The organism is Brevibacillus sp. FIR094 (genome assembly GCF_050477165.1).
In the GTDB taxonomy this organism is placed as follows: domain Bacteria; phylum Bacillota; class Bacilli; order Brevibacillales; family Brevibacillaceae; genus Brevibacillus.
Genome location: NZ_JBEAES010000009.1, coordinates 56,452 through 171,794, shown reverse-complemented (window position 1 = coordinate 171,794; position 115,343 = coordinate 56,452). Strand labels below are relative to the sequence as shown.

General features: G+C 48.3%; 109 protein-coding genes and 4 pseudogenes (2 of these 113 only partly in view). 87 read left to right on the top strand and 26 right to left on the bottom strand.

The genetic code is table 11. The annotated features are described in order from the left end of the window. Both ACQ5DJ_RS10215 and ACQ5DJ_RS10210 read right to left on the bottom strand, forming a co-directional pair. On the bottom strand, positions 1-1,216 hold the 5' portion of the coding sequence (locus tag ACQ5DJ_RS10215; protein WP_429842369.1) for an APC family permease. Its footprint begins 602 nt before the window's first position; only the first 1,216 of its 1,818 coding nucleotides appear in the window; the start codon lies at positions 1,214-1,216; its stop codon lies off the left edge, out of view. Positions 1,217-1,365: 149 nt separating this feature from the next. Next, positions 1,366-2,256: a hypothetical protein gene (locus tag ACQ5DJ_RS10210; protein ID WP_429842368.1), complete on the bottom strand. Its 891-nt coding sequence runs from the start codon at positions 2,254-2,256 to the stop codon at positions 1,366-1,368. Positions 2,257-2,383: 127 nt separating this feature from the next. Here ACQ5DJ_RS10210 and ACQ5DJ_RS10205 point away from each other — a divergent pair, with 127 nt between their 5' ends. Next, positions 2,384-2,977: a YdeI/OmpD-associated family protein gene (locus ACQ5DJ_RS10205; RefSeq protein WP_429842367.1), complete on the top strand. Its 594-nt coding sequence runs from the start codon at positions 2,384-2,386 to the stop codon at positions 2,975-2,977. A 78-nt stretch (positions 2,978-3,055) separates the two neighbouring features. Here ACQ5DJ_RS10205 and ACQ5DJ_RS10200 read toward each other — a convergent pair whose 3' ends face one another. Beyond that, on the bottom strand, positions 3,056-3,877 hold the full coding sequence (locus ACQ5DJ_RS10200) for a DUF2785 domain-containing protein (protein ID WP_429842366.1): 822 nt from the start codon (positions 3,875-3,877) through the stop codon (positions 3,056-3,058). A 212-nt stretch (positions 3,878-4,089) separates the two neighbouring features. Here ACQ5DJ_RS10200 and ACQ5DJ_RS10195 point away from each other — a divergent pair, with 212 nt between their 5' ends. The 4 genes from ACQ5DJ_RS10195 to ACQ5DJ_RS10180 all read left to right on the top strand — a co-directional run bounded on the left by ACQ5DJ_RS10195 (position 4,090) and on the right by ACQ5DJ_RS10180 (position 6,854). Then, positions 4,090-4,665, top strand: a complete 576-nt coding sequence (locus ACQ5DJ_RS10195) for a sigma-70 family RNA polymerase sigma factor (RefSeq protein WP_429842365.1) — start codon at positions 4,090-4,092, stop codon at positions 4,663-4,665. After that, entirely contained in the window at positions 4,655-5,710 is a 1,056-nt protein-coding gene (locus ACQ5DJ_RS10190) for a hypothetical protein (RefSeq protein WP_429842364.1), read from the top strand. Before ACQ5DJ_RS10195 ends, ACQ5DJ_RS10190 begins: the two co-directional genes overlap by 11 nt. A gap of 188 nt (positions 5,711-5,898) precedes the next feature. After that, the gene (locus ACQ5DJ_RS10185; RefSeq protein WP_429842363.1) at positions 5,899-6,267 is read left to right on the top strand and encodes a hypothetical protein; all 369 of its coding nucleotides are present in this window, start codon (positions 5,899-5,901) and stop codon (positions 6,265-6,267) included. A 131-nt stretch (positions 6,268-6,398) separates the two neighbouring features. After that, positions 6,399-6,854 (top strand): trypsin-like peptidase domain-containing protein, encoded by a 456-nt coding sequence (locus tag ACQ5DJ_RS10180; RefSeq protein WP_429842362.1) that lies wholly within the window; start codon positions 6,399-6,401, stop codon positions 6,852-6,854. Between the two features lie 98 nt (positions 6,855-6,952). On the opposite strand, the gene hcp is transcribed toward ACQ5DJ_RS10180, so the two are convergent. Further along, entirely contained in the window at positions 6,953-8,248 is a 1,296-nt protein-coding gene (hcp, locus tag ACQ5DJ_RS10175; RefSeq protein WP_429842361.1) for a hydroxylamine reductase, read from the bottom strand. A 145-nt stretch (positions 8,249-8,393) separates the two neighbouring features. On the opposite strand from hcp, the gene ACQ5DJ_RS10170 reads away from it, so the two are divergent. Then, complete coding sequence (locus ACQ5DJ_RS10170; protein ID WP_429842360.1) at positions 8,394-9,893, top strand: nitrate/nitrite transporter; 1,500 nt, start codon at positions 8,394-8,396, stop codon at positions 9,891-9,893. 83 nt (positions 9,894-9,976) lie between these two features. On the opposite strand, the gene ACQ5DJ_RS10165 is transcribed toward ACQ5DJ_RS10170, so the two are convergent. Next, the gene (locus tag ACQ5DJ_RS10165) at positions 9,977-10,684 is read right to left on the bottom strand and encodes a Crp/Fnr family transcriptional regulator (protein WP_429842359.1); all 708 of its coding nucleotides are present in this window, start codon (positions 10,682-10,684) and stop codon (positions 9,977-9,979) included. A 186-nt stretch (positions 10,685-10,870) separates the two neighbouring features. Between ACQ5DJ_RS10165 and ACQ5DJ_RS10160 the strand changes: the two genes are divergently transcribed. The 10 genes and pseudogenes from ACQ5DJ_RS10160 to ACQ5DJ_RS10115 form a co-directional block, all read left to right on the top strand. Then, positions 10,871-11,911, top strand: a complete 1,041-nt coding sequence (locus ACQ5DJ_RS10160) for a hypothetical protein (protein ID WP_429842358.1) — start codon at positions 10,871-10,873, stop codon at positions 11,909-11,911. Then, positions 11,898-14,072: a molybdopterin oxidoreductase family protein gene (locus ACQ5DJ_RS10155; protein ID WP_429842357.1), complete on the top strand. Its 2,175-nt coding sequence runs from the start codon at positions 11,898-11,900 to the stop codon at positions 14,070-14,072. The genes ACQ5DJ_RS10160 and ACQ5DJ_RS10155 overlap by 14 nt, the downstream gene beginning before the upstream one ends. After that, on the top strand, positions 14,065-14,634 hold the full coding sequence (locus ACQ5DJ_RS10150; RefSeq protein WP_144612522.1) for a 4Fe-4S dicluster domain-containing protein: 570 nt from the start codon (positions 14,065-14,067) through the stop codon (positions 14,632-14,634). Before ACQ5DJ_RS10155 ends, ACQ5DJ_RS10150 begins: the two co-directional genes overlap by 8 nt. A gap of 16 nt (positions 14,635-14,650) precedes the next feature. Continuing rightward, complete coding sequence (locus ACQ5DJ_RS10145; protein ID WP_429842356.1) at positions 14,651-15,184, top strand: Rieske (2Fe-2S) protein; 534 nt, start codon at positions 14,651-14,653, stop codon at positions 15,182-15,184. After that, complete coding sequence (locus ACQ5DJ_RS10140; protein WP_429842355.1) at positions 15,168-15,371, top strand: hypothetical protein; 204 nt, start codon at positions 15,168-15,170, stop codon at positions 15,369-15,371. Before ACQ5DJ_RS10145 ends, ACQ5DJ_RS10140 begins: the two co-directional genes overlap by 17 nt. Positions 15,372-15,399: 28 nt before the next feature. After that, complete coding sequence (locus ACQ5DJ_RS10135; protein ID WP_429842354.1) at positions 15,400-15,717, top strand: hypothetical protein; 318 nt, start codon at positions 15,400-15,402, stop codon at positions 15,715-15,717. A 60-nt stretch (positions 15,718-15,777) separates the two neighbouring features. Further along, entirely contained in the window at positions 15,778-16,287 is a 510-nt protein-coding gene (locus ACQ5DJ_RS10130; RefSeq protein WP_429842353.1) for a hemerythrin domain-containing protein, read from the top strand. A gap of 164 nt (positions 16,288-16,451) precedes the next feature. After that, positions 16,452-16,736, top strand: a complete 285-nt coding sequence (locus tag ACQ5DJ_RS10125; RefSeq protein WP_429842352.1) for a DUF4183 domain-containing protein — start codon at positions 16,452-16,454, stop codon at positions 16,734-16,736. 107 nt (positions 16,737-16,843) lie between these two features. Continuing rightward, complete coding sequence (locus ACQ5DJ_RS10120; RefSeq protein ID WP_429842351.1) at positions 16,844-17,245, top strand: DUF4183 domain-containing protein; 402 nt, start codon at positions 16,844-16,846, stop codon at positions 17,243-17,245. Between the two features lie 54 nt (positions 17,246-17,299). Continuing rightward, positions 17,300-17,551 (top strand): annotated as a pseudogene (locus ACQ5DJ_RS10115) (SDR family oxidoreductase); the annotation flags it as partial. Between the two features lie 7 nt (positions 17,552-17,558). On the opposite strand, the gene ACQ5DJ_RS10110 reads toward ACQ5DJ_RS10115, so the two are convergent. Further along, entirely contained in the window at positions 17,559-18,158 is a 600-nt protein-coding gene (locus ACQ5DJ_RS10110; protein ID WP_429842350.1) for an undecaprenyl-diphosphatase, read from the bottom strand. Between the two features lie 163 nt (positions 18,159-18,321). Beyond that, positions 18,322-18,972, bottom strand: a complete 651-nt coding sequence (locus ACQ5DJ_RS10105) for a hypothetical protein (protein ID WP_429842349.1) — start codon at positions 18,970-18,972, stop codon at positions 18,322-18,324. 274 nt (positions 18,973-19,246) lie between these two features. Here ACQ5DJ_RS10105 and ACQ5DJ_RS10100 point away from each other — a divergent pair, with 274 nt between their 5' ends. From ACQ5DJ_RS10100 to murQ, 7 genes are all read left to right on the top strand, one after another. Then, the gene (locus tag ACQ5DJ_RS10100) at positions 19,247-20,092 is read left to right on the top strand and encodes a MurR/RpiR family transcriptional regulator (protein ID WP_429842424.1); all 846 of its coding nucleotides are present in this window, start codon (positions 19,247-19,249) and stop codon (positions 20,090-20,092) included. Positions 20,093-20,221: 129 nt separating this feature from the next. Continuing rightward, entirely contained in the window at positions 20,222-21,553 is a 1,332-nt protein-coding gene (locus tag ACQ5DJ_RS10095; RefSeq protein WP_429842348.1) for an ABC transporter substrate-binding protein, read from the top strand. Between the two features lie 29 nt (positions 21,554-21,582). Then, positions 21,583-22,530, top strand: coding sequence for a carbohydrate ABC transporter permease (locus tag ACQ5DJ_RS10090; protein WP_429842347.1), 948 nt, complete (start codon positions 21,583-21,585; stop codon positions 22,528-22,530). A 17-nt stretch (positions 22,531-22,547) separates the two neighbouring features. Then, complete coding sequence (locus tag ACQ5DJ_RS10085) at positions 22,548-23,375, top strand: carbohydrate ABC transporter permease (protein ID WP_015892945.1); 828 nt, start codon at positions 22,548-22,550, stop codon at positions 23,373-23,375. Between the two features lie 23 nt (positions 23,376-23,398). Then, positions 23,399-24,361, top strand: a complete 963-nt coding sequence (locus ACQ5DJ_RS10080) for a GNAT family N-acetyltransferase (RefSeq protein WP_429842346.1) — start codon at positions 23,399-23,401, stop codon at positions 24,359-24,361. A gap of 30 nt (positions 24,362-24,391) precedes the next feature. Then, positions 24,392-26,005, top strand: a complete 1,614-nt coding sequence (locus ACQ5DJ_RS10075; RefSeq protein ID WP_429842345.1) for a glycoside hydrolase family 3 N-terminal domain-containing protein — start codon at positions 24,392-24,394, stop codon at positions 26,003-26,005. 38 nt (positions 26,006-26,043) lie between these two features. Next, positions 26,044-26,958 carry an N-acetylmuramic acid 6-phosphate etherase gene (gene murQ / locus ACQ5DJ_RS10070; RefSeq protein WP_429842344.1) on the top strand — a complete coding sequence of 305 codons (915 nt, stop codon included), beginning with the start codon at positions 26,044-26,046 and terminating at the stop codon, positions 26,956-26,958. A gap of 34 nt (positions 26,959-26,992) precedes the next feature. Here the strand turns inward: murQ and ACQ5DJ_RS10065 are convergent, their stop codons facing one another. Further along, entirely contained in the window at positions 26,993-27,382 is a 390-nt protein-coding gene (locus tag ACQ5DJ_RS10065) for a hypothetical protein (RefSeq protein WP_429842343.1), read from the bottom strand. A 178-nt stretch (positions 27,383-27,560) separates the two neighbouring features. On the opposite strand from ACQ5DJ_RS10065, the gene ACQ5DJ_RS10060 reads away from it, so the two are divergent. Together ACQ5DJ_RS10060 and ACQ5DJ_RS10055 are read left to right on the top strand one after the other, a co-directional pair. After that, a complete protein-coding gene (locus tag ACQ5DJ_RS10060; RefSeq protein ID WP_429842342.1) occupies positions 27,561-28,496 on the top strand; it encodes a cation diffusion facilitator family transporter in 936 nt (311 codons plus the stop codon). Positions 28,497-28,619: 123 nt separating this feature from the next. After that, positions 28,620-29,258: a DUF3267 domain-containing protein gene (locus tag ACQ5DJ_RS10055; RefSeq protein ID WP_429842341.1), complete on the top strand. Its 639-nt coding sequence runs from the start codon at positions 28,620-28,622 to the stop codon at positions 29,256-29,258. A gap of 119 nt (positions 29,259-29,377) precedes the next feature. Here ACQ5DJ_RS10055 and ACQ5DJ_RS10050 read toward each other — a convergent pair whose 3' ends face one another. After that, the gene (locus ACQ5DJ_RS10050; protein ID WP_429842340.1) at positions 29,378-29,581 is read right to left on the bottom strand and encodes a YgaP family membrane protein; all 204 of its coding nucleotides are present in this window, start codon (positions 29,579-29,581) and stop codon (positions 29,378-29,380) included. Between the two features lie 140 nt (positions 29,582-29,721). Between ACQ5DJ_RS10050 and ACQ5DJ_RS10045 the strand changes: the two genes are divergently transcribed. Beyond that, positions 29,722-30,726, top strand: a complete 1,005-nt coding sequence (locus ACQ5DJ_RS10045) for a D-cysteine desulfhydrase (protein ID WP_429842339.1) — start codon at positions 29,722-29,724, stop codon at positions 30,724-30,726. Positions 30,727-30,804: 78 nt separating this feature from the next. Here the strand turns inward: ACQ5DJ_RS10045 and ACQ5DJ_RS10040 are convergent, their stop codons facing one another. Next, positions 30,805-32,058 carry an MFS transporter gene (locus ACQ5DJ_RS10040; RefSeq protein WP_429842338.1) on the bottom strand — a complete coding sequence of 418 codons (1,254 nt, stop codon included), beginning with the start codon at positions 32,056-32,058 and terminating at the stop codon, positions 30,805-30,807. Positions 32,059-32,250: 192 nt separating this feature from the next. Beyond that, positions 32,251-32,565: pseudogene (locus ACQ5DJ_RS10035) on the bottom strand (DinB family protein); the annotation flags it as partial. Positions 32,566-32,737: 172 nt separating this feature from the next. Here ACQ5DJ_RS10035 and ACQ5DJ_RS10030 point away from each other — a divergent pair. From ACQ5DJ_RS10030 to ACQ5DJ_RS09965, 14 genes are all read left to right on the top strand, one after another. Continuing rightward, a complete protein-coding gene (locus tag ACQ5DJ_RS10030; protein WP_429842336.1) occupies positions 32,738-34,036 on the top strand; it encodes a hypothetical protein in 1,299 nt (432 codons plus the stop codon). Positions 34,037-34,271: 235 nt separating this feature from the next. After that, positions 34,272-35,504, top strand: coding sequence for an MFS transporter (locus ACQ5DJ_RS10025; protein ID WP_429842335.1), 1,233 nt, complete (start codon positions 34,272-34,274; stop codon positions 35,502-35,504). Positions 35,505-35,529: 25 nt separating this feature from the next. Further along, on the top strand, positions 35,530-36,951 hold the full coding sequence (locus ACQ5DJ_RS10020; RefSeq protein ID WP_429842334.1) for a M20 family metallopeptidase: 1,422 nt from the start codon (positions 35,530-35,532) through the stop codon (positions 36,949-36,951). A 19-nt stretch (positions 36,952-36,970) separates the two neighbouring features. After that, entirely contained in the window at positions 36,971-37,954 is a 984-nt protein-coding gene (locus tag ACQ5DJ_RS10015) for a glutaminase (RefSeq protein WP_429842333.1), read from the top strand. A 121-nt stretch (positions 37,955-38,075) separates the two neighbouring features. Next, positions 38,076-39,041 (top strand): carbohydrate kinase family protein, encoded by a 966-nt coding sequence (locus tag ACQ5DJ_RS10010; protein ID WP_429842332.1) that lies wholly within the window; start codon positions 38,076-38,078, stop codon positions 39,039-39,041. 12 nt (positions 39,042-39,053) lie between these two features. Continuing rightward, entirely contained in the window at positions 39,054-39,947 is an 894-nt protein-coding gene (locus ACQ5DJ_RS10005) for an AEC family transporter (RefSeq protein WP_429842331.1), read from the top strand. 15 nt (positions 39,948-39,962) lie between these two features. Beyond that, positions 39,963-40,736, top strand: a complete 774-nt coding sequence (locus tag ACQ5DJ_RS10000) for a GNAT family N-acetyltransferase (protein ID WP_429842330.1) — start codon at positions 39,963-39,965, stop codon at positions 40,734-40,736. Between the two features lie 134 nt (positions 40,737-40,870). Next, positions 40,871-41,854 carry a helix-turn-helix transcriptional regulator gene (locus ACQ5DJ_RS09995; protein WP_429842329.1) on the top strand — a complete coding sequence of 328 codons (984 nt, stop codon included), beginning with the start codon at positions 40,871-40,873 and terminating at the stop codon, positions 41,852-41,854. A gap of 115 nt (positions 41,855-41,969) precedes the next feature. Then, the gene (locus tag ACQ5DJ_RS09990; RefSeq protein WP_173620594.1) at positions 41,970-42,245 is read left to right on the top strand and encodes a DUF2277 domain-containing protein; all 276 of its coding nucleotides are present in this window, start codon (positions 41,970-41,972) and stop codon (positions 42,243-42,245) included. 183 nt (positions 42,246-42,428) lie between these two features. Then, positions 42,429-42,758: a cupin domain-containing protein gene (locus ACQ5DJ_RS09985; RefSeq protein ID WP_429842327.1), complete on the top strand. Its 330-nt coding sequence runs from the start codon at positions 42,429-42,431 to the stop codon at positions 42,756-42,758. Positions 42,759-42,986: 228 nt separating this feature from the next. Beyond that, positions 42,987-43,679, top strand: a complete 693-nt coding sequence (locus tag ACQ5DJ_RS09980) for an FHA domain-containing protein (RefSeq protein WP_429842326.1) — start codon at positions 42,987-42,989, stop codon at positions 43,677-43,679. 169 nt (positions 43,680-43,848) lie between these two features. Further along, positions 43,849-45,900 carry a penicillin-binding transpeptidase domain-containing protein gene (locus ACQ5DJ_RS09975; RefSeq protein ID WP_429842325.1) on the top strand — a complete coding sequence of 684 codons (2,052 nt, stop codon included), beginning with the start codon at positions 43,849-43,851 and terminating at the stop codon, positions 45,898-45,900. Positions 45,901-45,911: 11 nt separating this feature from the next. After that, complete coding sequence (locus ACQ5DJ_RS09970; RefSeq protein WP_429842323.1) at positions 45,912-47,921, top strand: peptidoglycan D,D-transpeptidase FtsI family protein; 2,010 nt, start codon at positions 45,912-45,914, stop codon at positions 47,919-47,921. Positions 47,922-48,024: 103 nt separating this feature from the next. Then, positions 48,025-48,321, top strand: a complete 297-nt coding sequence (locus tag ACQ5DJ_RS09965) for a hypothetical protein (RefSeq protein ID WP_429842322.1) — start codon at positions 48,025-48,027, stop codon at positions 48,319-48,321. Between the two features lie 103 nt (positions 48,322-48,424). Here the strand turns inward: ACQ5DJ_RS09965 and ACQ5DJ_RS09960 are convergent, their stop codons facing one another. Continuing rightward, positions 48,425-49,303, bottom strand: a complete 879-nt coding sequence (locus tag ACQ5DJ_RS09960; protein ID WP_429842321.1) for a proline iminopeptidase-family hydrolase — start codon at positions 49,301-49,303, stop codon at positions 48,425-48,427. Between the two features lie 174 nt (positions 49,304-49,477). On the opposite strand from ACQ5DJ_RS09960, the gene ACQ5DJ_RS09955 reads away from it, so the two are divergent. The 10 genes from ACQ5DJ_RS09955 (at position 49,478) to ACQ5DJ_RS09910 (ending at position 60,196) form a co-directional block, all read left to right on the top strand. After that, positions 49,478-50,383 carry a hypothetical protein gene (locus ACQ5DJ_RS09955; RefSeq protein ID WP_429842320.1) on the top strand — a complete coding sequence of 302 codons (906 nt, stop codon included), beginning with the start codon at positions 49,478-49,480 and terminating at the stop codon, positions 50,381-50,383. 27 nt (positions 50,384-50,410) lie between these two features. Continuing rightward, a complete protein-coding gene (locus ACQ5DJ_RS09950) occupies positions 50,411-51,868 on the top strand; it encodes an ATP-binding protein (RefSeq protein WP_429842319.1) in 1,458 nt (485 codons plus the stop codon). Further along, the gene (locus ACQ5DJ_RS09945) at positions 51,865-52,560 is read left to right on the top strand and encodes a response regulator transcription factor (protein ID WP_429842318.1); all 696 of its coding nucleotides are present in this window, start codon (positions 51,865-51,867) and stop codon (positions 52,558-52,560) included. Before ACQ5DJ_RS09950 ends, ACQ5DJ_RS09945 begins: the two co-directional genes overlap by 4 nt. A gap of 173 nt (positions 52,561-52,733) precedes the next feature. After that, on the top strand, positions 52,734-53,729 hold the full coding sequence (locus tag ACQ5DJ_RS09940; RefSeq protein ID WP_429842316.1) for a beta-ketoacyl-ACP synthase III: 996 nt from the start codon (positions 52,734-52,736) through the stop codon (positions 53,727-53,729). Further along, positions 53,719-54,894, top strand: a complete 1,176-nt coding sequence (locus ACQ5DJ_RS09935; RefSeq protein ID WP_429842315.1) for an ATP-grasp domain-containing protein — start codon at positions 53,719-53,721, stop codon at positions 54,892-54,894. The genes ACQ5DJ_RS09940 and ACQ5DJ_RS09935 overlap by 11 nt, the downstream gene beginning before the upstream one ends. A 15-nt stretch (positions 54,895-54,909) precedes the next feature. Next, positions 54,910-55,911: an NAD-dependent epimerase/dehydratase family protein gene (locus ACQ5DJ_RS09930; protein WP_429842314.1), complete on the top strand. Its 1,002-nt coding sequence runs from the start codon at positions 54,910-54,912 to the stop codon at positions 55,909-55,911. Further along, positions 55,898-56,752 (top strand): MBL fold metallo-hydrolase, encoded by an 855-nt coding sequence (locus tag ACQ5DJ_RS09925; RefSeq protein ID WP_429842313.1) that lies wholly within the window; start codon positions 55,898-55,900, stop codon positions 56,750-56,752. Before ACQ5DJ_RS09930 ends, ACQ5DJ_RS09925 begins: the two co-directional genes overlap by 14 nt. Continuing rightward, the gene (locus ACQ5DJ_RS09920) at positions 56,740-58,074 is read left to right on the top strand and encodes a F390 synthetase-related protein (RefSeq protein ID WP_429842312.1); all 1,335 of its coding nucleotides are present in this window, start codon (positions 56,740-56,742) and stop codon (positions 58,072-58,074) included. The genes ACQ5DJ_RS09925 and ACQ5DJ_RS09920 overlap by 13 nt, the downstream gene beginning before the upstream one ends. Beyond that, on the top strand, positions 58,067-59,212 hold the full coding sequence (locus ACQ5DJ_RS09915) for a GNAT family N-acetyltransferase (protein ID WP_429842423.1): 1,146 nt from the start codon (positions 58,067-58,069) through the stop codon (positions 59,210-59,212). The genes ACQ5DJ_RS09920 and ACQ5DJ_RS09915 overlap by 8 nt, the downstream gene beginning before the upstream one ends. Before the next feature lie 96 nt (positions 59,213-59,308). Continuing rightward, positions 59,309-60,196 (top strand): DMT family transporter, encoded by an 888-nt coding sequence (locus ACQ5DJ_RS09910; protein WP_429842311.1) that lies wholly within the window; start codon positions 59,309-59,311, stop codon positions 60,194-60,196. Here ACQ5DJ_RS09910 and ACQ5DJ_RS09905 read toward each other — a convergent pair whose 3' ends face one another. Further along, the gene (locus ACQ5DJ_RS09905; RefSeq protein WP_429842310.1) at positions 60,197-60,904 is read right to left on the bottom strand and encodes an ArsR/SmtB family transcription factor; all 708 of its coding nucleotides are present in this window, start codon (positions 60,902-60,904) and stop codon (positions 60,197-60,199) included. It lies immediately after the preceding gene. Positions 60,905-61,041: 137 nt separating this feature from the next. On the opposite strand from ACQ5DJ_RS09905, the gene ACQ5DJ_RS09900 reads away from it, so the two are divergent. Beyond that, a complete protein-coding gene (locus ACQ5DJ_RS09900) occupies positions 61,042-61,641 on the top strand; it encodes a DJ-1/PfpI family protein (RefSeq protein WP_429842308.1) in 600 nt (199 codons plus the stop codon). A 69-nt stretch (positions 61,642-61,710) separates the two neighbouring features. Here the strand turns inward: ACQ5DJ_RS09900 and ACQ5DJ_RS09895 are convergent, their stop codons facing one another. After that, positions 61,711-62,697: a peptidoglycan DD-metalloendopeptidase family protein gene (locus tag ACQ5DJ_RS09895; RefSeq protein ID WP_429842307.1), complete on the bottom strand. Its 987-nt coding sequence runs from the start codon at positions 62,695-62,697 to the stop codon at positions 61,711-61,713. Between the two features lie 199 nt (positions 62,698-62,896). Between ACQ5DJ_RS09895 and ACQ5DJ_RS09890 the strand changes: the two genes are divergently transcribed. Both ACQ5DJ_RS09890 and ACQ5DJ_RS09885 read left to right on the top strand, forming a co-directional pair. After that, positions 62,897-63,622, top strand: a complete 726-nt coding sequence (locus tag ACQ5DJ_RS09890; RefSeq protein ID WP_429842306.1) for a response regulator transcription factor — start codon at positions 62,897-62,899, stop codon at positions 63,620-63,622. Beyond that, complete coding sequence (locus tag ACQ5DJ_RS09885) at positions 63,612-65,375, top strand: sensor histidine kinase (RefSeq protein ID WP_429842305.1); 1,764 nt, start codon at positions 63,612-63,614, stop codon at positions 65,373-65,375. The genes ACQ5DJ_RS09890 and ACQ5DJ_RS09885 overlap by 11 nt, the downstream gene beginning before the upstream one ends. A gap of 88 nt (positions 65,376-65,463) precedes the next feature. Here ACQ5DJ_RS09885 and ACQ5DJ_RS09880 read toward each other — a convergent pair whose 3' ends face one another. After that, the gene (locus ACQ5DJ_RS09880) at positions 65,464-67,221 is read right to left on the bottom strand and encodes a methyl-accepting chemotaxis protein (protein WP_429842304.1); all 1,758 of its coding nucleotides are present in this window, start codon (positions 67,219-67,221) and stop codon (positions 65,464-65,466) included. Between the two features lie 239 nt (positions 67,222-67,460). Here ACQ5DJ_RS09880 and ACQ5DJ_RS09875 point away from each other — a divergent pair, with 239 nt between their 5' ends. The 3 genes from ACQ5DJ_RS09875 to ACQ5DJ_RS09865 all read left to right on the top strand — a co-directional run bounded on the left by ACQ5DJ_RS09875 (position 67,461) and on the right by ACQ5DJ_RS09865 (position 71,955). Continuing rightward, positions 67,461-68,450, top strand: coding sequence for a lipoate--protein ligase (locus ACQ5DJ_RS09875; RefSeq protein ID WP_429842303.1), 990 nt, complete (start codon positions 67,461-67,463; stop codon positions 68,448-68,450). 110 nt (positions 68,451-68,560) lie between these two features. Continuing rightward, the gene (locus ACQ5DJ_RS09870; RefSeq protein ID WP_429842302.1) at positions 68,561-71,029 is read left to right on the top strand and encodes a toxin Cry1Ac domain D-VI-related protein; all 2,469 of its coding nucleotides are present in this window, start codon (positions 68,561-68,563) and stop codon (positions 71,027-71,029) included. Positions 71,030-71,061: 32 nt separating this feature from the next. Further along, positions 71,062-71,955 (top strand): GNAT family N-acetyltransferase, encoded by an 894-nt coding sequence (locus ACQ5DJ_RS09865; protein ID WP_429842301.1) that lies wholly within the window; start codon positions 71,062-71,064, stop codon positions 71,953-71,955. Positions 71,956-72,039: 84 nt separating this feature from the next. Here the strand turns inward: ACQ5DJ_RS09865 and ACQ5DJ_RS09860 are convergent, their stop codons facing one another. Next, a complete protein-coding gene (locus ACQ5DJ_RS09860) occupies positions 72,040-73,011 on the bottom strand; it encodes a DMT family transporter (RefSeq protein ID WP_429842300.1) in 972 nt (323 codons plus the stop codon). Between the two features lie 137 nt (positions 73,012-73,148). Here ACQ5DJ_RS09860 and ACQ5DJ_RS09855 point away from each other — a divergent pair, with 137 nt between their 5' ends. The 3 genes from ACQ5DJ_RS09855 to ACQ5DJ_RS09845 all read left to right on the top strand — a co-directional run bounded on the left by ACQ5DJ_RS09855 (position 73,149) and on the right by ACQ5DJ_RS09845 (position 76,307). Then, entirely contained in the window at positions 73,149-74,015 is an 867-nt protein-coding gene (locus ACQ5DJ_RS09855; RefSeq protein WP_429842298.1) for a LysR family transcriptional regulator, read from the top strand. Between the two features lie 106 nt (positions 74,016-74,121). Beyond that, positions 74,122-74,901, top strand: a complete 780-nt coding sequence (locus ACQ5DJ_RS09850) for a helix-turn-helix domain-containing protein (RefSeq protein ID WP_429842297.1) — start codon at positions 74,122-74,124, stop codon at positions 74,899-74,901. A gap of 272 nt (positions 74,902-75,173) precedes the next feature. Further along, positions 75,174-76,307: an MFS transporter gene (locus ACQ5DJ_RS09845; RefSeq protein ID WP_429842295.1), complete on the top strand. Its 1,134-nt coding sequence runs from the start codon at positions 75,174-75,176 to the stop codon at positions 76,305-76,307. Here ACQ5DJ_RS09845 and ACQ5DJ_RS09840 read toward each other — a convergent pair. Next, a complete protein-coding gene (locus ACQ5DJ_RS09840; protein ID WP_429842294.1) occupies positions 76,276-77,232 on the bottom strand; it encodes a helix-turn-helix transcriptional regulator in 957 nt (318 codons plus the stop codon). The two genes, ACQ5DJ_RS09845 and ACQ5DJ_RS09840, sit on opposite strands and share 32 nt — an antisense overlap. Positions 77,233-77,352: 120 nt before the next feature. On the opposite strand from ACQ5DJ_RS09840, the gene ACQ5DJ_RS09835 reads away from it, so the two are divergent. Continuing rightward, on the top strand, positions 77,353-78,228 hold the full coding sequence (locus tag ACQ5DJ_RS09835; RefSeq protein WP_429842293.1) for an SDR family oxidoreductase: 876 nt from the start codon (positions 77,353-77,355) through the stop codon (positions 78,226-78,228). Positions 78,229-78,384: 156 nt separating this feature from the next. Here the strand turns inward: ACQ5DJ_RS09835 and ACQ5DJ_RS09830 are convergent, their stop codons facing one another. Genes ACQ5DJ_RS09830 through ACQ5DJ_RS09815 form a run of 4 tightly spaced genes read right to left on the bottom strand, consistent with a single transcriptional unit; the run spans position 78,385 to position 83,533 of the window. Then, a complete protein-coding gene (locus ACQ5DJ_RS09830; RefSeq protein ID WP_429842292.1) occupies positions 78,385-79,620 on the bottom strand; it encodes a benzoate/H(+) symporter BenE family transporter in 1,236 nt (411 codons plus the stop codon). 35 nt (positions 79,621-79,655) lie between these two features. Then, positions 79,656-81,092 (bottom strand): sigma-54-dependent transcriptional regulator, encoded by a 1,437-nt coding sequence (locus tag ACQ5DJ_RS09825; RefSeq protein WP_429842291.1) that lies wholly within the window; start codon positions 81,090-81,092, stop codon positions 79,656-79,658. Beyond that, positions 81,061-82,374: a sensor histidine kinase gene (locus ACQ5DJ_RS09820; protein ID WP_429842290.1), complete on the bottom strand. Its 1,314-nt coding sequence runs from the start codon at positions 82,372-82,374 to the stop codon at positions 81,061-81,063. The genes ACQ5DJ_RS09825 and ACQ5DJ_RS09820 overlap by 32 nt, the downstream gene beginning before the upstream one ends. 10 nt (positions 82,375-82,384) lie before the next feature. Next, positions 82,385-83,533: an iron-containing alcohol dehydrogenase gene (locus ACQ5DJ_RS09815; protein ID WP_429842289.1), complete on the bottom strand. Its 1,149-nt coding sequence runs from the start codon at positions 83,531-83,533 to the stop codon at positions 82,385-82,387. Between the two features lie 259 nt (positions 83,534-83,792). Between ACQ5DJ_RS09815 and adhP the strand changes: the two genes are divergently transcribed. The 7 genes and pseudogenes from adhP (at position 83,793) to ACQ5DJ_RS09780 (ending at position 90,131) form a co-directional block, all read left to right on the top strand. Further along, positions 83,793-84,806 carry an alcohol dehydrogenase AdhP gene (gene adhP, locus ACQ5DJ_RS09810; RefSeq protein WP_376898279.1) on the top strand — a complete coding sequence of 338 codons (1,014 nt, stop codon included), beginning with the start codon at positions 83,793-83,795 and terminating at the stop codon, positions 84,804-84,806. Between the two features lie 328 nt (positions 84,807-85,134). Continuing rightward, the gene (locus tag ACQ5DJ_RS09805; RefSeq protein WP_429842288.1) at positions 85,135-86,418 is read left to right on the top strand and encodes a helix-turn-helix domain-containing protein; all 1,284 of its coding nucleotides are present in this window, start codon (positions 85,135-85,137) and stop codon (positions 86,416-86,418) included. Positions 86,419-86,421: 3 nt separating this feature from the next. Continuing rightward, positions 86,422-86,544: a hypothetical protein gene (locus ACQ5DJ_RS09800; protein WP_429842287.1), complete on the top strand. Its 123-nt coding sequence runs from the start codon at positions 86,422-86,424 to the stop codon at positions 86,542-86,544. 158 nt (positions 86,545-86,702) lie between these two features. Then, positions 86,703-86,987 carry a hypothetical protein gene (locus ACQ5DJ_RS09795; RefSeq protein ID WP_429842286.1) on the top strand — a complete coding sequence of 95 codons (285 nt, stop codon included), beginning with the start codon at positions 86,703-86,705 and terminating at the stop codon, positions 86,985-86,987. Between the two features lie 115 nt (positions 86,988-87,102). Then, positions 87,103-87,576: a tripartite tricarboxylate transporter TctB family protein gene (locus tag ACQ5DJ_RS09790; protein ID WP_429842285.1), complete on the top strand. Its 474-nt coding sequence runs from the start codon at positions 87,103-87,105 to the stop codon at positions 87,574-87,576. 18 nt (positions 87,577-87,594) lie between these two features. Beyond that, positions 87,595-89,119 (top strand): annotated as a pseudogene (locus ACQ5DJ_RS09785) (tripartite tricarboxylate transporter permease). Beyond that, entirely contained in the window at positions 89,109-90,131 is a 1,023-nt protein-coding gene (locus tag ACQ5DJ_RS09780; protein ID WP_429842284.1) for a tripartite tricarboxylate transporter substrate binding protein, read from the top strand. The pseudogene ACQ5DJ_RS09785 and the gene ACQ5DJ_RS09780 overlap by 11 nt, the downstream one beginning before the upstream one ends. A gap of 57 nt (positions 90,132-90,188) precedes the next feature. Here the strand turns inward: ACQ5DJ_RS09780 and ACQ5DJ_RS09775 are convergent, their stop codons facing one another. Both ACQ5DJ_RS09775 and ACQ5DJ_RS09770 read right to left on the bottom strand, forming a co-directional pair. After that, the gene (locus ACQ5DJ_RS09775; protein WP_429842283.1) at positions 90,189-90,662 is read right to left on the bottom strand and encodes a GNAT family N-acetyltransferase; all 474 of its coding nucleotides are present in this window, start codon (positions 90,660-90,662) and stop codon (positions 90,189-90,191) included. 95 nt (positions 90,663-90,757) lie between these two features. Further along, a pseudogene (locus ACQ5DJ_RS09770) lies at positions 90,758-91,846 on the bottom strand (DUF418 domain-containing protein). A gap of 195 nt (positions 91,847-92,041) precedes the next feature. Here ACQ5DJ_RS09770 and ACQ5DJ_RS09765 point away from each other — a divergent pair. The 4 genes from ACQ5DJ_RS09765 (at position 92,042) to ACQ5DJ_RS09750 (ending at position 94,856) form a co-directional block, all read left to right on the top strand. Continuing rightward, a complete protein-coding gene (locus ACQ5DJ_RS09765; RefSeq protein ID WP_429842282.1) occupies positions 92,042-92,812 on the top strand; it encodes a 3-hydroxyacyl-CoA dehydrogenase in 771 nt (256 codons plus the stop codon). A 45-nt stretch (positions 92,813-92,857) separates the two neighbouring features. Further along, positions 92,858-93,388 (top strand): MarR family winged helix-turn-helix transcriptional regulator, encoded by a 531-nt coding sequence (locus ACQ5DJ_RS09760; RefSeq protein WP_429842281.1) that lies wholly within the window; start codon positions 92,858-92,860, stop codon positions 93,386-93,388. A gap of 94 nt (positions 93,389-93,482) precedes the next feature. Next, the gene (locus ACQ5DJ_RS09755) at positions 93,483-93,986 is read left to right on the top strand and encodes a hypothetical protein (RefSeq protein WP_429842280.1); all 504 of its coding nucleotides are present in this window, start codon (positions 93,483-93,485) and stop codon (positions 93,984-93,986) included. Positions 93,987-93,989: 3 nt separating this feature from the next. Next, the gene (locus tag ACQ5DJ_RS09750; protein WP_429842279.1) at positions 93,990-94,856 is read left to right on the top strand and encodes an SDR family oxidoreductase; all 867 of its coding nucleotides are present in this window, start codon (positions 93,990-93,992) and stop codon (positions 94,854-94,856) included. Here ACQ5DJ_RS09750 and ACQ5DJ_RS09745 read toward each other — a convergent pair. After that, a complete protein-coding gene (locus tag ACQ5DJ_RS09745; protein WP_429842278.1) occupies positions 94,853-97,447 on the bottom strand; it encodes a LuxR C-terminal-related transcriptional regulator in 2,595 nt (864 codons plus the stop codon). The genes ACQ5DJ_RS09750 and ACQ5DJ_RS09745 overlap by 4 nt on opposite strands. A gap of 236 nt (positions 97,448-97,683) precedes the next feature. Here ACQ5DJ_RS09745 and ACQ5DJ_RS09740 point away from each other — a divergent pair, with 236 nt between their 5' ends. Next, on the top strand, positions 97,684-98,748 hold the full coding sequence (locus ACQ5DJ_RS09740; RefSeq protein WP_429842277.1) for a CapA family protein: 1,065 nt from the start codon (positions 97,684-97,686) through the stop codon (positions 98,746-98,748). Here ACQ5DJ_RS09740 and ACQ5DJ_RS09735 read toward each other — a convergent pair. Next, positions 98,735-99,151, bottom strand: a complete 417-nt coding sequence (locus ACQ5DJ_RS09735; RefSeq protein WP_429842276.1) for a GNAT family N-acetyltransferase — start codon at positions 99,149-99,151, stop codon at positions 98,735-98,737. The genes ACQ5DJ_RS09740 and ACQ5DJ_RS09735 overlap by 14 nt on opposite strands. Before the next feature lie 122 nt (positions 99,152-99,273). Here ACQ5DJ_RS09735 and ACQ5DJ_RS09730 point away from each other — a divergent pair, with 122 nt between their 5' ends. Both ACQ5DJ_RS09730 and ACQ5DJ_RS09725 read left to right on the top strand, forming a co-directional pair. Beyond that, complete coding sequence (locus ACQ5DJ_RS09730; protein WP_429842275.1) at positions 99,274-100,656, top strand: PLP-dependent aminotransferase family protein; 1,383 nt, start codon at positions 99,274-99,276, stop codon at positions 100,654-100,656. A gap of 61 nt (positions 100,657-100,717) precedes the next feature. Next, a complete protein-coding gene (locus ACQ5DJ_RS09725; RefSeq protein ID WP_429842274.1) occupies positions 100,718-101,104 on the top strand; it encodes a VOC family protein in 387 nt (128 codons plus the stop codon). Positions 101,105-101,557: 453 nt separating this feature from the next. Here ACQ5DJ_RS09725 and ACQ5DJ_RS09720 read toward each other — a convergent pair whose 3' ends face one another. Continuing rightward, a complete protein-coding gene (locus tag ACQ5DJ_RS09720) occupies positions 101,558-101,929 on the bottom strand; it encodes a hypothetical protein (RefSeq protein WP_396471894.1) in 372 nt (123 codons plus the stop codon). A 117-nt stretch (positions 101,930-102,046) separates the two neighbouring features. On the opposite strand from ACQ5DJ_RS09720, the gene ACQ5DJ_RS09715 reads away from it, so the two are divergent. From ACQ5DJ_RS09715 to ACQ5DJ_RS09655, 13 genes are all read left to right on the top strand, one after another. Next, positions 102,047-102,703, top strand: a complete 657-nt coding sequence (locus tag ACQ5DJ_RS09715) for a TetR/AcrR family transcriptional regulator (RefSeq protein ID WP_429842273.1) — start codon at positions 102,047-102,049, stop codon at positions 102,701-102,703. A 16-nt stretch (positions 102,704-102,719) separates the two neighbouring features. After that, positions 102,720-103,667 (top strand): phosphotransferase family protein, encoded by a 948-nt coding sequence (locus ACQ5DJ_RS09710; protein ID WP_429842272.1) that lies wholly within the window; start codon positions 102,720-102,722, stop codon positions 103,665-103,667. A gap of 166 nt (positions 103,668-103,833) precedes the next feature. After that, positions 103,834-105,582 carry an ABC transporter substrate-binding protein gene (locus ACQ5DJ_RS09705; RefSeq protein WP_429842271.1) on the top strand — a complete coding sequence of 583 codons (1,749 nt, stop codon included), beginning with the start codon at positions 103,834-103,836 and terminating at the stop codon, positions 105,580-105,582. Between the two features lie 86 nt (positions 105,583-105,668). Next, the gene (locus tag ACQ5DJ_RS09700; protein WP_056491363.1) at positions 105,669-106,625 is read left to right on the top strand and encodes an ABC transporter permease; all 957 of its coding nucleotides are present in this window, start codon (positions 105,669-105,671) and stop codon (positions 106,623-106,625) included. An 11-nt stretch (positions 106,626-106,636) separates the two neighbouring features. Beyond that, positions 106,637-107,563: an oligopeptide ABC transporter permease gene (gene opp4C, locus ACQ5DJ_RS09695; protein ID WP_429842270.1), complete on the top strand. Its 927-nt coding sequence runs from the start codon at positions 106,637-106,639 to the stop codon at positions 107,561-107,563. Between the two features lie 186 nt (positions 107,564-107,749). Continuing rightward, positions 107,750-108,736 carry an ABC transporter ATP-binding protein gene (locus tag ACQ5DJ_RS09690; RefSeq protein WP_429842269.1) on the top strand — a complete coding sequence of 329 codons (987 nt, stop codon included), beginning with the start codon at positions 107,750-107,752 and terminating at the stop codon, positions 108,734-108,736. Further along, positions 108,726-109,691, top strand: a complete 966-nt coding sequence (locus ACQ5DJ_RS09685; RefSeq protein ID WP_429842268.1) for an ABC transporter ATP-binding protein — start codon at positions 108,726-108,728, stop codon at positions 109,689-109,691. Before ACQ5DJ_RS09690 ends, ACQ5DJ_RS09685 begins: the two co-directional genes overlap by 11 nt. Before the next feature lie 334 nt (positions 109,692-110,025). Then, complete coding sequence (locus ACQ5DJ_RS09680; RefSeq protein ID WP_429842267.1) at positions 110,026-110,220, top strand: YezD family protein; 195 nt, start codon at positions 110,026-110,028, stop codon at positions 110,218-110,220. A 37-nt stretch (positions 110,221-110,257) separates the two neighbouring features. Then, entirely contained in the window at positions 110,258-110,539 is a 282-nt protein-coding gene (locus tag ACQ5DJ_RS09675) for a DUF2325 domain-containing protein (protein WP_007729617.1), read from the top strand. 222 nt (positions 110,540-110,761) lie between these two features. After that, positions 110,762-112,405, top strand: a complete 1,644-nt coding sequence (locus ACQ5DJ_RS09670; protein ID WP_429842266.1) for a peptide ABC transporter substrate-binding protein — start codon at positions 110,762-110,764, stop codon at positions 112,403-112,405. 71 nt (positions 112,406-112,476) lie between these two features. Further along, a complete protein-coding gene (locus tag ACQ5DJ_RS09665) occupies positions 112,477-113,367 on the top strand; it encodes a serine hydrolase (RefSeq protein WP_429842265.1) in 891 nt (296 codons plus the stop codon). A gap of 5 nt (positions 113,368-113,372) precedes the next feature. Beyond that, complete coding sequence (locus ACQ5DJ_RS09660) at positions 113,373-114,794, top strand: serine hydrolase (protein WP_429842264.1); 1,422 nt, start codon at positions 113,373-113,375, stop codon at positions 114,792-114,794. Positions 114,795-114,944: 150 nt separating this feature from the next. Further along, on the top strand, positions 114,945-115,343 hold the 5' portion of the coding sequence (locus ACQ5DJ_RS09655; RefSeq protein WP_429842263.1) for an exonuclease domain-containing protein. Its footprint extends 321 nt past the window's final position; only the first 399 of its 720 coding nucleotides appear in the window; the start codon lies at positions 114,945-114,947; its stop codon lies beyond the right edge, outside the window.

Here is a 115,343-nt window from a genome sequence, read left to right as displayed (position 1 = left end):
AAGGGAGTAGCCACCCTGGGGGCTTTTTGGAAATCCAGCGTTTCATCATTCCGGCTTGAGACAAGGTAAACGGGATAAAAACCCCAAGGGCATACAAAGGGATTAAGTTTTCCGTTTCTCCTTTAAAAGCAATCACTAATAGTGCTGAAAGAATAGCCAAGAAAATAATCCCGTTTGAAAACCCAAGACGATCTCCCCGAACCATGAACATATTTGGCATAAATCTGTCCTTGGCTAACATAAAGGCGAGTAAAGGAAAGGCTGCAAAAGCAGTATTGGCGGCTAGAAATAAAATAAGTGCTGTAACTGCTTGAATCGAGTAATACATGATTCCTCGTCCAAAAACAGCAGAGGCGATTTGAGATACCACCGTTTCCTTTGGACTCGGTGAAATACCATATAAATAAGCCAACAGGCTAATGCCCATGAACATAATACCGAGGATGAGCCCCATCATGATAAGAGTCAATGCTGCATTTTTCGGTGCTGGGTCTCTAAAGTTGGGAATCGCATTGGATACGGCTTCTACCCCTGTTAATGCCGAACACCCTGAACTAAACGCTCTCAATAGCAGGAATAAAGTTATTCCCGGAACAACTGCCCCATATTCTGGGGGATGAGCTTGAACATTCCCAGCCAACCATTGAAACCCGCCGCCAAGAATCAATACGAGAATAGCGACAACAAACAAATAAACAGGGTACATTAAAATCGTTGCCGATTCTGTTATTCCACGTAAATTTAATACCGTAACGGTTGCAATCATGAACAAGGCAAGAAGAACGCGATGTTCATGCAACACTGGAAATGCCGAGGTAATAGCGTCTGTAGAAGCAGACGTACTAACAGCAACCGTTAGAATGTAGTCCACGAGTAAAGAGCCACCTGCAACCAGTCCAGTAGTGGTTCCTAAATTGTCCTTTGCGACAATGTATGCTCCACCACCTGTTGTATAAGCAAAGATGGTTTGACGGTAAGACAAAATGAGTATGGTTAAAAGACCAACAACCGCAATGGAGATGGGGATAGAGTACCACATCGCTACGGCACCCAAAGTAATTAACACGAGAAGAATCTGTTCTGTTCCGTAAGCGACAGAAGATAAAGCATCCGATGAAAGAACCGCCAAAGCTTTTACTTTATTTAACTTTTCTTCGGCAAGTTCACTTGATTTCATAGGCCTACCGAGTAAAAATCGCTTGAATTCTGAGATCATGTGTATTCCCCTATCTGATATTTCTCGTTAGTTTTCCCACTACCACAATAAAATTAGTCAAATGATGAAGGTCACTTACGAGTAAAAAAGAAAACGGGTTATTGCCCTTTAGCTTCATGCCTTTGGACAAAACCCGTTACCATCATCGTTCACAGAATACGTTGAAACAATTGAAAATCGGATGGAGTACGCCCTGCCATTCGGCAAAGTCTCAGATAACTGTACGCATATTTATAATAATGGCCATGCCTGCTTTCAACTAATGCTTGTTCCCAGTAGGAAGGTTCCAATGGATTCAACTCGGTTTCCATAATCATCGAATCGAAAGTAACTCGATTTTCCTCAAGTGTATTTGCATAAGCCAAGAGATCGATTCTTGCGTAAAAGCCCGGATCGAGATGGTCGTGTACATAATGGCGATAAGCTTGTTTCATTTCTACAATAGCGTGACCATGCGTAAGGATATGGCCTAACTGCATATCGCCTTTTTCCATTTGCAGTGGTCTTTGAAAATGATGGAGTAAGTCAAGCACAGTCTCGGGAGTCAGCTGCAATTTTACACCAGTATATGGTACGCCGTCAGGATCAATGACGATATTCTCTCCATTCACAGTAACATAACCAGGACCTGATGCTTTGAAGCTTCCAACCGTGTTCCTCATGGCATCAAACAATTCGGCAGTTGCCGGAATAGCGGAACGAGAGAGCATACTCAGCAAATAGAATGTGTAAATCACGTCATGACCAAGCGCATGGTATGTATGGTTCTTTTGGACAAGTAGTCTCATCATTTGAGCAGGAAAACCTTTGTATTCTTTGTTTGCCCGATACTGCTGTTCGTTTGCATGTTCTTCTACAATTTTAACAAGATGATTATGAATCAAATCTTCCAGCTTGGCAGGTACAAGTTTTTCTTCTAAGAGTTCAGTTAAGGCGATAACCGCACACGCCCAATGTCCTTCCCACACATTACTTTGTGACGATTCGATCATTTTTTGGCAAGCCCATTTCCTATAGGAATCGATATCCAAATCAATCACCTCTCAATCTGCTAGAGCTTATTCTTTAAAAGAAGGAACCTGAATACATGATGATAGAATAATACAAATACCATAATGTCAAAACTAAAAATTGACATGACACCATGTAGATGAGAGGTGTTCCTTGATGACAACAAGTAAAACGAATCCTAAGGTTGATGAATTTTTAGGCAAGGCGAAAACGTGGAAGGCAGAATACGAGAAGTTGAGAAGGATTGTCCTTGACTGTGAGCTGACCGAAGATTTTAAGTGGATGCATCCTTGTTACACATTCGAGAAAAAAAACATCGTTTTAATACATGGATTTAAAGAATATTGTGCGCTTCTGTTTCAAAAAGGTGCCTTGTTAAAAGATCCAAATGGGATTCTCATCCAACAAACGGAGAATGTACAGGCGGCACGCCAGATCCGGTTCACCAATGTGGATGAAATCATGGAAATGGAATCTATTTTGAAGGCCTATATTCAGGAAGCCATTGAAGTTGAAAAAGCTGGTTTGGAAGTGAACCTTAAAAAGCATGAAGAATACATCATTCCAGAAGAATTGCAAAAGAAAATGGATGAAATCCCTACCTTGAAAACTGCTTTTGAAGCATTGACTCCAGGACGGCAAAGAGCCTACATTCTTCATTTTTCAGCACCCAAACAAGCCAAAACGCGAGAGGCTAGGGTTGAAAAATGCATGCAGCAAATTCTCGATGGAAAGGGATTAAATGATTAGTATATTTGATGAGGAAATGGTGAAAAAGAGGCGGGAAAACTGCCTCTTTTTTGTTTTTGTATTCGTTTCATTACGATATTAGGAATAGTATACTTTTTCTATTTTATATAATGTCTGCTCGATGGTTGGGCACAGGTCGGCATCTACTTTGTAAAATTTCAAGCGGAAATACAAGCTCTTCAAAAAATTCTTTATATTGATTTTTTGTTTAAAGGCAGGAAGAAATTCGGAACTCTTATCCACATCTCCAAAACTTTGAATCCATTGCTCTACATAACTCAGGCTAAAGATTTTTCTATTCATAATACGAATGATGGCTGTTACCATTCTCTCATCTTCCCCATCGGAGTAAATGCGATCGGTGATGGTCATCTTTTCGTAAACCAAATCGAGGATGGTGATGAGGTCATTTTTATCCAGTTCGGGACATTGTGCTAATTCGTCTAGTACATCTGCTGCATGGGCTATGGCATGAGCCCAGCCTTTTTCTTCATCATATCCTCGGTAATCACGCTCTTCTCGTACGTTATAAAAAACTTTCTCTTTAATCGCATGGATGTTCTCGCTGGAGAGAAAGGGGGATTCTCTGTGCCTCATAAGAAGGAGTGGTATGACTAGCATGGAGAAAGAGCGGGTAAAGACAGAATCTGTATTTGTTTCACCGAGTCTAAAGAGCAAATGGTTTTGATCTAGAATGATTGGTATCAGTTGTTCCAGTTCGTTTGCAGTTAGAGAATTACCAGGAATCCAATGTGATAAGGTTGTATAAATGAGGTCATCTCGTAGTTCGGCATCCAAAGAACCAATGTGACTTATCATTTCTTGTATGAACTGGAATGTATCGGGTGGGGCTTGGTAGCCGTTTTCTTTAATAAGTATCAGCTTTTCTTTTACATTCATTTTACACGCTCCTACTCGAAGTTTTTCGAACTCCCTTTGCGGTAAGTGTCAGTTTAAGTTTCGATATAAATAGGTTATGAACCTCCTTGTGGAATTGCCAGACAAGAGACCCTAAGACACTCAACAGTTTGAAAAAAATTTAGAAGAGGACCGAACCTTTTTCCGAAAGAGAGACAATATAGTGTGTAAGCTTACTCAGGAGGGCCCTCTGAATGGAAAATGAAGAGATGTATCAATTACTTATAAAAATGAAAGAGGGTGATGAACAAGCATTTCATACGATGTATGATGCCACCTTTCAGGACGTATACCGGACCGTCTCCTTTCTGGTGGATCATAAGCAGGATCGGGAAGATGTCATGAATGAAATCTATATGCAAATGTGGACATCACTTGCTAATTACGATACGAACCGTCCTTTCCAGTTCTGGCTGCATGGCCTGGTAATCCGGCAAGTGCAGAGATTTCGGGTCAAGAGCTGGAGGAGATTCCGCATTTTTGAACGCATCCGTTCTTTCTCCCGGGAAGAGTCTTATTGGGATGAACATACTGCGTTGATGGATGGGAGGAACCAACTGATATCCCAGTCCATACGAAAACTGACCGATAAACAACGGGCAGTGATTATCTTCCGCTTTTATCACGACTATACTCTTGAGGAAATTGCGACGTTGCTCGATATTCCGTTGGGTACAGTCAAGTCCAGATATCATGCTGGCCTCCAGGCGCTTCGAAAAGACTTCAGGAATCTCCCCCTGGAAAGGATGGAAAAGATCAATGACTATTGAACGCAAAATTTATGAACATCTGCACGAAGAAGCAGAAAAGATGGAGTGCCCGCCGGCCATTTCCAAACGTATAGAACAATCCTATTCTCACTATTTGCAACGAAAAAGGAGCGCAATAACGATGAAAAAAAGATTAATTGGTGGATTAGTTGCTGCTGCGATTTTGATTCCAACCGCAGCATTTGCGGCCCCAATTGTGATTGATATGCTTACTCGAGCACCAATGCCTTCTGAACAAGTTAAGCTGGATGAGGCTGGGAAAGCAACACTTGAGAAGCTGTATAGCGCATTTCCCGAAACAAAATCGTTTGAGATTATCGATGCTAGCTACCTTGGAGACCCCAATGATTCAACCAAAAAGGTCCAACTAAGCATCGTTCTGCAGGAAAAGGGAGGAACCGGCAAAAAGCTTACCCTCCATACAAACGGTATTACGGATGTGATTCAAGACCTGACTCAAGAGAATTGGGAGCCTAAGGAGAAGCCGCTCATTACTTTACCCGAACAGGAAATCAAGGGGAAGGTAGATCAGCTCATTGATAAATTGTATGGCAACAGCAAAGATTACGAGGTTGCCATGGAGCAGATGGAGAACCCAAATGAAAAAACATTCATCCTGAATTACACCAAGAAGGGATCAGAAGGAGAGGGTTACCAAGTATTTGTTCACGGTAATACCATTAATCTTTCTCCAGCAGCTCCTGCACCGTCAAACAATGAAGTAGAAGGTTATTTCTCTAGAGATGGTAAGCCTGATTATACTGCTGATTACTTTTTAAGTGATGAAAAACTGTTTGCTTTACTGAAAATCACCCCGACAGAATTAAAACAAGAATTGGCAAAAGGTAAAACTGTTGTTGAGATTGCAGCATCTAAAAATATCTCGAAACAACAAGTGATTGATGTGATTGCAAAAACACAGGCTGAAGGACAACTTCAAGCTGATGGAGTAACGATCAGCGATGATTTACTGAAACAAATGATGAAAGCAGTTGAACCAAAAGTCATACATGTAATTGAACACAAAACAGAAACGGAATGGTAGTAATAAAGAAGAGGCGGGAGAAACCGTCTCTTTTTTATTACCCGTTTGTGGGCACCAGCGCAAGCTCGTTTATCATGAAAAATAAAGTTGTGCTTCCGCCTACGGGAAGATTCATCATGGTTACGTATACTGTAACGTACCATACCATTTGACTTCACTCTCAAGTCAATCGAAAGGAGAGGTCGACCGTGGCAATTGGACAGACGACTCGGGTCAGCTTGCCGTACCCCTCTACATGGGAAGTTCAAGCGAGCTTCGGTGGAAGACCCACCACGTTGGGCACATTGGTGATTTCCAATGTCTCGAATGGCAGGGTCAGTGGTACCGTTAATTTCCGTGGTACTCCGATTCCCATACAAGGGAGTTGGGATGAGAGGTCCAGGCAAATCACGATTGAATCACCTTATGCCAATTTTGTTGGCACCTTTGCTTACAGAGACGAGTTAACGCTAGGGTTGCGCCATTATGTATTACGAGGAAACGTTCGAATGAAACCCCCATCTATACGGGCAGGAGAAGTGGGAACATGGACGGCGGTCACTAATATGCCACTGTGAGGAAACAGGAGGGTCTTATCTACCGATGGATAGGGCCTTTTTTTATGCCAACATTAGGTGTTTTTTGGTGAAAAATTAAATATTTGGTAAAATGATAGAACGCGCACAAGACGAGAGAAGGAGAAAAAACGATGAAGAAACAGGCGGACAAGCAGACTATAGAGGCGTTAACAGGATTGCAAGAAAAATTAGTCATCCAATCAAAGCCGCCAGTACAACCGAAGCCGTGGAGTGAAATCGAAAAGCTGGCAAAGGCGGCTTCAGTTCACATCGACATTGGATTCGGCGGAACGGGTGTACTATTAAAAGGCGGCCTGTTGCTGACGGCAAAACACGTATCCAAAGGGAGAGTCTCCTTCAGAGCGAAAACGTACTCTCGGGATTGGTTAGACGCGACTCTGGTTGCGGAGCACCCGGGTATAGGAAAGGATGCTGTTGACCTGTCTCTGTATAAGATTCAGCGACCGTCTGCAAAATTGCCATTCCTGTCTTTGAGCGCCGAACCACTTGTAAGTGGTCAAAAGCTACTGACTGTCGAAGCGGAGTATACGGACTGTGCAGCACTTATCTGTTTCAGAATGGCTTAAAAAATGGGTATAAGCTTCAAGGACTAAGGGGTAAAATGAGGCACCTTCCTGTTAGAAGAAGGTGCCTCATTTTGTTATTTTCCGTCACAGGTAACGGCTTATTGCGTGATTCCCAGCATTTGCTTCATATCTTCTTGGGCATCACCAATCAATTGGATATGGAACAAGTCTTGTAGTACTTGCAAAACACCTGGCTGAATGAACTCAGGTAATTTTGGGCCAATCCGTATATCTTGTATCCCCAGGCTAAACAGGCCGAGCAGGATGGCAACCGCTTTTTGTTCAAACCAGGAAAGAACGATACTTACTGGCAGTTCGTTCACTTCACACTCGAAGGCATCGGCTAATGCAGCTGCAATCGTAATGGTAGAAACCGAGTTATTGCACTGTCCCAAATCGATATATCTTGGGATGTCGGTACCTGGTACGGTGCCGAAATCTACATCGTTAAAACGGAATTTTCCGCATGAAGTAGTAAGAATGACTGCTTCTGGCGGTAAGGACGTAGCCAATTCACGATAATACTCGCCGCCCTTGCCAGGAGCGTCACAACCAGCGATGACGAAGAAACGTTTGATCTTTCCTTCCTTGACTGCCTGAATGATTTCAGGGGCGATGCCGAGGACGGTTTTGTGATGATACCCGGTCGTCAATGTCAGTTCCGATTCGATGGAAACCTCAGGAAGAGACAATGCTTTCTCAATGAGTGGCGCAAAATCGTTATCTACAATTTTCGTCACATTTTCCAAACCGGTTATATCATACGAAAAGAACCGATCGGCGTAGCTGCCTCGAATGGGCATCACACAGTTTGTTGTAGCCAGAATGGCGCCTGGAAATTTCTCGAACAATTGACGTTGATCGTACCATGCTTTCCCGATGTTCCCTTTCAAATGAGGATATTTCTTCAGTTCGGGATAGCCATGTGCAGGCAGCATTTCGGAATGCGTGTACACATTGATACCTTTGCCTTCTGTCTGTTTTAACAGCTCTTCGAGAGCAAACAGATTGTGCCCCGTAACAACGATGCATTTTCCTTCTATTTTATTTTGCGAGACTGTGATTGGCTCTGGGACTCCGAAATGATCCGTATGAGCCCGATCCAAAAGCTCCATGACTTTTATGGCGGCTTTGCCTACTTTCATGGCCATTTGTAAATGTTCGTCCAAGTTAAAATTCACATTCGTCAATGTAAAATAGAGAGCTTCCTGTGTAATCCCGTCCACTTCAGGATCGATATAGCCTAGTTGACGAGCATGTGTTGCATAAGCGGCAATTCCTTTTAAAGCAAAAATAATTGTATCCTGAATACTCGCAAGATCTTCATTCTTTCCGCAAACGCCGATGACCTTACAACCACCTGATGGAGTCTGTTCACATTGATAACAAAACATGTATAATCCACTCCTTCGATTCAAGATTTCGCTTTGATTATAAGCGGATCGCCTGGAAGGAGGCTGTGATTAAAATCACAACGGGAAAAAACATTGCCTCTTATCATAGTGAATGAAGAAGATTCCCAAGTTGAGGGGTGTTGTTATGGTACGAAAATGGCAGTTGCCGTTACAGACGTTAAGTCTTACGGTCGGTTTCATGGTATGGGTCATTCTGTCATCGCTCATGCCTTTTATCAAAGAAACCGTACCCATGAGTGCAGGCGAAGTGGCGTGGGTGACAGCGATTCCAGTCTTGCTGGGATCGTTGCTGAGAATCCCCGTTGGATATTGGAGTAACCGATTTGGCGCGAGAATATTATTTAGTATAAGCTTTCTCTTGCTGCTGGCTCCTGTTTTTTATATTAGCCATGCGACCACTTATACAGATTTGTTACTAGGCGGGCTATTTTTGGGGATAGGCGGAGCGGTGTTTTCCGTTGGTGTCACTTCTCTCCCCAAATACTATCCGAAAGAGAAGCACGGTTCTATAAACGGAATCTACGGTATGGGGAATATTGGTACAGCGATAACCACTTTTGCAGCGCCAGTTCTGGCTAAATCGTTTGGATGGGCCACTACTGTACAGATGTTTATGCTATTGCTTGCGGGATTCGCTGTACTTACCTTCTTGATGGGGGATAAAAATGAACCGAAGGTAGTGACTCCTCTTGGTCAGCAGATCAAGAGTGTCTACAAAAATGAAAAGCTATGGTTAATCAGTTTGTTCTACTTTATTACGTTCGGTTGCTTCGTCGCTTTCACCGTGTATCTCCCGAATTTTTTAGTGAGCAATTTCCAATTGGATAAAGTAGATGCAGGTATGAGAACAGCAGGGTTCATTCTTTTGGCGACACTGGCAAGACCATTGGGAGGCTGGCTAGGAGATAAGTGGAATCCCTTCAAGGCATTGATGATTGTGTTTGTCGGGCTTGCCTTGTCTGGTATTGTCTTATCGTTTTCGCCATCGATTTTGATGTATACGGTAGGGTGCTTGTTGGTGGCGGTATGTGCCGGAATTGGTAACGGTGCCGTGTTCAAATTAGTGCCGATGTATTTCTCGCGACAAGCGGGGATTGTAAATGGGATCGTATCTGCTATGGGGGGATTAGGAGGATTTTTCCCGCCGTTGATATTAACGATGCTGTTTAATCTGACGGGGCATTACGCGATCGGTTTCATGGCGTTATCTCAGTTTGCACTGGTAAGCTTGGTCTTAGTGATGTGGATGTTTTATCAAGAGAAGCTGCAGCTCGCCGCCACCATTATGGAAAAGACGGGAGAGGCGATACTGATTACCGATACACGAGGAGTCATTAAAAGTGCGAACCATGCTTTTACGAAAGTGACCGGTTATGAGATGAAAGAGGTGATTGGCAAGTCTCCCAATATTCTAAAATCAGGCAGACAGGGTGCCGACTTCTATCAAAAGATGTGGGACTCGATCAAGAAGAATGGCTACTGGCAAGGAGAGATCTGGAATCGCCGGAAGAATGGAGATCAGTACCTCCAATGGTTAACAATCAGCGCGATTCTGGACGATGCAGGAGACGTCGAGTACTATGCGGGCATGTTCAGCGAGCTTGCGGAGCAAAGACATGGATAAAGAAGCTTGAATCACTTATGAAAAAAAGTCTTGGACGGACAAGTCCAGGACTTTTTTCGTGTAGAAAAGTATGTAGAGTTTGCTCACATTTGGCAAATATCAGGAGGGCAGTCATCACAATAAATCGCCTCTTTTAAATAGGCAAGGTCCTTAATCAAGATATGCCCCTGGGGAAGTAGATCGATGGTGTCCTGTTTTTTTAGATCGGAAAGCATCCGGTTGACACTTTCTCGTGTCAGTCCAATGAATTGTGCCAAATCGCGATTGGTAAGAGAAAGGTCGATGAGGATTCCTTCGGGGTGTGGCTTGCCGTACGTGTTACTCATGCGGATTAGCGTTGAATACAAGGCACCGATTTTGCCATTGAGTAGCAGATCACGAAATTTAGATTGCATCCGCCTGTTCATCAATCCCATCCAACGCAGGAAGTCTACGCAAAATTGACCGTTTTTGATGAGCATTTTTTCCAACTCTTGGCGCGGGATGATCCATATCTCACCCTCCATCAACATGGTGCCTGTGGAGGTGTACGTCAATTCCTGTTCGAACAGCCCGGAGACGCCGACTAACTCTCCTGCCCCAAATACTTGCAGTGTCAGTTCTTTTCCATCGTTGGTGTTTTTAGTGAGCTTAATTTGGCCCGAAGAAATTAAGAATAGCTGATCGGCTCTTTCACCATCCAAAAACAGAACGGCTCCGGGAACGAATTTTTTCCTAACAGAAAACGTTTCAAGGCTATTCACAAAATCGGAAGAAATCTGCTGTACAAACGTTGTGCCATTTCCGGTCATGTGGGTCCTCCCTACAACAAGGATACAAAGGTAACTCATTATATCATCCGAAATCGATGGTTTGGGAAGAGAAAATCGTCCTGATTATGGCAGTGGTGTGAGGTAAATCACAACCTGAGCTACGAGCCATTGCTACAATGACCTCAAGCGAAAGGAAAAAATGAGCAGCAGCAGGGAGGGTGTTGTATGAACTATCTATTTGCTTCCAAGGTGGCGAAGCGTGCTTTTATCATCATTGCTTGCTTGTTCGTCCTAAGTTACGTGGGAACACGTTTTTTCACGCATATTGATCTGGCGCTTTACGGCTATATGGTGGGGACACTTGTCTTTATTGGAGGTTTCCTATACCGATTTTCTGCGTGGGCAGATCGCCCGCCAACGAATGTCATTTTGAAAAAGGGGCTACGACTTCTCTTTCGTAAAAGCACGGCGAATACAACGGTAGATCATCTGGCTATCTATCGCTTTATTTGGAATCGGGGATGGTACCGCTGGACACAGCACATTTTGCTGGGATGGGGATGCATCTTGGCCGCGTTCGTCACCTTTCCATTAGTGTTTGGCTGGATGTATTTCACGATGACGGACAACGGCTACTATCAGGTCGTGTTCATGGGTGTGGATGTTCTGACAGTACAAGCGGATGGCTGGATTGCCTTTCTCTTTTACAACGCGTTGAATATTACTGCTTTTATGGTCATCAGCGGAGTAGTCATGGCTTTGTATCGCAGACACAAGAACATGCAGGCACGGGCTGAACAATCCTTTGTCTACGACTTTTTACCTTTATACCTGCTACTGTTTATCAGCATAACAGGCTTGATGTTAACCGTAAGCAACATGTTCTTAGGGGGCTTTGGGCACCCGGTCATATCAGTCACTCATCAATTTGCAGTGATTGTGACATTGATTTATCTGCCATTCGGAAAACTGGCTCACATACCGTTCCGTCCCATGAGTGTGTTTGCACGCAATTATCGCGAGCACTATGGCGAGCAGGAAATGAAAAAGTGCAAAGTGTGCAGCAATGAATTTGTTTCTGCGGAACAGTCAGCAGATGTAATCAATGTACTGGGTAAAAACGAAATGGCTTTTCAAATGGAAGAAGGATTCCACTTGGCTGAACTTTGCTTGCCGTGCCGCAGAAAATACCGGATGTTCCGTTTCACAGGAGTTCCTACGCACGAGATCAATGCCAGGGAGGCAAATCAACATGCCAAAGGATAAATTTTTAAAAGTTATAGAAAACAAGATACATCCGAACGAGAAATTGGTCAGCACGCACTGCTGCTACTGTGGTATGCAATGCGGGATGAACCTGCGTGTAGATACAACGACGAACAAAATTATCGGCGTGGAGCCACGGTACGATTTCCCTGTCAATCTGGGTAAGATGTGCCCAAAAGGGGTGACGGCTTATCAGCAGGTTAACCATCCGGATCGGATACAGCGGCCGTTGATTCGAACAGATGCATCATTAAAAGGCACGGCGGAAGGATTTCGGGAAGCGTCATGGGAGGAAGCACTTGACTTGATCGTTTCCAAGTTCAAGGAATTGCAACACAACTATGGCAAAGATACCTTGTCTGTTTACTCTGGCGTTTCCATGACGAACGAAAAATGCTACCTCACGGGTAAGTTTGCGCGGGTAGCCTTGCAAACCCGCTATATCGACTACAATGGTCGCTTCTGCATGTCCTCCGCTGCGGCAGGATTGAATCGAAGCTTGGGGATTGATCGCGGTTCTACCGTTCCCTGGACGGATATTCATCAAACAGACTGCTTGTTTTTGGCCGGATCAAACGCGGCCGAGTGTCACCCAACCAGCATGTTCCGTATTTGGGAAGTGCAAAATCGAGGCGGCTATCTGATCGTAGCCGATCCAAGGGAAACACCTTTGGCACGTCGAGCTGATATCCACCTGGATCTGCGGCCCGGTACAGATTTGGCACTGGCAAACGGAATCGTTCATCTCCTGATCAAGAATGGGCATATGGATGAAGACTTTATTCGAAATCATACGAATGGTATTGAAGAAACAAAAGAAGTGGTTGCTACCTTCACACCGGAGTATGTCAGCGAAATAACAGGGGTTTCGGTGGAGAAGATTGTGCGTGCTGCCGACATTTTTGGGCGGGCACCCGATGCGATTGTGATGTTTTGCCGTGGTGTGGAACAGCAGGCGAAAGGGACCGACAACGTATCGGCTTATACGAACATGTCGCTCGTCACAGGCAAGATTGGCCGTCCAAAATCAGGTGTTGCAACCCTAACTGGTCAAGGGAACGGTCAAGGGGGGCGGGAACACGGGCAAAAAGCCGATCAATTGCCTGGCTACCGCAAGCTCGACAATCCTGAACATGTGCGTGAAATAGCATGTGCCTGGGGCATTTCCGCGGAAGAGATGCCGCAGAAAGGTGTCTCTGCCTATGAGATGTTCCAGCTGATGAAGGATAAAACGATTCGCAGCTTATACTTACTCTGCTCCAATCCGGTTGTAAGTGCGCCAAATCTAAACCATGTTCGGGAGTCCCTGAAAAGTCTGGATTTTATGGTTTGCTGCGACTTTTACTTGTCCGAATCAGCTGAATACGCCGATGTCGTTCTTCCCGTTACGACTTGGGCAGAGGACGATGGAACGACTACCAATCTCGAAGGTCGCATCATTCGTCACCGTCAGGCACAGGAATGGTTTGCCGAATCCAAGCCTGACTGGTGGATTCAAATAGAAATCGCGAAAAGAATGGGGCGCGGACAATACTTTGCGCACTTGAAGTCTCCTCAGGATATATTCAATGAAATACGTCAGGTCTCCAAAGGCGGAATAGCTGACTACTACGGGGTCACCTACGAGAAAATTGATCAAAACAATGGTGTTTTCTGGCCGTGCCGCGAGGAGGGGGACGAGGGACAGCCCCATTTATTCCTGGATAAAAAATTTTATCACCCGGATGGCAAAGCCAAAATATGTGCGCTGCCTTACCGTCCGCCAGCAGAGGAGCCGGATGAAGAATATCCTTTGCGGCTAACTACGGGACGAGTTGTGTTCCACTATTTGTCCGGGAACCAGACAAGACGAATCCCGTTTTTGACAGACATGTATCCTGATCCTCTTCTAGAAGTTCATCCAAAAACAGCGACTCGTTATGGCATTGAACACGATGAGCTGGTCACTCTGAAAACGAGAAGAGGCGAGGCGCAGTACCGCGTGAAAGTAATCGAGGCAATTCGAGAGGATACGGTGTTCGTTCCGTACCACTGGGGAAAAGCGCAGTCTATTAATCTGCTGACTAACCCAGCATTGGACCCTTACAGCAAAATGCCTGAGTTTAAGGCGTGCGCCGCAAAAATCATCAAGCACAAACATGGAGGAGTTCGCCATGGGTAAACAAGTCTTATACATCGAAATGGACAATTGCATCGGGTGTCGAAGCTGCTTGGCGGCGTGTACACAGTGCGGAGGTCACGACAACCGAAACCGAAACTACGTACTGGATGTGGACCCGTTTATCAATAGACAAACGATTCCTCTCATGTGCTTCCATTGTGTCAATCCAGCTTGTGCCCGCAGCTGTCCTGCTCAGGCGATTCAAATCGCAGATAATGGGGCCGTATTGTCAGCTTTGGTAGAGAAATGCATCGGTTGTCAAAATTGTACGATTGCCTGCCCCTATGGGATTCCCAAATTTGATGAACAACAGAATCTCATGTACAAGTGCGATCTATGCTACGACCGTACGAAAGAGGGAATCCCGCCGATGTGCGCTTCGGTTTGCCCGACAAACACCTTGCAGTGGATTGAGGAAGCAGAGCTGGAAGAAAAACGGGCACAGATTCCTTTGGCCAATGGCAAATGGACTGCCAGCCACGACCCAGATGTGCTGGAAGGCGAAACCAATGTGAAAATTAGCCTGCCTGGCATTCTGCAGGGCAAACAGAAGCTATTCTAGAGGGGAGAAATACCTTATGGAGAACGAGAAAACCCGCCCAATTCCGTTGAAGGATGACAATTATACACATAACATCAATCGTTCCAATGAGCGTAATCTGGATCGACGGAGTTTTATGAAAACAATGGTAGGGGCAGCCGGTCTTTTCGCCGCATCTACTCTGCCATGGGGGGCATTAGCTGCCAAGGAGCTGATGAGTTCATCCAGCAAGTCGTATCCCACACAAAAAATCGCGAATCTCAGCGATATAAAACCCGGAGATGCGATCGAGTTTGCTTATCCAGGAGAGCATGACAGCGCATTGTTCGTATATGTGAAGGAAAAGGAATACAAGGCGTATCAAAATGCATGTACCCACCTGCGTTGTCCAGTATTTTGGGACCGAGATGAGAAAGAGCTGCTATGTCCTTGCCATCATGGGAAATTTGATATCGCCACAGGTAAGCCGCTCGCTGGTCCCCCAAGAAGACCACTTCCGGAAATTGTGCTTCAAGAGAAAGATGGAGCCGTATACGCTGTAGGGGTGAAGAGTTATGAAGAGCAGCTATAGAGGTGTCATCCTATTAGCATTGATCTTGTTCGCCAGCATTGTGTGCACGCAGTACACAGTCAACATGTATTTTGCACAGCGATATATGGAGGTACTATTGCTCAGTGGTGCAACGGTAGTGTTGTTCCCACTGGCATGGATTGTATTTAGAAAAGACCAGCGAGATCGAAGAGAAGAAGGGAAATAACCCGGGGAAGGAAGTGTGATCAGTTGCCATGAATCCTAGTAAGCGAACGATTGCCGAGCTTCACCAAGAGCTGCCTGCCTTGGTGGATAAAAAAATGGGGATACTCATTCAAGATTTGGCGGATGATGCCGAACCACACAATCCGGCTCTCTTGGAAAGGCAGCTAGCAAAATGGGAGATCACGGAGGATGAGGAGCATTTGCGGCTCTATTTTAATCCTTGCCAGTTTGTTGCGATTCCCATCCAGAATGGACCGGTTGCTTTTTCGCAAGAGGATGACTGTATTCGAATGGTTGCTAAGGACAATCGGGGACAGCTAGCTTATCGCATTTCTTTTGGTAACTAACTCCCACTAGTAGATGGAGGGATTGTAATGGGACCACCGCCTATAGGATGTATGGGGAGGATGCAGGAGTTTGAAGGGAGAAGGAAGCTGTGTCCAGCTCTGGAAAAATTGAAAGACGAGCACCTATCATTGGCTGAGCAGATGAATGAGCTCGTACATCTAGCAAATAACCTGAAATCTACTGCCGATCCTACTAAAAGAAAGAAGGGCTTAACGGAGCTTCATGAGCTGGCGTCCTTGTTTCGGGCGGAACTGGAGAAACACTCCAGACGTGAGGAGGAAGACCTGTATCCCCTAATGGCTAACTATATCGAACGGGAACTGGGACCGATTGCTGCTATGGAGGAAGAGCATGATCTTATTCATGAAAGTCTGATGTCGTTCATGCGAATCGTTGAAATGGAAAAGTCTCAACCTGTTGAAGTAGAAGCTGTCCACACTCATTTGCTGAAGTCAGTAGAAATACTCTTGGAACATTTCTTTAAAGAAGAGAGTGTGCTGTTCCCGATGGCCGAATACGTATTGAGTGACGCAGAGAAAGAGCAGTTACGAGTACTGTTTCTAGATTAGAAATCATGTAGCCCTCCTACTGGTAAAAGTAGGGGGGTGATTTCATTTTTCAATCATATTCCTTCAAGGAAAAATGTGCAGGTTTCTACTGTCATCTGACGGTTTCAATCGGATGAAACCAATCATTTACTAGTAAGGATTAAATAGAGAAGGGGGTGTTCTAAGTGCCGATTATTAAACCGTATTTAGCCTCATTGAGATTTACGTCCACCATGGGAGCTGGAACTGGTACTGGTGCTGCGTTTGCCATTGCTGCAACTTCATTTACCACTGACGCGGGCGCTGCTGCGACAGCATTTCCTGGTACGTTTGCTTTTTACAATCTCTATGTCAATGGAGTGCTTCAGGCAGGAAATACTTCCTCAATCACAACGACGGCGATTACGATTCCTAATGGAGATGCAGAAAACGCTTCTGTATCCGTACTTGTAGAGTTCGTCGTTAACTAAGGTGAATAGGATGGTGGCCCCAGGTGGATGGAATGTGCCTGGGGTTCACTCATATGTGTCATTCGGAGTGAACGGTCGATGCACTTCGAGAAAGGACGAGTGATTTTATGAGGCGCTATGTCACACAGTTATACCCAGTGAGAAGACAGAGTCTGCAAATCGTCCAACCAGTAGGCTGTCCCGGAATTTTTCCAGTAAAACCCTCCCCAACGTGTCCTCCCTGTCCCCCGTGTCCATGTACTCCTGGTTTAATACGAACAGAAACCTATCAGTATACGGCCATTTCAGATGGCATCAAAAACATGTATACCAACAGTGATGCTGTCATGCTATTCAGTACTTCCGGCATTCTGGATCCGAATGAAGTTTCTGTTGTGAATCTATTCATCAATGGAATGCTACAACCTCCTAATTTATATGTTGTCCAACCAGGAGTGTTGATTCTGAGTGACATTCCAGTACAAGGTGCTCCTCTTATTCTTCAGTTCATCAAAATGATTGTCGTATAAATGGTTGCTTCCATAATGGGAAAAGGTCATGTCATACATACATGTCAGTTTCCTTCCATGTCACTTCAATTGGTCAAGCAAGGCATCAGGGTAAAGGCAGTTGCTCCCGGTCCAATCTGGACGCCGCTGCAAGTATCCAGCTACTCCGCAGAGTACATCACGACTTTGGGTGTCGACACACCGATGCGTCGCGCAGGGCAGCCGTTTGAGCTCGCTCCGACCTGTGTTTACCTGGCCTCGGATGATTCGGGATATGTCACGGGCCAGGTATTGCATGTCAATGGTGGAACGATGACAGAGACGTAATAGTGAATCAAAAATCTCGCGTCTTCGATTTGGCAGGCAAGATCGCTTGCTCTCCTTTTTCATAGAAAGCAAGTAGCGTATGGACAAAGCTCAATCTTGGTACGATCATATAGACGGCCAAGGCAGACCCAATGCTGATCAGGGCACCCACGATGACATCTGCCGGATAATGGACGCCTACCAAAATGCGAGAAAGGCCGACACAAGCCGCAAGCAGCATCCAGAGTGGTCCCGTTGTCTTTTTAAAAAGCCAGAAGGTCATGCAAAAGGAAAAAAACAGGATCGTATGGTCGCTGGGAAACGAATTGTCTACCGCCTTTTGTACTAATTGATTGACGTCAGCAAGCTCTGCGAATGGCTGATTATTCGCATGAAAGCTTCCGGCTACTTTCCCGAATAGCTCGGCGATGACAAACGTAAAACTTGCACAAACGACCATGATGCGATTCTCATGTTTTCTCGTAAACCAATACACCAAAGCACTCAACGCTAGAATAAACACCATATATTCCGCGACGTAAAAAGCCACGGGATTGAGAGCCGGATAATCTTTCCCCAAGTCATTAATCAAGCGAAAGTAGTGAATGTTGATTTCCATGCCATTCATTATTGGTGATCCCCCTTTACATGTAACAGGAGAATCGTAATTGATAGGAGAGAAATGGGAAATTGATTTACCTTACAGAGTATTACAGGGTTGTAAGGTTGGTTTCGTAGCATCAAAAAAGAGTCGGCAGAACCGTCTCTTTTTAGTTGGACAAGGGTCCCTCTTATTTGTTTTTGCCTTCTAATTCTGTTTTGGGGTAGATATCTTTTTTGATAGCCTTTAATTTTCCGACACGATCCATGGTCACGTTGATGTAATGATCCGGGGAAGTGTAAATCACGAGAATCTGTGTCTTGTTATCCTGGACAGTAGAGGAGTGGATCTGTGAGAACTTGTATTTTTCTGCTTGTTTTCCAAGCAAAAGTTTGAGATGCTCCTTGCCTTTTTTGATCGCTTCCTCATCACCTAAAACTGCTTTCGAAGAGGGGAGTCCGTTTTGAATGTCGACGGCGATCAACTCTCCCGTACTAGCGTTTACATGGATAACTCCGAAGTCTGGGGTAGTACCATCTGGTGTGCTCGACAAGATTACTTCCAGACGTTCGATAGGACCAGAAGTGGTGACCACATTCTCTTTTACGATAGAGGTGATGTGATAGTTCTTCAGGTCAGGGATGACTTCTTTTACGTGATTCAGAGTCCCTTTTGCTTTTTGATTCAGATCATTTATGGAAAGCTCTTCTAACTTGGTCGCAGTTACAGTTGCTTTCGGTTTGTTGGAAGAGGCTGCTGCGGCTTCGTTTGACAGAATAGGTGTGTTTGGCAAAAAGAGTGCCGCTATCAGGGTGAATGCGAGTGCCTTACGCTTGGTCATTTTTGATCATCCCCATTATTTGTTAATTGGGTGTACATGGATTAATACGGAAAGAGATCTACATAAGTAACTGTAAAAATTGTGAAATATTTATTACAGGACGAACAAAGGGAGAAAGTGTCGAAAAATAGTTTTGAAATTTTATTTCAAATCTGACAATTCATATTGATATTTTATTTCAAGTGTCTATAATACAAAATATGTAACGATTTACCAAAGTCATACTTGAATGTAAGCGCTTAACAAATTCGCGGACTAAAGGGGTGGTATCGTGTTGAATGGCGGGTTGCTGCGCATCCGCGAATCATTGCACAATATCAAGCGTTCTGAACAAAACGCAGCACATTACATTTTAGCCAATCCGGATGAGGTGATTCGTCTTTCCATCAAGGAACTCGCGGAAAGAAGCGAATCCAGCACAGCTGCCATCATACGCATGTGCAAAAGTATCGGTGTAGATGGTTTTCAGGAGTTGAAAATCAGAATAGCGGGTGATCTGCAATCGTCTACCGCTCAGGATGAATACAAAGAGATTCTTCCCGATGCTGATATGTACACCTTGATTGAATCGGTTTCGCTCAACAACATCCTTTCTTTGCGGGAGACGATCAAAATTTTGGATGCAGAAGCAGTGGAGCAGGCGATTGGTGAGCTGCTCCGAGCCACTCGGATTGATTTTTACGGAGTAGGTGCTTCGCAATTAGTTGCCCAGGATGCCCAACATAAATTTTTGCGCATAAATAAAATGTGCACGGCCCATTCGGATTCCCACTTGCAGCTTACTTCGGCAGTCACCTTGACAACTGGTGATGTGGCAGTCGGTATCTCGAATTCGGGGGAGACCTCGCAGATCATAACCACGATGAAACAAGCCCGCAAATCGGGTGCTGTGACCATTGGCATTACCAAATACGGCACAAACTCCTTGGCGGAATGCGTGGATATTCACTTAACCACGTTTTCAACAGAAGCGGATGAACGCAGTGCCGCCACTTCCTCACGAATCGCACAACTCAATGTGATCGACATCTTGTTTAGAGGTGTTGCTGCCAAAAATTACGATGTCTCTGCTGCGTACTTGCGCCAGACGCGTAAAGCTGTTCGGGAGCAATACAAATAAACAAATCCTCCTTAGCATACACAAAATCCTGCCTTTATCCTTTTATCCTTATCAATCAAGTGCGTTAGGCGTTTGGAAATATCGTTAGCTATGCAAGATTTTTACTTATTGCAATTGGGGAGGTTTTCCATGAAAAAGAGAAGGTTTCTCTCAGTACTCGGTTTGATTGGCTTAGCCGCGGCATTGCTTATTTCCGGATGTAGCAGCCAGTCCTCCACGCAGCAGGGGGACAAAGTCGAATTGTATATGGGCTACAGCTCTGATCCACCCACGAAGAAAAAGATGGAAGAAATTATTGCAAAATTCGAACAATCACATCCTCACATCAAAATCAAAACGATGACGGCTCCTTATGATGACTTCTATCAAAAGCTGACGACTCAGATCGCGGCCGGGAATGCGCCTGATCTATGGCAGAGCGACGGGACAAAAGTATTTGGTTACGCCCAACGCGGCGCGATTCTCGACATCACCGACTACGTCACGAAAGAGATTAACAAAGAGGAGCTCAACGGTCTGGAGTTCAACAAAGACTCAGATGGGAAGTATTGGGGCGTGCCGCAGGGCATCCAAGTGGGAGCCCTTTTCTACAACAAGGATTTGTTCGACAAAGCGGGCGTACCATACCCTACGGCTGACTGGACCTGGGATGATTTGAAGGCGGCTTCCGTCAAGCTGACCCTCGATGCCAACGGGAAAAATGCAGACGACCCTGCTTTTGACAAAAAATCAGTGAAGCAGTACGGCTTCGCGTTTTTCGGTAGCTCACGCGGTGCATTTAACATCTTGAAAGCGTATGGTGGCGGGGTATTGGACCCGACGTTGAAAAAATCGGTGATCAACAGCCCGGAGAACAAAAAAGCGGTCGAGTGGATGGTCGACGGCATGCAGCGCAAGCTATTCCCGAATCCGGCTGATTTGAAGGCGTTCCAGAGCAACTTCAAAGCGTTTTTGAGCGGGGCTGTGGCAATGCAAATCGATATTTACGCAGCAACAACCTCGATGAATGGTGCAGGGTTGAATTACGATGTCGCTCCTATGCCAAAAGGACCGGACGGCAAACGCTTCGCGCCTGTAATCGCCAACTCATGGGTCATCAACAAAAAAGCAGAGGAGCAGAAGGTCAAGGCCGCTAAAGAATGGATCACCTACTGGACGACATCGGATGAAGCACAAAAAGAGTGGACGGAAGTAGGGGAAGCCATTCCGGTGAAAAAATCAGTGGCGAATTCCGAAATGTTCCTAAACCCAGCTACGAAGCCAGAAAACAAAAAGGTCTTCCTCGACACCTTGGAGTTCGCGGGCACGATTGATACCAACGCTGTCTTCACCGAGTGGGTGAAGGTGTTCACGGATAATCTGGCGGAGCTATTCATGGATAAATACGGAACGGATGAATTCATCACGAAAACAGATCAAGGCATTCAAAAAGTTCTGGATGACTTCTTCAAGAAGCAGTAGTCATCTATCAGTGAGGATGTGTGCCAACCATGCTAGAGCTGCAAACCAAGCAACAGGCGAAGCCTGCTGTGAAAAAGAGAAAATGGTTGGATAGCGAGGGGAGATGGGGACTGCTCCTGGTCTCCCCTTATCTCATCCACTTTCTCGTATTCGTCGTAGGAACATCGGTCGCGTCATTGTACTTCAGCTTTTCGGACTACGATATTTTAAATCCGCCAAAATGGACGGGCTTGGACAACTATGCAAAGCTGTTTGAAGATCCGCTGTTTTATCGCGCGTTATGGAATACGGTCTATTTTACGATCCTGTATGTTCCGGCCAAAACGTTTTTGGCGTTGCTGTTAGCAGTGGCCCTGAATCAAAAGCTGAAGGGCCTGAAATTTTTCAGGATGGTTCACTTTTTGCCGGTTATCTCCTCATGGACGGTGATCGCGTATGTAGCGGATGCGGTGTTCAACCAGCGGATCGGTTTTGCCAATGCTTTTCTGTCTAAACTTGGGCTAGCCCCGCAAAACTGGCTGATTGATGAATTCTGGGTCATCCCGATTTTGGTTCTCATCGCCATCTGGAAGTCAGTCGGCTACATGATGATTATTTTTCTAGCTGGGCTGCAAGGAATTTCTTCTGACATGTACGAGGCAGCCTCGATTGATGGAGCAAACGCCTGGCAAAAGTTTTGGCGGGTGACAGTCCCGATGATTTCTGGCACGACGTTTCTGGTCGTCATCTTGAATACGATTTACTCCTTCCAAAACTTCGAGCAGATTTTTGTCATGACCGGAGGCTCTACGGAGGCAGGCTCGACAGGTGGTGCGAACAACGCCAGCCTCGTCCTGATGCTGTTCATGTTCCGCCAAGCATTCAGCTTTTTTAAAATGGGCTACGCCTCTGCCATCGCGTGGGTGTTGTTCCTCATCTTGCTTGCCATTACGCTCATCCAATTCAAGCTGCAAAAGAAATGGGTTCATTATGATTAAGAGGCAAGGAGGTAGCCATGCAAAAGCGTTTTCCTCTCAATAAAATCGTTGGATACCTGTTTGTCATAGCGAGTGCGTTGATTATGCTGGTTCCGTTTTTAACGACCGTGTTTAACTCGCTGAAAACTTACAAGCAGTACATGCAATTTCCGCCAGAATGGCTGCCCAATCCAACACAGTGGAGCAACTATACAACCGTGTGGGAACAGGCGAATTTTAGCAGCTATACGATTAACAGTCTGATTGTCGCGATTCTTTCGGTTATCGGGGCCTTATTGTCCAGCTCGATGATTGCCTTTGCCTTTGCCAGGCTGCGCTTTCCTTTCCGCGACACGCTGTTCATGATCGTGTTGGGAACGATGATGATCCCGGGGATCGTCACGATCGTCCCGCAGTTTATTATCTTTAAAAATTTGGGACTGCTCGACACGTTGGCTCCGCTTTGGATATTGGAGTGGCTCGGACAGCCGTTTGCCATTTTTTTAATGAGGCAAGCGTTTTTGAATATCCCGAAGGATTACGAGGAAGCGGCAAAGCTGGATGGCTGCAATCCGTTCCAGATTTATTGGCGGGTGTTTTTGCCGATGTGCAAGCCTTCCTTGGCAACACTGGCGGTCTTTACGTTTATGGGGAAGTGGAATGAGATTTTGGCGCCAGTCATTTATCTCATTTCGGACGAGAACTTTACGCTGCCGATCGGAATTTTGTCTTTGAGCGGTCAATACAAGACAGAGGATCAACTGCTGGTTGCAGGGGCCTTGATCAGCTTGATCCCGATTTTGATCGTGTTTTTGTTTGCGGAGAAATATTTTGTGGAAGGCTCCAAAACTTCTGGATTGAAATAGGGCGTAAAGGAGGCAAGCATCCTATGCAATACGTACCTTGGGACGATCTATATGCAGACGCTCTGTGCGAGCTATGGAATCAGGAGTTGGGTGATCGCTTTCCCATGCGGCCTGGGCTCATGAGACAAAACAGCTTCGAGGATCAGAATGTAGTCAAAGCCGGGTCGTGGATTGCGATAGATGCTATGACGCAGCGTCCCGTCGGTTTTGTCGTGGCCAAATGCTGGCAGGAAAAGCTCGACATTCAGTTGGGGAAAGGCATTGGTTGGATACAAGTCTTACTCGTGTCTACAGCACATCGCGGGCAAGGAGTCGGGCGCCAATTGCTGGCAAGGGCAGAAAATGCGTTGCGAGAGCAAGGAGTGGAAAAAGTCTTGCTGGGACGCGATCCGTATCATTATTTCCCGGGCATACCCGATGAATCTGCGGACGTAAAAGCGTGGTTTGAGAGACAAGGGTATCACTCGGAGGGTCGATTGGAGAACGATCTATTATGCCAGTATCTCGAACCAGCGGAGCTGGAATTACCAGAGGTACCAGATGGCGACTTTCGACTGTTGACGAGGGCGGACCAAGAAGCCTTTTTGGCCTTCTTGCATCGATGCTTTCCCGGACGCTGGGAGTATGAAGCCATTCACTATTTCCAGCGGGGAGGAACCGGACGCGAATTCGTCGTGGTGGAGCTGTACGGCGAGATCGTCGGTTTTTGCCGGATCAATGATGCCAATTCTCCGTTTATTGCCCAAAACGTATACTGGGCACCTTTGTTTGCGGATGGGCTGGGCGGTATCGGTCCGTTGGGCGTGGATGCGGAGTATAGAGGACGGGGCTTGGGACTGGCGATTGTGGAGGCAGGCATTGTAGCTTTGCAGAACCGGGGTATCCCAAACATTGTCATTGATTGGACGACGCTGGTCGACTTCTATGCGAGGCTCGGGTATCACAGCTGGAAGCAGTATGCGAAGTACGGCAAAGCATTCTCTTAACAAGAGCAAATCGGTAGAGAGGAGGATTCCATGCAAGCCGAACATATGACAGTGGAACAGAAGGTCGGGCAACTGCTGATGATTGGTTACCCTACACTGGATATTCCCGAAGAAATGGAAGCGTGGATCAAACAAAAACAGATTGGCAATGTGATTCTTTTTAGCCGCAATATCGGGACACCGGAGGAGACCTATCAGCGCGTGCAGAAACTCCAGAGCTGGGCGTATGAGTCTGGGCAGCCCTATCCGCTATTGATCGGGACCGATCAGGAAAATGGCGTGGTTTCCCGTCTGCAAAAAGGGGCGACGCGCTTTCCCGGAGCGATGGCTTTGGGTGCCACAGGCAATCTCGACCAAGCCAAGCGTATCTACCAGGCAACAGGTGAGGAACTGCGTGCAGCAGGGATTTCAGTCAATTTCGCCCCGACGGTCGATGTGAACAACAATGCGGACAATCCGGTCATTGGGGTGCGGTCTTTTGGTGAAGCGCCAGAGCAGGTGGCGCGGTTTGGTGAGGCCGCCATTCAAGGCTTACTTACAAGTGGTGTCATTCCCGCTATCAAGCACTTCCCGGGTCATGGTGATACGAGCATCGATTCTCATGAAGCCGTTCCTGTGCTCGAACATGATCGGATGCGACTGGATCAGGTTGAGTTAGTCCCATTCCAGCGCAGTATCGCGGCAGGAGTCCCCATGGTGATGGTTGGACATATCAGTTTGCCGAGTATGGATGCGTCGGGGTCTCCTGCTACGTATTCCAAGGAGATCGTGACGGGAATATTGCGTGAGTCGCTCGGCTTTGATGGGGTCGCAATAACGGATTGTATGGAAATGGCCGCCATTGCGGGTACCATCGGGGTTCCAGAAGCGGCGGTGCGTTGTGTGCAGGCTGGGATCGATCTGGTTCTGGTTTCCCACACGCATGAAGTTCAGCAAAAAACGTATGAACGACTCGTTGCAGCCATTCATTCGGGGGAGCTATCAGATAAGCGGGTCAACGAAGCTGTAAATCGCGTGCTTCAATTAAAGAAACGATTTCTTTCCTGGGAGCATTGTTTGCGAAAAACAGGCCCTTCCTTTGACCGTGTCCAACATGCAGACATGGCGAGAAGTACGCTCGCCCAAGCCATAACCTTGGTGAAAAATGAACATCAACTGCTTCCTTTACAGAGAAGCACGCAACCGCTCGGTGTGATTTTTCCAGGGATTGCTAATCTTACGTTGGCAGAGGATGGGCAAGCAGCTTCTGGCGATTTGGTCGCACCATTGAGAAAATATCGTGAAGTTGAATACCATATGATGTCGACGCTCAACCCGACAGAGGATGAAGGGGAGAGGGTGGCGAATGTGATGTCGTCTTTGGAGCACATCGTCGTATTTACGTACAATGCCCATATCTTTAAAGGCCAATCGCTGCTGGTGAATCGGCTCGTTCAACAGGGAAAAAAGGTCGTAGCTGTCGCCCTGCGAAACCCGTATGATCTCTTGGTAATGACCGAGGTCGATGCGTATCTCGCCGTTTACGACCATACGCACCAAGCGATAGAGCTTGTGGCAGACATTTTGTTCGGGGAACGAAAGGCCGCTGGACATCTTCCGGTCAGTCTGTTTCCATCGGAGAAAAAGCAGCATGGTGTGGGGTAGAAAGAGAAGATGAGTGTAGATGGGTGGGAGGTAACTGGATGAAGTTTCACCTGCGTGACTTAACGACAGAAACAAGAAATCGGAATACGGAAGAGCTGGATAAATTCTCTACGATGGAAATTATCCAGATTATGAATGAAGAGGATAAAACAGTTGCGTTTGCCGTTGAAAAGGAGCTGGCTTCGATTGCAGCGGCTGTTGACTTGATCGCAGAATGTCTGGAAAACGGCGGAAGACTCTTTTATTTTGGAGCAGGAACGAGTGGGAGATTGGGCTTGCTCGATGCTGCTGAATGCCCGCCAACCTTTGGGACGGACCCCGCATTGGTGCAGGGAGTCATAGCAGGCGGGGAAAAAGCTATCGTCAGGGCAGTCGAAGGAGCCGAAGACGTGGAGCAGAACGGCAGGGAAGATGTGATTGCCTATGGCGTAAAGGCAGGGGATGCCGTGGTGGGAATTGCAGCGAGTGGTCGGACACCCTATGTCATCGGAGCTTTGGCGGAAGCAAGAAGGCAGCAGGCAAAAATCATTTCGTTGTCCTGCAACCAGGTGGCACAGATCAGTCAAGGTGTAGATGTCGCAATTAATGTGGTAGTAGGACCAGAGGTAGTGACCGGATCGACTCGCTTAAAAGCAGCGACGGCGCAGAAGATGGTCCTCAATATGATTACGACCGGATGCATGGTACGGTTAGGGAAAGTGTACAAAAATTTGATGGTCAATGTGCAGGTAACCAATGAGAAACTGAAGGAACGGGCAAAACAAATCGTGGCAGAGGCGACCAATATCTCTACCGATGAGGCAGACGTACTGTTGCACAAAGCAGACGGTGACGCAAAACTGGCGATCGTGATGCAAAAGACGAGTTTGCCAGCAGAGGACGCAAGCCGTTTGCTCACCCAGTACAAGGGCAACATTCGACGGATTTTGGAAAGGAATCACAATCAGGAATGATCAGCCTAATCCTTTTGGATGAGGCTTTTTTTTGTTATTCGAGGTCTTTAAGGTAGCGGAGTGCTTTCTCAAATTGTTCTACTTTTGAATTCGCCTTACTTAGCCACTGCAAACCAGTCTTTCGGGAACGATATCCTCCCGTGCTAAATTGGTACTGTTTTATCCATGAAAGTATGTCTTGCTCGTTATCCAATCCCAAATAGTATAAAGGCTCGATCGCTTTTTTTAACAATTCTTCTTCCAACTGAGGCCGAAAGTGAAGGACTGCCGATACAACCATAAAATAACCTTCAGCTGCAGTGGGGCAGGTATAGCTCGGAATCCATGAGTGGATTTTTTGGATGATTTCTTGGTCTGAAGCTGTGCATGTATGAGATTCAATGGAATAAATCAAAGTCATGATTTCATCGAAGTTTGTTGACAAATTCTCCGCCCCCCATTAATGCTTTTTCCACCATTATAAGACAAACGACATAACTGGTAATGAAAATCACTTGTATGATCCATAAAATGTTCATTTGAATATTGGCGAAAAAGAGGATATGATTGCATTAATTCTTATATTATAATTTTTATAATCTAAATGGACAGAGGTGATAGGTATGAAAAAGGGTGATTTTCACCATCTTGATCATGTGAAAGAACAGCAAACATCGAAGAAAACACTGTGGATTACGCTCCTATTGACTCTGTTTTTTACGATCGTGGAGATTGTGGGAGGCTTGATGTCCAATTCACTCGCGCTCCTGTCCGACTCCGCCCATATGATTTCTGACGTCTTTGCTTTAGGGTTGAGTATGACCGCTATTTATATGGCGACACGTAAGCCGACTAAGAAGTACACGTTCGGATTTCTCCGTTTTGAAATTATTGCTTCGTTCTTGAATGGCTTGGCTCTTGCCGTGATTTCGATCGGGATTGTGATTGAAGGGATCAAACGGATGATCAATCCGCAAGACGTTGATTTGCAGTTGATGCTGACCATCGCATCGATCGGATTGGTTGTAAACATCGTGCTGACCATCGTACTTTCCCGCAGTATGAAGGAAGAAGACAACCTCAATGTAAAAAGCGCATTATGGCACTTTATTGGAGATTTGCTCAGCTCCGTTGGTGTCATTACGTCAGCGATTCTCATTTACATGACGGGCTACTACTTGTTCGACCCGTTGATTAGCTTGGTGATTGGGGGAATTATTTTTACAGGTGGTGCCAAAATCATTCGTGAGTCGCTACTCGTGTTGATGGAATCTGTTCCAGAGCAGTTTGATCTCGAGCAAATCCGTCAGGACCTTAGTGAAGTAGAAGGTGTGGAGGATGTTCATGAGCTGCACCTGTGGGCGGTATCCACAGAACATTACTCCCTGACAGCGCATGTGTTCGTTCGTGAAGGCATCCAGCCGTATTGTGTCATTCTGGCGATTAATCACATTCTGCAAACGAAGTACGGAATTGACCATTCGACAATTCAGATCGAGCACCCGACGATTCTGGATCACGGGGAATATGGCAAGCAGTTTTTGCTTAAGCAAGCATAAATGACCATGAGAAAAAGGCTAGTCTCCAAGGAAGCTCAGGAGATAGCCTTTTTTATTTACTTCCCCGTAAAGAAACTGAACACATAGGGTGAACGTCTTACTAGATAGGAAGGAGGTTTTTTTATGAGAATTACAACCAAGTTGCCGCAGTATCATGAAAATGTACATGTCGAGTTGATGAAAAATGAATGGGTTCCACTGAAAGAACCACAGAGTTTGGGCAGGGCCACTCTTTTATCAATTCCATTCATGCTAATTAATGCACTCATCGCCTATGGGATCATCCATATTTTGTCGCCAATAACCTTTCAGGAATTTGGACTAACATCCGGCTCTCTATCCATATCCATTGATTTCGGTGTGATTTTCTTCTTACTTGCCTTGGTCATTTTTCATGAAGGCTTGCATTTGATTTTTATCCCCAATTTCATGAGATCAGAAAAAACATGGATGGGGCTTACCTTGTTTGGAGGGTTTGTAGCAACGGAAGAAAAGATTCGAAAAGCAAGATACATACTGATAACCATCGCCCCATTCGTTATCATTTCGGTTATGTTGCCATTTCTTCTAGGTTTATTGGGGCTGTTTACTACCATGTTAAAATTTTTGGTTTTGATAAACGCAATCGCTTCATCCGTCGATATGTTGAATCTATTCCTGGTGATGAAGCAAGTTCCGAAACAGGCTATTTTGATCAGTAACGGACAAAAGACGTATTGGAAAGCGCTTGCCCCTCAGCATGATCTTGAAAAATGCCGATAACGGATGCAAGCAAGGAAAGTGGGCTGAAAACGACAATAATGGTCGGCCAGATTAACCAGCCGCCCAATCCTGTTGGCTTCGTTACAGTTGCTTCTGTTTGGACATTCATTCATGTCTAATTACGATTTTTGCGAAGGAAGTTGGCAAGAGTTAATCCCAAAGATACGATAGAAGAAGCATTGTTTGGTCAAGGCTGTATACAGGAGCGGAATGCCCATCATCGAAAGGTATTGATAGCCACCTTCCAGAAAGAAGAACAAGGACAGAAAGGCTAATCCAGCAACGATACGAAACATTTGATCAAAACGACCGACGTTTTTCATTCTTATCCCTCCGGTTATGGTGTTTGTGATTGATGAGACTTATTGTACCGGAGTACTTTTTGGTTGCATGTAACAAAGTCACATAACGCTAAGATTTTTCCATGCCATAACAAACGTCAAGCAGAAGGGAAGAAAAGAGCATGAACCAAATTCGTTACCATCGCAGAAAATACACACAGGGTCATACACCAATCGAAAGGCTGGAGCGACTGTCCATGGAGTTAGGCGGACCGAGCATTTCTATCAAGCGAGACGACATGCTTGGTTTGACAGCAGGGGGAAACAAGACGCGAAAGCTGGAGTATTTGGTGGCGGAGGCAATCGAACAAGGGGCAGACACGTTGATTACATGTGGAGCTGTCCAATCCAATCACTGCCGATTGACTCTGGCGGCAGCAGTTCGCGAAGGTCTGCACTGCCAGCTCGTGCTGTCCGCGCCTGAGACAGGGGACTACCAACCGCAAGCGAGTGGCAATCATCTGTTGTTCCACTTGCTCGGAGCAGAAAAAATCGAGGTCATTCCCGCAGCGGCAGATTTGCTTGCGGCCATGGAAGAGCTCGCTGAAAGTCTGCGAAAACAAGGCAGAAAACCATATCTGATCCCGGTAGGAGGCTCCAACGAAGTCGGGTCTTTGGGGTACATGGCGTGTGCAGAAGAAATCGAGCAGCAGGTTTGGGAAACGACGACTCCGTACGATTATGTCGTCACGGCAACGGGAAGTGGCGGTACGCAAGCCGGTCTACTTGCCGGTTTTATGGCACGCCAGTCCAACACAAAAGTAATCGGGATCAATGTCAGCCGAGATCGGGCTGCACAAGAAGCCAAGGTGATGGGGTTGCTGCGCAGTACAGCTGCACTGATCGGTTTGCAAGGGGACATACGAGCAGAAGCTGTGCTTTGCGACGACAGATTTGTCGGGCCAGGCTATGCGATTCCGACGGATGGCATGATCGAAGCCGTTCGGCTGGTCGCTCGGACAGAGGGAATTTTGCTAGATCCTGTTTATACCGGAAAGGCGATGGCGGGGTTGATTGGCTTGATTCGCGAAGGGCATTTTACCAAGAGTGATCACGTATTGTTCCTGCATACGGGTGGTTCCCCAGCGCTGTATACCGTTCCGCAGCTGTTTTTGTCATCCAAATAGCGTAGCAGGCAGCGGTAGTCTAGGATGTACTTTCACGTCCATAGCTACCGCTGTCTTATTATAGGAAAGCTGAAAGACTTAGTGCTTCACAGTGCCTTGGTCTGCCACAACATCGGGGGTGTCTACCTGCTGCATCAGCATACGCATGGAAAAGACGATTCCTAGTGTGGCCGTTATTAAAAGACCTGCCAATACAAGGTAACCGACTGATGCGCCGGTTGAATCTAGCATGAGAGTAAATAGAGCGAGTAATAACAGCCTCATGCATGTACCAATCGACCGAAAGAAGCTCAGGACCCTGCCCATAAAACGATTAGGTAGCAGTTCCATATAGATGGTCTGACGGATCAGTCTGGTTGATACATTGCACCAGCCCATAAACGCAGAGAGCAACACAAAAACCGAGCTCATTGGGATCACAACGATCATTACAAGAGCAATCGCCATCAAGATGAAATTCCCTACCATATAAGGAAAAGCACCGATTTTTCCACGAAACCAGGTAAGAAGAAACCCCGCCACGACTGCGCCTATGGAATAGGTAACCTCTCCCATGGAATAGATCGCGACATCTGCCCCCAAAACTTGGCTAACAAAGATAGGGTTAAGCAGGTTCGTCAGTATAACGGCGAGGAAGGGTATCAGCGCAGCAATTCCGAATACGATAAATCCTCGTTTTTCTTTGATATAGACCCAGCTTTGTTGAAATTGTGACACCCAGGATGTTTGGAGGGATTTTTCTACTTGTTTTTCTTGTGTAAACACATAATCGATTCCGGTTAAGGAGAGAAAAGCGATCAGATAGGTCAAAGTGTTAAGGATCAGCACTATATGTAATCCGTATTTCCCCAATAGCAAACCTGCGAAAGCTCCTGCGAGGACCAGAGCGGTCTGGTTTTGGATTTCCACAGCAGAATTGATCACATTGTAGTGCTTTTGCTCAAAGGTTTCCTGTATGAAGGCTGACTGTGTAGGTTCGTGAACCTGAAACATGAACATCGACGCCAAAAAAACGAGTACCATCATCCACGCTTGATAAGTCCCCCAAAAACCCCAAGCTGTTACAAGAGCGAGAACCGAGAAGCCTCCTAGCTGTTCCAGCTGTAGAATGGCCTTGCGGGAAAAGCAGTCAATCAATGTACCAAAATAAGGTCCGATGAGCAGTGTCATTATCGAGGAGAGAAGCATGGTGGAACCAAGTAGGCTGGCTGAGCCTGTGGACTCTACCAAATACCAAGATATGCCGATCATGGTCATCCCCTGGCCAAAGCCTGAAAACAAATTGGAAAGAAACAGCTTGCGAAAATTGCGATTGCGAAAAATCTCGTTCACTCTCGTCACTCCCTTTTCCATAATAGGCCAGATGAGCAGCCCTATTACAAACATAAAGGAGCCTGATTATTCACGAGGGTCACCCTTCATCAATAATCAGGCTCCGGGAAGTTCCGAGAGCTTTTTATGAAATCTTATACCATAAATCGTATCACTTTTTTCTTACGTCAGCAATACGGAGAACCACGTTACGAGATTTTCTGTTCGAAGTGTTTTGAATTCCTGGAGCTTTTGTGCGAACGACCTTTCGGAAGCCTCGTGTAAGTGAGAGAAACGGTCAAAAGGAGGAAAGGGTTTGCTTTCCCCATCCTGAAGAATCATTTCGAGACGTGGGAGCCAATTCGTTTTTTCAGCCTGGATCAAGTGCTCGATTACTTCGGTGGCATTCCAGGTTGTATCTCCTTCGTTGTTTTGCAACCATCCATCCGATAAGCCCACTAAAAAATAGTCCAGTGTTTGCGGTGTACGCTCCAGAACCTCAATCGCTTGTTTCAGATTAAAATTCATCGTACGACTCCTTTCGGTATGGAAACCCGTAGTATTCTCCCAACATTTCTCTTTCGTTTCGCGTAGTCCTGCCCATTTTGTTTGGCGAAGGGTGGATTTGTTTGCGTGAATACGTATAGAATGGTCGTAAGCAAGGCTTTGTATAAATAGAAACGCAGAGGTTGATAGATGGATGTTTAAAATCGGCGTGGTTGGTCCCAAGCAATCGGTAGAAAGGATTCTGGCGATTGCCAAGGAATTCGAGGAAGGAATGAATTTTGTTCCGTATGCGTATACAGAGACAAAAGAAACAGAAAAAATCGTCTTGGAAAATGACCAGTACGTGGATCGTTGGCTTTTTTCTGGACCACTTCCGTATTTGATTGCCAAAAATGTCCTGGACGATGAAAAGCGGATGGAGCATATTTTTCCGACGGAATCCAGCATTTATAAAGGCTTTTTGGAAATGGTGTACACACGGGGAGAGCTTTTGGATCGGGTCAGTGTCGATATGCTTTCATCAACTAAGTTCATGGAAGATTCGCTGTACAACAGCAGCATATCCGTGAGCCAACTTTACATGAAGATATTTGAGGTTACGATTGATCCGCAAGAGCTGCTGGCATTTCATCTCGATCTATGGAACAAGAAAAAGATTGATGCTGCAATGACCTGCTATCCGACTGTCTATCAATCGTTAGTAGATGCAGGTATCCCGGCCTATTGGATTTCTCCCAGTAATATGGACATTCATCAAACAGTCCGCGTGTTTGTCGAGAAAGTGCGCACATCCTACTTCAAGGATACACAAATCGGAATTGAAATGATCGAGGTCGAGCAATTCGATAGAATCAAGGAAAGCGCGAAGACCCCTTATCATTTACAATATTTAGAGCTGCGTATAAAAGAAGCCTTAATCAAGCTGTGCGAGCAAGTGGATGGATCGCTTTTGGAGCAAGGCCATGGTAGATACGTCATCTTCAGTACGCGCGGAACCATTCACCGGGAGATTCCTACCTTGCAAAACACCGTTGAGTTTTTGGCGAAGGAAGCAGATACGACGGTCGCTGTCGGAATCGGTTTTGGAGAGACGGCTTTTGCAGCAGAGATGAATGCCCATCGAGCCCTGCGCCAATCAAAGGAAAAAGCTACACGAGATATCGTCATGATTCAGGATGACGGAACGATCGTAGAGTGGGTCGGTCAGGAAGAGGAGCTTATCTACTCGTATCGTGCCGACGATGATGAGATTTTGGAAAAGCTGAAAAAAGGGAACATCAGTGTCAAAAGCTATAAAAAGCTCGATGCCTTGCTGCAAAAAATGGGTTGGACCGATTTCACGACAAAGGATCTGGCCAAGTATTTGCAAATGAGCGAGCGAAATGCACAGCGAATTGTCGCGGATTTGTGTGCGGTGGAGCTGGCGGAAAGCTCCGGGGAGGAATCGCAATCAACGCGAGGAAGACCCACCAAAAGGTACCGACTTTTGTAAGCACCCTGTTACGGGTGCTTTTTTCATTGCTGAGAAATCAAACTGTTAAAAAAAACCGTTGCCAATAGTCTCAACATTTCGTAGAGTATATATAACGACATGTCGCAATATATGCGGTAAATAAGAGGGCTGGACCATATTTGCGCGGATCGTCAGTCATCGAACGAGATGAATGCGCTTTCGCCAAAATGAAAGACTAGCTTAGTAATGCATCTAGAAGGAGGTATCCACACGTATGGTATCAGCACGCACGAGAAACTGGATTTTAGCGCTACTCTTTTTGGGCTGGGCATTAGGGAACCTGGATCGATACGTCATGAACTATGCCATTTTGTCGATCACAGAAGACTTGCAGCTAAGTGCTTCATCCACGGGATTATTGCTCAGTAGTTTTTTTGCTGGCTATGCACTCATGCAAATGCCTGGGGGCTGGCTGGCAGACCGGTTTGGTTCCAGAAAAGTACTCATCGCATCCGTTGTCATGTGGTCTATTTTTACAGGATTGACCGGAGCTGCTTGGTCTTTGGCTTCGATGGTCCTTATCCGCTTTTTGTTCGGGATTGGTGAAGGTGGCTTCCAACCAGCCAGCTCGAAGATTATCGCCACGATTTTTCCTGTAAAGGAACGCTCGCGAGCAATGTCTGTGATGCTCTCCTCTAGTGCCATTGTTGGGCTTTTCTCCCCGATTTTATCCGTTTGGATGATTCAAACTATAGGCTGGCGATCCATGTTCGTCGTCATTGGTGCAGTTGGTGCCGTGATTGCTTTCCTGTACTGGCGCCATATTAAACTTCCGCAAGATGAGTCTACGACAAATACAATGAATGGCTCCGAGCAACCAAAAAGCTCCGTGTCCTTGTTATTAAAAACGCCTTTGCTATGGAGTCTGTTAATCGCTTACTTTAGCATTTATGCAGTAAACTGGGGTCTCGTAACCTGGATGCCGACTTACTTGAGCAAGGTACGCGGACTGGATATGATTTCACTCGGCTGGCTGCAAACGATTCCAGGCTTCGCTACGTTGGTCGGTATTTATGTGAGTGGCTATGTACTGGACAAGCTACCAAAAGGTCGCGAAAAAATTATTGGCAGTCTCTCCTGTGTGGTAGTCGCAGTGCTCTTGTACTTCATGTTTACCGCTTCGAGCGTGACGATGTTTATTACGTACCAAGCAATTGTGTCGCTGTTCCTTTCCTTTGTGATCATTCTGTTGCCTTCTGTTGTCCTGAAAAATCTCCCGGCTGCCGTAGCGGGAACAGGGATGGGCATCGTGAATACAGGTGGACAGCTAGCTGGCTTTATCACGCCAATGGCGATTGGTTTTATCGTAGAAGCGTTTAACGGTTCATTTGATGCAGCGTTCTGGATGCTGATCGGTTTCGCGGTCATCTGCATTGGCGCACTCTTATCGTTGAACTATGAAAAAGGCGAGCTGTTGCAGCAAAACGCCGACAGTGCATCCGCCTGAACACCTAGAGAAAGGAGCGTATGAAATGAACAGAACCGAGATCATTTCTTCGTTAATTGAACAAAAAAGAGAAGCGTTTATTCGCGTTAGCGATAAGATTTGGGAAACGCCAGAAATTTACTTCGAGGAGCATCGTTCTGCCGAGTACTTGTGTCAAGCGCTGGCAGCAGAGGGCTTTGAAGTAGAGAAAGGAATCGCTGGACTGGGGACTGGCTTTGTTGCCAGCTTCGGAAGCGGCAAGCCCGTCGTAGCCATCCTGGGAGAGTATGATGCGCTGGCAGGTTTGAGCCAGAAAAAAGGCGCGATCAACCATGATCCGATTGTGACGGACGGTCATGGGCATGGATGTGGACATAATCTCTTAGGTGCCGGCGCGCTAGCAGCAGCGGTTGCCGTTAAAGATTACATGGAGAAAACAGGCTTATCAGGAACGGTCCGTTATTTCGGGTGTCCAGCTGAAGAAGCTGGCTCTGGAAAAGCGTATTTGGCTAGGGCAGGCATGTTTGCTGACGTAGATTTTGCGCTCTCCTGGCATCCTGCTACAGCACCTAGCATCATGAACATCAGCTCGCTTGCGAATTACTCCGTTCGTTTTCAGTTCCACGGAAAAAGCGCACATGCAGCAGCCGCTCCGCATTTGGGACGAAGTGCGTTGGATGCGGTTGAACTGATGAATGTCGGCGTCAACTACATGAGAGAGCATATGATTCCGGAAGCACGGGTTCACTACGCGATTACGAATACAGGTGGAATTTCGCCAAACGTCGTCCAACCGTTTGCGGAGGTCGTGTACTTGATTCGCGCTCCGAAAAAGCAGCAAGTGAAGGAACTGTATAAAAGAGTTTACGACATCGCAAGGGGAGCCGCCTTGATGACGGGAACCACCATGGAAGTGGTGTTTGAGGGTACTGCTTCTGATCTGGTGCCGAATACGGTATTAGCGAAGCTCATGCACAAAAATCTGGTTGAAGTCGGCGTTCCTACGTACGATGAAGCAGATCAGCAATATGCCAAACAAATTCAGGCAACGTTAACAGCTGAGGATATGAGAGCTTCGTTGTTCGGGTTGGATCGTGAAACAGCGAAGCAACTGAAGGACAAAGCGATTGCGGATGTGATCGGGCCACTTTCTACGCACGAGTTTACGCTTGCTGGGTCTACGGATGTAGGAGATGTCAGCTGGCAGGTTCCGACGATGCAATGCATGACGACATGCTGGACATTGGGAACGCCTTTCCATACGTGGCAGGTCGTCTCGCAAGGGGCTATGCCAATTGCACACAAAGGGATGCTGCAAGCAGGAAAGGTCATGGCTGCTACAGCGATCGAGGCGATGGAAAACCCGGCACTGATCGAACAGGCAAAAGCCGAATTGCAGGAACGTTTGGAAGGGGAAGAATACTTCTCGCTCATTCCGGACGATGTTCAACCACCTCAAAAAGCGTAAATCGAAGGTGAAAAGGAAGTTGGTTAGACAAGTGGCGCAGCAAACAAGAACGATCGAAACAGACTGCTTGGAACAATGGATTGAGCAATATCGCGGGGAGTCCAGCAAGGGCAAATGCGCTGCATATATCCCTGCTTTGAAAGAGGCTGACCCAACACAGCTTGGGATATGTGTGATGGGACCAGATGGACAAATCAGCGGGGCTGGAAACTACGATGCTCCTTTCACCCTGCAAAGCATCTCCAAAGTCATCAGCTTTCTAGCAGCATGTGCTTACCACGGGATTGCGCATGTATTGGAGCAGGTGGATGTAGAGCCTACTGGAGACGCATTTGATTCGATGGTTCGGCTGGAAATGCACAAGCCAGGAAGGCCTTTTAATCCCATGATCAATGCAGGAGCCATTACGGTGTCTTCCTTGTTGCAGGGGAACGGAGTCCAGGAAAAATTTCGTTCCTTTCAAGACATGGTTGAACGTATGACAGGACGCAAGCATCAGATCAACGAGGAAGTCTATCACTCCGAGTGGCAAACGGCCAACCGCAATCGCTCCCTCGCCTACTATCTCGCAGCTACTGGCTTTTTGGCCTGTCCGGTAGAGGATGCTTTGGACGTGTACATCCGACAATGCTCACTAGAGGTAACGGCAGAGGACATCGCGAAAATCGGCTTGATCCTGGCGCATGATGGCTATGATCCGATACGCAAGGAACAGCTTTTCGGCAAAGAGTTGGCTCGTGTGACCAAAGCACTGATGGTTACATGTGGCATGTACAACGCTTCCGGCAATTTTGCTGCTTTTGTGGGTGTGCCAGCGAAAAGCGGCGTGTCAGGAGGCATTATGGCTGCCGTTCCTCCGCGTGGGCGTTCTGGGGAGCTGCCTTTTAGTGGCGGCTGTGGAATCGGTGTGTATGGTCCTGCTATTGACCAGTATGGAAACAGCGTAGCAGGGGTAGCACTGCTCAAGCATATGGCAAGTGCGTGGGATTTGACGATCTATTAAAAAGAAAAGGCTAGAGATCACAGATCATGTCTGGATCTCTAGCCTTTTCTGCTGGCTTTCATTGGCAAAAAATAGAACCTGTGACATACTGGAGCTATCACGGTCATCGGAGGAAATCAACATGGTAGATGTGGTTGCATGTGGCGAGTTATTGATTGATTTTACTCCTGTACAGCAGAAGGAAAAGCCGGGTAGCGTTGCATTTGAACAAAACCCTGGAGGAGCACCTGCCAATGTACTTGCCGCTTTGTCGCGCTTTGGGAAGCGGACTTCCTTTATCGGTGCGGTGGGAAACGATGTGTTTGGGCGTTTTTTACAACAGACCTTGATCCGACAGAATATTGGCACAGAAGGACTCTTACTCACGGAGGAAGCGCCTACGACGTTGGCATTTGTCCATCTCGATGAGACAGGCGATCGTTCTTTTCACTTTTACCGCGACCCGGGTGCAGACATGATGCTGCGGGAGCAAGACGTGAACGAGGCGCTGATTGCACAGACAGCCATTTTTCATTTTGGTACGTTGTCCTTGACGCATGAGCCAGCCAGATCAGCAACCTGGAAAGCCGTCGAATACGCGAAAAAGTATCAGCGGCTCCTTTCATTTGACCCGAATATTCGAGCGTCCTTATGGGGGGATCTGGAGGAAGCGAAGGCTATGTCCCTTAAAGGCATGGCGCAGGCTGATATCGTCAAGCTTTCCGAGGAAGAGTTGGCTTTTCTCATGGGGAGCGAGGACGTCGTGGAAGCGACAGCGTGGATGCTTGCGCAATATGATCTGCAAGCCGTTTTTGTCACGCTGGGGGAAAAGGGATGTTTTTACCGCACACGAAATCAATTCGGTACAGTCAGTGGATTTCAAGTAACCGCGATCGATACGACTGGAGCGGGAGACGCGTTTGTGGGCGCGCTGCTCTATCAGCTTCTTGAGGCGGGGGAAAGGATGCTGGAGATCCCACAAGCCACATTAGAGGATATGGTGCGCTTTGCTAATGCTGCAGGTGCGCTCACGACAACAAGATCAGGTGCCATTCCTGCTATGCCAACGCTGTCTGAAGTCAAAAGCTTCATGGAAGCAGCACGGTAGGGGGGAAGAGTCATGATATTTGTGGAAGTCATCCTGCCTGTCCTGCTCATTTTTCTTAGCGGCTACATTTTGCAGCGCATTTTCAAGATGGATTTGAAGCCGATCTCTTCCCTGGCGATTTACATCTTGTCGACGGCGCTCGTCTTTCGTACGTTTTACAAAACACAGCTCGACTTGCAATTATTTTATATCGTCGTAATTTCACTGCTTTTGCTGGCTGCTCTCGTTGTGATCACCCAGTTGACGGCACGGTTGTTCAAATACGACAAGCAACAGGAAAGCGCACTGATGCTCGCGACCGCCTTCATGAACAGTGGCAACTACGGGACGCCGATTATTTTGTTCGCCTTCGGAGAGGCCGGCTTTACGTATGCGGTGCAAATCACGGTGTTTCACTCGATCATGATGGGCGTATTCGGCGTGTATTTTGCCTCCCGAGGAGGGAATGGGATGGGGACGGCCGTCAAGGCGATCTTCAAACAGCCGTCCAATTACGCTGTGGTTCTCGCGATTTTGCTGCAACAGCTGCAAATCGTCATCCCGCAAAGCTACTACCAGGCGATTGATCTCGTTGCACAGGCGGCGATTCCCGTTGTGATGCTCATCTTGGGCATGCAGCTCGCCAATGTATCTACCAAAGCGCTAGAGTGGCAGGGACTAAGTGCTGCGAGTGTCATTCGGCTGGTGGCGTCACCACTTTTGGCGTATCTCATCTGTCTGTTATTTCCGATTGATCCGCTTCTGCAAAAGGTGCTGGTTGTTCTGGCAGCCATGCCTTCTGCCGCAACGACTGCGATCTATGCGATCCAATTCAACATGCGTCCACAATTCGTCTCCAGCAGCGTGTTGGTTACGACGGTGATCAGTATAGGTACATTAACGTTTTTGCTGAACATTTTGCACTAAATAGGAGGAATAAACTTGCGCAAACAAGAGTTACTACGACTGTACGATCAAGAAATGAGAGTGGATATGACCTATCCGCATGTTCGACGAGAAGAGACTGAGCATATTGTACGCCACGTCTCTCTCTCTGATGAGCCAGGAACTGTCTTGTTTTCCCGTCTGTCTGAGGCGAATGCAGAGGAACTCATCGCACGCGAAATCGAGTATTTCTCAAGCCTTCAACAGTCTTTTGAATGGAAGCTGTTTGATTATGACCAGCCTGTAAATCTGCTCGAACGGTTGCAGGCGCATGGTTTATCAGCAGGAGAGGAAGAAGCGCTGTTAGTCATGGATGTGGCGCAAGCAGAGGACATGCGAAGTCGTAGCATTCCTCCTGAGATTCGCCAAATCACCAATTCGGCAGGGATCGATGACATCATGCAACTGGAAGAGCAAGTATGGGGCAGTGCGAATCCGGAGTTGGCCGCGAGATTGAAAAAGGATCTTGCAGAAGATCCTGAGAACCTTCTCGTGTACGCTGTGTACAGTGGCGATCAGGCAGTGAGTGCAGCTTGGATGTACTTACATGAGGGGACGTCCTTTGGAAGTTTGTGGGGAGGATCTACTTTGCCTGACTTCCGAAATAAAGGCTATTATACGGCTCTGGTGGCAGTACGGGTACAAGTAGCACACGAGCGTGGGTATCCGCTTTTAATGGTCGATGCAAGTCCAATGAGTCGACCGATCTTGGAGAAAAAAGGGTTTGAATTTCTCGCTTATTCTTATCCATGTTTTTATGAGTATAAATAGTATCGTGGAAAAGGAAGCTGCCCATTGTTGTGAGGGGCAGCTTTTGTAGTTGCAGATAGTCGCTTGTGTAACTATTATGAGAATAAGAATCATTTGCAAGATTATCCTACATATGGTTAGGCAGGGAGAAGGTCATGGAGCAAGCATCTGTACATTCCATATACGATAGCTATATCAATGCATTGCCCTCTACAAAAAGTGATCGCATTGTGTCTGAAGCGAATCGGTATACACTGACGAATAATGATGGCTACTTTCGGAGAGTGATTCCTCGACCGGGATTGGAGCTGGTCGAATCGAGCTATTCCCTTCAGGAAAACCGCGTCATGGATTTACAGTCGCAGGCAGCCATGGTTGAGCTCAGCTTTTGCCTGGAGGGGAGCGGGGAGTTCGTCGTTTCGGGAAGTCAGCACGAGTTTTTGCCTGGGAGCTGTTCCCTTCAAATGATGAACGACTTTCATGCGCATTTTATGTACCGGGCGGATGTTCCTCATCGATCTGTCGGGATCGGTATTTCCGTGGAGCAATTTAATGATTGGGTGGCGGAGAGCGATGTGGGAGCAGCGTATTCATTTCAAGGGCTGCTTGGCAATCAAGCCTATCGTCTGTTTCGGATGCCGTTGCAACCGAATATGGCCCGGATGCTCCAGCAGTTGAACGATTTTTCATCCTCCCATCTGAAGTTGCGGAGATTGCATACGGAAGGCAAGATTCTTGAGATTGTATCGTCGGCGCTGGATACGTTTTTGTTCGAGCGGGAAGAGAATCGACCGAGGGCACAGTTATCTCGGAGTGATCGGGAAAAGATTCACAACGCCCGTGACATTCTACTCGAAAACATGGAGTCTCCGCCTTCTCTGATTGAGCTGGCGCGTATGGCACAGCTCAATGAATACAAGCTAAAGATCGGCTTCAAAGAAGAGTTCGGGACGAGTGTATTTGCCTATTTGCGGGAAAGGCGTTTGGAAAAAGCGCTTGGATTGCTGCGGGAGGGGAATCTGAATGTCAGTGAGGTTGCACTCATCGTGGGATTCTCCAACTTCAGTCATTTCTCCGAGGCGTTTCGCAAGCAGTACGGACTCAATCCTTCCGAAGTGAAGCGGGGGAGATTTAGCTAGTTTTACAATTCGCCAAACCGTGAAATTCGTCATCCTCACTCCGTTTCCTCTCATCTAGAATTCATCGATCACGTATAGTAGAATGATACAAAAAAGGGAACAGAAGGTGTAAGCGATGTGCCGAAACATCAAAACCTTATTCAACTTCGACCCACCCGCAACAGAAGATGAGATTGAAGCAGCAGCCCTGCAATTCGTGCGAAAGCTCTCGGGCTTCAACACGCCTTCGAAGGCAAATGAAGAGGCTTTTCATCGCGCGGTCCAAGAGGTCTCCGATGTTGCGAAAAATCTCTTGGATTCGTTGGTGACGAATGCAGAGCCACGCAATCGAGAAGTCGAAATCGAGCGTGCTCGCGCGAGAAACGCCAAACGGTTTGGCACGACTGAGTAGTGAGACGATAAAGACAAGCGATTTAATTAACGGGCAGGGCTTCAGGGTAACTGCCTATTTTTGTTTCCTATATCTGAAATTTCAGCATCTTATCATCTTCTTATGAGATGATTTATCATTTCGCTACTATGTCTCTCTCCGGCAAATTATATTATCGTAGAGTGCAAAGGGGAGAGGATCATCATGGAGAAAGTGAACGTCGCACAACATCTATCACGCTTGCAAGATTCCTGGGGCTCTCTGGTTGTCGGAGAGATGAATGATACGTCTATTAAGCTAGAGAAGCTGCAAGGTGAGTATCCTTGGCAACAAAATGACCAGAAAGATGAACTGCTGTTTGTCGTCAAAGGCAGACTGCTGCTGATGTACCACGAGCGTAATATATGGGTGGAAGCCGGAGAGTTTATCGTTGTGCCAAAGGGAGTTTCCTACAAGCTGTTTATCCCGAATGGCGATTGTCATCTACTGGTGATTGAACCGAAAAAATTCGCTGCTCTCAAGCGCTGCTCCTAAGACAATCAACATAGAAAATTGAGCGCTATTCATTCGCGGATAGCGATGATATAGAGCTGTCAATTGACCGGTCACTTTCGTTGGCTGGACAATTGGCGGCTTTTTTGCTATTAATATATGTTCAAAAAGACAGCTCTTTGAACTTCAGCTCATAGAAAAAAGTGTTGACTTATGCGTAATTTACTATGTAATAAATACAGATAGCTCCAACTCTTTTCGAGGTGATGAATGTTGGACGACGGCATATATGTATTGATTAAAAAAGGAGACCCCGAGCAGCTTCAGAAGCGTCAGTTTCTACATAAGGAAGAGTGTACGATTGGGAGACGGGGCAATCAATTACAACCAGACATAGCTTTTTCCAGTCCGTATATCTCCAGAAGGCATGCAGTGATACGGAAAATCAATAACCAATATACGATTTCTGATTTGCAAAGCAAGCATGGGACAGAAGTGAACGGAATGCCGATCCAGCAAGCACCGCATTTTCTTTATCACGGTGATCATATTACGCTGGCCAAAGGCGTGGTAGAGATGATATTTTTCGCAGAGGGTAGCGAGATGGATGTGACACGGGAGTTCTCATTCCCTTTGACGATTCCAAAAGAAAGGACCTCCACTTCCGGCTTGGTCATCAATCTGGAACGCAGAGAAATTCGTCTCGATGGTGCGAGAATCCATTTGACCGGAAAAGATATGGACTTGCTCATGCTTCTGTACCAACGTGCGAATCAGGCGGTCAGCTATGATGAAATCATGGTACTCGTCTGGCCGGAGCGGTTGCTGAATGCGGAGAGCAGCGTCCCGGATGTTGGACGAGCCGAGATCAACGCTCTCGTTTATCGCTTGCGTAAGCGGCTGGGCAGATATGGCGAGAACGTCACTACGATCCCGCGCTTCGGTTACATGTGGGAAGAATAGTAGGCAGTACGACAGACACAGGATGAATTTCCTGTGTTTTTTTGCATTTGATGTAACCGTCTGACACTTATCATCGTCCTATGAGGATAGTATCATCTTGTCATCATCTTTTTCCCATATATTATGGTATCCGACTGTAATATCGTGTGGTAAGGAAGGTGAATGACTAGTGAAAAAGACATGGATAGTATTTTGGACGGTTTTTGTCGTTGTTCTATCAGGGTTTTTCTATCTTTTCTGGGACTTTTGGAAGGACACCACGCAGTCGGATGGCGAGAGGGCGAAGGCAGCATTCACCACGTATTCGACAAAGTGGGGAGAACAGAAATTCTCTGACATGTACGAGCAGCTTTCTTTACATACAAAGAAGACCATCAGCAAAGAAGAATTCGTTTCGCGTTACCAAAACATTTACGGTGGAATCGAGGCCAAAGCGATTGCGGTTGAGCCGATGTACAATGGCGATGTCACGCCAGGTGAGGATGGGCAGATCAACTTTCATTACCGGCTGACGATGGAAACGTTCATTGAACCGATTTCCTTTACGGGAAAAGCAACACTTGTCAAAGAAACGCAGAACGACTTGGAGGACTGGTACATTCATTGGAATCCTTCTTTTATTTTTCCAGAAATGAAAGAAGGGGACAAAGTAAGAGCCAATACGGTGTATCCCAGACGAGGTGAAATTACGGATCGGGCCGGGCGTCCATTGGCAACAGAGCGTGTTGTGATAGATATCGGGATAGATCCGGGAGAATGGAGCCAGGCTTCCCAGAACGGGAAAATGGAGGTCAGCAAGCTCTTGCACATTCCGTTGGATGCCCTCACCTCGAAGGTCCAAGCTACGACAAGCAAGTCGACCAAGTTTATCCGGATTGCCACGCTGCCGCAGGACGATGCACGGATCAAGCAATTAGAAAAAACAGAAGGGCTCAAATTGCAAAAAAAGAAAGTCCGCTACTATCCTTATCATGACGCGACTGCCCATCTGGTTGGCTATGTAGGAGCGATCAGTCAGGAAGAGTACGAGAAGCGAAAGGATCAGGGCTATAAAACGTCTGATGTGATTGGCAAATCAGGATTGGAACAGATTTTTGAGGAGAAGCTAAGAGGGAGTGCAGGTGGGCGCATCGTCATTACGGATGCAGATGGAACGGAAAAAAAGACCGTGGCGGAACGCTTCGCCAAGCATGGACAGCCACTGGCACTAACCATCGATGCTGAAGTACAGCAGACGATTTACCAGGAGCTGAAAAACGAAGCAGGCACGGCTGCGGCGATTTCACCAAAGACCGGGGAAGTACTGGCACTCGTCAATTCGCCGTCCTTTGATCCGAATGCGTTTGTGCTTGGGATGTCGGCAACGGAGTGGAAGCAAATGAATGAAAACCCGCAAAAGCCGCTTCTCAATCGATTCGCGCGAGGGTTTGCGCCGGGCTCCACCTTCAAGCCGATTACGGCAGCGATTGGACTTGCGTCAAAAGCAATTACCCCTGCGGACAGTATCCACGTCCGTGGACTGCATTGGCAAAAGGATGCGTCCTGGGGTGGTTACGAGGTAACACGGGTCAGTGATTACGGGGGACCTGTCAATCTGGAAAAAGCATTGGTGTACTCCGACAATATTTATTTTGCAAAAGCGGCGCTCTCCATGGGGGAGGAGCAATTCGTGAAAAAGAGCGAGTTGTTTGGATTCCATGAAGCTCTCCCGATTCCATATCCATTGGACAAATCGAAGCTGTATAACGATGGTTTCAAAAACGAGATTCAATTGGCAGACTCCGGTTACGGTCAGGGCGAGGTAACGATGACACCGCTTCACCTCGCCTTGGTGTACAGCGCTTTTGCAAATGACGGAAATATCATTTATCCATCACTGTTGAAGGAAGACAAAAAAGGTGGGTATTGGAAGACGGATGTCATACCTGCTGATGTGACTGGCACAGTGAAGCAGCATTTGATACAAGTTATGGAAGACCCGCGAGGCACAGGAAGAGGAGCACGCGTGCCTGGCATTCGCATGGCGGGCAAGACTGGAACAGCTGAGCTGAAACAGAAAAAGGGCGAGATCGGGTTGGAAAACGGATGGTACGCCGTTTTTAATGTAGACGATCCGCGTTTGCTGGTTACCATGATGATCGAAGATGTCCGTGGTCGGGGTGGCAGTCATGTACTCGATGCACGTATCAAACGGATTTTCACAAAGGTACTGAAAGAATAGGGAGAGTAAGTATGAAGGAAGCAAAAAATGACCGTTTAAAACGACTGCAAATCGTCTATATCCTCGTATTTCTGATGTTTGTAGGAATCATTGTGAGATTAGCCCAAATCCAAATCCAGCAAGGGAGCAATTATGCAAATGAGCTGGCAGACAGATCGTATAAAAAAGATTACATTCCCGCTATGCGAGGAAACATTTATGACCGCAACGGGAATGTCATTGCCGAAAGTCGGCCTTCCCATCTCGCTGTCTTTCGTGAACAAGAGGTCATGGGGAAGAAAGCGTACTTTGACCTGGTGGAAAAGCTGGAGAAAATACTGAGCGTCGACAAGGCCACGCTGTTAAAAAAGATGGATGTCGGCTATGCCTACGAGAAAGGCAACTATGTGGAAGCGGCACGACAATTGCCGCGCTATTTGGAAAAAGATCTGAAGGTGGATTTGACGGAAAAAGAAATCGCGGTGCTGGGTGAGCACCGCGGCGATTTGCCGGGGATTGAAGTGGTGACAAAACCGATCAGGAAATACGATCCCAAGCAAATCGCCGTACAGGCGGTCGGGTATGTTCGGCCCTTTCATATTGCTGAAAATGTGAAGCTCGCCTCCTACAAGGATGAGAGCACGCGGTATTTGCCGAACCAGTTAGTTGGGTTCGATGGGATTGAGCTATCTTACGAAAAAGAGCTTCGCGGGAGCAATGGTTACCGGATGTATGAGGTCGCAGCAAATCAGACAGTTGTCAAGCAAGTGGAGGAAGTTCCGTCCGTCCCAGGCAATCATGTGTATCTCACCATTGATCAGCGGGTCCAGCTAGATATCCGGGATTCGATCCGAGAGTTTCTTCCGAAGATGCGTGCATCCATCCCTGAGGCGAGGGCAGCAAAGGGAGCGTACGTCGTGGCAGTCGAGGTCAAGACAGGCAAGGTCGTCGCGATGGTCAGTTATCCAGAATACGATTCAAACGTATGGATTGAGGGGCCGGATCAAAAAACGTATGACGAGATCAAGTTGGTGGTGACGAATGGGACGATTCGGGAAGCGCCATACGATACGCGGCCATTAACGGGCGAGGCGGCCATTCAGGAGGGGTACAAGCATCCGGGTTCCATTGTGCCATCAGGGTCTGTCCTCAAGCCTATTACGGTATTGCTTGGTTTGCAGGAAGGAATCATCTCTCCCTCCGATCGTTGGAATGATGGAGGGGTGTATCACTATGGACGTGGAACAGACCGGATTAAGAACGACAGTTCCAAAGCGCATGGCATGATTACCCCTGCAATTTCCCTGCAAAAGTCATCGAATACGTACATGGCGAGAATCGGGGAGGAATTGTCCCGCCGAAAAGGAAAAGAGTCAGCGGCCGTGCTGCAATCGTACTATCACGCATTCGGGTTAGGCGTTCAGACTGGCGTGGATTTGCCGAATGAAAACAAGGGCAAAGAAGACTATTTGGTGATGGATGAAAACTATGGACCATTAGCAGCGATGGTGCAAGCTTCCTTCGGGCAGCAAGTTCGGGCAACGACGATGCAATTGGCACAGTTTGCGGCGACATTAGCGAATAAAGGCGTTCGTTTGCAGCCGCAGATGGTAGATAAGGTCACAGACGCAGAAGGAAAACTGGTGAAAACCTACACGCCAAAAACCATGAGTACCTTTCCTCATCCAGATAAATATTGGGACATTCTAGAGCAAGGCATGGTGTTAGTGACGAAGCCAGGGGGAACGGCAGTCCGTGCGTATGAAGGAATGCCGTTTCAGGTAGCTGCAAAGACAGGAACATCTGAGCAAGATATTTATGTACCGGTGACGGTGACAGATGAGAAAACCGGACAGAAAAAGACAAGATGGAAAATGCACCGCCGCATTACGAATGGTGTGAGCATTTCGTATGCCCCAGTCGACGATCCTGTCCTGGCAGTAGCCGTAATCGTTCCTGAGGGTGGTTATGGGGGAAGATCGGCTGCGATCATTTCACGTTCCGTGTACGATGTGTATAACAAGCATATCGGGTTGAAATAACAAGATAGATAGAGAGAGATAAAAAGAGGCTGTTCGAAGTGGTTCTGTTAGGGGCTAGTTTGGACAGCTTCGTTACGTTGTTAGACAGATTAGGGGGATGGTCATGGTCGGGATGGAGATAAACGATTTATTAAGATTCGTTTTGATTACTTTTATCATAAGCTTACTAGTTACTTCCGTTGCGTTATTGCTTCAAAAGAAACGAGGTAATCTTGTCAATGGATTCACACTTAGCATGATTTCAGCAATTTCCGTAATCGTTTCTGGAACGAATCTTATGATTATGGGTTACATCGCTGATGAATTTAATCTAAGCGGAGATGCTAGGTCCACCTATATGTTTTTCATCATTTTAGGGTTGAACATACTTAATTCCCTTCTTTTCTTAAAAAAAGAATGAGGATTCGCAGGTTCATAAAAAAACGGAAAAACTCGCATCGTTCAGCGATACGAAGTCTTTCCGTTTTTTATATGTCAGGCTAAGCCAGCGAGGCTACGGCTTTTTATTTCTTATCTGCTTTTTGCAAAAAGCTGCGGATGACTTGCACGTATTCGTCTGTTTCTTCCAGATAGCCAACATGCGAGCTATTTTCAAAGACATGGAGCTCGGCGTTTGGCACCAGAGATTGATAGTAACCTGTCGCTTCAGGCGTCGCTTCATCATAACGCCCACAAACGAACAGGGAAGGGATGTTAATTTGATGCAGCTTGGGCGTGTAGTCGAACGTTTTCAGATTCCCTGTCGGGCAGAACTCAGATGGTCCCCACATCGTCATGTACACTTCTTTGTTCGCTTTTGGACGGCTTTCTGTCATGACTGTTGGCATTGGATCAAGGCGGCACACATGGCGCTTGTAGTATTCTTTCATAGCATCCTGGTATTCTTGTGAATCAGTTGTGCCCTGCTCTTCGTGTGTGGTAATGGTTTGTTGCACATCCACTGGCAATTGCTCGATTAAACGATCTGCGTCCTGTTTCCAACGCTCTGCGCTCAGGCATGGGCTGGAGAAGATGATGCTCTGTACCCCTTCCGGCTTGGCATCCACCAAATAAGCTGCTGCGAGCATGGTGCCCCACGAATGCCCCAGGATGTGAACCTCTTTTAAGCCAAGGGCTTGTCTGATGCAAGCTAGCTCTTCCACAAAGCGTTCGGTTTTCCAAAGACTCAGATCAGTAGGGCGATCAGAATTTCCTGACCCGAGCTGATCGTAGAAAATGACGGGTCTGTCGTTGCCTAAGACATGAAGCGTTGATTTGAGCGGATCATGCGTATTGCCAGGTCCTCCGTGAAGGACGATCAGAGGGGGTTTCTCCCCTTCGCCGACACGACTGTACCATACTCTTCCGCCAGGAACTTCAATATAGCCTTCTTGCATACTCATCGATAATGCCTCCACTTCAGGTTCATGCTGATCTCTTCTTCTTTCAATATAGCATATGGAATTGTTTTTACACTTTTTTTAGAATTGATTTAGAGCGTGTTTAGACCCTCTATTTATCATCACTGGTATAGAAAGCGATGACAGTTGCTTTCGATGAAAATAGGAGGGATCAACATGCGAAAAAAATGGTTGGGTATCAGCTTGTCGGTTGGAATCACAGGAGCATTAATTTGGGGATACGGGGCGTCAGCGAGTGCGGATAGCAATACGATGGGCGTATATGAATCAGCCCTGCATCAGACGAAGGAAGCGAAAAGCATGACGGCCCATGCGCAGCTAGCGCTCACAGACAACGGAGTGAAGCTGCTCACACTCGAAGGAGTCGCAAAGATCGATCATGGCCAGCACATCGGAAATGTAGATGCGACTTTTACAGACACGCTGGGTGAGAAAAGCATGCAAGCCTTTCTGGAAAAGGATCAAGTTGTGGTTAAAAAAGGGGATAGTAACGTTTATCGGGTCATGGAAAAAGTGGATGGAAGACACCAATCAGAAAATGACACCGATAATAAACGCGGCGCAATGATGCATAAGCTATTTGCTACGATATTCGGCGATCTCGGAAAAAACGCGACCGTTGAGAATCTACCAGATGGAGGCAAGCGTACGTCGCTTCAGCTCTCCGAAGAGCAAATTCCGGCATTTATTCAAGCAGCCGGACCGATTCTCTACGATAAGCTCGCCGAACATAGTCAAGAAGCGTCTTCCTCTGAAAACCATCTATCTATCCAGCTCCCTCGCTTGCAAGAGGATTTTCAAGTGGACCAAGTATTGCTGAACGCCAAGATCGACGAAAAAAATCAAATCGAACAGCAATCTGCTGTGGTGCACCTCTCGGGAACGGACGCGTCTGGGAAAGAGCACAAGCTCCAGCTTTCTTTGGATATCCGCTTGTCTGATCTAGGTACGACCACACCTGAACGCATCGATCTTACTGGCAAGCAAGTCGAGAAGGTTTCCCGCGAGGACATGAAGAACAAGTGGAGAAAAGGCTGGACGAAGCATTCCAATTCCGAGTAAACCATGACTACAAGGGGGTGAAGAACCATGTCGATCAAAACAAGACTTTTGCTCTCCTATATTGCCATGATTATTATCCCCCTTGTTTTGTTTGGATTGGTGGCATCGGGATTGGCGAATTACTTTTGGGGGGAACGAGAAGCAGGCAAACCGTTCCTTCGTGATACTCTGAATAAACGAGACGAGTTGTTTGCTGGTGTCACATTCATGGCCAAATACGCTCCCGATCAATTGGCGAACCAGAATATGCTAACAGAGACGGATGAGCAGCTTCATGCAGTTGGCGGAGCATTGATACTGACAAAGGACGAAAAAGTACTATTCCGCTCCCAGTCGATTGATAGTGCTGACTTGCCTGACTATTTGCAGGGGCAGCCGGATCAGGGGCGTATGCACAGCTGGAGGCAATTGAAACAGGACGGCTACACGTTTGACACGTACGAGTTCACTTTTGCTGATCAGAGTAAAGGAAAGCTCTACTTCCTCGCGAACTCTTTCCCATTTATGGAGACAGGTATTTATTTTGTTATCGCATTGATTCTCAGTCTGCTAACGATTGTGGCGCTGACGAACGGTGTACTAACGTTTCTTGTTTCACGCAGTATCATTCGACCTTTGTACGCCTTAAAGCAGGCAGCGAACGAAATCAAGGAGGGCAATTTGGAGCGCCCTGTTCAACTCCATCGCAAAGATGAACTAGGAGAGCTGGGAGAAGCATTTGAAGAGATGCGTGGCAGATTGTATGATTCGATCCACTTGCAGCTTCAGTATGAAGAAAATCGTAAACAACTGATTTCCAGTATTTCGCACGATCTAAAAACACCCATAACAGGAATCAAAGCATGTGTGGAAGCGGTCCAGGAAGGGATTGCGGACACAGAAGCCAAGCGGGAAAAATATATGAAGATGATTGCCATCAAATCAGAACAGATGGACCGTCTGATTGATGAGCTATTTTTATTCTCGAGACTGGATTTGAACAAGCTTCCTTTTCACTTTGAAGAAGTCGATATGCGAGCATATATGGCTCAGTTTGCCGAGGAACTGCGGCTAGACCCGCGGATGCACGGCGTTCCAATTCGCTATGACGAGCATCATGAAAGTCCGATCCCCGTCATGGCTGATAAGGAAAAACTTCATCGCGTGCTCATGAATATCGTAGACAATAGCCTGAAGTACTTGAACAAGGACGAGAAGCTGATCCGATTGGAAGTGGAGAAAGCCGACGGTGAAGTGATCGTGACGATCTGTGACAATGGGACAGGGATTGAAAAAGAAGCCATACCCCATATTTTTGACCGCTTTTATCGAGCGGACCCTTCGCGTAATTCGGCCATGGGAGGCAGTGGTCTTGGACTCGCCATCGTCAAACAAATTGTGGAGGGGCACGGTGGTCGTGTTTGGGTGGAGAGTGAGAGCGGACGAGGGACCCGCATTTGTTTTACCTTGCCAGATCCCAAGAGAGCCGGGGGTGACGTGGAATGAAACACATTTTAATCATTGAAGATGACACGGTGATCGCAGAGGTGCAAAAGGATTACTTGGAGGCAAACGGCTACTCGGTCGATGTTGCTACTTCCGGCGATACGGGCTTACAAAAGGCACTGCAAGAGGAGTATGACCTCCTGATTCTAGACCTGATGCTCCCGATCGTGGATGGCTTCGAAATCTGCAAGCAAGTCCGGAAAGCCAAAAATATTCCGATCCTGCTCGTCTCCGCTAAAAAGGAAGACATCGATAAGATCCGTGGCCTGGGTCTGGGAGCCGACGATCATATCAGCAAGCCTTTTAGCTTGGGCGAACTGGTAGCGAGGGTCAAAGCCCATCTGGCCCGTTACGACCGTCTCGTCTCCGATTCCAAACCGCGTACGGCACAAGAGGAGATCAGGCTTCGTGGGATTCGCATCGACAAGCTGGCGAGGAGAGTTTACATCAATGGAAACGAAGTGTCGTTCACTTCCAAGGAATACGACCTTCTGCTCTTTTTGGTAACCCACCCCAATTGGGTATTTAGCAAAACGGAGCTGTTTGAAAAGATTTGGGGTCTCGACTCGTACGGGGATATCGCAACGGTGACGGTGCATATCAGCAAGCTACGGGAAAAAATAGAAAGCGATCCGGCTAAGCCGCAATACATCGAGACGGTGTGGGGTGTCGGTTATCGATTTTTACTATAGTCGTTTGGAAACGAGTCGCAAAGCTTGTGTAACGAAAAAAGTGGCATACAAAAACACTTGGGTATTTCGTACCAAGTGTTTATTCTGTTTACCATAAATCGACAAACTTAGGTAAAATAAATGGCAGATGTCGAATGGTGTATGAGTAATGCGAGCAAAGGGAGACACAGATTATGGAGAGAAGAATCAAAATCCTCGGAACAGGGAAATACTTGCCCACTCGGCGAGTGACAGCAGCAGAACTGGAAGTAAAGCTGGGTCTTGCGGCTGGATGGGTAGAGAAAAAGTCCGGGGTAAGCGTCAGGCATTTTGTGACGAACGAAACGGCAGTACAGATGGGAGCCATCGCTGCTAGGCGTGCTTTGGAAGCGGCGGGACTTACTTTTCACGATATCGATTGTATCGTATGTGCAAGCGGGACGGCGCAACAGGAAATCCCATGCACGGCTGCCTTGATTCAGGAAGAGCTTCAACTAAGCAAAACAGGTATTCCTTGCTTTGATATAAATGCGACATGCCTAAGCTTCGTCACTGCGCTGGATGTGATGTCGTGCCAGATGGCGGTTGGTATTTACGAGCGAGTCTTGATTGTTTCAACTGAGATATCCTCCGTAGGTTTGAATTGGGAACAAAAAGAGAGCTGCGTGCTGTTCGGAGATGGAGCTGCGGCTGTTGTCATCGGCAGGACGCCAGAAACAGAAAGTTCCTGCATCTTGGGTTCAAGTATGAAAACATACAGTGAAGGAGCGCACTATTCCGAAATAAGGGGTGGCGGTACGCTGATCCACCCGAGCCAATTTGCGCAAGGAAGAGAAGCAGACTTTGCATTTGATATGGACGGACGGAAAATTTTTCGCCTGACCTCGCAGTTGATTACCGGATTTGTAGATCGCTTGCTGTCCGCAGCTTCCGTAACCAAGGAGCAAATTCGTACAGTCATTCCACATCAGGCCAGTGGGATGGCGATGCGGATCATGGCAGGCAAGCTCGGTTTTAGCGACCAGCAAATGGTGAACATTCTAGCAGAGCATGGCAATGTCATTGCAGCTTCCATTCCAATGGCGCTGCATGAAGCGATTGGGCAGAATCGGATACAGCGAGGCGATCACCTGATGCTGCTGGGCACATCTGCCGGCTTGTCTCTCGGGGGAATTGTGCTTGAATACTAAACAATCAGTCTTGCTGACAGGAGGACGAGCTCCAGCTACGTTGGAGCTGGCGCGCTTGCTGGGTTCTGCGGGACATCGGGTCATTGTAGCGGAGAGTGCGCGGCGACATTTATGCCAGCACTCTCGTTATGTAGAGCGTTCCTATCAAGTGCCTCCTCCACGTCAGCAGCCCGATGCTTATATCGAAAAGCTGTGCGAAATCATGCAGCGTGAGCGTATCGATCTGTTGATCCCGACTTGCGAGGAGATATTCTACGTCTCACGTGGGCGGGATCGCTTGCTTGACTATGGCGAAGTGCTTGTAGAAGGAATAGAAGTACTGCGCTCGTTGCATGACAAATGGCTTTTTGCCGAAATGGCGCGCGAGGTGGGAGCACTGGTCCCGCAGACGGTTCGGGTACAGACTCCTGCTCAATTGCGGGAGGCCATGCTACAAGCAAGGGGGCCTGTTGTGCTGAAGCCCGTCTATTCTCGCTTCGCAGCTCATGTACAGATCATGGCAGACCCTTCCTCTGCGGTAGGGCAGTCTACGCTACCCGAACCGATAGTGAGGCAACCATGGCTAGTCCAACAGTTTATAAAGGGGAGACAGGTGTGCAGCTACGCGGTTGCTCAGGATGGACAACTCACCTTGTACGCCGATTACGAAACAACACATACAGCAGGGCAGGGTGCCACGATTCACTTCGCCTATTCAGCCCATCCACAGGTAAGAGAATTTGTTAGTCGCTTCGTGCAACGGCATAAGTTTAGCGGACAAATCGCGTTTGATTTCATGGAGAATGAGCAGGGAGAGCTATACGTGATCGAATGCAATCCACGCCTGACAAGCGGTGTGCATTTGTTTACAGGACAGCAAGAGGCTGCGACTGCTTACTTTTCTGATCGGGAAAAAACCGTTGTTCCTGCTGGAAAACAAGCTTGTATGCTAGGGATGGCGATGCTTACATACGGCCTTGCTGGCATGACGAATGGCAAGAAGGCAAAGCGTTGGGTGAGCGACATGCTTTCTGCGAGGGATGTACTGTTTAGGCGGGATGATCCACGGCCTTTTTTTGATCAGTTCTCTATGCTGGCAGATTTGGCTTGGCAGAGTTTTCGAACGAGAAAAAGCATGATCGCTTGCAGTACGAGCGATATCGAATGGAACGGAGAAGAGGCGTAAGGACGTGAGGAAGAAATGAATAAACGAGTTCTAGTAACAGGGGCAACAGGGTTCCTCGGACAGAAACTGGCTACGCGACTGCATGAAATGGGCTATGAGGTGACAGCGCAAGGACGAGACGAACGAATCGGCCGGCAATTGCAGGAGCAGGGAATTCGATTCCTTCGGGCAGACCTAAGAGACAGAGAGGCCATGTTGAAGGCTTTCCGCGATCAGGACATCGTGCATCATGTGGCTGCTTTTTCCTCCCCGTGGGGAACGTACCGTGACATGTACGAGACAAATGTGACAGGAACCATTCATGTCATCGAGGGCTGCAAGCAGCACGGCATAGAGCGTCTGGTCCATGTATCGACTCCGAGTATTTATTTTGCTTTTGACGACAAGCTGGAGATCCGCGAAGATGAGCCGATGCCCGTACGGTTTGCCAATACATACGCACAGACCAAGTATCAGGCGGAGCTGGAAGTCGACAAGGCGTTTCTCGAAGGGCTTCCGACGATAACGATTCGTCCTCGGGCCTTGTTTGGCCCAGGGGACAATGCAATCCTTCCCAGATTGATCCGCGCCAATGAAAAGAAATTCGTTCCGCTGATCGACGGAGGCAAGGCGATCATTGATTTGACCTATGTGGAAAATGTCGTGGACGCGCTGATCTTGTGCATGGATTCTCCAGCGCACACATGGGGACAGGCTTACAACATTACAAATGGGGAGCCAGTAACGATGATCGAGGTGTTGTCAGATGTGTTCCATCGTTTGGGAGTTCCGCTGAAAACGCGCGAGTTGCCATATTGGAAGGCGTATGCGGCAGCTTGGGTACTGGAGACACTCTCCAAGACCGTTTTGGGCTATCGCGAGCCGGTTTTGACGCGTTACTCGGTAGGCGTGCTCGCCAAGTCACAAACCTTGGACATCTCAAAGGCGAAGCGCGATCTGGGCTATGAACCGCGGGTGAGCATTGCCCAGGGCATCGAGACGTTTACAGATTGGTGGAGGAAGCATGATGGACGTTAAACTGACGCTGATGGACACGGGCTACTGCCAGCAGCTCGAGATGTTTTCCCGAAAAGGTGGCCGGATGAAAAACATTCCGTTTCACGCGATCGCAGGGCTTATCGAGCATCCTGTTCACGGCTTGCTGCTTTTTGATACGGGCTATTCGCAGCGTTTTTTTGAAGCCACGAGCCAGCTTCCTTATTCGCTGTACGGCAAAATAACGCCGGTATTTTCGGAGGCACATGAGAGTATTTCTGAACAGCTCGCAGCACGTGGAATCAAAACGACAGACATAGCGGGTATTCTCATTTCCCATTTTCATGCCGATCATATTGGAGGTTTGCGCGATTTTCCACATGCGCGACTATACTGCTTCGAGAGTGCATACAACCACGTAAAGGGAAAGACGGGGTGGGCGGCGCTACGGGAGGCGTACTTGCCTGACTTGATGCCTGATGATTTCGAAGAACGGGTGACTTTTATTGATCGCAAAGGGCTAGTGGCATTGCCAGAGGCTTACGCGCCATACGCCGAAGGCTACGATTTGTTTGCGGATCAGAGTCTGTACATCGTCGATCTGAACGGACATGCAATCGGGCAGTTCGGTGTGTTCCTGCGCGATCAGGATCATGGGGATGTATTTTTGTGTGCGGATGCCGCTTGGTCGAGTGAAGCCTATCGTGGCAACCTGTTGCCTCACCCGCTGGCTAGGTTGATCATGGCGGATCGGCAGGCGTATCGCGAGCATTTGCACAAGCTGCATGTGCTATCCCGCCAACGTCCCGACATGAAAATCATGCCGACACACTGCGGAGAAGTCTGGCAGGCCAGCAGAGGAGAGTTCACATGGAGATCATGACACTCTTAAAGCAGTATGTAAAAACGAAGTGGCTTGCCCGTCGGTTTTCCTCGCGTGAGCAGCTGGTGAAATGGCAAGAAGCGCAGGTCAGAGCGATGTTGTCGCGCATTTTGCCAGCTTCTCCTTTTTACCAAAAGAGATTGGGAGCGCCAGAACAATGGAGACAGATGGAGCCGATTGATAAAAAGCGCATGATGAATCATTTTGACGAGTTAAATACGTGCGGAATCAAGAAGGAAGAAGCATTTGCGATTGCACGAAAAGCAGAAGCGACACGCGATTTCACTCCCCACTTAAATGGCGTGACGGTAGGCTTATCTTCTGGGACATCTGGCAATCGCGGGCTTTTTCTCGTGGGGCCGCAGGAGCAGGCGAGATGGGCAGGGGTGATTTTGGCGAAAGCACTGCCTGGTCAGCTATGGTCGACACAGCGGATTGCTTTTTTCTTGCGAGCGAATAGCAACCTGTATACCGCGGTCAACAGGCGTCGCATTCAATTCTCGTTCTTCGATTTGCAAATACCGCTCGACCAGCACCTTGATCACCTGAATCAGTATCAGCCGACGGTGTTGGTTGCGCCAGCGTCGATGTTGAGAATGCTCGCGACTGCCCAGCGTCAGGGGAAATTGCGGATATCTCCGATTAAGGTGATCTCGGTGGCGGAAGTGCTGGACCCGTTGGATGAAACATACATCGCAGAAGTGTTCGGGCAGATCGTGCATCAAATTTATCAATGCACAGAAGGGCTGCTTGCGGTGAGCTGCTCACACGGGACATTGCATATCAATGAAGACCTCGTGGTGGTGGAAAAGGAGTATCTCGATGAGCAAAAGGAGCGATTCTTTCCGATCATTACAGACTTTTCCCGGACGACACAGCCGATTATCCGGTATCGTTTGAACGACATTTTGACGGAAAAGCGTACACCATGTCCGTGCGGCTCGGTGTTTATGGCGCTGGAATCGATTGAGGGCAGGGCAGATGATTTGTTTGTTTTTCGCCATGAAAACGAAGCTCGATGGATATGGGTCTTTCCTGATTTCATCCGTCGTGCTGTCATTACCTCGTCCGATGAGATAGAAGAGTATACAGTACGTCAGCGAAGCTATGAGCATGTTGAGGTAGCACTGCTCATGAAGGATGGGGCGGGACCGTCCATGCGAGAGCAGGAGCGAGTACGCCAAGGCCTGGAGCGAGTCATTGCCGATCAGCAAGGACAATTGCCTGCGATTGTGTTTGTACTGTACGAGTTGAATCTCGGTACGAAAAAATTGCGGCGGGTAGAGAGGATGTTTGTTCAAGGTGAGCAGGCAATTGATTGAATGGTATGAAGGGGCCTCGGCGGGACAAATCCCTTGGGAACAGGCGCAGGATGCCGACTACGTCAAAAGCTATTTGTTGCCCATGATGACGGAACAACCATCTCGCTATGTGCAAAATGTACAGACGCGGATGCATGCACTCCGTGTAGGCGATCGGATCATGCCCGTAACGGTGAACGATACCGAGTACGACAATTCGTATGTCAGTTCGGTGTTTACCCATTACGTGACGTACGCGAAAGAAGAGCTAGGCATGCTCGATTCAGGGGTGCTGAGGCGGGTATTGTCGACTGTACTGACAGGGCTTGGACGTTGGATGAAAAAAAGTCAATGCAACCAAATGGTCATCGTCAACAATTGGCTGTTATCGACGAATCTGTATCATGATGTGCGTTCAGATGAAGTGAAGGAGATCACGGAAAACTGCATCCAAAGGTTCCCCGGTCATATCATCGCGTTTCGATCTGTTTGTCGCAGGCTGTATCCGGATTTCCACAAGGGACTCGTAGAGAAGGGCTATCTCATGGTTCCGAGTCGCTACGTCTACCTGTTCCACCCCGATTGGCCAGCGCAGGGCAAGTGGCGGGTCCGCAATACGCTCAATCGCGATCGGAAAATGCTTGCCAAATCCGGCTATCGCATCCTGCGCCATGAGGAGCTGGGAGAACAGCATGTTGAGCGAATCGTTGCTTTATACAACGCGCTGTATCTGGATAAATACTCCCAGCATAATCCACAGTTTTCGGTGGAGTTTGTCCAACTGGCGATGGAAAAGAGGACATTGACCCTCATCGGCTTGGAAAAAGACGGACGACTGGACGGCATACTTGGCTATTTTGAGCGAAATGGTGTGATGACGACACCGCTATTCGGCTATGATACGACGCTTCCCAAAGAGACCGGGCTGTATCGGATGTTGTCATGCCTCTTGGTACAAGAAGCACAGAGCAAGGGCATCCTGCTCCATCAAAGTGCGGGCGTAGGCGCATTCAAAGCGGACAGGGGAGCGGAAGGGGAACCGGAATATACAGCGGTGTATGTCAAACATTTGCCGTATTATCGTCAAACGGTCTGGAAGGTGCTCGCTGTTTTGTTGAATCAAATCGGGATCAAGATGGTAGAGAAGTACCGACTGTAAACCATTTGCACACTTCGACCCTCATCGAACTAACCGTCAGGTACACTACAAGTAAGAAGAAACAAGTAGCTTGCCTGAAACGGGGGGAACAATGCCATGAATCGAATTTTGTTCGGGATACTTGTCGTCGTGACGACATCATTGATGGGCTCGTCTTTTGCGGTAGGAAAGATTGGATTAGCTTATTTTTCACCATTGCTGCTGGTAGGACTGCGTTTTACGTTGGCAGGACTAATCATGGGAGCGTGGGTATGGAAAAAGCCGCTTCCGAAGTCGGCGGGTGACTGGGGGAAGCTGTGCTTGATCGGATTTTTGCAGACGGCCGCAGTCATGGGGTGTATCTTTTTGAGTCTGCGTACAATCACAGCGGGTGAATCCTCGATCCTGACGTTTATGAATCCATTGCTCGTGGTCATATGGGGAACGTTGTTTCTAGGAATATCTTATCGGCTGACGCAATGGATGGGTGTTCTGATTGGACTGGTTGGGGTGTTCATCACGCTTGGCTTCCATCTGCAATGGGAGACTGGGACGTTGTTCGGCATCGGGTCTGCCCTAGCGTGGTCAATTGCTACGATTCTCGTCAAAAAGTGGGGAGTCCGTTTCAATGTGTGGGTGATGACTGCCTATCAGATGTTGTTCGGAGGAATTCTTCTCCTTGTAATGGGGCTCACGCTGGAAACGCCGAAGCTGATTGTGACACCGACCGCTGTGTTCGTCGTCCTATGGCTCGCGATCATGGCTTCCATTGTGCAGTTTGCGACGTGGTTTTACTTGCTGAATCACGGAGATCAGGGCCGGACGAGTGCTTTCTTGTTCCTCGCTCCGTTCTTCGGTGTTTTGTCGGGGTGGTTGCTGCTCGGTGAGGTTGTGCAATGGCATGTTTATATGGGCGGATTGTTGATTTTCGCAGGGATTTTCCTGGTGAACTGGACGTTTGCTCCGCGAAGGCAAGTAAGTGAAAAAGCACAGCTGGCAGAGTAGCTAGCTGTGCTTTTTGCATTCATCTACATGCAGTCCGAACTCGGTCATAAATCCAGAGCTGCCTAACGGCGTGACACGGACTGCTCTCCCTCCTGGCACTCGCTCGATCCAGCCAAGCTCAAAAAAGCGGTTGGTGAGCGAGGCCCCGAGGCTGCCTGCCAAGTGGTGGCGACGCTCGCTCCAATCCAAACACGGACGGGCAAAACGACGCCTGCTCTTCGGCTTGGCCTGAAGGTCTACGCCGAGTGATTGCAGCTTGTTTTTTCCCGCTTCACTGAGCACGTAGTCTTGATCGGATGTTTTAATCAACTGCAATTCCAGCATTCTCTGCGTCAGGGCAACGCCCACTTCGCCTGCGAGATGGTCGTAGCAGGTGCGAGCATAGCGGATGGCTCGCAATTGGTCGGATTCGCGCAAGGAACGAACCGGCTTTGGCGCAGCGATAGTCATTAACGATTCCATGGCTTGGGCGACTTCGGGGCTGGCCAGGCGATAGTAGCGATGTCGGCCGTGCGATTCGCTGACCAAAAGACCGCCTTCCACCAGCTTTGCCAAATGCGTGCTTGCCGTTTGGGGGGTGACTTTTGCGTTTCGGGCGAGTTCACTGGCGGGGAGTGCCTTACCGTTCATCAGGCTGACCAGGATGGAGACGCGGGATGGTTCTCCTATGAGGGACGCGACCTCTATAATATTGGGGCTCGTACTCATCAGACAGTGGACCTCCTCCATCGTTTTTTTCTCTTCTTATCCATGACTCTAGCAGATTCTTACAGCGAAAAAAACAAGAGATGTTCCCTGAAGAGTTGTTGTAAAATTTATCCAAATGAGGAATGGAGGAGATCCACATGGAGACCAAGCAATGGCGAGTAGGAATTTTTTTGTTTGACGATGTGGAGGTTCTGGATTTTGCAGGTCCGTTTGAAGTATTCTCGGTGACATCCATGGAAAATGGCAGCCATATACCTTTTCGTGTAAAAACGATATCGGAAAAAGGGAACATGATTCAAGCGCTCAATGGTCTGAAGGTTCAACCTGATTACAGCTTTGGCAATATGCCTGTTTTTGATATTCTCATCATTCCTGGTGGGGTAGGTGCGAGGGAACGAGAAATGCATAATGAGCAAGTGATCAATTGGATTCGAGAGCAAATGCAGCAGGTGGAGCTCATGGTTTCTGTCTGCACAGGAGCTTTTTTACTTGCAAAAGCAGGCTTATTATCGGGCAAAAAAGCAACGACCCATTGGGCAGGTCTCGAACGAATGGAAAAGGAATTTCCAGAAGTCGTTGTGCAAAAAGGAGTAAAATTCATAGATGAAGGAAATATCGTGACATCTGCTGGGATCTCAGCGGGTATCAATATGTCCTTTCACATCATCAAACGATTAGTAGGCGCGGAAGTAGCAGAACAGACTGCGAAGATAATGGAGTATGATATTGTCCTCTAAAAGAAAGTGGCAGTCCATCTCTTTGGATACAAGACAAAAGGATGGACTGCTACTGTTTCAATATACAATTTATTTCGCGGTAATGCTTTCGCCTTGACGCGGATTCAATCCGTTCTCCCATTGCACGCGAATCGATTTGCTGTTGAACAAATCTTTGCCGTCAGAAACCTGATAATGCAGATGAGGCTCGCTGGAATTGCCAGAGTTGCCGCATACCCCAAGCAAATCCCCTTTTTCCACACGATCGCCAACCTTTACTTTGGCGGAGCCTTCCTTCAAATGGGCGAAGTAGCTGAATTCTCCATTACCATGATCGAGGATGACGACGTTGCCAGCGGGCTGCTGCTCGTTCATCGCTCCGACAGGGACATTATCCTTGATATCATTGACGACATGCACGACGGTTCCTGCCTGCGGTGCGAGTATTTCTTGTCCGAAGGCGAAATAGCTCTCGTTTTTCGCAGGATCACCTTTGTAGGATAATCCGTCTTTGACCTGAATCAGATCATATGCATAGCGTTGACTTTCCACCTCATAGTGATAGTTTGAAAGGACATTCTGACCTCCCCAGAACACATACCACTCACCTGTAAACGGGGTGTTATATGTCAGCTTCGTCAAAGCATTGTCGGTATCAGGGTAGCTTTGCAGCGGCTTTAATAAAACGCCCGTAATGACCCCTTTTTCATCCGTTGTAAGGACGAGGCCTCGTTTGGTGTCCTGATCCACCCAGGTATCATAATCGCTGCCGTTTACGGATGTGTGGGAATGGTGATTCCACGACTTCAACCCCTTGCTAAAAGCAGTATACCCTTCAACAAACTGTGCTTTTGAAACCTGCTGTTTGAATGATGAGCTTGTTTGCTCATACGCATCCTCTATTTTTCCGTTAAGGAGAGCTTGCACAAAAGATTCCGTTTTTACCGTCATCGCCTTTGCACCTTCTTTCTTTGTGGGGGATTCAGTAGTAGAGGGTATTGCGGTTGCTTCTGATTGCGTAGCACATCCGGTCAATAGAATTGCTCCTACACCGAGTGAAATCCAAACTTTTTTCATGTCGCCACTCCTATCTTGTTCTAAGCGCTAGCTCCATTATAGAAAGCCACTCTTATCGGACATGAAACGCTGGCTTACAGGATTCTTAAATCGAACGTACGCAAAATTATGATTCCGTTAAGGTTGTTGCGGACGCGCGCTGACACTACGCATGATAAAATGGAGGATAACGCAAAAGCGCAAAAGGAGCGAAGTGATCGTGAAAGATGCAGCTATCCTTCTCGTGGACGATGAGCAAGCCATTCTCCAATTGCTTGAGACCGTACTGCACAAAGAAGGATTCCACTCGATCGACAAGGTGAAAACGTCTGAGGAGGCGCTTCGTGCATGCGAACGAAATAGCTATGACCTGATCGTCCTGGACGTAACGCTTCCGAACATGAGCGGCATAGAAGCATGTCCATTCATCCGCCGTCTAACGGATGCGCCGATCCTGTTCTTGAGTGCGAGAGATACCGATTTTGACAAGCTGACCGGATTTGCCGTTGGCGGGGATGATTACGTGACGAAGCCGTTTAATCCGATGGAAATCGTCGCACGCATCAAGGCATTGCTTCGCCGTACGCGCAGACCGAACACGGTTGTATCTACAGCACCCGTTCAAGGGGGCTATGATTTTGGGCGTTTTCAAGTTTATGAAGCAGCAGGGGAGCTCTATGTGGAGGGGAAGGTCATTCCTTGTCCGTCCCTTGTTTTTCAACTGTTGCTATTTTTGTGCAAAAATCCGAATCGGATATTTTCGAAAAGCGAGCTGTACGAAAGAGTATGGGGCGTGAATAGCTTACGTGACGACAACACCATCATGGTACATATCCACCGGATTCGGGAACGCATCGAGCCCGATCCAGCGCAACCGGAGTTTTTGGTGAACGTCAGGGGACTCGGGTACAAAATGGTGAAAAAGGGCCTTCCTTATGAATATTAAGAATAGAATCGCGCTCCATCTGATCATGTGGTTGGTGCTGGTTGGCCTTATCCTCTTTGTGCTAGCCGGGTTTACGTTATATTGGACGCTTGAAGAAATGACAAAAGTACAGTCCTCACGTGAATTTGAGAGTGTCGGCTTGCAACGGCTGATCCAGACTATTGAAGTAGAGGGAGAGGATGTACGTTTTGACCCGAAGCTGCTGGAGAAGGTACGAGAAAGCGGAGGGTGGCTTCAGCGGATTGATGAAAAGGGTTATGTCACCGACTCTTTCTTTACCCCTCCTGACGTACCTAGCTACTACGGTCCTGGCCAATTAACGGCTTATTGGCTCCGAAAAAGCCCGTTTCCGTATCGGTTATCGTTATGGATACAGGAAAAAGACGGTGTGGTGCACACCTTGCTGTATGGGATGACGAACCGCGATGACGATTTCTTGCAGCAGATGATTAAGGAGGCTGATCGTAAAAATAACGAGATCATGCTTCCTCCAAGCATCCAAAATCAACTGATGAGTAAAGCGGGCTGGGTGCAGCTCCTAGACCCGAAGGGAGCAGAGCTGGCTTCCTTCAATAAGCCTGCAAAAGCGATCAAAGATTTCTCGGTGGAAGAGCTGGCGCTACGCTCGATATACCCGGATCGCTACGGAGCAACAATCGTATCGCAGTATGATCAAAAAAGCGGTCAAACCTGGGTACTCAGTTATCCGTTGCCAGGAATGACACCCGGGGAAGAACCGGTTTTGACACCAGAAAGTAAGGCCCTTTTCATCGGGATGGGCGTGTTGCTCTTGTCGGCGATGTTTGTCTTCGGGATTGTGTCCTACTTGTTCGGACAGCGATTTGGCGCACCGATTGTTCACGTCTTACGATGGCTGACCTTTTTGCGTGGAGGAAAGTACGAGGAGCCTGCCAATGCGGATGGTGTTCCAGTCAGCCAAGACAAGCGAGGGAAGAGAAAGCGCAAATACCGTATTTACCAAGATGTGATTGATTCGATGGACTCCTTGTCACAAACGCTTTACCGCAACGAAAAGCTTCGCCAAGAAACGGAGCAATTGAGAAATGAGTGGATCGCAGGTGTTTCCCATGATTTGAAGACACCGCTGTCCTCTGTCAAAGGGTACGCGCATCTGTTAGGAAATGCGGAGTATACGTGGACGACAGAAGAGGTACATACTTTCGCCAAAATTATTTTGGACAAGTCAGCATATATGGAAGACTTGATCAACGATTTGGCGCTGACGTATCGATTGAGGAACGGACAAGGAGCTCCTACAGTCGAGCTCGTTGACCTGAATGGTTGCACTGCTGAAGCCATCACGGAGGCAGCCAAACATCCCTTGTACCCGGAAGACTGTATCAGGTTTACCCCCTCTGCCGAACCTGTTTACATGCTCATCTACAAGCCTTGGTTTCAGCGTATCGTGGATAATCTGGTTGCCAATGCCTTGATTCACAACGAGAGTGGTACGATTGTGTCCATCAGCTTACAGGCCGTTGAGCCGTCGACAGTTGTACTCATTTTTAGCGACAATGGTAGTGGGATGGATGAAGAAACAGCAGATCGACTATTTGAGAGGTATTATCGTGGCACAGACACCGAGTCCCGTACGGAAGGCTCTGGCCTTGGGATGGTCATTACCAAAGCATTAGTGGAAGCGTTTGGTGGTTCAATCGAAGTGAAAACAGCTGTCGGGCAGGGGACGACGATTTCGATTACGTGGGAAGCGGAGCAATCACCTCGGGCTTAGATAGGTGTTGATATGGAGAGGAAAAGGCTGCATTTGCGAGGTCAGGGGTGACCAGCAAAGGCAGCCTTTTTCGTTTGCGCGTTTATGGTTACACCTTAAATTGCTGAATCGATTCATGCAGCTCGTCCGCCATTTTTGACAGGGAAGCAGCAGAGGACGAAATTTCCTCCATAGAGGCTAATTGTTGTTCAGCGGCAGCAGATATGTTTTGTGTTCCGAAAGCCGTTGTCTCTGCAGTGGTGGCAATGGTTTCAATGGAATGGACAGCTTGCTCTGCTCCGGTTGTCATATGATGAGTGGCTGTGGTCACTTGCTGAATCTGACGTGCTACTTCTGTCGTTCCAGACAAAATTTCCTGGAAAGCCTTGCTGGCTTCATGTACGACTTCGATTCCAGCCGAAACCTCAGATGTCGTCGTCTCCATCACGTATACGGCTTTGTTCGTATCGACTTGAATCGCGCTAATGAGGTCTTTAATCTGCTGAGTAGATTTTGCTGATTGCTCGGCCAAGATACGTACTTCATTGGCGACGACAGAAAATCCACGTCCATGCTCTCCAGCACGGGCAGCTTCGATTGCAGCGTTTAGTGCCAACAGGTTCGTTTGTTCGGCAATCGAGGTGATAACCTCAACGATTTTGCTAATTTCCGAAGAGCGGTGACCAAGCATCTTGATGGATTCTGCCAACTCGTGGACAGTTACGTTGATGGAATTCATTTGAGCGATGGCACCGTCAATCGCTTCGTTGCCGCTTGAAACCAGCATGTTCGTCGTATCGACTGTCAGAGAGACTTGTTCGCTACTGGATGCAATTTGTTGCAGGCGCGAAGACATGTCGTTGATCGTCTTGACCGTTCCATCGATCGTTTTGGACTGATCCTCTGCTCCGATGGCGATCTCTTGCATCGTAGTGGCAATTTGCTCAGTTGCCTTGCTCGTCTGTTCTGCACTCGCCGTCAGCTCCTCAGAAGTAGAAGCGACATGCAGAGAGCTGATGCGGACGCGAGAGATGAGCTGGCGCAAATTCTCTGTCATGTGGGTCACGTCATGCACCAATTGTCCAATTTCATCACGGTTTTTTACCACGATGTCTTTACCGGACAGATCACCACCAGCAATTTCTTTCACGCGCTCAGCAACCAAGGAGATCGGCTTGGAAATGAACCCGGAGGCAAACCACGTGACGACGAATCCGACAATCAAGAAGAGTCCCAGCACGAGAAGCAAATCAGACAGCACTTTTTCGGCAGGGGCATTGAAGTCTTCCATGTAGCTGCTTGCACTTACGATCCATCCCCAGTGAGGGTCTAGCTTGGAGTAGGCGATTTTCGGATAGAGAACGTCTGGTTCTTCTGGCTTCAACCACTGATAGTATGTAAAGCCGCCACCTTCCTGACCGCGCTTAATCATTTCTTGGGTAAAAAGGATACCGTCAGAATCTTTTGCATCCCACTGATTCTTCCCCTCAATCGAAGGAGAAGCGAGCATGACACCTTTCTCATCTACAACGAGCATGTATCCGCTGGCACCGGAATCGATATTTTTGTTAATCGAGCGGGTTCCATCCGATTGCTTAGGCCCGAGGATGTGAATTTTTACTTGCTCTTGTGCATCTTCTTTGCTGATTTTACCCGCCTCGACTTGTTTTTGGAGAACATCAATCATTTCGATTGTCAGGTTCACGTTGTTTTTTAAGATGCGGCTGCCCAAGTCGTCCAAGCTGGCGCTCGCAGAAGAATAGCCCTGAAATCCGATGACGAGGCAAGGAATCGCCAATAGCAGGAGACATAACAGGACGAGCTTCGTACGAAGAGAGTTTGAACGGGAGAACTTGGTTGTTTTCATAAAGAACACCTCGTTGATCCATAGTATTTAATCTAGAAAAGAAAACACCAAGATGATTGCCCTAGACTTACGTCCTTTATCGACAAAATGAAAACGTTTTTATAGAGGAATTTCAAAAAATCCACAAAAAAATTATATAAGTAAACGTTGCTGCATGTATGAGTAGATTCGAAAGCAGTACAGACCAGCAGGAAATGGTATGATAGGAAGATAGAACGCTTACGGATGGAGGCTATCGAATGAAATTCATCGATAATCAAGGGATAACAGATCCACGCATCAATTTAGCGATTGAGGAGTACGCCCTGAAGCATTTGCCCAACAGTGACGACTACTTGCTGTTTTATATGAATGAACCTTCTATCATTATCGGGAAAAACCAAAACACAATTGAAGAGATCAATGCGACCTATGTAGAGGATAACAACATTCACGTCGTTCGCAGACTGTCTGGCGGTGGTGCTGTTTATCACGATCTCGGCAATCTGAACTTCAGCTTTATTACGAATGATGACGGCGAGTCCTTCCACAATTTCCGCAAATTCACGGCTCCCGTGGTACAAGCCTTGAAAACATTAGGGGTAGAAGCAGAGCTGACTGGACGAAATGACATACAGGTCGGGGAACGGAAAATTTCTGGCAATGCGCAGTATTCGACCAAAGGACGCATGTTCAGCCACGGCACGCTGCTTTTTAATTCGGAGATGGAAAATGTCGTGTCTGCGCTGAAGGTAAACGCAGAGAAGATCCAGTCCAAAGGGATCAAATCCATCCGCAGCCGCGTCGCCAACATTTCGGAGTTTTTGGTGAATAAGATGACCATTGAAGAGTTCCGGCTGGCGATTCTCCGTTCGATTTTTGGAGAAGGAGAGATCGAAGAATACAAGCTGACAGACGAGGATTGGGAGAAAATCAACGAGCTTTCCCGTTCCCGTTACCAGACTTGGGAGTGGAACTACGGCAAGTCTCCGAAAAGCAATTACCGTCAATCCAAACGTTTCGATATCGGCACCGTGGAGATTCAGCTTGATATTGAGAAAGGCAAAATTAAAGAAGCGAAAATTTACGGGGATTTCTTCGGTGTACGTGATGTAGCAGAACTGGAAGCAGTGCTGAGCGATACGCCGTATGATCGTTCCTCTATCAGTGATCGACTGGCCGATATCAATCTTCAGGAGTTTTTCGGAAAGCTGGATCAAGCGTCTTTTGTCGATCTATTACTCGTCTAAAAAAGTACGTCAAAAACCTAACTTTTGTTAGGTTTTTTTCATTTCCTCCTCTGATAGCATTAGTTTGCATTATTTTGTCATACAAAAGAAAAAGAGGAGGGTATTTACATATGGGTAAAAAGCAACCAAAGGCCAAAGTCATTCTAACGGCCGTTGTTTCCACTGGTTTTTTACTTTCTTTTGTCGGCAATGCCTATGCAGCCGTTTCGCATCCGATTAAAGAAATCCAGACAATTGGGACAGCCAGCCCGTCAGTAGCTGAAGACCAAACGGATGAGGAAGTACGAGAGGCATCAGGGGAAGTAGTAGAAGAAGAGAACCAGTCATGGGAGTCCTTGCTAGAGTCAGAGGGGCATACATCGACCAACGGCTTCATTGCCTATCGATTGGAGACAACTCCTGACAAGGCACCTGTTGCAAAGGATTTCCGTTTGACGGCCACTATAGATGATCGATATCCCACTCGGATCAAAATCAAGAGCTTTGTCTGGCTAGAGGAACAGCAGCTTGTTTTGCTGAGTTTTTCACCGATTCGTGCAGCGAAAAAAGAACAGACGGTTTCCTTGCGCTTGCAGTATGACGGAGAAGAAGCGGAATTTGAACCATTCGTGATCGCTGAAAGAGGGACAAAAGCAGAGCGGATCGAGCTGGTAGCGGTCGCAGAGGATGCCCGGCTATCTACCAAAGATCATACGGATAAATCGCTAACGCTGATCGCCGTTGCTTTTGATGAAAATGACCGCATCGTTACTGGACGGGAGCTGCTCTGGAGCTCTAGCAATAGACGAATGGCCTTCGTCAACATCGAGGGCAAGGTAACAGCCAAGAATGAAGGCCTGGTAGAAATTGCGGCAAAAATGGACGAGGCGGAAGCCGTCTTTGAGATAGCTATAGATGGAGCCGAGCTGCCTGATTTGCCCGCGCTTTCTGTCAGCGAGGCGGTGATAGAAGAGGCAGGAGCAAACGATGGTAGCATCACGGCAAAACAAACGATCAAGCTGTCTAACGGCAAGTTCATTGGTGAACTGTCTGCCGATGATATCGAGGTACATAATCTGCCTGACGGGTTGGGTATGGAGAGCAAACAAGAGAGCGACGACGAGCTCACCATTTTGTTTACAGGACAGGCCAGGAAGCATACAGTCGCGGACAATGTAAAAGAAGTCAGCTTCACGATCGACAAGCGACACATCAAGCGCGCACAGGAAGATGTTACGAGTGACAGTTTTTCCATCCGTTTCAAAGACCCCGTCATTGTGATTACGCCTCCAATCGATCCTCCGCCGATCCCGGCTCTGCTAAAAGCGAAGAGAGCAGTCGAAGACCTGTTTACGAATGGGAAGAAAGAAGAACTACGGGCAGGAACGACCCAGAAACAGATCGATGATGCGAAGAAGCTGGTCGAGGGGCTGGACAATCGTGTGTCGGAAAAGCCGGGTTTGCTCGCCGATATTGAGAAGGCACAGGAGCAGTATGACGACTTGCTGCTAGTCGATGCAAAAAAAGCCGTTCGTGACTTGTTCACCGATGAAAACCAGACAGCGCTAAAACCGGGAGTGACACAGAGCACGATCGATGCAGCGAAGGCAAAGGTAGAGAAGCTAAAAGACGGCTCGGAGACAAAGGTATTGCTGTTAGCGGATATCCAAAAGGCGAAAACATTATTGGACAACGGGAAAGATTTGCTGAAAGAAGCAAAGCAAGCAGTAGAGGGGCTTTATACGAATAATGATATGGTTGAATTGAGGCCCAAGGTTACTCAGGAAATGATCGATGCGGCCTATGCCAAGGTCGAGCTTCTGAGTGAGGGCCCAGAAAAAACACACTGGATGTCCTATGTAGCAAAAGCACAATTGTTGTTCAACAACCCGCGAATAGATCGCTTGCCTGATGCCGAGATCGAGCTGCCGATTGCTCCGACCCAGTCCCGTCAAGTAACGATTGCCGACAAGTGGGAGCCAGCAATGGACAAGAGGGCATTGAGCGAATATCTTGAGGTATCTGTAAAAAATCAGCCCCTCTCGTATCGCTATGACAACCAGTTGGACCGTTTTGTGATCAATGAAAAGGAATACATCACCGTCGAGGTCGACGAGTCTTTATTGGAAATGACCCATGGAGATTATGGAGTGACGATCAAGGCAAAGCCAACGGTAACAGAAGATGACAACTCTTATGCAGTGTTCAAGCTGTATCGGGGCGAAAACTTGCTGGATACAGAGGAGATTGGTGTCGGCTTTGATGCTACTTCCCCCCAATTGTCTCCAGACGTCATCGAAGAGGGAACAACCTATACATTGTCGGCTTCAGAACCACTTCGTAATGACCCGAACCCCAATTTGAAAATGCTATTCTCACCTTCCGGGAATTTTGACGACAAGAGAGAGGTAACGGCGTATGCCAAATTCCAGGTGTCCGGAAACACCATTCGCGTAACGTTCCAAGATACGTTCTACACCACGTACGGGTCTCTCATCACGGAACAGAGCAAGGTTTCCTTTGAATCAGGCTTCATGAGGGATAAGGCCGGGAATCTTATACAAGGCACAGCAACAGCACCTGTAAAACCCAAGCAATGAGTAAGCCAAAGTCCATCGAGGAGGTACGAACATTGCAACTAGAGGAACTGACTACTAGCACTGCACGGGCGTATAAATCGTTAGTACACCCCAAGCACCTGGAGTTGCTGGACCAGATCAACGGCTCATCTGTTTGGGGATTCGGGGCATCTAACAACAATCAGCCTGCGGGCATCGTGTTGGGGAGATCTGCTGTAAACGAAGGACAGGCCAAGATCATCGAGCTCGTGGTAGCAGAGGGGCATCAACGGCGGGGAATGGGCATGAAGCTGCTGTGGCACGCTGAGCAAAAAATGAGAGAGCAAGGCATCAGCGATGGACAGTTCGCTGGGTTCATCAAAGCACAAGATTTTTCATGGCTCTCCAAAATTGCGATCAGGGAAGGCTGGCAGTTGCCAAAGGTAAAAACCTATATGTACACACTCGGCTCGATGCGGTTGGGTGAATGCCATTGGGTGGAGAGGCTGGCGCTCCCCGAAGGTTTTACCCTCTTTCCCTGGAAAGACCTGACACCAGCAGAGCGACTGGACATTGAACAGGGAGAAGGGCAATGGTACACGCCGCTGTTGTCTCCGTTTTTTGAAGAAGGAAAATTCGATTCTGATTACAGTACAGGTTTGCGCTATCAGGGGAAAGTCATCGGCTGGGTGATCGTACAGCGAATGGCTGGTAATCTGCTTTTGTACAAAACGATGTTCGTACAAGAGAAGTATCAGCATCAGGCAAGAGGAATTGCTTTGTTGATGAAAACCATTGCACAGGCTCAGCCAGCGTTTCCCTTTGGCATGTGCTTTATCGAGCATGACAACGAGCCCATGCTGCGGTTTATGGAAAGAAGATTCGGTCCGACGATTTTGCACCGGAAGCTCTGGATTGAAACGACGAAGGTACTAGTGGGACAATATTCGGATCACTTGGCCTTCTGATCACGCAGGGGTAGGGACGACTGTCGATATAAAAAAAGGATAGAGATTCAGGCTTTCCTGAATTTCTATCCTTACTTTTTTAGATTACATGGACGGAACTTTTCTTACACTCGGTTGTTGCTTTGTGACGGAACGGTATTGTAGTTGCTTTCTTTGGAAGTGGTTATTCCCGATCAGCGCAAGGATCACGAGCAAGGTACCGCACAATTCGTAACGGCTGATCTCATAACCTTGGAACGCCATCATAGCAAAGGTCGTGATCGGAACCAGGTTGATAAACAAAATGCCGTTGAGCGGAGTGAGCAGCTTGATGCCTGCATTCCAGCTCAAAAGAGCAACAAATCCGGGTAAAAGAACCATAAATGCCATTTCGTACTTGATGGACATTACCGTTTCGACAGTAGGAACCGGAAGCCATTGAAAGAGTGAGGCAGTCGTGACAATCACGAAATTCAATCCTGTTCCCAAGAGACAAGTCAACGTGGAGTAGCGAAGCGTAGACCACGTGCTAAAACGCCCGCCGCCGATCGAGTAGACGACCCAACCCACGACACCGATGAAAATGAAGAACAACGGAATCAAATGCTCACTTGTTGTAGTAAAGAAGGTAAGATTGCCATTGGTAATAACAAGGACAGCGCCGACCAAAGCTACGAGAATCGTCGCCAAAGTATAATACGGCGGCAGCTTTCTAGTGGTAATGGACAAAAGTACAATCGAGATCATCGGCATGAGCACTTCCATAATAGACGCTGCAATCGTGCCTGGCTCTCCCATCAAATCCTGTCCGAGAAATACTCCCATATTGTAGACGGTAAACGCCATTGTTCCAAAAAACAGCAGAGACTTCCCGCGCCCCTCAAGACGAAAAGCAGACAAGCCTTCTTTTGCCCAGAGCAAACCGCACAAAATGATCGTTACGAAAAAATAGCGAAGAAATGAGAAGTAAAATGGGTCGATCTCTTGCAGTGCGATGTGCGCAACTGGAAACATCGCCCCCCATGACATGCTGGCGACCATGCATAAAATAGACCCGAAAAGTAGTTGCTTGTTCATTATGCGATTTCTCCTTTTCAATCTGAAGCTGACAAAGTTGACTTACCACATCATACTGGATGGAAATATGTTAGTATAATGATTGATAATAACTTTATATATCATTTTCAGTGATAGATGGAATGAGGGGGAGAAACGTGGAGATCAACGATTTGAAAATATTCCAGATGGTCGCCACATTGGGCAGCGTGAGCAAGACCGCCGCCGAGCTGAGTTATGTTCAGTCGAATGTGACGGCGCGGATCAAGCTGCTGGAAAAAGAGCTGGGGACACCTTTGTTTTATCGCAACAAGCGAGGCATGACCTTAAATACAGAAGGGAAGCGCCTGCTCGAATATTCGCGAGAGATCATCGCCAAATTCGAAGAAATGCAAAAGTACTTTCATCGGGCTTCCGAGCCGTCCGGGGTGCTGGAGGTTGGGATGGTCGAGACGATCAATGCCCTTCCGAGGTTGCTATCCTCGTATTGCAGCCAGTATCCGCATGTGGATATCTCACTCAAGGCGGGCGTAACGGAGAATTTGCTGCAAAAAGTATTGGATCTCGCGTTGGATGGAGCGTTCGTGAGTGGACCGATCAACCATCCTTTGATCGAGCAAGAGCAAGTGTTTCAAGAGGAGCTGGTGTTGGTAACGAAAAACAGTTCCTTCACTGCCAGTGATATCACAGGGAAAGCTCTTTTGCTCTACAAGAAGGGCTGTGGGTATCGAGAACGGTTAGAGACCTGGATGAAGGTAGAGGGCTTGATTCCGAAAAAAGTGATGGAATTCGGAACGTTTGAGACAATTATCGGGGGCGTAGCAGCGGGGATCGGCATTACCATTTTGCCGAAGTCGGCGGTACATCACTTGGTCGAGAGCGGAACGGTTCATATTCATCGCATCCCGGAGCCTTATCATGAGGTGATAACCGTTTTTATTCGCAGAAAAGATTCATTTGTAACGAATACGATGCAAGCGTTTCTGGACGAAATCCGTTTGCAGAAAACGAAATCGAAAGCGTAAGTGCTGCAATTTCCTCTTCCATCTGTCAGAAAAATATGGTAAATTTTAATTCAGAACAAACGTTCTGTGTTTTGCTGTGCAGAAGAAGGAGGGAGCGGCTCGATTGATGAACAGGTATACCGAAATTGACGAAGTGATCGCTTATATACATCGGCATTTAGACGAGCCGTTGCCGCTTTCCCGGTTGGCGAATCATGTTGCGTATAGCCAGTATCATTTTGCGCGGATTTTTAAAGAAAGAATCGGTCTCCCGCCCCTTTATTACGTATCGACCATGCGACTCCAAAGGGCAAAGGATTTACTGCTACGCACGAACATGAGTGTTCGCGATATTGGTCTGGAAATTGGCCAGCAGAGCCTGGGGACGTTCTCTACCCGTTTTACGGAGCGTGTCGGGGTATCACCTAGCGAATTTCGTGAATCGGCCCAGCTAGCGGAAGATCGTCTCCGTTCCTTGCAGCAGTTGACAGAGTGGACTCGGTTACATCCAGCCCCCGAGCGACCGATGACCATTGCAGGGACAATCGAGTCCACAGAGCCTTTTCAAGGCGTCATTTTGATTGGTTTGTTTACCAAGCCAATCCCAGAAGGTCTTCCTTTATACGGAACATTGCTGCCCTCGCTAGGCAATTTTTGTTTTACCAATGTCAAGCCGGGCACGTATTACTTGATGGCGACGTCTGTTGCCTGGGGCATGCAGGCAATGGATTTTCTCCTGCCGTACGAGACATTGCGCACGCGTTCCAAGAAACCAATCATTGTCACACCAACTACGATCGTCCCTCATCAGCAAGTTACTCTTCATGTGCCTCATCCGGACGACCCTCCCATCTTGATTTCTCTTTCTTTGCTCATGAACAGATTCATTCAGCGGCTTCCGCAATAAGAACAATAGTCCCTTGTTTCTTGTTTCAAAATGGCGGTCTTACGAATCAGCGGACTGCCTTTTCGTCATGGTCTGGTTAGAATGGAGCTTCTTGGGAAAGTCTACTATCACAATAGTCGAACTTTTTTCCTCGTGCAGGATATTGGGCGAAAAAGCGAAATGATAACTAGGCGCGAATATCATGCGCAAAAGAAAGGAAAGCAGGGAACGAGAATGTCAAAGCCTTACAAAAAAGTTTTTGGGCAGCCGGTTTTGGCTGGATGTTCGATGCCATGGATGTTGCACTTTTATCTTTTATTATGGTGGCATTACGACAGGAATGGGGTTTGACAGGGGAAGAGGCCGGGCTCTTAGGGACGGGCAATCTCGTAGGTATGGCAATTGGGGCGATTGTAGGTGGCTATTTGGCTGACCGAATTGGCCGCAAGCCAGTGTTTTTGCTGACCTTGGTCTTGTTTGGTTTGGCGAGCTTTGCGAGCGCTTTCGCAACTGGTTTTGCGACCATGCTGCTGTTCCGCTTCCTGATGGGACTCGGTTTGGGTGCCGAGCTGCCAGTAGCCTCGACGCTTGTAAACGAGTTCGCGCCACCGGAGAAGCGAGGAAGTACGGTTGTGCTGTTGGAGAGCTTTTGGGCGGTCGGTTGGATCGCGGCAGCTGTCATTTCGTACTTCGTCATTCCAGACTATGGCTGGCGCGTGGCTGTCATGATCGGGGCGTTGCCTGTCGTGTACGCTTTGTTTGCCCGGCGGAGCATTCCTGAATCTCCGCAGTTTAAAAAGCAGGCCGAGAACGTTCCTATTGCAACGTTGTTGACGTCTCATCGGACAGAGACGATTACGCTGTGGGTCGTCTGGTTTGCGATTGCTTTCTCGTACTATGGCATGTTTTTATGGATGCCATCTATTTTGGTCGACAAAGGTTTTACGATGATCAAAAGCTTTCAGTACGTACTGATCATGACGTTGGCCCAACTGCCAGGCTATTTCGCGGCAGCCTATCTCGTGGAAAAATGGGGCCGCAAATGGACGCTGGCGACCTTCTTGTTCATGACCGGAGTGATGGCCTTTGCTTTTGGACAAAGCAGTGGCACGACAGAGCTGTTGGTGACGGGAGCCTTCTTGTCCTTCTTCAATCTGGGGGCCTGGGGTGCTTTGTACGCGTACACGCCGGAAAATTACCCGACACCGCTGCGCGCTACCGGTTCTGGGATGGCATCCGGTGTCGGAAGAATTGGCAGTATTATCGCACCGTATCTCGTCGGTTACTACTCGTCGCATCATTACAGCTACACGTTCATTTTTAGTGTGTTTACCGCGGTGCTGATCGTGGGAACAATCGTCCTGCTCATGTGCGGACGAGAAACGAAAGTCCTTGCTAATTCGGGACCTCGTACAGGCCAAGTATAGCACGCGTCTGCTCTATGACCTCACGTTTCAGTTCTTGTGGCTCTAACACTTGGATATGTGGGCCGAAGCTGAGCACTAGCGAGCATGCTGACGCAAGTGTATGAAATTCAACCTCTGCTTCCATCCAGTCGTCTGTTGCGGCTTGGGTGGAAGCTATTTTTATATAACGCTCCTGTTTTACAGCAGGCAACGTCCCTTTTTTGACTAGCAACCGCGCAGGATAACGTGGGAGGCTGGACTTGAAGTCCGAAGTGGATTGTTCCCAATAGGAAGCGAGGTCGAAATCGTTTGGGCGGATGAAACTATCATCTAACAACTGTGCATCCAACAGTCGTGAAATCCGGTATGTCCGCATGTCCTCGTCCACTTGGGCGACCAAATACCAGATGCTGCGCTTGGCGACGAGTCCGAGCGGGCAGACAATGCGCTCTACGGCCACATCCTCGCGCATGTAACGAATGAACAGCTTGCGGGAAAGCCATACAGCATCTTGAACCGTCGATAAGAAAGGAATCGTCTCAGTCGATTCATGCCAGCCAGCCCCATCGATATGAAGAAGCTGGCGTACGTGGATGGCGTCCTGCTGAACGGTTTTTGGCAGCGCGGACAGCAGCTTGAGAAAAGCAGCTTCATAGTTTTCATGCAGTCCGAGATCATTCAACAAGGCAGCAGGGGAGGCTACGAGCAGTGATTGTAGCTCATCTATTTTCATTCCGGTCAAATTACTGCGATATCCTTCTGCCAAAGCCCAGCCCCCATCTGCACCGCGCAGCGCATAGACGGGAATGCCTGACGCACTCAAAGCTTCCATATCACGATGAACGGTTCGCTCGGACACCTCCAGCCTTTCTGCTAATTGCTTGGAAGTCATGCGACCGCGGTTTTGCAAGAGCAACAAAATCGTAAGGAGTCGATCTGCCCGCATAAAAACCCCTCCTAGAAGTAAAAACAAGATTACTTTGATTGTATCGTAACGAATAGGACAGCAGTTGTCATATTTCCTTCGTTATTCTGGGTGTATGAATCGATAAAGGAGACATTACGAATGAAACCATTACAAGGCAAAGTAGCGGTGGTAGCAGGTGGCACAAGAGGAGCAGGACGAGGAATTGCGGTCAGTCTGGGAGAAGCAGGGGCGACGGTATATGTGACGGGACGTACGGTGCGTGGTCAGCATTCTGATATGGACCGACAGGAGACCATTGAAGAGACGGCAGAGCTCGTGACGGCAAGCGGCGGAATTGGGATCGCTGTGCGAGTCGATCATACGCAGGAAGAAGAGGTAAAAGCGTTCTTTGAGCGAGTAAAAGCGGAGCAAAATGGACAGCTCGATCTATTGGTCAATGACATCTGGGGCGGAGATCCGTTGACTCACTGGGGGACGCCGTTCTGGGAGCAGCCATTGGCAGACGGCCTATTGATGCAAGAGCGCGCCATTCGTACGCATATGATCACCAGTCACTATGCGATTCCGCTCATGGTGGCACAGAAAAAAGGGTTGATCATCGAGATTACAGACGGAGTCGACTATCGGTACCGCGGCAATCTGTACTACAGCTTGGCAAAAATCTCGACGATTCATCTAGCAGCGTCGATGGCAGAGGACTTGCGCCCACACGGGGTTACCGCGTTGGCTTTAACACCGGGCTTCCTACGCTCAGAAGCGATGCTCGATCTTTTTGGCGTGACAGAAGAGACTTGGAGAGAGGCAGTGAAGCAAGATGAGCACTTCATCATGTCGGAAACGCCTGCTTACATCGGTCGAGCAGTAGTTGCGCTGGCTTCTGACCCGGCTGTCGCAGAAAAAACAGGGCAGACGGTCAGTACATGGGGCTTGTCGGACGAGTATCTTTTTACGGATAGAGATGGTAGCCGCCCGCATTGGGGAAATTACGCCGAGGAACAAGGGTTTTACCGCTAGCTGCAAGGAACATACAAAACGGCTCCCCGGATTCGTTCGAAGGAGCCGTTTTTTAAATTGCATCCAGTATCTCTTCTTCGCTGATAGATGGAATCATCTCCGAATCAAACACGCTTTTATAAGTGGTGCCGCCGTCCTCTCCTCACGTTCAGGCAGCTATGCCAACGGCTGCGTATTCTTCTTTTTCACAAACCAGCTTTTCACGTTGCCATTCAAAATCAGATGGGTGACCACCCCCGCAATCAAGCCCCAGAAAGCAGCGCCGATCCCGCCAATGGAAATACCGGAAATCGTGACGAGAAATGTAACCAAGGCGCATTCCCGTTCCTTCGCTTCGCTCATCGCCTGTGCGAGGCTGGAACTGAGTGAGGCAAACAGAGCCAAGCCAGCAATGACAGCAATCAATTCTTTGGGCAAGGCAGCGAACACCGAAGCCATCGTAGCGCCAAACATCCCGAAGATTAAGTAAAAGCCCCCGCAGGCAATCCCGGCAATGTAGCGCTTAGTATGATCCGGATGAGCTTCTTTTCCTGTGCAAATGGCAGCTGTAATCGCCGCGAGATTGATGCCTGGTGAACCAAAAGGAGCGAGCAATAGCGAAGCGATGCCAGTAGTCGTTACGAGAGGTCCAGCAGGTGTATCGTACCCGTCTGCTTTTAAGACGCTAATTCCTGGAGCGTTCTGAGAGGCAAGCGCGACGATGCACAATGGAATCCCCAAGCCGATGATCGCATCGAGAGAAAACGTTGGCATTGTAAAGATGGGCTGGACGAGGGACATCTGGACATTTTCCATATGCAAACGGCCCAAAAGAAAGGCGGCAACCAAGCCAACCAAAAGAGTAAGAACGACAGCATAGCGTGGTGACCAGCGTTTGGCGAACAGGTAGCAAAAGATCATCGGCAGAGCCAAGGCAGGCAGGTGCTGCATGGAAACAAAGACGTCTACGCCAAAAGACAGAAGAATACCCGCGAGCATAGCGGTCGTAATCGACTGCGGGACGTACTTCATTAAGACGGAAAACAAACCGGAAACACCGACGAGCGTAATGACCACGGCCGAAAAAATATACGCGCCAATCGCGTCGGGAAAGGAGTATACCGTCAAGCTGGTGACTAACAGAACTGCCCCCGGCGTCGACCAGGCTGTGATGATCGGGGTGCGAAACCAGATGCTGAGCACAATGCACGTCAAGCCACTCCCAATTGAGATGGCCCAAATCCAGGAGGCGAGGACAGCATCGCTGAGTCCGGCACCCTTGGCAGCTTGAAAGACGATCAGCAATGGTCCTGCATAGGAGACCATTGTGGCAATGAGTCCAACAATAACGGCAGATAGAGAGAAGTCAGCAGGGATTTTTTTCAGGGGCGACAAAGGTTTTTCGGGTACCACGACGTGAATGCCTCCTAGATGCGCCAATGCAGACGTTATGCTTTTTCGTTCAAAATGTAGCGAATCGTCCGTTTGGTGATGTTTAATTTTTTGCTTAAAAGCTGTCTGTTCCCATTCGTTTCGGTCAAGCCCTTTTCGATAATCGTTCGCCCAATCTCTCCTTCGAGCTGTTTAACCCGCTTGATCAAATAATCGAAGTCGATCCCGTCTACAGAGGTGACGAGGCGGCTGATCGTATCGACAAAGCGCTCGCATTCGTGATCGATGACTTGTTCTATCTGTTTGGGGACAGTGAGAGGATGCACCTGTACCGTACGGCTCCGTAAATTCGCTGGCAAATGCTCGGCACGCAGTCGTTCGCATTCGTGCAACGCAATGGTTTGATTCAGTACGTTGATCAGCTGGCGGACATTGCCCGGCCAATCATAGCGCTGCAAGAGCTCGATGGCATCCTGATCGATTTCACACGGGCCTCCACTGCGCTTTTGCAAGTAGGAGTGCGCGATTGTGGGGATATCCTGAATCCGTTCGCGAAGAGGAGGAATCGATAGCTTGATCCCTTCCAGACGATACAACAGGTCACTGCGGAAACGATTCATCCCGACTTCATGCTCCAGATCGCGGTTGGTAGCAGAAATAAAGCGAATATTGCTCTGACCGATCTGTTCGCCACCGACGCGCATGAATTCTCCCGTCTCTAGCGTACGCAAGAGCTTCACTTGGATGGAAGGGGGAGCCTCCCCGATCTCGTCAAGAAACAGCGTTCCGTTATGTGCCAGTTCGAACAAGCCTTTGCGGGATTTGTGCGCTCCGGTAAAAGCGCCCTTTTCATAGCCGAACAGCTCACTTTCCAGCAAGGATTCCGGCACTGCCCCGCAGTTAAGAGCAACAAAAGGCTGCTGGGCGCGATTACTTGCTCCGTGGAGAAAACGGGCCATCAGCTCCTTGCCGGTACCCGTTTCGCCTTCAATAAGCACATGAATCGCTTTTTTTGCTAATTTTTTGGCAATTGCGCATACATTGGCCATCGGACTGTCAGATGAATACACGATACCATATTGGGCGGCTTCTTGGGATAGGTGATCGCTATGTTTGCTGGAAGAAGAGAGCACCGCGTCGATGACCTGCTCCAGACTGTCCAGATCGTCGAACGGCTTCTCCAAGTAATCGCGCGCGCCCCATTGCATCGCTGTCACAGCCGATTTAATCGTACTGAAGCCCGTCATGATCAAGACTTCGCAGGCGGGAAATACTGCCTTGATCTGTTTGAGCAGGGTCAATCCGTCGGCATCGGGCAGCTTCAGGTCCACGAGGGCAGCGTGAAAGCCGGTAGAATCCGAATGAAGCAGCCGTTCCACGTCCTTGCCAGAATTGGCGACGACGATATCGCAGTCTTTTTTCTTTAGAAAATAGGTGAAAAAGGTAGTCACTTCTGTTTCATCATCCACGATCAAAATCCGTTTTTTCTCCATCGTTGTCCTCCTCGTCAGCTAACAGTGGCAAAAGCATCGTAAACTTGCTGTACTCTCCCTCTACGCTTTCAGCAAACAGCTTCCCACCGTGCGCTTCTGCAATTCCCAGACTGACGGAAAGCCCGAGACCTGTCCCTTTTGTCCGTTCCTTCGTCGAGAAGAAGGGCTGAAAAATCTGCGAAAGCTGTTCTGCACAAATGCCTGTGCCGTTATCGTAGACGGATAAGCCTACGTAAGAGCTGTCCTCCTCTTGTACGAGGAAGGAACGGATGACGATGTGTGGAAATTTCCTGCCTGCCACAGCGTCCCGTGCATTTAACAAGAGATTGATCACAATTTGCTCGATCTGATGACGACTTCCATGAAACAGCAGAGGAGGCTCAGACATTTCCCGGGTTATGGTCAAGCCGGAAACAGACAGCTGGTAGCCAATCAGTCCTAGAACGTCCTCTACGACCTCGTCAATAGAGGTAGTAGAAAACAAGTACTCTTCCTGCCGCGAGAAGGTGAGCAGGTTTTGAATGATCTTTTTGCAGCGTACCCCGCATTGATAGATGTCTTTCATCAAGGGAGCCTCTGGAGCATCTATCATCTCGCGCATGAGCAATTGAGAGTTTCCGAGGATGGCCGTGAGCGGACTGTTCAGCTCATGGGCAATGCCGGCAGCCATCTCGCCAATCGCCGCCATTTTTGCAGATTGAATCAGTTGGGCTTCGATTTTGATCTTTTCATTCACGTCGTGAAAAAGCAGGCTGTTTTCTACGACGACACCGACATGGCTGGCGACGAGTTGGATCAATTCGGCTTCGTCTCGATTGACAAGCTGCTTTGTTTGGCGTAAGAGTGTCAGAAAACCAAAAGTCTGATTCAACTGACTGCGCAACGGAACAGAGGTGGCGTGATGCTCAGGCAGCACTTCGGCAAGGGTAAGATGAACCTGCCCGGTAAGCACAGGGGCTTCCACTGGAACGGTCTGTGTCAGCGTATGGCATTGCCAATCCCCGTCATTCCACTTGGCGAGATAGGAGGAGAGCGTGCCTCCCTTCACGATGGTCAGGGCGAAATGCTCGAACACGAGAATTTGCGAGAGCTGTGCGGCGATATAACTGGTTGTTTGTTGCCAGGTGGCGTTGATCTGAATTTGTGTCAGCTGGTTAATGACGGCGAGCTGCTTGTTTTTCTTTTTCATCTCCTCGATGAGATAGACGAGCTCACTGTAATAGCTTTTTCGCGAGGATTGAATCCCGGTCAATTTTTCCAAAATCTCTTGTTTAGTATGCATGACGACCCTCCTACAAGGCTTGGCGAAACAATGTCGCAACATCATGGACGGTCATGTCGCGGGGATTGGTCGTCATGCACACGTCCAGTACGGCGAGAGAACTGAGCAGGTCGATTTGCTCTGGATGCAACCCGATGGCCGACAACGATTGGGGCACCTCCAGATCGCTTACCAGTTCCTTGACCGCTTTGAGTGTGAGACGAGAGGCAGCATGTGTGCTCAAGCCCGCAGTATTTTCACCGAGGCATTCTGCGATTTGCCTATATTTTTCCGGTGCCGCGATGTAGTTGTACTCAAGCACGTGGGGAAGTAGGATGGCATTCACCTCGCCATGCGGAGCGTCGAGGAATCCCCCGAGCTGATGGGACATGGCATGGACAGCACCAAGTATGGCGTTGGAAAAAGCGATCCCAGCTTGAAGGCTCGCCATGGCCATCGCTTGCTTGGCCTCTGTATTGTATTGACTGGCGACAGATGGGCGCAAATGCTTGGCGATGAGACGCATGGCTTGCAGTGAATGCACCTCGGTAAGGGGCGTCGCGGCGAGCGAAATATACGATTCAATGGCATGTGTCAACACATCTATGCCCGTATTGGCAGTGAGCAGCTTGTCCTTGGTCATCAAGGTTTGTGGATCGATGATGGCGATATCGGGTATAAGCGATTTGGAGATGATCGCCATTTTCACCTTACGTGTACTGTCTACAATGATGGAAAATTGCGAGACCTCCGAACCGGAGCCAGCCGTTGTCGGTACCATCACCATGGGAGGAAGGGGATGCTGGATATTGTCGACGCCTTCGTATTGGACGATGCTGCCCTCGTTGGTAGCCAACAGCGCGATGGCCTTGGCTGCATCGATGGCACTGCCTCCGCCGACACCGAGAATAGCATTGCATTCCTTGGCGCGATATTCGGCAATCCCGGCATGAATCTCGTAGTCTTTCGGATTGGCTGTTACGTTGGTCCATAGATGGTAGTCGAGCCTTTGCTGCTGCAAGTAAGAGATGATCCGTTCGACCCAGCCTGCGCTTGCGACACCAGGATCACTGACAAGAAAGACGCGAGAAGCTCCCAATCGGCGTAAGCTTTCCCCTACCTGGCCGAGAGACTGGTTCCCGAAAATGATTTCTGGCGTCATGAACTTGGATATTTGCATGCGTTCGCCCCCTTTTTCCACTACGTAGTAATACCGCAGGCAAGGAGGAATACCCTTTTTCGGCCAAAAGGTTGGCAGGCGGGCCGTTTTTTCGGCTCATGTGCCGCAATATCGGCTGCTTGGAAGAAAGGAAACCGCATCATACTTCGCTTTTTAAGTGTTTTCATGTTGGCATACTGCTTGCAATTAGTAGGAGGCGGGAAGAACACCTGCCCTTTACGCACATGCCTGAAGGGGAAAAAAGAGGAGGAAGGTCAAGATGAAAGCAGCAGTAGTCAACGAGTTCCATCAAAAGCTGGAAGTAAAGGAAGTCGCCATTCCAGAAGTCGGACACGGTGAGGTTCTGGTAAAAGTCAAAACGTGTGGTGTATGCCATACGGACCTGCATGCGGCACACGGGGATTGGCCTGTGAAGCCAAAGCTGCCTTTGATTCCTGGGCATGAGGGCGTAGGTGTTGTCGAAAAGCTGGGGGAAGGCGTTACTTCGCTGAAAATTGGTGATCGTGTAGGCATTCCGTGGTTATTCTCCGCTTGCGGTGAATGCGACTATTGCCTGACAGGGTGGGAGACACTGTGCATGCAACAATTAAACGGGGGATATTCCGCTGATGGTGCCTATGCTGAATATTGCGTAGCGCCTGCTGCTTACGTCGCACGTATTCCTGACGAGCTGGGCGATGTGGAAGCAGCGCCGATCCTGTGCGCAGGGGTAACCACGTATAAAGCATTGAAGGTAGCAAACGTGAAGCCGGGTGAATGGGTGGCGATCTACGGCATCGGCGGCTTGGGGCATGTGGCGCTCCAATATGCTAAGGCGATGGGATACAACGTCGTAGCGGTCGATATACACAAGGAAAAGCTGGACTTGGCAAAAGAACTAGGGGCAGATGTGACAGTAAACGGCAGTGAGGTTGATCCGGTTCAAGCCATTCAAGAGCAGGTGGGTGGTGTCCACGGGGCGATCAGCGTGGCAGTCACCAAGAAGGCGTTTGAACAAGCATACAAATCGGTTCGACGCGGTGGTTCTCTCGTCGTTGTTGGCTTGCCGAATGCAGAGTTGCCCATCCCCATTTTTGATACGGTGTTGAATGGAGTGACGGTGAAAGGCTCCATCGTGGGGACGCGTAAGGATATGCAAGAAGCACTTGATTTTGCAGCACGTGGCAAGGTTCGTGCGATCATCGAGACGCAGCCGCTGGATCAGATCAACGATGTATTGGAGCGTTTGGAAAAAGGCCAAATCAATGGTCGGGTTGTTTTGACGATGGAGTAATCGAAGGATATATGAAGCTGTTGTCGGGCTATGCTTTTCTAGAGCATAGTCCTGGCTACAGCTTTCTTTTTATTAAAGGAGCTGGGATGGGCTCTAAGGCGCTTGGACTGGAAATCCCCTTCTTCACTTTGAAATCTAATAGACACAAAATCCTGATATTGTTGAGCAAACGCTTGCATGCTAAGAAAAGCTTTTTGCATAATGGTAGTAACACCGAATCAGTAAAAAAGTGTAATCTATTTAAAAATGATTCAAATCGATTATATCATTCGTGGATGATTGTGCTATCATATCCATAAAAAGGAATCATCAGGAGGGTGTATTTGCTGTGATTTCAGAGGGAAAAACCTTTGGGGGTATATTACGAGTATATCGAAATAGAGCAAACTTAACACTGACTGAGTTAGCAGAAAGAACAGGTGTAGCTTCTGGAACCATTAGTAAGATAGAATCCGATGCATTTACTTTACCGAATATGCAGCATGTAATGAAACTGGCAAAAACATTGGATATTCCACTGTATACAGCGATCGTACCCTATTTACATAAAATTAAGCGCGAAGCGACACTTCGGACTCTATTAGAGGCTGTGATGCAAGAGAAGAATGTGGTGCTTACCAACAAAGTAGCTTTACAATTGCTAAATTGTCCTAAAAGCAATACATTTCTTTCTTTAGACTATCTGTATCAAACAGCTGGAACGGAAGTGGATGAAGAACTGCGCTTGGCTCTTTATGACGTGATCTGTGACTACTCACGTGAGCATGGAATTCCTTTGTATCTGGCAAGATCGCTTTTCCAACGATATATGATTCGTCGTGAAAATCTAAGCCAGTTAGATCAAACCTATGTAGAGGGTAAGGAGCTATTACACTATACATCCTATCTGCATATCAATGAGCGAATTTTGACCTACTATAAATTTTCCTTCCATGCCTTGCGTCTTGGATTCTATTCAGATTGTATTCATCTGTGTAAACAAGGTCTTGAAATCGACCATAGTCAGAGTGAGCAAAAAGCAGCAGCGATCCTTGCGATCATCATTTCCTATTTTGAGCTGGAAGACTACACATTGGGACATTTTTATCTGGAGAGATACGAAATGTTCGATTATCCCGAAGTACATAAACATGCCAGACATATTCGGGGGAAACTATACGGAAAGACAGGGAAATTTGATAAGGCCATTCCGGTATTACAAGAATGTCTTGCGCAACAATCACAAGATGACAAGATTGTGATTGCGAATGATTTGTTGGAGATTTATATACAGGTAGGAGAAGAAAAGAAAATCCGTGATCTATTTTTGGCAGAAGCATCTATTTTGCCAAAGAATCTCACTACTCCGAATCAATACAATCAAATGGGACTGTATTTTAGAACGAAGGGCATCTTTTACATTCAAAAAAACGAAGTAGACTTAGGGATCGAGAGTCTTGTGGAGAGCGTGAATTACTATCGCGCAACAAATGAGATCAAACAAGCAGATAAGAGTCTGAGCGTTCTTTTTGAATTCTATGTGTCACAGAAAAAAAATCTTCCCGTTGATATACTCCATAAATTGGTAAACGTGTATAATGGAAGTAATCATAGATCCAAACAGGAGGTATAGGTCATGAAGAAATGGATATTGTCTTTGTGTATGTTAACTGCCTTCATTACATTACCAGTTGTAGTAGAACAACCAGCCAAGCAATCCAATCTGATTATACAGTATGGCTGGCCGGAGCCTTGGTAATCATCTGAACAATACGATCAATGCCCTCCAATTGGAGGGCATTTGTTATTCGTACATAACGGACGACAACAGTCGGAAGACAACTTTTTCACTTGAGTATTTGGTTATAATTAATTATAACTAGTTATATATAGTTATAATTGGTATGGGGGTAGCGAATGCAGATGGTGACGACGATGGTCAATTCGCAAAAATTATGGATGGTGGTTAAGCGGATGGAGCCTCATTTGATCCGCAATCAAGCCAATATGGAGAAGCTTTTGAAAATGCTGATGATACACGATGTTTCCTCCGTCCCAGGTTCCTCCTTTCGCGGGTTGCGAATAGATGATGCTTCGAACAGCGATATCAAAGAGCTTTGGAGCGAGTTCGAAAGTAATGAGACGTACGAAGCGAAAGTCGCCCATGCCATTATTCGTCTGATCGACCAAATAGAAATCTAGCTGACTACCATATGCTGTGTCCCGTGCGGACCGGCTATGGTAGTTTTTTTGCTTTCGCACACAATGGGCGCATGAGCCATAGGCTGATGGTAGCTTTTTTGCTGAGGTGATACGCATGAGACGCCCGGATAATCAGCCGGATTTTATTGGTGCCTTACTAAGTATGATCCTTGGAGTCTTCATATCGTTCGAGGCCTATCGTCTGGAGGAATTTTCGACGTCGTTGTACGTAGGGGATCACACGCTGCCAGCGATTCTCGGTTTATTGTTTTTCATGCTTGGAGGTGTGCTGCTTATCCAATCATTCCGTGTGACGGAAGAAGCCTCTTCGCCAAATCTCGGACCGCCTCTTCCTGGGAAAAGGCTGCGCCTGCTGCTTTGCTTTTTATTCCTGCTGCTGTATGTTTGGCTGCTCGGCGCGATTGGTTACACAATGGCTACGCTCTTTGTCTCCTTTGCCTTTTTTATACTGATCGGCAGTTATCGATGGCGTATGTCCATCGTGTACTCCGTCCTTTTGACAGGCGGGCTGTATGTGGTGTTCATTTATTCACTGCATATCACACTGCCTGGAGGCGATTTGTTTTAGAGCAAGCATGAGAAGGAGGTGCTGATCATAGAGACGTTCCAACTATTACTGGCTGGTTTTGCTTCAGCCCTTACCCCGGAGCATTTGCTTATGGCAGCACTCGGTGCTCTTATCGGCACCTTTGTAGGTGTATTGCCCGGTCTCGGTCCCACTTCTGCCATTGCGATTCTGCTTCCGGTAACAGCCGTACTGGAGCCGACACAAGGCATGATCATGCTGGCAGGTATTTATTACGGCGCCATGTACGGTGGCTCGACGACAGCGATTCTGCTGAATATCCCTGGGGAGCTATCATCAGTCCCCACGTGTCTGGATGGCTATCCGCTCGCGAAAAAAGGGAGAGGTGGACCGGCATTGGGGATATCCGCTCTAGCTTCGTTTGGCGCAGGGGTACTCGGGGTCATCGGACTCGTCTTTTTCGCGCCTATTTTGGCAGATCAAGCGTTAAAATTCGGACCACCTGAATATTTTGCGCTGATGATTTTGGCTCTCACACTGATGGTCAGTCTATCAGGAGAATCATTGGTCAAATCGTTTTTGATGGGGGCATTCGGCTATTCGCTCGCACTAGTTGGGCTGGGACCATCCTCTGGCATGCCGCGCTTTGATTACGGCGTCCCCGCATTGGTCGGAGGGTTTGACATGATTAGCATCATCATCGGGTTGTTTGCGATTACAGAAGTCCTCAAAGGGATTGATGAAAAACGCACAGCTACCCTAATTGGCAAACCGGGCAGTGTCTATCCGAAAAAGGAAGACTTGAGAGTAAGTGCCGGGCCTATGCTGAGGGGCGGGATTGTCGGCTTTTTTCTTGGATTGCTGCCGGGCTGTTCGGCTGCGATCACGTCGTTTTTGGCGTACGATATGGAGAAAAAGCTATCGAAGCATCCCGAGAAGTTCGGTCAGGGAACGATCGAAGGGGTGGCGGCACCAGAAGCAGCGAATAATGCGACGAGCAGTGCGGGCTTCATCCCGCTGTTTTCGCTCGGGATTCCCTCCTCACCGCCATTGGCGATTTTGTTGGCAGGCTTGATGATCTACGGATTGACGCCAGGCCCTGTTTTTTTAACAAAATGCGAGCTTTGTCTGGACGGTCATCGCCTCGATGTTCGTGGGGAATGCGATGCTTCTCGTGCTGAACCTCCCGATGGTATGGGTGTGGGTCAAATTGACAAGGGTGCCATATGGCATCATGGCTCCGATCATCCTGATGTTCTGCACGATTGGAGCATACAGTGTGCGGAACAGCATGTTTGATGTGTGGGTCGCCTTTCTTTTTGGCGGACTTGGGTATATTTTTTCCAAATATAAATGGCCAGTTGTTCCGCTGGTTTTGTGCTTCATACTGGGACCTCTTCTGGAAGAATCATTCATTCAAACGATGGCGATGGGCTCGGGTGATCTCAGCATTGTTTTGTTCCGACCTTTATCGTTGATCATCTTGCTAGCAGCAGGAGCACTTTTGATCATCTCCATGATGTTGAACCGCCGGACACAGCAACGGTTGAAAGAAGAGCGAGACCGGGGAGTAGATGTCGCGTAGGGAGGAAGAGTCAGTGAGAGGGTATAAACAATGGACGGCTGTCATGATGTCGTTTTTTCTGGCGGTAGCCATTAGCGCATGTGGAAATCAAGGTACAGCCGAGTCTGCCTATCCATCGAAGCAGGTGGAGTATATCGTACCGTATTCTGCCGGGGGCGGAGTCGACCTCGTAGCCAGAGCGGCAGCTGATTATTTGAGCAGGGAATGGGGGCAGCCCATCATCGTTGTCAACAAGGCGGGAGGTGGTGGGGCAGTAGGAGCGGAGTATGCCTTAAAGCAAGCCAAAAATGATGGTTACACAGCGCTTGCCGTCAATGTATCCAATACGACGATGCTCGCTGCTGGGATGAAAACGCCGCCGATTACAAACGAGGATCAAGTCTATTCGGCCAGAATTGGCAAAGGAACGCTTGCTTTTGCAGTAAAAACTGACGCGCCTTGGAAAGATTTCGCTGAATTTTCCGCGTGGGTGCGCGCGAATCCGGAGCAGTTAACGTGGACTTCTGTAGGGCCAGCAGGCTTTTCCGCTTTTGGGGTAGCAGAGTGGCTGGATGTGATCGGAGCAGACTTCTCCAAGACGAGAATGATCGTGACAAAAGGAGCTTCCGATTCCGTACCGAAAGTCGCTGGAGGGCACGCGATTTTGGCGGTGCATACAGTAGGGGAGATCATGCCGATGCTGCAAGCGGGCAAGGTCAAAATCCTCGCTGTATCCGGTGACACGCGAAGTCCATTCCTGCCTGACGTCCCTACTGCGGAGGAGCAAGGCATTCAAGGCTTGTCGGTTTTCTGGTGGACCGGAGTGTCTTTTGCTAAAGGAACGCCAGAGTCGGTTATTCGCAAATGGGAAGAAGCGATTGCCAAGATGGAAAAGGACCCAGCCTTTTTGCAAAAGCTGAGTGAAATTCAGGTGGAGCCTGCATATGCGACCAGTGAAGCATTTACGAAGGAAACACAGGCAGAAACAACGTACTACTTGGAATTGGCGACCAAGAAGGGTATTCGAAAATGAGGGTGACGAAAGAAAAAAGGGAGAATGGCTTAATAGCTGTTCTCCCTTTCCATCTATTTATTTAGGTATCCGTTTTTCGTACCTGAATTTATAAAAACCATTCACTGCGTTCGGCGCTGTCTCGCCGACCTTTTTGTAACCGCATTTCTCGTAAAAGTGCTGGTTGCGTTCGGCTTCATAGCCGGTATCGAGCGTCCACTTCTTGATGTGTGGATACGCAGCCTCCATGAACTGCATGGTTTGTCTTCCGATACGCAAGTTTTGTTTATCAGGATCGACATAGATGATCCCCAGCTCCAAATGCTCATGATCAACTGGAAGGAGGCAAAAACCGCCGACGATCTGGTCATCCAGCAAGATCGTATAGTAATGGGCCTTTTGCATGAACAAAACATGCTGGTCAGGCTGGTCATGTCCGGCAGGGCCCTCTCCATACTTTTGGACGTCTTCTGCAAAGCAGCGAACAGCAATTTGGGTGAGTTGCTCTGCGTTCGCGGGGACAGCCTTTTTGAAAAAAACCATAGGACTCATGAGATCATCTCCAGTTCGTCTGACTACTTCGAAATTGGTGTATGCATGATTAGTAAAATTCTCCTATATAGCAGACGGATGAACCCACAGAATGGTTACCCACTTATTTTTCTCATAATGCTCTCCAACGGTCCCCTCTCGAACCAACGTCTCCATACAAGCGTGAGCACAATGGAAAAGAGGAAGAATCCTACGGCGTAGAGCATCGCAAAAGCGAGCGTTTGATTTTCGAGTCTGCCAATCAAGGCGAGGAAGCCGAGACCGACAATGATATGGCTGACGTAGTGTGTCAGTGTCAGCTGTCCGGTTTTTACCCATGTCTGCGTAAACCAGCTGTTCGCGAATTTTTCCGCAAAGCTGACGCACAGAAGGATGATGATGACAGCGGTGCTTGAGCTGGACAGCACATAAAACAAGTTGGGTGGCACTGGCTTCGTTCCCCATAAAAATAGGGCGATCTCGCTTCCGACGACTGGAATAGAGAGCTTGATCAACCCATACGATAAAACCTCCAAGCTAACGAACAGGGCGGTTGCCCAGCCCAACATTTTTTTGCGTACAGATCGATCGAGCAGGTTGAGTCGACCCAGCCACAAGCCGAGAAGGAAAAAGCACATCCAGGGAAATACTGGGTGATAGCCGTTTTACAGCAAGTTGCGCAGGAATCCTTCGACTGTCCAAAAATCAAGATACTCGAGAAATGGTTGCTTCGGGTCCCACCCTTGCATGTAGTTGAGCGACAATTGTAGCGTTTGAGCTGTGAGCAGGATACCGCTAAATGCGAGAAGAAGCGTTTTCCACGATTCGCCGAGGAGGAAGGAGGCGATGAGCATATAGACACCGTAGTAATGCAGGATGTCGCCACTCCAACTACCGAGATAGAGCAACATCCCGGTCACGAATAAAAACAGGGAGCGCTTCCAAAGGACGTGGCGGCTAGCCTGCAAGAGGGCCGGGTCACCTGAGGTTCTCGCTTTTCTTGTCATATACGCAATGCCGATTCCCGCTAAAACAACGAATACGGTAGATGCTCTACCTTGAAACAAACTGGATAAAGCAATGAGCCAGTCAGGCCCGTTATGCTCTGCGTTCAAGATGACGACGTAGTTGACGATCATCATACCCAGCATGGCCCACGCCCGTGCAAAATCGAGACCAATAACTCTGGTAGAAGACACTTTCATCCGGGTTCTTTCCTCGATAAGCACAACTGTCCTTTGCCCGGACAGAGATGTCTCATATCTGTCTGGATTTGAGAAGGTCGAGACTGCTTGTCACTTGTAAAAACCACGTGTGCCAAGGGGGGATTCGGTTGGTATCCAACTTGCAAAGCTTTTCTCCGAATGCGGATGCCATTGTAGAGGAAGGGAGAGAATGGCTTGGATATGCGGGAAGTGGTTGCCATAGTAACGGGTGGTGCTTCCGGTTTGGGAGAAGCCGCTGTGAGGAATGTAGTTCAACACGGGGGAAGAGTAGCCATTCTTGATTTGACGGTAGAGAAGGGGCAAGCGCTGGCGAATGAGCTGGGGCGTGAAAACGCTTTGTTCGTGCATACGGATGTCATGAGTGAGGCGAGTGTGCGGGAGGCAATCGATCAGGCTGCTGGCACATTCGGTACGATTCACGCCGTGGTCAACTGTGCGGGGATCGGGTTGGCACAAAAAACGCTGTCGCGAAACGGCCCACATCCACTGGAATCCTTCAGCAAAGTCATAGCAGTCAATCTGATCGGTACTTTTAATGTCATTCGGTTGGCGGTAGAGCATATGGCAGGAAACGAGCCAAATCAACAGGGGGAGCGGGGTGTCATCATCAATACTGCATCGGTGGCGGCTTTTGAAGGGCAGGTGGGGCAGGTGGCCTATAGCGCCTCCAAAGGAGGAATCGTAAGCATGACCCTGCCGCTAGCAAGAGACCTGGCTTCGTATGGCATACGCGTGATGGCAATTGCTCCGGGTCTATTTGACACGCCAATGTACGACCAGCTCCCGCGCTCTGAAAAAGCTACGTTGGGTGCGACTGTTCCTTTTCCCGCACGCATGGGTGATCCGCAAGAATACGCGATGCTCGTGAACAGCATCTTGACCAATCCGATGTTGAATGGAGAAACGATCCGGCTGGATGGGGCAATCAGGATGGCACCGAAATAGAGAAGATGTGTTGACAAAAAAATAATTAGGTTCCATACTATATCCATGACAAACCATTCAAACGGAAGAAAACAAGAAGATGCGATCCCATCGCTTGTTCAATCGCAGCGCCAGATTGATCGGTATGGACTCGATGTTGATGCGCAAGCTGTACTCGTCGCCGCTAGGCTGATGGAGGCAGGAGCCAAGCTTGGGCATGCGGCCGAAATACATTTTGCCAGATTCGGCTTATCAACGGGACGATATCGCTTATTGGCAGACCTTGAGGATAACGGTGGGGAAGTGCTGCCGTCACAATTAGCAGAGCATCTAGGGGTAACACGTGCTACTGTTACTGGTCTGATCGACATCCTGGAGCGCGATGGCCTTGTTTCCCGACGAGCGAGTGCAAAAGATGGCAGGCAAAAATCGGTCATTTTAACGGATCTCGGGGCTAGCAAGCTGCGTGAAATGGCGCCTGAGCACTTTGCGAGATTGGAAGCGATGGTCGGATTGCTCAATATCCAGGAGCGCAGTGTGTTTCTCGACCTGCTGGGCCGCGTGACACAAGGCATCTCGGCACTGACAGATGAATAGTAAGCATAAAGCGGGCTAGGTAGCTAGCCCATTTTCATCCCTATATAGTTAGGTTCCTAATCATTTTTTGAAAAGGGGAAAGGAGGTGAAAAGCATGCATGACCCTGCAAAAGCGGGAGGTGTTTATCCGATCAAGGGGGCACGTTCCGAGCGAAAGGCATTTGTTTTATGGCGAGAAGTAATCATGGCTTATTTGTCTCCTGCGATCATGGCGAGCATAGGAGGATGGATCACCGCTGACAAAGGGCTGCAAATAGGGGCATTGACCACGATTGGCGGAACATCCGCATTGATTGCCGCACTCCTTGGGCGATGGCTACAGAGCCGTGGAATACATAAACGCTGGGTCACCCGCACGCCTCATTTGGCGCTGGTAGCGGTTATGGGGATGACAATGGCAGTGATCGGTCTCTTGGCAGCATGGTTAACAACGGAGTTACTCGTCATCTTTGCTCCCGGTGAATCGTTGGCTTGGCTAAGTCGCGTTTGGATCGACTTCCCGCTGTCAGCGATAATCGCCAGCACGTTAATCACATGGCGGTGGCGTAGTGCCATCAACCATGACCATCAAAAAATGAATGAGTTACGGAGGAGATAGAAAATGATCGTAGTCATGGGAGCAACAGGAACCATAGGTCGTGCACTTTTGAACCGATTGATAGAGCTTGGTGTCCCAACCCGGGCATTGAGCAGAACGCCGGAAAAACTTCAGATGCTAATAGGAGAGCAGGCAGCATCTACGGTGGAAGTCGCAGCAGTAGAAGCTTCTGACCCTGAATCGTTGCGCCGGGCGTTTGCAGGTGCGAATCAGCTCTTCCTTTCCCTTTCAAACAGTCCTAATCAGGTCGAGCTGGAAACGTCGATGATTCGCATAGCAGCTGAGGCTGGGATCCAACACATTGTGAAAATATCCAGTCCAGCCTACGACGAAAAGTCGCCAGTCGCCGTAGCGGGATGGCACCAGGAAATCGAGAGCGTTTTATCAGAATCGGGTATGAAAAGTACCGTGTTGCGACCGTACGCCTTTATGCAAAATCTGCTCCGCTTCGCACCGACGATCAAGGCGCAACATGTTTTCTTCGGTACGATGGGCGAAACAGCATGCAACTTTATCGATTGCAGGGATATCGCCGATGTTGCCGCAGAGGTATTGACCCACCCTGAAAAGGCAGGTCATATATACACCCTGACTGGTTCTGAGGTTTTCAGCTATCCGCAAATTGCGAGCAAGCTGTCCGATCTGCTCGACCGCCCGATTACGTACATCAACAAGGATAGCGAAGCACTCCGACGTGATCTGATGGAGTACGGAAACATGCCGGAGTGGCTCGCCAGTCATGTCGTTGAAATTCAAGCTATGTCTGTAGCGATCCCGGAAAAGCCGACAGACGATGTCAGGCGTGTCCTCGGCAGAGAACCTCGCAAGCTGGACGTTTTTCTGCAAGAGCATATGGAAAAGTTCCGTTAATCAACAGGGCTATTTTCTAGCAGCGAAATTTCTTGGGCTTTTAGAAGAGCTTGTGTGCGATTGGTGACATCGAGCTTGCCATATATCCGATGCAAATACACCTTGACCGTCCCGAGCGTATTCCCTAGCTCATCGGCGATCATCTTGTTGGATGCTCCTTGCGCCAGCATGGATAGGATGATCATTTCCTTTCCGGTTAGCGGCTCGATCAAAGGAGCTTTTCTTTTCTCTATTTTCTTAGGGAAAAGGGATAGCAGTTGATTGACATACGCAGCAGATACGGACGGACCTGGTTGTTGGGATCGTTTTTTCAAGCGTAGTTGGTAATCGTGCAAGAGGTGGGACATCGCCGTTCCCTCGTCCAGAAAGCTACGGACGTAACAGTTGTTACCGCCAATCAAGAGCGCTTCGTGGAGGAAAGCCAGCGCTTCCTTTTTGTTACCGCACTGCTGGTGGGCGAGTGCTTGCAGAACGGCGATTTCTACCTGACTGATTAATAGCTCCTCACGAATACTGGATGGCTTTAGGATCGCTAAAATACGCAGGGCTTCCTGTTCCTGCTGCTGGGCGAGCAACAAACGGACATAAGTCAAAACTTCTAATTCTCTCTGAATGCTAGGCTGATTCAAAATAGAAGGGGGAAGCTTGGACAACTCCGCTTTCGCCAAAGCGATGTCCCCTTCCTGGATCGCGATGTGTGCGAGAAATGCTTGTAACGGGTTGAACCAATACGTAGCACCCCAGCTCGCGGCCGTCTCCACTGCCTCCGAAACGATTTTGCGGGCCGCAGAAAAATTCCCCTCTACCAGCTTGATTTTGGCGGATGTCAGGACATAAGGGACGAGTAGGCCAGGAATTTGCTTGTGCAGGGCAACGAAACGAACGCGCTGTAGATACGCAAGGCTCTCTTCCAGCCTGTTTTCCTCATAAAACCCCTCCGCTAATGCCTGAACGACGTACAAATTGATCAAGGAGTCCTTCCAGCCATGTGCTTCAAGTATGTCGGAGAACTGATTGCCTACAAGCTCGGTCTGATCGGAAAGTATTCCTTTTAACCCGAATCTCGTTCGCCGAATAAATGGTTCTGTCGTGTTGTAATTAAAGTGGTAAAACAACGGGCTCTCAGGCAATCCTCCACTTAGCTGTGAAGAACTGGTGATCCAGCGATCAAAATCCATAGTGGCGAACACCAAATTCGCTCGTACAAAAAACAGACCGCTCAAAAACTGCCGATGCTCTGTTGAATCTTCTATGTCCGCAATGCTTTGCTCCAATTCGGTGAGGGCGAGCTCTGCCCGATCCGTTTGAACACAGGTAACCAAGAGGAACACATAGATCAGGCGAAAAAGTGGTGAGAAATAGTCCGCGTGATCAGGGATGCTGTCCAGCGTTCTGAGAAAGCTGGAAAACTCGCCGCGTTGGAGTAGTACCGGAATATGCTGCGCAAGGAAGCTTACAGCCAACTTGTAATCGGCAGCGGCAATCGCATGATCAATCGCTTCGTCCATCATTCCACGCCCCGCATAGCTCTCACTGGCTAGCCGGTGTAGCTCACGTGCTTCTCCGGGAGCTGTCTGCTCCAATTGACTGCGCAAAAAATCGGCAAACAAGTGATGGTACCGATACCACGTCCCGTAATCATCCAGCGGGATTAAGAAAATGTTTTGGCGGTGCAAGTGGGTCAGCATTTGTTGGCAGTGGGGTAGGCCGGTCAGAGCGTGGCACACGTGAGCGTCCATTCTCGCCAGCACAGAGGTTTTGAGTAAGAAGCTGCGCTCCTCTTCCGGGAGTCGCATGATCACTTCATGAAACAAATACTCCGAAATATTGCGATGAGAGCCAGTAAATCCGGCAAAAAATTGATCGTGGTTCTCCATATTCACGAGGGAAATGGCAGCGAGCTGCAAGCCGGCGACCCATCCCTCTGTGCTTTTCACCAGTTGCTCGATTTGTATTTCGGTCAGAGGTAAATCGTGAACCTGCCGGTAAAAGCTGTCCGTCTCTTGATGACTGAAAAGAAATTGTCCCGACTCAATGTGACATACTTCATGACGTACGTTCCATTTGACTGTAGAAAAAGGCAACGTGTTGCGACTGGCGATGTACAAATGGACGTGGCTCGGGACATATTCCAAAAAATAAGCGAGACTGTTGTGAATCGTCTCATCCGAGATCACGTGGTAGTCATCGAGAATGATAGCAAGGGGCAGTGTCGTAGAAGTAAGTTCATTGAGCAGGGAATCGATGAAGGTAAAGATCGAGGTATGACTGGTTGCCTTCATGGCTGGTTCCATTCGTTCGGAGAGTTCTGCGAAGTCAGATTCAGATAGCGTAAATACGATGTATCTCCAAAAGCGAATCAGGTCATTATCCATCTCATCGAGTGAGAGCCATACGGTGGTACCGCCGTACTGATGAGCCCATTGACTGAGCAAGGTCGTTTTTCCATACCCGGCTGGGGCGTATAAAGTGGTCAGTCGACATTGCAGACCAGCGTCCATTTTTTGCAGCAGTCGGCTCCTATGAACGCTATTCGACCGAACGGCGGGCATTGCTGTTTTGGTTTTCAGCATAATGGAATGATGGAGCATGTTTGTACCGTCCTATGTATTAGAATCGTATTTGTCCATTATACTTGTTATCGGCAAAAATCGACATTTGAAAAAAGAAAGAATCTTTTGTCTCAAGAAGCAGGACCTAAACCGCCAACTTTTGCATACCCGTCACTTTAAGGCGAGAAATTTCCATGGAAGCAAGACATGCTTCAACAGGCTTCACATCCCACCCCTTCTAGAATGGAAGCAAAAAGAGAGATGGGTTGAGGGGCATGAAGATTGGACGATGGAAATACGCCGTAATCGTGGTAGCTGCTGTGATGCTTTGTGTTGCGATGGGTACGGAATCTGTCGCCGTCCAGGCGAGCAGCGAAGGGGATTTGCAGGAGCAGGATTCCATTCAGGTAGCGTTTGTCGGGGATATGATTTTGGATAAGAGCGTCGGGAATCAGATCGGGCGGTACGGCGTAGATTATCCGTTTCTAAAAACAGCGGATTTTCTCAAGCAGGCAGACTTGACGATTGGCAATCTGGAGACACCAGTCAGTACGCGGGGACGTCCGGAGAAAAAGGAATATACCTATCGTGCGAAGCCAGAGTCGTTGCAGGGGCTCGTGAACGCGGGTTTCGACGTGGTCAATCTGGCGAATAATCATTCGCTGGATTACGGAATGGACGCACTCTCTGACACAATGGAGCATCTGAAAAAGGCAAAGATCGGTTACGTGGGGGCGGGGAAAAACGAGGAAGAAGCATTCACTTCCTACATCCAAACGATCAAGGGGAAACGCGTGGCAGTCATCGGGATCAGCCGTATCCTTCCAAATGAGCGTTGGTATGCGCGAAAAAACAAGCCAGGTCTCGCACATGCCTACTCTTATGAGCCGATGCTGTCCCATGTAAAAAAGGCAGTGGCGGAGTCAGATATTACGATTGCGGTCATGCATTGGAATCTGGAATATAAGGATTACCCGGAACCATATGCGCGCGAGATGGCGAAAAAGCTGATCGACAGCGGTGTGGATGCCATTGTCGGGTCGCACAGCCATTCGATTATGGGCGTCGAGTTCTATAAAAAGGCGCCGATCTACTACAGTGTAGGGAATTTTGTGTTTACCACCTCGCGCAATCCGAAAGGTCGCGAAGCCATGATGGTCCAACTAACGTTTTCAAAAGACGGGAGCAAGAGCCGCGTGATCCCGGTGAAGCTCGCGAACGGTCAGCCTGCTCCGATGGACGAGAAAAACAAAAAGAGGATCATCGACAAGCTCAATCGTATTTCCTATGGGGCGAGCATATCCGAAAAAGGGGAGGTAACGGAGTCTAAGCCTCAATAACGAGTCGCCGCATCATTTCTCTTCGTGTGAAACCATATTGTTCGTATAAGCCATGAGCATCCCGAGTAGCGAGTATCATGCTCGTATGACGGATGTCTGGGTGTTCCACCATCACTTCCATGAGCCATTTGCTCAATCCCTTACCTCGATGTTCCGGGTCGACGAAGACATCACACACCCAGGAAATCGTCGCGTGATCACTCACAACCCGGACGAACCCAGCCTGTCCATCCTCACCATACAATCCGAAACAGAGTGAATTTCCGATACTTTTTAGGATCATTTCCTTGGAGCGTTCTGACGCCCAATACGTTGTCGACAGCCAATCGCTAATGCGCTCGATATCGAGTAAAGCTTTCTCATCACTGATTTTGTAAGGCAGTGTCGCGTGTCTTGCTTCCATCTGTATCCCTCCATCTTTGTATTTACTCCTTTGCTTACGATTCACTATACTCAAGGGACTAGGGCGCATAAAGGAGAGAAAAGTGAATCTGTACCCACACAGATAACGGGGGAGTGAATGGGATGAAGAATAAATACGAAGTGGTGAAAGACAGCATTAAAGAACAGCTTCGCACCCATACAATCAAGCCAGGGGAGAAGCTGCCGTCGATTCGTACTGCATCCGAGCGTTGGTCGTGCAGTTTGAATACGGCGATACGGGCGTATCAAGAGCTGGAGAAGGAGCACTTCATTTATTCTATTCCCAAAAGCGGTTATTACGCGGTCCTTCGGCCTCTTCAAAGTACGCGTTTTCCAGAGGAGCGAATTGACTTTACGGCAGCCAGCCCCGACTCAGAAGTCATGCCATTCAAAGATTTCCAGCATTGTCTAAACCGTGCGATTGAATTATATGAAGATCAGTTGTTCTCCTATTCGGACCCCCAGGGCTTTTTCTCCTTGCGCCGGACTTTGGAGAGCCATCTCGCTCAATCACAAGTGTTTGCATCCCCTTCGCAAATTTGCGTCGTTTCGGGAGCTCAGCAAGCGTTGCATCTGCTCGCCTCCATGCCGTTTCCAAATGGAAAGAATGCAGTGCTAGTCGAACAACCTACCTTTCACGGCATGCTGCGTTCACTTGAGCTGCTGGGAGTTACCGTTCTGGGCATCCAGCGGACTGCGGCAGGCATCGACATGGATGAGCTAGAGCGGCATTTCCGCAACAACCAAATCAAGTTTTTCTACACGGTTCCCCGGTTTCACAATCCGTTGGGGACAAGCTATACAACAGAGCAAAAGAAACAAATCGCCAAGCTGGCTCAGCGCTACGATGTTTACATCGTCGAGGATGACTATCTGGCGGACATGGAAACCAGTCTGAAGGCAGACCCGATCTACAGCTACGATCAATCAGGTCGTGTCCTGTACGTCAAAAGCTTTTCCAAGATCATGCTACCCGGACTTCGATTGGCGACAGTCGTCCTTCCCCCTTCCGTGATGGAAACGTTCCGGTTGTTTAAAGCATCATGCGATTCCAGTACGGCCGTCTTGTCTCAGGCGGCTTTGGAGTTGTATTTGAATTGCGGGATGTACGAACATCATGCTGCCCTTGTCCGGGAACGTTATCGCCTGCGGATGGAGACATTGGCCGAGTGTTGTCGGCGCTATCTTCCCCCGCAGCTTCAGGCACAAATCGGAACAGGCGGGATTTTTTCGAGAGTGCTGCTTCCCGATGAGCTGGACGCCCAGGATATCATCGCGGCGTTGCACCAGCAAAACGTGCGGGCCATGTCTACGAACCAGAGCTATTTGCCTACCTTCCCGCGTGAAAACGGGTTGCGAATTAGTATTATCCAAACAGATGCTGATAAGATAGAGAGAGGGATCGCCCTCTTAGCAGAGACAGCTACGGGACTTTTGCAGAAGCAAAGAAAAGAAGGTCAGTGGCGGATCATCGATTGGATCTAGTGGTTATGTATAGTTGAGGAATGGGTAGAATGGAGACGTATAACATCACGAAAAGGAGTGATTGTCAGTGCAAGCTATCACTACGTTTTTCATGTTCCATGGACAAGCGGAAGAAGCGATGAAGTTTTACACTTCTATTTTTGATCGCTCAGAAATCAAGCAGGTCATGCATCATGAGAATGGACAAGTCCTGCAAGCTACCTTTACATTAAAAGGCCAGACCTTCATGTGTATCGACAATACGAACGGTGACGATCACGCCTTTACTCCTGCGATTTCGTTGTTTGTGAACTGTGATACGGAGGAAGAAATTGACCGTGTTTTTGGACAGCTTTCCTCGGATGGACAAGTCCTTATGCCGCTTGGACAATATCCGTTCAGTGAAAAGTTTGGATGGGTTCAAGATCGTTACGGAATATCGTGGCAGATTCATTTACCGAAAAGATGATATTTGAAAAGCCGGTACACCTTTTGGTACCGGCTTTTTTTCGTTTTTATGAAGTAGCTGTAGTGGAGAGAAGAAGCGAATTTCCAGTCTACGCTTCGGCCTACGCCCCGCAAGGTGTATCACTGTCCGCTTCGGAATAAATGACGGGAGCGCTTCAAACGTAGAAGTTTCGAGGAGGTCATTCATAAGTGAAGCTGAAATTCCCCGCCATTTTTTCCTGCGCTAGGGCGGGCTCCAGAGGCGCTTGGACTGGAAATTCGCTTCTTCCTACGTAGCTTTTCGTTAGTTCTTGCAAAACGTTTAAACATACGAAGGAATCCACAGCTGTTCGAAAGTCCTGTCACATGTTTGGAAGGAGACCGCCCGAACGAAGAGAGGATACAGGCGACTGGAAAACATGTGGCAGGGCTTCCCCCGACCACAACAGACGGAATATAGTCTTTGTCTTTTTGCCTACATCGTCATCAACTGACGAAAGCTACGACGATAGCTCCACAGCAAATACACTTCCAAAATCGCGACAATCAGTCCCATAGCGAGCATGTCGGGATCGACAAACAGGTGGAACGTCAAAATGTTGACAGCAAGCGGAGCGGTGGCGGTTAGAGCCAGTGGGACGAAGCGGTTGGTTAGGAATAGCAATCCACAGATGATTTCGACGGTTTTGACCAGAACCAGCAAATACCCTTGCAAAAGCTCCATAGCAGCAGGACTGGTTGGAAAGATAGGCTCGAATCCAAACAAGACAATGTAACCATTCACACCTGCTCCAAGCAAAATCAATCCAAGGATGATACGGGCGAATACGGGCAATGTCCGTGTCATCAGGCATCACTTCCTTGTCGTGGAATATAGATGATGAAGTCTTCGAGGAAAGTATAACTCCGTTTTGACCACCTGGTCAATGTGCGTTATGATAGGAAAAAGAAGAACGGAGAGAAGGTGACAGACATAAAAGGAATTTGGCAGGACGAAACATTGGAGCTGAACAAGCGAAAGCTGCTGGAAGCGGCCCTTGTTGAATTTTCCGCGAAAGGCTATGAACGAGGCTCCACCAATCAAATTGTCCAGAACGCAGGCGTATCAAAGGGGATGCTGTTCCACTTTTTCGGGAATAAAAAGGGACTGTTTCTCGCGATTGTCGATGCTTGTACCGAACGTTTTTTTGCCTATATACAGGCGCGAATGGAAGCGGCGCCGCAAGACTTTTTTGCGCGATTTCTTCATGTCAATCAAGCGAAAATGGCGCTCTTTGCCGAGGAACCAGCTATTTATCAAATGGCAGTTGCGACCTTTTTCGATTATCCCGAGGAATGCCGGGCTGAGATCGAAGACAGAGAAACACAGTTCAATGCGCGATATATTCCCTTGTTTCTGGAGCAAGTCGATACGTCATTGATCAAAGCGCAGTTCGATCCACAGAAGGCGCTGCATTTTTTGCTGTCGGCAGTAGAGGCCTTGACGCAAAAGTACGTCCGCGAAAACTACGAAGCCAGCGATAAAGGCTTCGCACAGGTCCAATCCTTTTTTGCGGAATTAGAATCGTATATGGAAATGATGAAGGTAGGACTGTATAGACAATCAGACAGTGGAGCATAAAGGGGGAAAAAAATAGATGGATGAGAAATGGACATGCCTGGTACATAAGATGAACCCGTCAGCCAAGCTCCTTCATGCATGGGAGCTAAAAGGCGGGATTTCTGCACAGGTCACCGCGCTAGAAATGGAGAACCCTGACGGCACGAAGAAAAAAGTAGTCGTCCGCGAGCATGGTCAGGCTGACCTCAAGCGAAATCCGCAGATCGCATCAGATGAATTCAAACTTTTGCAAATACTGAAGTCAGCTGACTTGCCGACACCAACGCCTTATCATCTCGAAGCAGCCAGTGATATGTTTCCCACACCGTGCCTTGTTATCGAATTCATAGAAGGACAGACAGTCACCGCACCAGCCAACTTGTCCAGCTTTCTGCAACAAGCAGCTGAGGTGCTGACTCGCATCCATTCGGTAGACGCTTCTAGACTGGCGGGCACTCATTTGCCGAAACAAGAAGAAGCGATAACAGCGAAGCTCCACAAAAGACCTGCGAGCCTGGATAACTCATTGGATGAGGGACTCATTCGCGAAGTGCTGGAGTCCGTTTGGCCGCTGCCGCAGTCGAATGCAGCATCTCTGTTGCATGGCGATTTCTGGCCGGGAAATACGATGTGGAAGGAAGAAAAACTGGCTGCTGTCATCGATTGGGAGGATGCTGCGATCGGCGACCCCTTATCTGATCTCGGCAATGCCAGACTGGAGATTTTGTGGGCATTTGGATTGGATGCCATGCAAGAGTTTACGCTTCATTATCAATCTTCTGCCAGCAAGACACTCGATTATACCCAGCTTCCGTACTGGGATTTGTGTGCGGCACTGCGGCCAGCTTCGAACCTATCTGATTGGGGATTGGAAAAAAGGATAGAGGAAACCATGCGTGAGCGACATTCTCTATTCGTGATGCAGGCGTTTGAAAAACTAGGCATTCCGTATAAAAGGCATATGACGAATGAGAGCCTCGAATAATCGGGGCTTTTTTTGTTTGGAAAAAACTGTTGACCGATCCGGTATCGATACCTATAATCTAATTCATAGTAAACAGGTAAGAATTATAAGTTATTGTTTCTCGATCCGACCGGACCACCGGAGGAGCTGGTTTCACTTAAGTGAGTGGATATGAAGGAGGATCACCATGAAAAAAAGGCTTACGCAAATCATCTCAAGCTTGCTAGTAGGGACTCTGTTGGTAACAGGGTGCAGCTCCGAAGGCAGTGCGCCGGCTCCCTCGACACAAACGGCGACTCCGTCAACAGAAGCATCAGTACCTGCTGCCAGCAAGGTGCAAGACATAAAAGACGGTATCAATTTAGCGACGGATTTATCCAAGCTGCCGGAAGTAGCAGCCAAAAGGACCGATACATTCATTGCGGGACTGACAGAGCCGGGTGGGGTGTTTAACCCGTTTTTTTATCACAATGGCTACGATGGCAACGTCTCCTCAGCGATCTTCGAATCACTGGTGGATGTCGATGCGACAGGAAAACCAGTACCCAAGCTCGCGGAAAAATGGGACGTATCTCCTGACCAGCTCACGTATACGTTCCACCTGAGACCGAATCTGAAATTCAGCGATGGTTCATCGCTGACGGCTGAGGATGTCGCGTTTACACTGACGATTTTGCACGACAAAACGTACGATGGCGAAACGGACATTTTCGTAGCAAGTATCAAGGGTGGTCGTGAATACAAGGAAGGCAAAGCGAACACGATCGAAGGAATAAAGGTGATTGATCCACAGACGATCCAGATCACGACGGAAAAAGTGAACGCCAAATCTCTCGTCCTGTTAGGCGGGCAGGTGCTCTCCAAGGCGTACTACGGCAAGGAGTACAAACCAGGCAATCTGGAGTATGTCCGCACCCTGCACGGCAAGCCATTGGGAGCTGGACCTTACAAATTTGAGGCGTACATTCCTGGTCAAGAAGTCCGCTATCTCGCAAACGAGCACTATTTCGCGGGCAAGCCGCAAGTCGAGCACTTTATCTACAAGACGACCGAGGGCGACGCTCTACAGTTTATCCAGACAGGGGAAATGGATTACAACTCCTTTACCGTCAACTCGGATAACATTGAGCAATTGCAAGAGCTGGGATACGTGAATATCAATCTGTACACATCCAGTGCCTATTCGTACATCAAGTTCAATCATTCCAATCCATTTTTCAAAGACAAGCGCGTCCGCCAAGCCTTCATCTACGGACTGGATCGCCAAAAAATTCTGGACCTGACCTACCAAGGATACGCGCAAGTCGCCAATGTACCGATCAGCCCTGTTTCGTGGGCCTATACGGAGGAGGTCAATCCGTACGCCTACAATCCGGAAAAGGCGAAGCAACTCCTGGATGAAGCGGGCTGGAAGCCGGGTGGGGACGGTATCCGTGAAAAAGACGGACAAAAGCTGATCGTGCATTACTACACGACAAAAGGAAAGCTGGGAGAGGTACTGATCCCGATTGCCAAAGAAAACTACAAAGAGCTGGGCATCCAGTTTGAAGCGGAAATGATGGACTACAACGCCGTTTTGGCACGGACGGAAAAAGGCGATCACGACCTCGCTTCGTTCTCGACCACGATGCTGATCGATCCAGATGACGGTGTAGACGCCTTCTCGACGAAAAAGGGCAAGAGCGGATTTACCGGAACGAATGGTTACTCCAATGCCAAAGTAGACGAATTGCTGGAAGCAGGTCTATCTACGCTGGACATCGAGAAGCGTAAAGCGATCTACAAAGACCTGTATAAAGAGCTGAGCGATGACCCACCGTACATCTTCCTCGGCTACCGCAAAATTTTGTCTGCGCATAACGGCAAGATCAAGGGCTTGGAGCCGAATCCGTTCACGGGTATTTCGACCAGCCTGCCTGGTATCAAAATCGAGTAACAAGTTCGAGTAACTGACTCACGAATGTTGTGCCCGGCCCTGGGGCTGGGCTTCTTTTTTTCCCCAAGCATGAAAGGAGACCAACGATGACGTCCTACTTCCTGAAAAGGGTCTTTTACATGGCGTTGACGCTCTTCGGCGCATCCATTTTGATTTTTTTCCTATATGCCCTAACGCCCGGTGATTTCGTCGATACGAGTCCCAAGCTGACTGCGGAACGAAAGCTGGAGCTAAAAGCGATGTACGGGCTGGATAAGCCTGTCGTCGAACGGTATTTCATCTGGATGAAAAACGCCCTCCAAGGCGATTTTGGTTATTCTCTGCAATACCAACAGCCAGTGATGTCGCTGTTGAACGATTACATCTGGAATTCGTTTTTGCTCGCGATTACCTCCACCTTTTTTACGTGGCTGATCGCGATCTCTATCGGAGTTCTGTCTGCTGCCAGGCAGCACTCCTGGTTCGATGCACTCGTGACGATCGGCGTTTTTGCAGCGATGTCGTTGCCTGTCTTTTTCGTTGGGCTGCTGTTTATCAAGTTATTTGCTGTTGATGCCAAGCTGTTTCCCGCAGGGGGCATGATGACGATCGGCAGCAAGGAAACAGGGCTCGCCTATGCGTGGGACGTGGTTCAGCATATGTTTTTGCCTGTGACGGTGTTGACTTTGCTGAGCGTGGGGACGCTGACTCGTTATTTTCGAACGAACATGCTGGAGGTCATTCAACAAGACTTCGTGCGCACAGCCCGGGCAAAAGGACTGAAGGAAAAAGTTGTCCTGCACAAGCATGCGCTGCGCAATGCACTCCTACCCGCCATTACACTGCTAGGCTTTGAGCTGCCAGCATTGTTCGGTGGGGCGATCATCACGGAAAAAATTTTTAACTGGCCCGGTGTCGGACAGTTGTACATGCAGGCGTTTTCTGTACGGGACTACCCGCTCTTGATGGGCTTTACGATGTTCCTGGCGATTCTCACCGTCATCGGAAACTTATCTGCTGATTTGCTGTACAGAGTCGCGGACCCGCGGGTTCGGTTGAAATAGGAGGGAAAACAATGGCATCAACGGTAAGTGAAGTAGCGGAGGTGACGAGACCGGAGCAGGTAGCGTTGCGTTCTTCCTTGTGGCACGAGGCGTTTATGCGACTGAAAAAGAAGCGACTGGCCATGTTTGGACTTGTGTTTTTACTCGTCATGGCAGTGGCATGCTTCATCGGTCCGTTTTTTTCTCCGTACGCATCCGGCAAGATTAATACGGCCATGATCAACAAGCCGCCAAACTTCTCTCATTGGCTCGGGACGGACAGCTTGGGCAGAGACATTTTGACGCGGTTGATGCAGGCTGGCCGAATCTCATTGACAGTCGGCATCGCTTCCATGGTGCTTTCCGTTTCCGTTGGCGCCCTTCTCGGTGCACTGGCTGGCTTTTACCGCGGGTGGGTCGATCAAGTGATTATGCGCGTAGCGGACGTGCTCATGACCATTCCTGGTCTGCCACTCTTGTTTATTATGGGCGCAGTCCTCTCCGAGTGGAAAATCCCGACCGACTACCGCATTTACATCGTCATGGTCATGCTGAGCCTGATCGGCTGGCCCGGCTTGGCGCGAATGGTCCGCAGCCAGATGCTCACCCTGCGTGAAAGTGAATTCATGCAAGCAGCAGAAGTGCTCGGTCTGCGCGACAGACGCAAACTATTCTTCCATTTGCTGCCCAATCTGACACCACTCTTAATTGTAGTTGCCACCTTGAACGTCGGTGGTGCGATCCTGAGTGAATCCGTATTATCGTACTTCGGCCTCGGAGTGGTCCCGCCAACGCCGACATGGGGCAATATGATGGATGCGGCGAATACCTTGATCGATTTTCAGAAAAGACCGTGGCTGTGGGTTCCTCCTGGGATTGCTATTTTTGCTACTGTGATCTCGATCAATCTGCTGGGGGATGGATTGCGGGATGCTTTGGACCCGAAGCAGAAACGTTGATGAGTTTTTGATATCACCGTCGTGAACTAACTTTCAAAATATAGCAGCGCAGGGAGAAGTGATTTCCAGTCCAAGCGCCACCGAAGCGGACAGTGACACCCTGCGGGGCGTAGGCCGAAGCGTAGACTGGGAATCACTTCTCCCCATCCACTACAGCTACTTTAAAAAAAGGCAGGTGAGCCAAGCATGAATGCTTTAGTCGAAATCCAAAATTTAAGCACCTACTTCAAGTCCGAACAAGGCGTGGTCAAAGCAGTCGATTCCCTCGATCTGCGCGTCCATGAAGGAGAGACCGTATGCATCGTAGGCGAGTCAGGCTGCGGCAAAAGCGCGGCAGCCATGTCATTGATGAGACTAATCCCAGAGGCGGTAGGCAGTATCGTTTCGGGTGAGATATGGTTTGCAGGCCGTGATCTGCGAAAAGTCAGCAAAGAAGAGATGCGAAAGCTCCGCGGCAACGAGCTGGCAATGATTTTTCAGGAACCGATGTCGTCACTCAATCCCGTACTGACCATCGGTGAGCAGATCATGGAGCCGATCGTGGAGCATCAAGGTCTAAGCAAAAAAGCAGCCCAAGCGCGAGCCATCGAGCTGATCGAGCTAGTAGGAATCCCAAGGGCAAAAGAAATCGCCAAATCGTACCCCCATAAATTGAGCGGGGGCATGCTGCAACGCATTATGATTGCTATCGCCATATCCTGCAATCCCCGCCTGCTGATCGCTGATGAGCCGACGACTGCTTTGGATGTGACCATTCAGGCGCAAATTCTCGATCTGCTGCGCAAAATCAAGGAAGAAGCCCAAACTGCGATTCTTTTTATCACGCATGATCTGGGTGTCGTAGCGGAGATGGCCGATCATGTGGTCGTGATGTACGCAGGAAAAGTGGTAGAGGTGTCTCCTGTCGTCGAGCTGTTCGAGGAGCCGAAGCATCCGTATACACAAGGCTTGCTTCGCTCCAAGCCTGTGTTGAATCAACGCAGAGCCAAGCTGTATTCCATCCCTGGTCAAGTACCGAATCCGACGACACTCGGTGAATCCTGCTATTTTCATGACCGATGCGATCAGTGCTTGGACATTTGCCGGGTGAAGCAGCCGCCTTTACGTGATGGGGGAGACGGCAGAAAGGTCGCGTGCTGGCTGTATGAGGAGGAGATCACCCGTGGACAATAATTTGCTGGAAGTGCGCCGATTAAAAAAATATTACCCGATTACTGGAGGGATTTTAGGCAGAACAATCGGCCATGTAAAAGCGGTGGATGACGTTAGCTTTTCTATCCAAAAAGGAGAGACGTTCGGGCTGGTTGGTGAATCCGGCAGCGGAAAAAGCACGACAGGTCGCACTATCCTGCGCCTTTTGGAAAAGACAGAGGGAGATGTCCACTTCCAAGGTATCGATGTGCACGCGTTGAATCGCCAAGAGCTCCGAGCTTTGCGCCCACGGATGCAATATATTTTTCAAGACCCGTACAGCTCGCTGAATCCACGCGTTCGTATCGGAGAAGCACTGGGGGAAGCGCTGCTTGATCATGGGCTGCTCCCACAAGCGGAGGTCAGAGAAAGAGTCTTAGAGGTCATGGCTTTATGTGGATTGGCGCCGTATCATGTCGATCGGTATCCGCATGAGTTCTCGGGTGGTCAGCGTCAACGGATCGGTATCGCAAGGGCGATTATGATGAACCCTGATTTTATCGTCGCGGATGAGCCAGTATCTGCTCTGGATGTGTCGATCCAAGCCCAAATCATCAATTTGTTTGCAGAGTTGCAGGAGCAAAGGAAGTTGACGTACTTATTTATTTCGCATGATTTGAGCGTCGTGGAGCATCTGTGCACGAGGATCGGCGTCATGTATTTGGGGTCATTGCTGGAGCTGGCACCTCGGGATGAATTGTTTTTGGAGCCGCTCCATCCGTACACCAAAGCATTGCTTTCCTCTGTGCCGCTCCCGATCCCAAAGAAAAAGCGCGAACGCATCGTCCTGCAGGGAGACATGCCAAGTCCGGCGAATCCTCCAGCAGGGTGCAAATTCCACACGCGCTGCCCGTATGTGAAAGACATTTGCCGACAGGAAGTGCCTGCTTTTCGGGAGGTTAGCACCGACAGATTTGTCGCCTGTCATTTGGTGTAAAGGGAATCAATGGGGGAACGAAGAACTGCACGGGGCATTGACCGATAGCAGAATCTTATGGTAATATTTTCATATCATAGTAAATGCATCGGTTTTTAAATAATTGGCTGATCGGTCGACCGAAAGCTCCCGCGAGGACAAAGACAACCAAGCTGTCTAGTTGCGCAGGGAGCTTTCGGCAATCGAAGGAAAATGAGGTGAGAAGAGCCTCTTGCTCCCGAAACTGTTTGACATTTACAGTTATGGGGATCAAGAGGTATTATCGGATCATAAAACAAAGTAAAAAGGTAGGAATAATATGTATTGATTTTATCAAAACAGGAGGGTGATCCCCATGTCAAAAAATGAGATTTCCCTAGACGATCTCTTATTAGAGAAAATCGTGCGCGCACTGGATGGTTTGGAATACGGCTCCATACATATTGTGATTCACGATTCACAGGTCGTTCAGATTGAGCGAACGGAAAAATACAGACTCCCGACGGAAAAGCCTGAAACAAAGATTTCACAAGCGCGCACCGGAAAATAGAAGAGTAGGCGTGGAAAAAAAGAGAGGAGGAAGGACTATGGCAGGCGTTCTTGTGGTAGGAGGAGATCGGGTAGCAGAAATCGAGAGCTTGTTACAGAACAAAGGGTTCCAGAATGTCTATCACGTATCAGGTCGCAAAAAATCCGATGTGAAGGCGACGATTCCTTCTGATACGGAGCTTGTTCTTGTCTTTATTAACTTCGTGAGTCACAGCTTGAGTAAAAATATAAAGAAGCTGGCGAAGCAAAAGCACGTCCCGATCGTTTTTTGCCGAAGGTCATGTGATGCGGTAGCCATGTATGAACCAGCGATAAGCTAGAGAGGACAGCCCCATATGCGCGAATGAATAGAAGTATTCAAGGATGAATACTTCTTTTTTGCGTGACAGAGACTACTGGTAGAAACTTGTCGGACCGACTCGGGTAAAAGTATTCAGCACTGAATAAAAACAACAAAAGAACAACCGAAAACGCGAATGGCATAAAATTTGCAGAATATTTTTTCAATAATCGGTTATCCGACTCAAACAAGGGGGTACAGCATGAAAAGACCAGTTGTCATAACAAGTCTCTTCGTTTTGCTTACGGGGCTATTTGCAGGCTGTAGCAGTGGCAATACGCCGACTCAAACCGCACCAGACAACCAACAGCAACCAGCGTCAGCACAGCAGGCAACTGCGCAGCCTGCGGCAGAGCAGATCTTGCACATGAATGCAGCCGAGCCTGAAACACTTGATTCAGGCATGTCCAACGATGTCATTTCCGGTGCCTTTATCCGTTCGCTGTACGATGGGCTCGTTCGTTTGGACAAGGATGGCAAGCCAGTCAATTCCGTTGCATCCGACATTCAAGTATCTGAGGATAAAAAGGTGTACACCTTTACATTGCGCGACAGCAAGTGGAGCAATGGCGACCCGGTTACGGCTCAAGACTTCGCCTTCGGCTGGATGCGCGTGCTCAATCCGAAGACAGCCAGTGGCTCTGCTTACAAGTATTATCCGATAAAAAATGCCCGCGCCTTTTACGAAGGAAAGGCGAAAGCGGAGGATGTCGGCATCAAGGTCGTCGATGACAAGAAGCTGCAAGTCACCTTGGAAAATCCTACTCCTTACTTTCTGACACTTGCGACCTTCTACTATCCGGTCAATCAAAAGGTGGTAGAAGCCAATCCCGATTGGGCGAAAAAGCCCGAGTCCATCGTGACCAATGGGCCGTTCAAGCTGGTGAATTGGGAGCATAAAAACAAGATTGAGCTGGCCAAAAACGAGCACTATTGGGACAAAGACGTCGTGAAGTTCAACGAAGTCGAGTTTTCCATGATAGAGGATACGAATACCGAACTGGAGCTGTTCAATAGCGGCGAGCTGGATTGGGCTGGCGGCCCGATTAGCGGTCTGCCTGCGGATGCCATTGGACCGTTGCGCGACGAAGGCAAGCTGCAAACCATGAAACGTGCCACCAACTACTATCTCTTGTTCCAAACAGAGAAGCCGCCATTTACGAATAGCAAAATCCGCAAAGCGTTTGCCTACGCGATTAACCGCAGTGACATCGCAGAAAACATCGGTCAAGCCGGACAGACTCCCTTGATGGGCTTCGTCCCCCTTTCCGCCTCTCTGAAGCCGGAAGGGTATTTCAAGGATAATGATGTGGAGACGGCGAAACAGTTATTGACAGAGGGAATGAAGGAGATGGGCATCACTAAGCTACCTGAAATCACCTATCTCTACAATACCTCCGATCTCAACAAGAAGATTGCCGAAGCATTGCAGGCTCAATGGAAACAAGCTCTCGGTGTGGACGTCAAGCTGATCAACAAAGAATTGAAGGTCATGTTTGACGATCAGGAGCAAGGGAAGTACATGATTTCCCGAACGGGTTGGACGGGAGATTACAACGACTCCGTCAACTTCCTGGAGCTGATGATGGAGAAGTACAGTTCCAATAACTCTACCTTCTGGTTTAGCGAGAAATACGTAGAGCTGGTGAAAAAGGCGTATGCTGAGCCAGATGAGGCCAAGCGCAATCAGTATCTGGTCGAAGCGGAGAGCATTTTGATGGAAGAAATGCCGGTCACAGGTGTGTACTCCAGTGTCAATTCATGGGTACAAAATGAAAAGGTAAAAGGCATCACAGTAGATCCGTTGGGCTACATCGACTTCAAGTGGGGATACAAAGAACAATAGCGCTGAAAAGAAATGGCCGACACAAAAATCCGCGTGTGGGCCGTTTTGCGAGCGATGGGGGAGGAATTTTTATGACATGGCAGCAAGTAGTAGAAAACGTGCTGAAGGAAGCGCCCGGTATTTTTGGAATCGCAGCTGTGCATCTGGAAACGAGAGAGTCAGCAGGGCATCTGGATGAAGAGTTGTTTCAACTGGCGAGTGCATTCAAAATTCCAATCATGGTCACCTTGATGCGCGAGGTGGAAGCAGGACGAATCCGCCTCGACCAGCGTGTCACACTGAAATGGGAGGATCGCGTACCGGGGTCAGGCATTTTGCAAGAGCTGGATGCCGGAGCGGCCTTAACGGTAAAAGACTTGGCGACACTGATGACGATTGTCAGCGATAACTATGCGACAGACCAAATCATCGAGCTGATCGGCGGCATCGACAAGGTGAATGAGCACATGCATGAGCTCGGTCTTTCACAGATTCATTTGCGGCATAATTGCTGGGAGCTCCTCAACCACTGCGTGGGTATGAACGAGCCTGCACCTTCGCAGGCAGGATTCGATGAGTTCATGCGCCGGGAAGAGTCAGGCAATTACGAATTGATCCACGATGTATCCATGCCTACCCGTGATAATAACGTAGCCACTCCAGCCGAGCTAAACCGCCTGCTTATCATGATTGCGCGAAAAGAAATTCTCACGGAGGCATCCTGCGAGCTGATGCTAGACATCATGCGACGTCAGCATTACAACAGTCGTCTGCCGTACTTGCTGCCAGAAGGAACAAAGGTCGCGCATAAGACAGGAACCGTCAATGCAGTCGTCAATGATGCTGGCATCATCTATTTGCCCGAAGGAAAAGGCATGATTGCGATCACGGCACTATCACGCGGTGTGGCTGACAAAGAATCCGCAGAGCTAACCATCGCCAGTGTTGCAAAAGCGATTTATGAGCAAGCGATAGGGAGTTGATGAAAATGACGACGTGGAATGACAAGTTCCACACGTATGCTCAGCAGCTGCTGGACGAGGTAAATGCTCCGGGCGCAGCTATTGCTGTTGCGCGTGATGGTGAGCTTTTGTACGAGGGGACATTTGGTTTTCGTGACAGAGAACAGCAACTGCCACTTTCCCTCGACACCGTTTTTGGCATCGCATCCATCACTAAATCGTTTACCTGCGTTGCGATCATGCAGCTGCAGGAGGCAGGCAAGCTGTCTGTCCACGATCAGGTCGTAAAATATTTGCCTGAGCTTCGGGCGGGCGACCACGAGCTGACAGCACGCATGACGATTCATCACTTCATGACACATACGCCTGGAATAGCACCCATGCCTTACTTAGACGGCGCAATGAGACGGAGCATGGAGAATGATCCTGCTGTCATTGGAACCAAGGCAGAGGAAGAACTGAAGACAGTGCCTTACCTGGATACGTACGAAGAAGTCATGGAAGCCATTGCTGGATTCGAAGGGGAGCCGCTCTCAGAGCCAGGAGGTGCCTTTAGCTATAACAACGATGCGTACGGGCTTTTGGGGGCGATCATTGAACGGGTCAGCAGCCAGACGTATGAAAACTACGTTGCGACGCATATTTTGCAGCCACTGGGTATGGACAGAACCGTTTTCTCCGTGGATGAATTGGCTGACAAGGATGACGTCACGATTTTGTATACCAACAAAAAAATCGATGACGAAAACCAAGTCATTGCAGCATCCATCTGGCACGACGCCCCAGCGATGCGAGCAGCAGGATTCCTCAAATCAACGGTGAACGATCTGCTCGCCTATTTAGATGCCTTTCGTCAGGGCGCAGTGGGAAACCCGACACCGATTCTGTCTGCCGATAGCGTCCAGCAGATGCTCACTCCCTTTGCGCGTGTGGACGGGCACCGCTCATACGGCTATGGGCTGATGGTCTCGCCTGCCTTTCCAGATGGATTGCTGGTGGAGCACGGCGGATCGTTAAAGGGAATCAGCTCGCACATTTTTTCGGTTCCAGATCAAGGGATTACGGGCGTGATTCTGGTCAATCTCGATGGAGTGAGCGTCCGAGAGTTGGTTCTCGGCTTTTTGAACAGTTATTTTGAAAGGCCGGCTGGCGCTCCAGTCTATGCCTATGATCCATACAAGGTCGCTGATGAGCAATTGTCACTGTACGAGGGTCGCTACTCATCGCAAGAATGGGTAAACGTATCGATAGCCAAAAGCGAAGGCAAGCTAATCCTGGAGGTGGATGGTCTCTCGTATCCACTGATACCCGTACAAAAAGACAGTTTCGTTTTCCAAAAAAGAGACTCCATTCCTTGGATTGAGTTTCTCCGGGATGAAGACGGGAAAATAGCGAGGATGAGCTACGGATTGCGTCAGTTGACGAGGGAATCCACACAAAAGAAGTAGGGACGAAAGTAGAAATCCTATTCGTAGTCCCTCTAGCAAAAGAATTTTAAAAAAGTGGTTGCCAATCAGGCAGCCACTTTTGTCTTTGTTTTGCTTTCTATGCCCGATCCAAGCCATAATAGAGACAATACATACAGGATGTGATTACGCTTGCAGATCATTGTTTTTGACCTTGAAACGACATTGACTTATCAGAGAGACAAGATCCCGGAAATTATTGAGATCGGAGCGGCAAAAGTCGTACCCGGAAAAAATGGTGTGGAGGTCGACACATTTCAGCGCTACACCTTTCCAGCCATTGAGCGCCGAATCTCAGAGAGAACCCGCAAATTCATCGGTCTCGATAAAGAGAACATGCCAACCTTTATCCCGTTTCGCCGGGCATTCGCAGAATTTATGGAGTGGATTGGCACCGATTCTGAATACTACCTGTGCACTTGGGGGCAAGACGACAAGCGGTTGATGATCGAGCATTGTGCGCGGTTCGGTTTGGACTTCAACTGGATGCGCAATTACAATGACATCCAGCCGCCGATTAGCATGCTTTTG

What these genes read in the sequence shown, in the direction of transcription:
- ACQ5DJ_RS10060 (WP_429842342.1), top strand. Translation starts at nt 27,561, where the DNA reads ATGAAAAAGGGTGATTTTCACCATCTTGATCATGTGAAAGAACAGCAA.
- ACQ5DJ_RS09670 (WP_429842266.1), top strand. Translation starts at nt 110,762, where the DNA reads ATGAAAAGACCAGTTGTCATAACAAGTCTCTTCGTTTTGCTTACGGGG.
- ACQ5DJ_RS09870 (WP_429842302.1), top strand. Translation starts at nt 68,561, where the DNA reads ATGGGTAAAAAGCAACCAAAGGCCAAAGTCATTCTAACGGCCGTTGTT.
- ACQ5DJ_RS09680 (WP_429842267.1), top strand. Translation starts at nt 110,026, where the DNA reads ATGTCAAAAAATGAGATTTCCCTAGACGATCTCTTATTAGAGAAAATC.
- ACQ5DJ_RS09760 (WP_429842281.1), top strand. Translation starts at nt 92,858, where the DNA reads ATGACAAACCATTCAAACGGAAGAAAACAAGAAGATGCGATCCCATCG.
- ACQ5DJ_RS10020 (WP_429842334.1), top strand. Translation starts at nt 35,530, where the DNA reads ATGAACAGAACCGAGATCATTTCTTCGTTAATTGAACAAAAAAGAGAA.
- ACQ5DJ_RS10190 (WP_429842364.1), top strand. Translation starts at nt 4,655, where the DNA reads ATGACTATTGAACGCAAAATTTATGAACATCTGCACGAAGAAGCAGAA.
- ACQ5DJ_RS10005 (WP_429842331.1), top strand. Translation starts at nt 39,054, where the DNA reads ATGATATTTGTGGAAGTCATCCTGCCTGTCCTGCTCATTTTTCTTAGC.
- ACQ5DJ_RS09675 (WP_007729617.1), top strand. Translation starts at nt 110,258, where the DNA reads ATGGCAGGCGTTCTTGTGGTAGGAGGAGATCGGGTAGCAGAAATCGAG.
- ACQ5DJ_RS09930 (WP_429842314.1), top strand. Translation starts at nt 54,910, where the DNA reads ATGAATAAACGAGTTCTAGTAACAGGGGCAACAGGGTTCCTCGGACAG.
- ACQ5DJ_RS10195 (WP_429842365.1), top strand. Translation starts at nt 4,090, where the DNA reads ATGGAAAATGAAGAGATGTATCAATTACTTATAAAAATGAAAGAGGGT.
- ACQ5DJ_RS09970 (WP_429842323.1), top strand. Translation starts at nt 45,912, where the DNA reads ATGAAGGAAGCAAAAAATGACCGTTTAAAACGACTGCAAATCGTCTAT.
- ACQ5DJ_RS10205 (WP_429842367.1), top strand. Translation starts at nt 2,384, where the DNA reads ATGACAACAAGTAAAACGAATCCTAAGGTTGATGAATTTTTAGGCAAG.
- ACQ5DJ_RS10155 (WP_429842357.1), top strand. Translation starts at nt 11,898, where the DNA reads ATGCCAAAGGATAAATTTTTAAAAGTTATAGAAAACAAGATACATCCG.
- ACQ5DJ_RS10170 (WP_429842360.1), top strand. Translation starts at nt 8,394, where the DNA reads ATGGTACGAAAATGGCAGTTGCCGTTACAGACGTTAAGTCTTACGGTC.
- ACQ5DJ_RS09990 (WP_173620594.1), top strand. Translation starts at nt 41,970, where the DNA reads ATGTGCCGAAACATCAAAACCTTATTCAACTTCGACCCACCCGCAACA.
- ACQ5DJ_RS10120 (WP_429842351.1), top strand. Translation starts at nt 16,844, where the DNA reads ATGAGGCGCTATGTCACACAGTTATACCCAGTGAGAAGACAGAGTCTG.
- ACQ5DJ_RS09795 (WP_429842286.1), top strand. Translation starts at nt 86,703, where the DNA reads ATGCAGATGGTGACGACGATGGTCAATTCGCAAAAATTATGGATGGTG.
- ACQ5DJ_RS09775 (WP_429842283.1), bottom strand. Translation starts at nt 90,662, where the DNA reads ATGAGTCCTATGGTTTTTTTCAAAAAGGCTGTCCCCGCGAACGCAGAG.
- ACQ5DJ_RS10095 (WP_429842348.1), top strand. Translation starts at nt 20,222, where the DNA reads ATGAAAAAGAGAAGGTTTCTCTCAGTACTCGGTTTGATTGGCTTAGCC.
- ACQ5DJ_RS10160 (WP_429842358.1), top strand. Translation starts at nt 10,871, where the DNA reads ATGAACTATCTATTTGCTTCCAAGGTGGCGAAGCGTGCTTTTATCATC.
- ACQ5DJ_RS09835 (WP_429842293.1), top strand. Translation starts at nt 77,353, where the DNA reads ATGAAACCATTACAAGGCAAAGTAGCGGTGGTAGCAGGTGGCACAAGA.
- ACQ5DJ_RS09950 (WP_429842319.1), top strand. Translation starts at nt 50,411, where the DNA reads ATGTCGATCAAAACAAGACTTTTGCTCTCCTATATTGCCATGATTATT.
- ACQ5DJ_RS09965 (WP_429842322.1), top strand. Translation starts at nt 48,025, where the DNA reads ATGGTCGGGATGGAGATAAACGATTTATTAAGATTCGTTTTGATTACT.
- ACQ5DJ_RS09910 (WP_429842311.1), top strand. Translation starts at nt 59,309, where the DNA reads ATGAATCGAATTTTGTTCGGGATACTTGTCGTCGTGACGACATCATTG.
- ACQ5DJ_RS09905 (WP_429842310.1), bottom strand. Translation starts at nt 60,904, where the DNA reads ATGAGTACGAGCCCCAATATTATAGAGGTCGCGTCCCTCATAGGAGAA.
- ACQ5DJ_RS10150 (WP_144612522.1), top strand. Translation starts at nt 14,065, where the DNA reads ATGGGTAAACAAGTCTTATACATCGAAATGGACAATTGCATCGGGTGT.
- ACQ5DJ_RS09730 (WP_429842275.1), top strand. Translation starts at nt 99,274, where the DNA reads ATGAAGAATAAATACGAAGTGGTGAAAGACAGCATTAAAGAACAGCTT.
- ACQ5DJ_RS09895 (WP_429842307.1), bottom strand. Translation starts at nt 62,697, where the DNA reads ATGAAAAAAGTTTGGATTTCACTCGGTGTAGGAGCAATTCTATTGACC.
- ACQ5DJ_RS10075 (WP_429842345.1), top strand. Translation starts at nt 24,392, where the DNA reads ATGCAAGCCGAACATATGACAGTGGAACAGAAGGTCGGGCAACTGCTG.
- ACQ5DJ_RS10135 (WP_429842354.1), top strand. Translation starts at nt 15,400, where the DNA reads ATGAATCCTAGTAAGCGAACGATTGCCGAGCTTCACCAAGAGCTGCCT.
- ACQ5DJ_RS09945 (WP_429842318.1), top strand. Translation starts at nt 51,865, where the DNA reads ATGAAACACATTTTAATCATTGAAGATGACACGGTGATCGCAGAGGTG.
- ACQ5DJ_RS09690 (WP_429842269.1), top strand. Translation starts at nt 107,750, where the DNA reads ATGAATGCTTTAGTCGAAATCCAAAATTTAAGCACCTACTTCAAGTCC.
- ACQ5DJ_RS09925 (WP_429842313.1), top strand. Translation starts at nt 55,898, where the DNA reads ATGATGGACGTTAAACTGACGCTGATGGACACGGGCTACTGCCAGCAG.
- ACQ5DJ_RS09740 (WP_429842277.1), top strand. Translation starts at nt 97,684, where the DNA reads ATGAAGATTGGACGATGGAAATACGCCGTAATCGTGGTAGCTGCTGTG.
- ACQ5DJ_RS09885 (WP_429842305.1), top strand. Translation starts at nt 63,612, where the DNA reads ATGAATATTAAGAATAGAATCGCGCTCCATCTGATCATGTGGTTGGTG.
- ACQ5DJ_RS09980 (WP_429842326.1), top strand. Translation starts at nt 42,987, where the DNA reads ATGTTGGACGACGGCATATATGTATTGATTAAAAAAGGAGACCCCGAG.
- ACQ5DJ_RS09660 (WP_429842264.1), top strand. Translation starts at nt 113,373, where the DNA reads ATGACGACGTGGAATGACAAGTTCCACACGTATGCTCAGCAGCTGCTG.
- ACQ5DJ_RS10180 (WP_429842362.1), top strand. Translation starts at nt 6,399, where the DNA reads ATGAAGAAACAGGCGGACAAGCAGACTATAGAGGCGTTAACAGGATTG.
- ACQ5DJ_RS09745 (WP_429842278.1), bottom strand. Translation starts at nt 97,447, where the DNA reads ATGCTCCATCATTCCATTATGCTGAAAACCAAAACAGCAATGCCCGCC.
- adhP (WP_376898279.1), top strand. Translation starts at nt 83,793, where the DNA reads ATGAAAGCAGCAGTAGTCAACGAGTTCCATCAAAAGCTGGAAGTAAAG.
- ACQ5DJ_RS09665 (WP_429842265.1), top strand. Translation starts at nt 112,477, where the DNA reads ATGACATGGCAGCAAGTAGTAGAAAACGTGCTGAAGGAAGCGCCCGGT.
- ACQ5DJ_RS09780 (WP_429842284.1), top strand. Translation starts at nt 89,109, where the DNA reads ATGTCGCGTAGGGAGGAAGAGTCAGTGAGAGGGTATAAACAATGGACG.
- ACQ5DJ_RS10080 (WP_429842346.1), top strand. Translation starts at nt 23,399, where the DNA reads ATGCAATACGTACCTTGGGACGATCTATATGCAGACGCTCTGTGCGAG.
- ACQ5DJ_RS09720 (WP_396471894.1), bottom strand. Translation starts at nt 101,929, where the DNA reads ATGACACGGACATTGCCCGTATTCGCCCGTATCATCCTTGGATTGATT.
- ACQ5DJ_RS09820 (WP_429842290.1), bottom strand. Translation starts at nt 82,374, where the DNA reads ATGCATACTAAACAAGAGATTTTGGAAAAATTGACCGGGATTCAATCC.
- ACQ5DJ_RS09845 (WP_429842295.1), top strand. Translation starts at nt 75,174, where the DNA reads ATGGATGTTGCACTTTTATCTTTTATTATGGTGGCATTACGACAGGAA.
- ACQ5DJ_RS10090 (WP_429842347.1), top strand. Translation starts at nt 21,583, where the DNA reads ATGCTAGAGCTGCAAACCAAGCAACAGGCGAAGCCTGCTGTGAAAAAG.
- ACQ5DJ_RS09995 (WP_429842329.1), top strand. Translation starts at nt 40,871, where the DNA reads ATGGAGCAAGCATCTGTACATTCCATATACGATAGCTATATCAATGCA.
- ACQ5DJ_RS10045 (WP_429842339.1), top strand. Translation starts at nt 29,722, where the DNA reads ATGAACCAAATTCGTTACCATCGCAGAAAATACACACAGGGTCATACA.
- ACQ5DJ_RS09850 (WP_429842297.1), top strand. Translation starts at nt 74,122, where the DNA reads ATGAACAGGTATACCGAAATTGACGAAGTGATCGCTTATATACATCGG.
- ACQ5DJ_RS10025 (WP_429842335.1), top strand. Translation starts at nt 34,272, where the DNA reads ATGGTATCAGCACGCACGAGAAACTGGATTTTAGCGCTACTCTTTTTG.
- ACQ5DJ_RS10010 (WP_429842332.1), top strand. Translation starts at nt 38,076, where the DNA reads ATGGTAGATGTGGTTGCATGTGGCGAGTTATTGATTGATTTTACTCCT.
- ACQ5DJ_RS09800 (WP_429842287.1), top strand. Translation starts at nt 86,422, where the DNA reads ATGAAGAAATGGATATTGTCTTTGTGTATGTTAACTGCCTTCATTACA.
- opp4C (WP_429842270.1), top strand. Translation starts at nt 106,637, where the DNA reads ATGGCATCAACGGTAAGTGAAGTAGCGGAGGTGACGAGACCGGAGCAG.
- ACQ5DJ_RS09825 (WP_429842291.1), bottom strand. Translation starts at nt 81,092, where the DNA reads ATGGAGAAAAAACGGATTTTGATCGTGGATGATGAAACAGAAGTGACT.
- ACQ5DJ_RS09860 (WP_429842300.1), bottom strand. Translation starts at nt 73,011, where the DNA reads ATGAACAAGCAACTACTTTTCGGGTCTATTTTATGCATGGTCGCCAGC.
- ACQ5DJ_RS10110 (WP_429842350.1), bottom strand. Translation starts at nt 18,158, where the DNA reads ATGAATGGCATGGAAATCAACATTCACTACTTTCGCTTGATTAATGAC.
- ACQ5DJ_RS09960 (WP_429842321.1), bottom strand. Translation starts at nt 49,303, where the DNA reads ATGAGTATGCAAGAAGGCTATATTGAAGTTCCTGGCGGAAGAGTATGG.
- ACQ5DJ_RS10050 (WP_429842340.1), bottom strand. Translation starts at nt 29,581, where the DNA reads ATGAAAAACGTCGGTCGTTTTGATCAAATGTTTCGTATCGTTGCTGGA.
- ACQ5DJ_RS09880 (WP_429842304.1), bottom strand. Translation starts at nt 67,221, where the DNA reads ATGAAAACAACCAAGTTCTCCCGTTCAAACTCTCTTCGTACGAAGCTC.
- ACQ5DJ_RS10200 (WP_429842366.1), bottom strand. Translation starts at nt 3,877, where the DNA reads ATGAATGTAAAAGAAAAGCTGATACTTATTAAAGAAAACGGCTACCAA.
- ACQ5DJ_RS10030 (WP_429842336.1), top strand. Translation starts at nt 32,738, where the DNA reads ATGTTTAAAATCGGCGTGGTTGGTCCCAAGCAATCGGTAGAAAGGATT.
- ACQ5DJ_RS09700 (WP_056491363.1), top strand. Translation starts at nt 105,669, where the DNA reads ATGACGTCCTACTTCCTGAAAAGGGTCTTTTACATGGCGTTGACGCTC.
- ACQ5DJ_RS09840 (WP_429842294.1), bottom strand. Translation starts at nt 77,232, where the DNA reads ATGCGGGCAGATCGACTCCTTACGATTTTGTTGCTCTTGCAAAACCGC.
- ACQ5DJ_RS09705 (WP_429842271.1), top strand. Translation starts at nt 103,834, where the DNA reads ATGAAAAAAAGGCTTACGCAAATCATCTCAAGCTTGCTAGTAGGGACT.
- ACQ5DJ_RS09955 (WP_429842320.1), top strand. Translation starts at nt 49,478, where the DNA reads ATGCGAAAAAAATGGTTGGGTATCAGCTTGTCGGTTGGAATCACAGGA.
- ACQ5DJ_RS10055 (WP_429842341.1), top strand. Translation starts at nt 28,620, where the DNA reads ATGAGAATTACAACCAAGTTGCCGCAGTATCATGAAAATGTACATGTC.
- ACQ5DJ_RS09985 (WP_429842327.1), top strand. Translation starts at nt 42,429, where the DNA reads ATGGAGAAAGTGAACGTCGCACAACATCTATCACGCTTGCAAGATTCC.
- ACQ5DJ_RS09875 (WP_429842303.1), top strand. Translation starts at nt 67,461, where the DNA reads ATGAAATTCATCGATAATCAAGGGATAACAGATCCACGCATCAATTTA.
- ACQ5DJ_RS10085 (WP_015892945.1), top strand. Translation starts at nt 22,548, where the DNA reads ATGCAAAAGCGTTTTCCTCTCAATAAAATCGTTGGATACCTGTTTGTC.
- ACQ5DJ_RS09735 (WP_429842276.1), bottom strand. Translation starts at nt 99,151, where the DNA reads ATGGAAGCAAGACACGCGACACTGCCTTACAAAATCAGTGATGAGAAA.
- murQ (WP_429842344.1), top strand. Translation starts at nt 26,044, where the DNA reads ATGAAGTTTCACCTGCGTGACTTAACGACAGAAACAAGAAATCGGAAT.
- ACQ5DJ_RS09755 (WP_429842280.1), top strand. Translation starts at nt 93,483, where the DNA reads ATGCATGACCCTGCAAAAGCGGGAGGTGTTTATCCGATCAAGGGGGCA.
- ACQ5DJ_RS09815 (WP_429842289.1), bottom strand. Translation starts at nt 83,533, where the DNA reads ATGCAAATATCCAAGTTCATGACGCCAGAAATCATTTTCGGGAACCAG.
- ACQ5DJ_RS10145 (WP_429842356.1), top strand. Translation starts at nt 14,651, where the DNA reads ATGGAGAACGAGAAAACCCGCCCAATTCCGTTGAAGGATGACAATTAT.
- ACQ5DJ_RS09920 (WP_429842312.1), top strand. Translation starts at nt 56,740, where the DNA reads ATGGAGATCATGACACTCTTAAAGCAGTATGTAAAAACGAAGTGGCTT.
- ACQ5DJ_RS09900 (WP_429842308.1), top strand. Translation starts at nt 61,042, where the DNA reads ATGGAGACCAAGCAATGGCGAGTAGGAATTTTTTTGTTTGACGATGTG.
- hcp (WP_429842361.1), bottom strand. Translation starts at nt 8,248, where the DNA reads ATGTTTTGTTATCAATGTGAACAGACTCCATCAGGTGGTTGTAAGGTC.
- ACQ5DJ_RS09710 (WP_429842272.1), top strand. Translation starts at nt 102,720, where the DNA reads ATGGATGAGAAATGGACATGCCTGGTACATAAGATGAACCCGTCAGCC.
- ACQ5DJ_RS09940 (WP_429842316.1), top strand. Translation starts at nt 52,734, where the DNA reads ATGGAGAGAAGAATCAAAATCCTCGGAACAGGGAAATACTTGCCCACT.
- ACQ5DJ_RS10130 (WP_429842353.1), top strand. Translation starts at nt 15,778, where the DNA reads ATGCAGGAGTTTGAAGGGAGAAGGAAGCTGTGTCCAGCTCTGGAAAAA.
- ACQ5DJ_RS10140 (WP_429842355.1), top strand. Translation starts at nt 15,168, where the DNA reads ATGAAGAGCAGCTATAGAGGTGTCATCCTATTAGCATTGATCTTGTTC.
- ACQ5DJ_RS09790 (WP_429842285.1), top strand. Translation starts at nt 87,103, where the DNA reads ATGAGACGCCCGGATAATCAGCCGGATTTTATTGGTGCCTTACTAAGT.
- ACQ5DJ_RS10105 (WP_429842349.1), bottom strand. Translation starts at nt 18,972, where the DNA reads ATGACCAAGCGTAAGGCACTCGCATTCACCCTGATAGCGGCACTCTTT.
- ACQ5DJ_RS10165 (WP_429842359.1), bottom strand. Translation starts at nt 10,684, where the DNA reads ATGACCGGAAATGGCACAACGTTTGTACAGCAGATTTCTTCCGATTTT.
- ACQ5DJ_RS09750 (WP_429842279.1), top strand. Translation starts at nt 93,990, where the DNA reads ATGATCGTAGTCATGGGAGCAACAGGAACCATAGGTCGTGCACTTTTG.